Raw genomic sequence first — 115343 nt, forward strand, 5'->3', positions numbered from 1 at the left:
TTCCGAACCCGGAAGCTAAGCCTACCTGCGCTGATGGTACTGCACCTGGGAGGGTGTGGGAGAGTAAGACGCCGCCGACATTAAACTATCATAGTTGTGGTGCGACGTGTTGTTGGTTGTTCCCGTTTAGTACGGGTGATGATCGACAGCCCGTCGCACCACCACTTTTTTATTGCCTAAAAACCCCGTCCACCCGGGGTGATATCGTGTGAGCAGTCCACAGAGTCTGTGAAAGAAGGGTTCAATGTCGGAATACCAAAGCCGCGGCGATCGAGGTCACCGTCCCCCCAACCAGCGAGACGGAAACTTCAAGCCCCGCAGGCACCGTAACTCCGACGACAACCGTCGCGGAAACAACCGTGACCGTGACTTTGACCGCGGGGAACGCCGCGGAGGTAACCGTTACCGGGACCGCGACGATCGGCGAGACAACCGCTACCGTGACCGCGATGACCGTCGCGACGGCCGGTACAACGACCGTGACGGCGACCAGCCACGCGGCCGTCGGGGCGGTGGGCGTCCGTACGGCGGGGGCAAGAAGTTCGACCGGGATCGTCGCAAGGGTGGCGACCGGCGGGGCGGGAACTTCAGGAACCGTGGTGGCCAGGCCAATCGAGCACGTCAGTCCGGGCCCCAGCGCTCTGGCTACCGCGAGGAGCGCATCAACGCCCGCATGAAGGAACCCCGCATTCCGGAGGGTGTGGATCCGAAGGACCTCGATCCACAGGTGCGCCAGGAGCTGCGCAGCCTGTCTCGCGATAACGCGGACATGGTCGCCAAGCACCTCATCATGGCCGCCACCCTTCTGGACGAGAACACCGAAAAGGCCCTCGAACACGCGCGTGCCGCCAAGGACCGTGCCGGCCGCGTGGCAGTCGCCCGCGAAACCAACGGCATTGCTGCCTACCACGCTGGAGAGTGGAAGGAAGCCATCTCTGAGCTTCGCGCTGCTCGTCGCATGCAGGGTGGACCAGGTCTGATTGCCGTCCTTGCCGACGCTGAGCGCGCGCTCGGACGACCGGAGAAGGCGCTGGGAGTGGCCGGCGAGTACCGTCCCGAGGATCTCGACCCGGAGACCCGCGTTGAGCTCGCCATGGTGGTGGCCGGTGCTTACCAGGACCTTGACCGTTACGAGGAGGCCATCGTCGCCCTCGAGGAGGAACTCGACGCTGCCGACGCTCCAGACGTCACCAAGCTGCGCGTGACCTACGCGTACGCCGATGCACTCGCACGGGCCGGTCGCACGGCCGATGCCATCCAGTGGTTTACCAAGGCCAACGAACTCGATACTGAAGAGGTGCTCGACGCCGAGAAGCGCATCGCGGAGCTCAATAAGGGTACCGGCGAGAAGAAGTCTGAAGGTACCGGCGAGAGCAATGGCAACGATGTTGGCGCGGAGAGCAGCGAGGAGAAGTAGCCATGCTTGAGCTGCTCAGCCGCTACGACACCCTCCTGCTCGACCTCGACGGGACCATTTTCGCGGGGGATAAGCTGATCCCCGGCGCGGTCGAGGGCATTGCTGACCGGGGCAGAGTCTTCGTGACTAATAACGCCTCGCGCAGTCCTGAGGAGGTCGTGGAGCACCTGGGCAGCCTCGGCATTGGTGCAATCCCCTCCGAGGTCCTGACCTCCGCGCAGGCCGCAGCAACGCTGGCAGCCGAAACAATGGCGCAGGAACGCCCCGGTGCAGGTCCGCTTAAGGCGCTCGTCGTGGGCAGCCAGAGCCTCCGCGATCTCACCCAGGAGGCAGGGTTCGAACTCACGGACTCCGCCGACGACTCGCCCGACGTGGTGCTGCAGGGCCACAGCCCGGAGAACAACTGGGCTCGGCTTTCCGAGGCCACGCTCGCGATCACCCGCGGCGCTCGCTACATCGCCAGCAACCTGGATACGACGCTGCCCTCGTCCCGTGGTTTCCTGGTCGGTAACGGGTCCATGGTGGCCGCTGTCGTCAGCGCCACCGGGGTGCGGCCCTTGAGCGCAGGCAAGCCGCAGCCCGCGATGTTCCACGTTGCAGCACGCAAGGCGGGGGCTAGTGCGCCACTGGTCGTCGGCGATCGTCTGGACACTGACATCGCTGGTGGACGCGCCGCCGAGATGGACACCCTGATGGTGCTCACCGGGGTCTCCACCCATTGGGACGTGATCCACACCGAGCACCGGCCGACCCACATCCGCGCCAATCTCAGCGAGGAGCTCGGCGGTTGGACGGCAGAGGTCACCGAGCCGCACACGATCACTGTTACAGCCGGCGAAAACCCCGCCGACGGACAGGGCACAGCCACAGGCTTCGCCACCCCCGAGCAGCTCACCACTGCGGCAGCACTCGCAGCAGCCGCCCCGCTCGCCTGGGAGCTGCTGGACGGCGGCACCACCCGAGATCAGCTCCGGATTATCGGAAGTGATCCACTGGCCGCCGACGCCATCGCAGCATGGCGGGACTAAACTACAGCACTATGCAGCACCCCCAGCCCACACCAGGATCGGCACCGACACCAGGAAGCCACATGCCCGCCCAGGCGGGCGGGCCAACACCGAACTCGCCGGAGGCGCAGGCCGATCACCTCGCCGAGAATATCGACGAGCTGCTCAGCCAGCGGCTGGAGGGCACCGAGGAAGCCGAGATGCTGGAACAAGCCCACAGCCTCATCAGCAAGGCTCTCGGGCAGGGCTAAACCCCCGATGTCGGCGTCCTAAAAGGACGCGGAAAACAACCAGCACCGTCGAACCCAGCAGCGGAAGAAGAAGGAAAGCACACAGGTGGCGAAAAAAGGTCAGCGGCTTCAACGCCTCGATGCAGAACTCGTGCGCCGCAAGATCGCGCGCTCCCGCGAACAGGCGCAGAAGATGATCAAGGAAGGCCGCGTGCAGGTCAATGGCATGCTCGCCGCAAAGCCCGCGACCGGCGTGAACGCTGATGTGTCCATCCGGGTCGCGGAATCTGAGGAGGACCACTGGGCCTCCCGCGGGGCGCACAAGCTCCTCGGCGCACTGGCCGCCTTTGAACCGCAGGGGCTGAGCCTGGAGGGCAAACGCGTCCTCGACGCCGGCGCCTCGACCGGTGGTTTTACGGACGTCGCCCTCGACCGCGGTGCCAGCGAAGTGCTCGCGGTGGACGTCGGTTACGGGCAGCTGATCTGGCGGCTGCAGAACGACCCCCGTGTCACCGTGATGGATCGCACCAACGTCCGCACGCTGACCCCGGAAGCGATCGGTGGCCCCGCGGACGTCATGGTCGGGGACCTCTCCTTCATCTCCATCAAGCTGGTCCTTTCCGCCATCGCCGAGTGCATGGCCGAGGGCGCGGATCTGTTGCCGATGGTGAAGCCACAGTTCGAGGTGGGCAAGGACCGGCTGGGCTCCGGCGGGGTCGTGCGCTCCCCGGAGCTGCGCGCGGAGGTGACCCTCGACGTGGCGCGGGAGGCTTTGAAGTATGGTCTATCAACGAAGGCCGTCGTTGCCTCTCCGCTTCCCGGACCTAGCGGGAACGTGGAGTATTTCCTCTGGCTTTCCAAAGATGGGGGAAAGCAGGCGCCAACGATGGATACACTTGAGGCCATGGTGTCCACGGCGGTGAAGGAGGGACCACAGTGACGGCTGCCAACGAGGCCCCCAAGCAGGAGGCCGAGAACCCGTCGCCTGGTGAGGAGAAGCAGCGCGAGGTGCTGCTCGTCGCCCACACCGGGGTACACGAGAACCTGGGCATGGCCGCCGAAGCGGCATCCCAACTCCACGAGGGCGGCATCAACGTCCGCGTGATGGCAACCGCCGATCCAGCCCCCGTGGCTCGCCACGAGATCCTGGGGCGCTTCCCACGCTTCGGGCACACCCGCGAGGCCGCGCAGGGCGTGGAGATGGTGCTCGTTCTGGGCGGCGATGGCACCTTCCTGCGCGCAGCCGATATCGCGCACTCCGCGGACGTGCCCGTACTGGGCATCAACATGGGCCACATCGGCTTCCTCGCGGAGTGGGAGCAGGAGTCCCTCGCCGAGGCCATCGAGCGCGTCATCGCCCACGACTACCGCGTGGAAGACCGCATGACCCTGTCGATTACCGTCCGCGATATGGACGGCCGCGTGCTCGGCACCGGCTGGGCGCTCAACGAGTGCTCGGTGGAGAACCTGAACCGCCAGGGCGTGCTCGACTCGATCCTCGAGGTCGACGAACGGCCGGTGTCTTCTTTCGGCTGCGACGGTGTCCTGGTATCGACGCCGACGGGCTCGACTGCTTACGCATTCTCCGCCGGTGGCCCCGTGCTGTGGCCCGAGCTGGACGCCATCCTGGTGGTCCCGTCTAATGCCCATACGCTGTTCTCCCGCCCGCTGGTCGTGTCCCCGAATTCCTCCGTCGCCGTGGAGACGAACCCGGAGACCTCGCCGGCTACCGCGGTGATGGATGGCTTCCGTCAGATTCACATGCCGCCAGGGGCGCGCGTGGAGATCCGCCGCGGCCCGCAGTCCGTGCGCTGGGTGCGCCTGGATCAGGCGCCGTTCACGGACCGCCTGGTGCACAAGTTCCGCCTGCCGATCACCGGCTGGCGCGGCCCACGCCACTAGTAGTTCACTCACCCCGACGACCGGGAGTCCCCAAAACCTCAAGAAGCGACTTTTCTGGAATGCTCCACGACCTACACATCACCAACCTCGGTGTGATCGAAGAAGCCACCGCCGAGTTCGCCAGCGGACTGACTGTCGTCACCGGTGAAACGGGTGCCGGCAAAACGATGGTGGTCAGCAGCCTGCGTTTGCTCTCCGGGCACCGAGCGGATGCCTCGAAGGTGCGCGCCGGTTCGGAGCGGGCCAGCGTGGAGGGGGTCTTTTCCCACGATGACCCGGCAGTTCAGGAACGCGTCGAGGAGATCGTCTCTGAGTTCGGGGGCTACTCTGACGAGGGGGAGTACATCGCCTCCCGGACGGTGTCCGCGTCCGGGCGTTCCCGGGCGCACCTCGCTGGAAAAACGGTCGCCGCGGGCGTGCTGGGGCAGTTCGCTGCGGAGGTCATCACCATCCACGGGCAGAACGACCAGCTGCGCCTGAAGGATTCCACGAAGCAGCTGGCCGCGATTGATGAGTTCGCGGGGCTGACTGGCCAGGCCGCCGAGTTCGCCGCGCTGCGACGCGAGTGGCTGGCTGCGGCGAAGGAGCTGGAAACCCGCACGAAGGATCGCCGGGAGCTGGCCCTGGAGGCCGAGACCCTGCAGCGGGCCCTGGAGGTCATCGACGAGATCGACCCGGAGCCGGGCGAGGACGAGTTCCTCAAGTCCCGGATCTCTCGCCTGCAGGACGCCAGCGACGTCCGCTCCGCCCTGCAGCGCGCCATCTCCTTCATCGATGGCGGCGAGGAGCTGGGCGAGGGGGAGTTGTCCAGCGGAGCCAATGATCTGCTTGGCCAGGCGCAGTCCGAACTGCAGGGCGGGGACGCGAAGTGGGCGGAACTTGCCGAGCGCATCGGGGAGGTCAGCTCCCTGCTCTCGGATATTGCACTGGACCTGGGCCAAGAGCTGGTGGATATTCCCGATCCCGAAGAGCTGGAGGAGCTGCTGGAGCGCCAGCAGGAACTCCGCCAGCTGCGCCGTTTCGCGGTGGATGTGGACGGTGCGATCGCCTGGCGCGACGAGGCTCGCGAGAAGCTCGCCACGCTCGATGTCTCCGACGATGCACTGGCGGAGCTCGCCAAGCAGGTCGCGGAGAAGGAGGCTGCGATGCTCAAGGTCGGCCGTAAGCTCTCCGCCGCGCGTGAAAAAGCAGCCAAGGATTTCGGCAAGGCGGTCACCGAGGAGATCTCGGGGCTGCACATGCACGCCAGCGTCGAGGTGGACCTCAAGCGGGTGGGCCCGAACCCGCAGGGCCTCGACGAGTGCGAGTTCCAGCTGATCCAGGGCGGGCACCGCACTGCGCTGGGCTCCAGTGCGTCCGGCGGTGAACTTTCCCGCATCATGCTCGCCATCGAGGTGATCCTGGCCAGCAGTGGGCGCACGATGGTCTTCGACGAGGTTGACGCGGGCGTGGGCGGGAAGGCCGCGGTGGAGATCGGGCGCCGCCTGGCTGCGCTTGCCCGCGAGAACCAGGTGATCGTGGTGACGCACCTGCCACAGGTCGCCGCCTTCGCGGATGCTCATATCTACGTGGATAAGACCGCCAGCTCCACGACCGTCTCCTCGAGTGTGCGCACACTGAGCGAGGAGGAGCGGGTGGCGGAGCTCGCCCGCATGCTCGCGGGCCTGGAGTCCGATACGGGCCGGGCTCACGCCGAGGAGCTCATGGCGATGGCCGTGGAGGCGAAGAAGCACTAAAACATCGGCGCGCCTAACCGAGAATCCAGCGGTTAAGCAGCAAAATGGTACGCATGATGTTTTCCCGATCAGAAAAACCTGGCATTACCGGGGCTACCCGGAACCTCACCGGCCCCAAAGCTTGGTCTAAGACGAAGATCTCCGAGGGGGATATCGTCGTCATTTCTGCTCCGGATATTAACCGCGCCACCGCGCAGCGTTTCATCGACGCCGGCGTGGCCGGGGTGGTCAATACCGCCCAGTTCACCACTGGTCAGGTGCCAAACTTTGGTCCGCAGATGCTGCTCGACGCCGGCATCGAGCTCGTGGAGAATGTGGATCCGGAGATCACCGAGAAGGTCAAGAACGGCAAGAAGGGCCGCCTGGAGGGCGGGCACCTCTACTACGGCGATCGTTCCCTCGGCAGCGGCGCGATCCTCGATCTGGACGCCTCGATGCAGCGCTTCGATGACGCCCGCTCGGCCCTCGGCGATCACCTCGACGCCCTGGCTGGCAATACCGCGGAGCTCGCCCGCTCCGAGTCCCCACTGCTGATCGACGGCCTGGGCATCCCGGACGTCGACGTGGACATGGTGGACCGCAAGGTCATGGTGATCAGCCCGCTGCCGGATTTGAAGGACCAGCTGCGCGACCTGCGCTTCTTCCTGCGCGAGTACGACCCGATCATCGTCGCGATCGAGTCCGCCGCTGACGAACTGCTGGAGCTGGGCTACCGCCCGGCCGTCATCGTCGGTAACCCGGAAAACATCGGTTCCGAATCGCTGCGTTCCGGCGCGACCGTCGTCCTTCCCGCGGAGGCGGACGGCTACGCGCAGGGCCTGGAGCGTATCCAGGACCTCGGCGTCGGCGCGATGACCTTCCCGGCGGCGACGAAGAACCCGACCGACCTGGCGCTGCTGCTGGCCGACTACCACGGCGCGTCGATGGTGGTTCACCTCGGCGAGAAGTGGGACCTGGATCGCGTCTTTTCTGAGACGGAATCTGAGGACACCCCGTCTGCTCTGCTGTCCCGCCTGCGCGTTGGTCCGAAGTTCGTGCACGCCAGCTCCATCGCCGAGCTTTACCGCGTCTCGAAGTCGGGCTCCGGGTGGCTGTGGGCGCTGATCGGTGTGCTGGCCGCGATCTTGGTGATCATCCTCATCGCCGGCTTCTCTGGCGATGCTGGGTTCGTGGATAACCTGATCGATTCGTGGAATAACCTGGCACTCAGCGTGCAGGGCCTGTTTAAGAACTAGGGAGTCGCTCGTGAGTAAGTCTGGAACGATTGCCGGCCTCGGCTTCGGCATTGCCCTTGGCGTACTGGGCGGGGTTTACGTGCTGGCCCCGAACGTTCCGGGGGCTGCCGGTGGTGCGGGGACGAGCGCCCAGGAGCTCACCGCTGCCCGCGAGGACGCCGACGCCGCGGATCGTGATGCCCAGGCTTCGGATGACGTCGTCGCTGGGCTGGCTGCGAAGGCTGTGGCCGGTGAGCTGGAGGGGAAGACGGTCGCGCTGATCTCTTTCCCGGACGCCGACCGCGAGACCGTTGATCGACTGCGCTGGCTGGTGGACAAGGCGGGGGCGGAGGTCACCCCACTGCCGGTGACCGAGGAGATGCTGAACCCGGAGAAGGGCGACAAGCTGAAGTCCGTGGCGGCCAACAGCCTGCCCGCGGGCGCCCAGCTCAGCGAGGAGGTGCTAAGCCCGGGCATGCACACCGGCCAACTGCTGGGTGCTGCGCTGAGCTCGACGCTGCCGAAGGCTGAGAAGTCCGCGGAGGGCGAGCAGAACCGCGATCGCGGTGAGGGTCGCGAGGGTGCTAGCGAGGGCAACCGCGGCGGGGGAACCGCCAGCGCCTCGGACCGGGCCGTCGTCTTCGGCGCACTGGAGAAAAACGGGGTGCTGAAGAAGCCCGCAGACCTTGGCGACGAGGGCGTGGACCTGGCCCTGATCGTGACCAACAAGGGCGTGACCGCCGATGAGTCGGGTTACGGCGCGCAGTTCATCGCTGATTTCGCTGCCGGCCTGGATAGCCAGATGCCGGGCGCGGTGCTGGTGGGCGAGTCCGGCAGTGCGGATAAGAAGGCCGCGCTGGGCATCGTGCGCAACGAGCGGGCTTATGCCGAGAAGCTGTCCACGGTGGACAACGTCCAGCGCAGCGCGGGCCGCATCACTGCGGTGCGAGCGCTGAAGGAACAGGCTGGCGGAGACGCTGGCCACTACGGCGCGGCGACCAACGCCAAGGCCGCCACCGTCGGTAAGAACTAGGCGCAGGCGGCGTCGGTGACGGCGGACGCGCAGGAGGCGAACCTGCAGCACCGGGAACGGTGGCTGCGACACCTCCGACTGGAGCGGAACCTCTCCCGCAACACGCTGGATAGCTACCGTCGGGACACGGACCGTTACCTGGCGTGGCTGGGCGCGCGCAGCGTGACCGAGCTGAATACGGGGGATATCGAGTCCTTCATGGCCTCGCTGGCCAAAGGGGAGGGGCTGGCGGCCTCCACGCGTGCACGAATTCTTGCGGCGGTGCGGAACTTCCACCGCTTCCTGACTGGCGAAGGTGTCACCGAAGGGGACGTCGCGGACGACGTCGCGCGCCCCGGTCAGGCGGCGAGCATCCCGAAGGCGCTCAGCATCGCCGAGGTGACCGCGATCCTGGAATCCTGCCCGAACGACGACGCCGCGTCGCTTATCCAGATCCGCGACCGCGCGTTGCTGGAGATGCTGTACTCCACCGGCGCGCGCGTCAGCGAGCTGCTGGGGCTGGACGTGGACGACGTGGACCCGACCGAGAAGCTCATCATCGTCCGGGGCAAGGGTTCGAAGGAACGGGTCGTCCCGGTGGGGGATCCGGCGCTGGATGCGTTGCAGCACTACCTGGTGCGGGTCCGTCCGGCATTCAACAAGAAGGGTTCGGCGGCGCTGTTTCTCAACCGCAATGGCGGTCGGATGGGGCGGCAGTCGGCGTTCAACATGGTCTCCTCGGTCAGCGAGAAGGCCGGGGTGGCCGGGGTCAGCCCGCACAGCTTCCGGCACTCCTTCGCCACGCACCTGTTGGAGGGCGGGGCGGATATCCGCGTGGTGCAGGAGCTGCTCGGCCACAGCAATGTGGTGACCACCCAGATCTATACGAAGGTGAGCCCGGACCACCTGCGGGAGGCGTGGTCGGAGAGCCACCCGCGCTCGAACTAGAGACCTTTCAAGGCTTAAGCCTTGCCTAGTATCAACCTCGGCTTTGAACTCGACTGACCTGCCCGAAAAGCCTGCGAAAAATGGGGGAGAGAGAATTGCACGGGCGTAATCTACGCGTAATCTATGTGTAGTGGGAGCGCCAACCGCGCTCTGAAATGACCGTTAGACAAGGGAGAGGGCTTGACAGTGCAGAGCTCCGACGCGCTTTTCGATAAGCCCGAGCAAGAACTCGGGCTCACGGGGCGCCCCATGCGCCCGCTGCCAGACCCGGAGCCGCTGTCCTCTCATGGGCCTGCGACCATCATCGCCATGTGTAATCAGAAGGGTGGGGTCGGCAAGACCACCTCGACGATCAACATGGGTGCCGCACTCGCGGAGTTCGGCCGCAAGGTCCTCCTCGTCGACCTCGACCCGCAGGGCGCGCTGTCTGCCGGCCTGGGGATCAGCCACGAAGAGCTGGACGTCACCGTCCACAACCTCCTCGTCGACAATTCCTCCTCCATTTTCGACGCCATCCTGCCCAGCGGCGTCGAAAACCTCGACCTGGTGCCCGCGAATATCGACCTCTCCGCCGCGGAGATCCAGCTCGTCAACGAAGTCGGCCGCGAGCAGGCCCTCGCGCGTGCCCTGCGCCCGGTGATGAAGGACTACGACTTCATCATCATCGACTGCCAGCCTTCGCTCGGCCTGCTCACCGTCAACGCACTGTCCTGCGCGGACTCCGTGATGATCCCGGTGGAGTCCGAGTACTTCTCCCTGCGCGGCCTCGCGCTGCTGATGGACACGGTGGAGAAGGTGCGCGACCGCCTCAACTTCAAGCTCGAAGTCCTGGGCATCCTGGTGACCATGTTCGATCGCCGCACCCTGCACGCCCGCGAGGTCATGGAGCGCCTCGTCGAGGCCTTCGGGGACAAGGTCTTCGACTCGGTCATCACCCGCACCGTCCGCTTCCCGGAGACCTCCGTGGCCGGCGAGCCGATCAGCACGTGGGCCCCGAAGTCCTCCGGTGCGATCCAGTACCGCAACCTCGCGGCGGAGGTCATCCAGCGCGTCGCCGAGCAGCACTAGGCCACGCCCCGCGCCGGTCAGCGTGGTGGCAGAAAAGTAGGTTCGCGTGACAGATCCCCAGCAACCGGAACTCACGGGGTTCCGGGTCGCGCTCGCGAACTTCGACGGCCCCTGCGACCTGCTGCTTCAGCTGATTCACTCACACAAGCTGGACATCACGGAGATCGCGCTCGCCGAGGTCACCGACGAGTTCATCGCCTACACCCGGGGCCTGTCCCAGTCCGCTGAGGACCTGGATGAGGTCACGGAGTTCCTGCTCGTCGCTTCCACATTGCTGGATTTGAAGGCCGCCCGCCTGGTTCCTCGCGGCGAGGTCGACGACGAGGCCGACCTCGAGCTGCTGGAGTCCCGCGACCTCCTGTTCGCCCGCCTGCTGCAGTACAAGGCCTATAAGCAAGTCGCAGACCTCTTCGCCGAGTGGCAGCGGGGTGCGGCCCGCAGCTACCCGGTGGCGCTCTCTCTGGAGGACCGCTACGCCAACCTGCTGCCACCGGTGGAGATTAAGCACACGAAGGAGAGCTTCGCGGAGCTGGCCGCCCATGTGTTCCGGCCCCGCCCGGAGGGGGTGCAGACCGGCCACGTCCACGCGCCTGCGGTCTCGGTGCCGAAGCAGGCCGGCAAGATCCTCAACACGCTGAAGATCGCGGGGGAGAATAAGTGGGTGAACTTCGACTCGCTGATTAGTGATGCGGAGGAATCCATCGTTGTGGTGGGCCGTTTCCTCGCTCTGCTGGAGCTGTACAAGGCCCGCGCCATTGGGGTGGAACAGCCCATGCCGCTCGAGGAGATGCTCGTCGCTTGGACCGGCCTGGACGTGGATCCGCAGGTTGTCGCAGCGTCGAACTGGGATTAGCTCCAGCACCACATTCCCCCTGATGAACCTGAGAAGGAGAGCCCTGGACCATGAGTGAAGAACACCTGCACCTGCCCGCGGTGTCCCAGCTGCGTAGCCGGGTGGAATCCCTGCTGCTGGTCTCTGACGAGCCCGTGGCCGCCGAGGAGCTCGCCGAGGCCTGCAGTGTGGATAGCTCCCAGGTGGAGGACGCGCTGCGCCAGATCGCCGAGGAGTTCGACGCCCGTGGCTCCGGCTTCGACCTGCGGGAGCGCGAGGGGCTGTGGCGCCTGTACACCAGGCCCGAGAACTCGGATGTGGTGGAGGCGAAGATCCTCCAAGGTACCCAACAGCGCCTGTCTCGGGCTGCCTTGGAGACCCTGGCCGTGGTGGCTTATCGACAGCCGGTGACCCGTTCCCAGGTCGCGGCGGTGCGCGGGGTGAATTGCGACGGCGTGATGCGGACGTTGGCGCTGCGCGGCCTGATCCGCCAGGTTGAGGTGGCAGCCGAGGGGGAGGAAGAAACCGCAGCCGCAGGACCGGGTGGGGCCCACCTGTACGAGACCACCGATCTGCTGCTGGAGCAGCTGGGCATCGAATCGCTCGACGAGCTGCCGGACTTGGCCCCGCTGCTGCCGGATGTGGAATCGATCGAATCCGATTACTGATCTAGACTGGGCTGCGTACCTCAAAGACTTTGAGCAAATAAGGACATAATTTGAATACACCCGCTCGCCGAGATGGCATACCGGAAAAGAACGCTGCGAAGCCCGGCGGCGCCGAGACCTTCGTCCCGAAGGCCAAGCCGGCCCGCCACCAGCACGTCACAAAGTCAGAGCAGAAGGCCGCCCCAGCTGCGGAGGATAAGGTCCGCCTGCAGAAGGTCCTGGCAGCCGCCGGCGTGGCCAGCCGCCGCATGAGCGAGAAGCTCATCGCCGCGGGCCGCGTCGAGGTCAACGGCAAGGTCGTGGACCGGATGGGCGTGCGCATCGACCCGAACAAGGACGTCGTCCGCGTCGACGGAGTTCGCGTCCAGGTCAACGACGAGATGCACTACTACATCTTCAACAAGCCGCGCGGCGTCCAGTCCACGATGAGCGACGACATGGGCCGTCCGTCGGTGGGTAACTTCATCGACGAGCGCCTCAAGCAGGGCCAGGGCCTGTTCCACGTCGGGCGCCTGGACGCCCAGACTGAGGGCCTGCTGCTGCTCACCAACGACGGTGAGCTCGCCAACCGCCTCATGCACCCCAGCTACGAGGTCTCCAAGACCTACATGGCCACCGTGCTGGGCGAGGCGAAGAAGGGACTGGTCCACGAGCTGAAGAAGGGCATCGAGCTGGACGACGGCATCGCCAAGGTCGATGATGTCCAGATCGTGGACGTCTGGCAGGGCAAGTCCCTGATCAAGCTGGAGCTGCACGAGGGCCGTAAGCACATCGTGCGTCGCCTGCTGAAGGTCGCTGGCTTCCCGGTTCAGGCGCTGGTGCGCACCAAGATCCACACGGTGCAGCTCGGCGACCAGAAGCCGGGTAGCGTGCGTGCGCTGAACCGTTCGGAACTGACCAGCCTGTACAAGGCCGTGGGCCTGTAAGCCGGGAGGAGTTGAAGGATGACTACTGATATGAACGCTGATTTCTCCCAGCTCGCGCTGATCGACAATCTCAACGAGGGCGGATTCCTGCTGGCCATCGACGGCCCGTCCGGCACCGGCAAGTCCACCGTCTCCCGCCGCATCGCCCAGTACGCGGGCGCGCGCTACCTGGACACGGGCGCGATGTACCGCGTGGCGACCCTGCACGTGCTGAAGACCGGCATCGATCCGGCCGATCCGGCTGCGACTGAGGCCATCATCGAGGCGACCTCCCAATTGCCGCTGCAGGTCAACGAGGACCCGCAGTCCACTGAGGTTCTTCTGGACGGGGAGGACGTCTCCGCCGACATCCGTGGTCCGGAGGTGACCGCGCACGTCTCCGCCGTCGCCGCGATCCCGGAGGTTCGCACCAATCTTGTGGAGCTGCAGCGCGGCCTCGCTGCCGCGGCTGGCCGCTGCGTGGTCGAGGGCCGGGACATCGGAACGGTCGTGCTCCCGGACGCCCCGGTGAAGGTGTACATGACCGCCAGCGCCGAGGTGCGCGCGCAGCGCCGCTTCGACCAGGACACCGCCGCTGGCCGCGAGGTTTCCTACGAGGCTGTGCTGGCCGACGTCCAACGCCGTGATGAGGCGGACTCCACCCGCGAGACCTCTCCGCTGCGCCCGGCGGAGGATGCCACCATCCTCGACACCGGCGAGATGAGCATCGAGGAGGTCATCGAGGCGATCGCTGGACTGATCGAGGAATCGGACCTGGACTCCGATATCCCGGCCGACGGCGCGGAGAACACTGGTGGTCTGGTGTTCCGCACGGTTGAGGGGGACGTCGTCCCGGCTGATGGGGACGCGCCGGTGCAGGAAGAATCCGAGGAGGACCTGGAGAACTGGGATCCCGAGAACTGGGACGGCGAGACCTGGGAGGTCGACCCCGAGCAGCTGGGTGAGCACTACCTGCAGGCGGAGGAATTCGACCTGCTGGAATCCGACGAGGAGGACACCGACTGGGAGTCCATCGAGGAAGCCTTCGGCATCGCCGACGAGCTCGAGGCGCAGAAGGAAGCGCTGTGCACGGTGGCGATCGTCGGCCGACCGAACGTGGGTAAGTCCACGCTGGTGAACCGCTTCATCGGGCGCCGCGAGGCCGTGGTGGAGGACTTCCCGGGTGTGACCCGCGACCGCATCTCCTACCTGGGTGACTGGGGCGGGCGCCGCTTCTGGGTGCAGGACACCGGCGGCTGGGACCCGGATGCCAAGGGCATCCACGCCGCAATCGCCCGCCAGGCGGAGACCGCGATGGCCACCGCTGATGCGATCGTCTTCGTGGTGGACACGAAGGTCGGCATCACCGAGACCGACGAGGTCATCGCGCGCAAGCTGCAGCGCTCCGACGTGCCAGTGATCGTGGTTGCCAATAAGTTCGAGTCCGATACGCAGTACGCGGACATGGCGGAGTTCTGGGCGCTCGGCCTGGACAACCCTTATCCGGTGTCCGCGCTGCACGGGCGCGGTGCGGCGGACGTGCTGGACAAGCTGCTGGAGGTCTTCCCGGAGAAGCCGCGCGAGCTCTCTGTGGTGTCCGGCCCGCGCCGTGTGGCGCTGGTGGGGCGGCCGAACGTGGGTAAGTCCTCGCTGCTGAACAAGATCTCCGGCGAGCAGCGTTCGGTGGTGGATAACGTCGCGGGCACCACGGTGGACCCGGTGGACTCCATCGTCGAGCTGGAGGATCGCACCTGGCGCTTCGTGGATACCGCCGGTATCCGCAAGAAGGTGAAGAACGCGGTGGGGCACGAGTACTACGCCTCGCTGCGCACCCGTGCCGCGATTGATGCCAGTGAGGTCGTGGTGTTCCTGGTGGACGCCTCCGAACCCATCGCGGAGCAGGATCAGCGCGTGCTGCGGATGATTCTGGACGCCGGTAAGGCGCTAGTCGTGGCGTTTAACAAGTGGGACCTCGTGGACGAGGACCGCCGGGAGCTGCTGGAACGCGAGATCGACCTGCAGCTTTCGCACGTGCCGTGGGCTCGCCGGGTGAATATCTCCGCCAAGACCGGGCGTGCTCTGCAGAAGCTGGAGCCCGCGATGATGGAGGCTCTGGAGAGCTGGGATCAGCGCATCCCGACCGGCCAGCTAAACACCTGGCTGCGCGCGGTGATCGCGGAGACCCCGCCACCGATGCGTGGTGGCCGCCTGCCACGCGTGCTCTTCGCCACGCAGGCCTCGTCTCGCCCGCCGGTGATCGTGCTGTTCACCACGGGCTTCCTGGAGCACGGCTACCGCCGCTTCCTGGAGCGCAAGCTGCGCGAGACCTTCGGCTTCGAGGGCTCCCCGGTGCGCATCGCGATCCGCATCCGGGAGAAGAAAAAGAAGCGCTAGCGGAAGCAACCTCGCGCGTTAGCGCAGCACGAGCACCCAGATTGCGATGTGGTGCAGAAGCGCTGCCACGATGGTGGCAGCGTGGAAGACCTCGTGGAAGCCGAACCAACGAGGGGAGGGGTTCGGCCACTGCTTGGCGTAGATCACCGCACCGAGCGAGTAGACCAGCCCGCCGAGCAGCATCAACAGGCTCACAGCGACCCCAAGCTGCTGGTAGTAGCCCACGGCGCCGATAGCTGCCAGCCAACCGAGCGTGAGGTAGGTGGCGGCGTCGAGCCACCGCGGGTGGTCGATCCACACCAGGTTCAGCACGACCGCGGCCAGCGCGGCGAGCCAGCACACCGCCAAGATCCACAATCCGCCGGTGTTAAACCAGGCCCAGCCGGTGAACCACCGCGCGCCGAATGCGGCGACCGTTACCGGCCCATAGGTGCCGGCAATGAAGATCGCGATCATGGCGTGGTCGGCCCGCCGCCAGCTGTTGACCGCCGCCGCGGAGCGCCACGGAACCCGGTGATAGAGGGCGCTTACACTCAGCATCCCGGCCAGGCACAGCGCGTAGAGGGCGGTGGTCAGGGGCATCCAGGAGATGCCGAATTTCGCCAGCGCCACGATCGTGAGGGCGGTGCCCATCCCGCCGAAGTACCACGCGGCGGCGGTGTGTAACCGCCCGCGCATGTAGGGCCTGGGGCCTCGGTCGAAGACCGGGCGGGGACGTCGCTTCGTGAGTACCTGATTCTGCACGAAGCTCAGTGTAGTCCCATTTTTGCCGCTAAAACAGTCCGGCGATCGTGCCGTCCTCGGCGACATCGATTTGCTCTGCTGCGGGGCGCTTCGGCAGCCCCGGCATCGTCATCACCTGCCCGGTCAGCGCCACGACGAAGCCCGCGCCCAGGCGTGGAGCCAACTCGCGGACGTGCAGCACGTGGCCTTCCGGCGCACCCAGCTCGGCCGGGTCATCGGAGAAGCTGTACTGCGTCTTGGAGATGCACACCGGCAGCTTGTCCCAGCCGTGCTCGGCGAGGAACTGCAGGTCCTTCTTGGCCTTGGCGGAGAACTCCACACCGCTAGCGCCGTAGATGCGGGTCGCGATGGTCTCGATGGACTCGGCCAGGCCTTCCGCCGGGTCGTAGAGCTGCTGGGAACCAGCCTGCGGGGCATCGCCGGACTCGATGACCTCGAGCACCTGCTCGGCCAGCTCGACGGCGCCGGCGCCACCCTCGGCCCAGACGGTGGACTCGGCCAGGCGCACGCCCAGCTTCTCAGCCCACTCGGCGACGTGCGCGCGCTCGGCGTCGGTGTCGGAGGTGAAGAGGTTCAGCGCGACGACCGGGGTGGTGCCGAACTTCTCCATGTTCTTCACATGGCGCTCGAGGTTCTTCAGTCCCTCGTCCAGGGCGGCCAGGTTTTCGCTGTTCAGGTCCTCCTTTGCGACGCCGCCGTTGTACTTCAGGGAGCGGATGGTCGCGACGACGACGGCTGCGTCCACGTCGATGCCGCCCTCGCGAGCCTTGATGTCGAAGAACTTCTCCGCGCCGAGGTCGGAGCCGAAACCGGCCTCCGTGACGACGATGTCCCCGAGGCGGCGGGCGGTCTGGGTGGCGATGAGGCTGTTGCAACCGTGCGCGATATTGGCGAACGGGCCGCCGTGAATGAGTGCCGGGGTGCCGCCGAGAGTCTGCACGAGGTTGGGGTTCAGGGCATCCCGCAGCAGGGCGGTAAGCGCGCCTTCGACCTGCAGGTCACCAACGGTGACCGGTCCGCCACTATAAGTCCGGCCGATGACGATGCTGGCGAGCTTGGCCTTCAGATCCGCCAGGTCCGTGGCGAGGCAGAGGATCGCCATCATTTCACTGGCGGCGGTGATGTCGAAGCCCGCTTCGCGTGGGGTGCCGTGGGCCGGACCACCGAGGCCGGTGACGATGGAACGCAGGCTGCGGTCGTTGACGTCCATGCAGCGGCGCCAGGTGACGCGGCGCGGGTCGATGCCGAGCTCGTTGCCCTGTTGGATGTGGTTGTCGATGAGGGCAGCGAGGGTGTTGTTTGCGGCGGTGAGGGCGTGCATGTCGCCGGTGAGGTGGAGGTTGATGTCCTCCATCGGGACGATCTGTGCGTAGCCGCCGCCGGCCGCGCCACCCTTGATGCCCATGACTGGGCCCTGCGATGGTTCGCGGATCGCAACGATGGTGTTGTGCCCTGCGGTACGCAGGGCGTCGGCCAGTCCGATGAGGGTGGTGGACTTACCTTCGCCCGCGGGGGTGGGGGACATGGCGGTCACGAGGACGGTGCGGCCCAGGGGCTTGTCCCATACGTCGGTGGTGCGCAGGGCGGGGACGTCCACCTTGGCCTTAGTGGTGCCGTAGGGGATGAGTGCTTCGGCGGGGATTCCGGCGCGCTCGGCGATGTCCGCGATGGGCTCGAGGGTGTGAGCCTGTGCGATGTCGACGTCGCTGGGCTGGGGCTTGGTGCTTGCACTGGAGTTAGTCATATTTCCAGAATAAGCAAGGAGCGCAGCGCGTGCCGAGCGGAGGCCTCATCTCCAGCGGTTTTCGGGTCCCCGGCGCCCAGGATCCGGAGTACGACCCCGAGGCGCTGACCAGCGCGTGGCAGAAGCATCACGGGGCAGCGCTAGGCGAAGCGACCCTAGCCTGACCGTGCACTACTGCAGCTGTGAGCGGCGTTGCTCCTGGTTGAGGAAGGTTCGCTCCGCCAGGGACTCCCCGGCACCGTCTTGCAGGTGGACGACGACGTCGAGGCCGAGCTCCTCGAGGGCTTCGACGTCCTCCCGGTACATCGCCACCGAGCTGATGGTGCAGTCTTCGGTGTCCACGTGGGAGGCGTGGATCTCCTTGACCGTGTCCACGTTCGCGTGCTGTGCGGGCATGGCGAGCATGATCATGTCGATCTGGTGGCTGTCCTTCACACGCTCCCAGAAGTCGATGTCCGTGGCGTCGCCCTCGACGACGTTGTAGCCGCGTTCCTGCAGGTGGCGTACCCGGGCGGGGTCGTGCTCCACGCCCAGGATCTTGGCCCCGTAGACCTCGCTGAGCTCGTTGTAACACGCAAGCCCGACGCGTCCGACGCCAAGCACCAGCGCGTGGGCGTCGCCGAGTTCGATGGGACGATCCTCCGGGTGGATCTTGTGCGGCGGGCGCACCGGCAGGAGCTTAGCCAGGTGGGTGGCGCGGGACACGCTCTGCGGGTTGAAGATCGCAGAGATGACGAAGCTGATGGAGACCGCAAGCACCAGGGAGAGCAGCCAGCGCTGGTTGAGCCAGCCATCCTGAACGCCGACGGCGGCGATGATGAGAGCGAACTCCGAGTAGTTGGCCAGCAGTAGTGCTGTGAGTACAGAGGTGCGGTTGCGCAGCCCCAGGGACCACAGGATCGCCCAGTAGGCGGCGGCCTGGACGGGGAGCAGGAGGAGGAGTAGGGCGGCGTCGGCAACGTTCTGCCAATTCGGCAGCCCCATGAATCCGATGTTGACGAAGAAGCCGACCAGCAGCAGCTCCTTGAGGGTGAACAGGGAGTGGCTGAGCTGCTCGGCACCGGGGGAGCGGGAGAGAACCACGCCCATAATCAGTGCGCCGAGGCTGCCGGAAAGCCCGACCCACTCGAAAAGCGCGTAGCCGGGGATCAGTGCCATGGCGATGCCGAATAGCGCGCCGAGTTCGCCGTGGCCGAGCTTGTACCAGCGACGTGTGGTCAGCGCGAGCAGCGGGACAATCACGACGAGCAGCAGGGAAGCCAGGTGTGGTGGCTCGCCCCGCAGGATGCTCATGAAGGCCACCGCGAGGATGTCCTGCATAATCAATACGCCGATACAGATATTGCCGTAAAGGGCCTGCTCGTCGCCTCGATCCTGCAGGATCTTGATGACCACGATGGTGCTGGAAAAGCTCAAGACCAGCGCGACGTTCACCGCCACCTGGAAACTGGTGGGGCCGAACGCCCCGAGCGCGCCGAGGGCGGTGATGAAGCCCGCGCCGATGAGCGTCATCACCAGCACGTGGGCACTGGCCGTGAGCCAGACTGCCTTATCGGTCAGGGCCTTTAGATCCAGGCGCAGGCCGATGGCAAAGAGCATGAGGGTCACGCCGATATCGGCGAAGAGGTCGAGGGACTCGACGTGCTCCACACCCGCGGCATGGAGAGCGAAACCGGCGGCGAGGAAGCCGATCAAGGGCGGTAGCCGCACGGCCCAGGCGATGAGTCCGCACACGAAGACCACGCCAAGGTAAGTCAGCAATAGTTCCATGAACGGTAGTGTGCCTCACAGCCAGGTCTTTCGCGCTGTATGAAACGCATTATTCATAGGGGTGTGTGAAGAATTGGCGCAGAATGGCGGGTTAGGATTTTTCGCATGACACTGACACAGCGCATCAAAGCCTGCCGCAGCAAAGCTGGGCTGTCCCAGTCGGAGCTCGCCGACCGGCTCGTGGTGGACCGGGAGGACGTGGCGGAGTGGGAGTCCGGACAGAGCTCTCCCGACATCGAGACCCTAAAGAGCCTTGCTGGCCTGTTCGGGGTTAGCACCAGCGACCTCCTCGGCAAAGACGGAGCGGTACTGGGCGCAAGAACCAACCGCGTGGCCGTCGACGTCCAGTCCCTAGAGAGGTCTGGGGGCAGGTTCCTCGCGAAGGGGACGAAGGCCCACACCGCGGTTCGGCAGGTCTTCCCGGACGCCGTGATCACACCACTGCTGCGGGAGAAGAAGAACACCAAGGGCGAATCGGCCGCCCGGTGGTTCACCGAGATCGCCTTCGACGGGGTGCCCAATTTCTTCTCTGAGGTGAAGAACTCCTTTAGCGGTGACTCCTTCTATCTCGTCGAGGACGCCAGCCGCCGGCTGCTCGTCCGCGTCACGAAGGATTCCGTAGAGAGCAGCGAGATCTTCGGGCAGGTGTCTCGGAGAAAGTTTTTCGTCGGCAGGAACTCGTTTATCAAGTTCGGCAGACCGCTGGCGAACTAGGGGCCTGGCCTGGGGTAGCAGCTAAGGCGGCGCGTGCCCACGCCGTGTGTGTTTTCCGGGCAGCAGGCTAGATCCAGCCATTCGCCTTCGCCAGGTGGGCAGCCTCGAAGCGGTTCCCCGCGCCGGTCTTCGACATGATGCTGGAGATATGATTGCGCACCGTGCCCGGCGAAAGGTGCAGGGCCTTGGCGATGGCGGGAGAGCTCTTTCCCTGGAAGAGCTGCTGGCAGACCTGCGTTTCCCGGTCGCTGAGGGGATTATCGGGAGCCAGCAGACTATCCCGGGCCAGCGTCGGGTCGATGACGCGCAGCCCGGCGTGCACCCGGCGGATTGCGTCGGCGAGCTCTTCGGGAGGGGTGTCCTTCACGATGAATCCGTCCACGCCGGCTTCCATCGCGCGCTTGACGTAGCCTGCCTTGCCGAAGGTCGTGACGATCAGGCATCGGCACGGGTGCCCGGCCAGTTCTTTGGCCACGTCCAGGCCGTTGAGCCCCGGCATCTCGATATCCAGGAGGGCCACGTCGACGGGGTGTTCCTGCACCAGGCGCAGGGCCTCGGCTCCCGTGGCGCACTCCGCAATAACCTCGATGTCCGGTTCCGCGCTGAGCAGCGCGACCAGCGCCCCGCGCACCAGCGACTGGTCCTCGGCGAGCAGCACTCGAATCGGGTTCATCGGTTTTCCTCCTCGCACGTGGCTCCGTCGTCAATGATCTCGCGATCCGCACCCATCGCGATCAGCACGGTGCTTAAGTCTCGTTCGCGGTGCACGATGAGCTGACCACCGGCCGCCTCAACGCGCTCGCGAAGCCCAGCCAGGCCGCCGTCGCCGTTGCGCGTCTCCTCGTCGCTGAATCCGCAGCCGTCGTCGGTGACCTGCAGCTTGTCACCGGTCACGGTGACCCAGCAGGTCCTGGCCCCGGAGTGGCGGACCACGTTGGTCGTCAGCTCGCGCAAACCCCAGGAAAAGATGACGTCATGAATTCCCGGTGGGGTGAGACGTTCGGGCAGATGCGCGGTGATTCCCTTCGTCTCTAGCGCTCGGCGCGCTCCCTGGAGTTCGCCGGCAAAGGTGGGTGTGCGCATCCGGGTCACGGTTGAGCGGACCTCGGCCAACGCCAGGCGGGAGAGCTCGCTGATGTCCTTGAGCTCCTGCTTTGCCTGCTCCGGGTTCTTCTCCATTGCCCGGCGCGCGACCTCGGATTTGAGGTTGATGACGGTCAACGAGTGGCCCAGCAGATCGTGGACGTCCGTGGCGATGTCCTCCCGCTGTTGGGCGAGATCGAGTTCGTGTTGGAGCTGGTGGCGGGACTCGTCGTACTGACTAAATACCCCCACCGCGACGAGCATCAGGGGGATGAAGAACAGGATGAAGGTCGACCAGCCGAGATTTTCCGGGGCCCGGAGCCACACCGCGATCGCCCCGACCGCGCCCGTGGCGAGCACGATGGGCAGGGACCGCCTGAGGGTGACCGTGAAACCCAACATTGCCGCCAGATAGGGGGCGAAGCTCATGGCACCCGTGTGGATCACTGGCACGCTGGTCAGCGCGATCGCCAACAGAACACCCCACCGGAGGAGCGCCTGCGGTAGTAGACCCCAGCCGCGCGGGAAGGTGCCCATCGAGCCGAAGGCGTAGAAGTAGACGGCGCTGAAAATCAGCACGCAGGCCGTCATCCAGGTTTTATCTCCGGCGCTAAACTCATCGCCCGCGTAGACCTGGAGCAGAACCGGCCCCAGGAACACCAGCCATATTGAGGCGAAGATCGCGTTGTTGAACTGGAACCCCTCGAAGGTACGCATCAGCTTCGGCTCTTGTCTCGCTTGCCCATCATGAGGCAGAAGCCCACGAAGATCGCCGTCCATACCGCGATGCTAACCCAGGCGTGCCACATCGGTTCGGTGATCAGCCCGGTGCCAACAACTTGGGCGCCTTCGGCCAGTGGCCAGCGCACCAGCATCATCGCCCCATACATCGGGGTGAACCTTCCGATATCCAGCAACGTCCCGCTCAGCGGCATGAATACGTTGCCTGCGAAGGCGAGGATCACGATGGATCCGGTGGCCACGCCGACTGTGTTCTCCTTGGGGACCATCAGCGTCCAGGCTAGGCCGTAGAAGCCGAAGGGGATGGAGCACAGCACGCACACGAGGAAGCTCAAGGCCCATTGCTCGGGCTGCATTTGCGCCCTCGTCAGCCCGCCGACGATGAACACAGCCACGATCGGCAGTACCGCGCGCACAGCGATGCTCACCGTGTTCGCGAACGCCAGCTGCCAGGGGCGCAGCGGTGTGAGTGCCAGCTGTCGGCCCCACCCGCTGCGGCTATCGGTGACGGCGGATCCTGCGGCGCCGACCGCGCCCACCACGCCGGCGTAGAAAGCCATCCCTAGCATGACGAATGCGGCGAGGTTGCCGCCGTTCATCTCCTGCTCGCCGTAGTCCTGCAACGCCCCGAAGATGAGGTAGAAGAAGATCGGCAGCCCGATGCTGAAGAACAGGGTGGTCATATCCCGGCGCAGGCGGAGGAGTTCGTGACCGGTGAATTTCAGGGTGGTGTTCATGGTTCTACGCCTCCTGGTTTTCTTGCGTTAGTGCGAGGAAGGTGTCTTCCAGGCTGTGGCTGCTGATGGCAAGGTTGCGGGCGTCGGTGCCGGTCAGCAGATAGCGGGCGAGCGCGTCGGAATCCTCGGTGGTGACAGTCAGGCGGTTGCCGTTGATGTCGCTGCCTGTCACCCCAGGCAGCCTGGTCAGGTCAGGGATTTCGCCCGGGAATTCGGCGGTGACCACCCGGTCGGCACTCATGTTCCGCAGTTCGGTGGTGGTGCCGTCGGCGATGATCTCGCCGTTGTTCATGAGGACGATGCGCTGGGCGAAGTTTTCTGCTTCCTCCAGGTAGTGGGTGGCGAAGATGATCGTTTTTCCTTGCCGTGCCTGGTGAGTCATGGAGTCCCAGAAGCGGCGACGTGCGCCGGCGTCCATCCCTGCGGTCGGTTCGTCCAGGATGAGGATCTCCGGGTTGCCGAGGATGGCTAGGGCGAAGCGGAGGCGCTGTTGTTCACCGCCGGAGCATTTGCCCACGCGCCGGGAGTAGATGGGCTCCAGGTTGGCCTGTGCGATGACGTCATTGAGGGGCAGGTGCTTCGGGAAGGTTGCGGCGATCATCTCCACGGTGTCTTTGACCGTGAGCTCGTTGAGCAGGCCGCCGGTCTGCATCAGCGCGCCGATGTGCTGTTTGTAAACGGCCTGCGTGGGGGAGAGACCCATGACGGTGACGGTGCCGGCCGTTGGGGTGGTCAGCCCCAGGATGAGGTCCAGTAGCGTGGTTTTACCCGCTCCGTTGGTGCCGAGGAGGGCGATAATCTCGCCCGGCTGGACGGTGAGGTTCGCGTTCTTCAGCGCGTGGACGGGGCGGCTGGAGCGCGGGTTGAAGGTTTTGCCGACTCCGGTGGCTTCTATTGCGTGGGTGGTGTGTGTCGTGCTCATGGTTTTCACGCTAGAAATCCAGCGTGGGGAGCAGACATATGTTCTGTCACCACTTGCCCGTGACTTTTGTCATGGGTCCCGCATTCGCTAGGCGCTAGGCGGGTTTCTTGGTCTTATCTCCTTGTCGCTGTTTCTCCGTCGTCGGCCTTTGGCAGGAAGCGGCGTTGTCAATCGGGTTGTTGGGAACGTCGACGTGAGGCTGGGGCGCCTACCTGCGGTCTTGCTTGTCACAGGAAGTGAGGGTGGGGGGCGAGGGGTGACCTGCTCTTAATTCGCAGGTGGGGGCGTTTCCGTGCCCCCGCTTAGGGGGTCGATAGTTTTGGGCAAATAAGTGCACTCGAAATGAATTGTTAGCGTCAAGGGTGCACCGATCAACCCCCGGGTGCGACACCTTCCACTAGTAAGGAGAACATCATGTTCGAGCTCATCTCTACCCTGTTTGACGTTCTTGTTGGCGCTATCAGCGGTGCTTTCCAGGCAATCGTTGCTGCGATCAAGGGCTAATATTGGACCGCCTTCGGGCGCGTCTGACCTCCTTCGGGCTTCGGCTCGGGGAGGTCTTTTTCTATTGCCGGGACTTTATCTGTCGGCGCTGGGACGCCAGCAGCCGCGCTGTCAGTGCGTCGGCCAGTGTCGATAGTAGCGGCAACGGAAATGCGCGGGCTGGACAAGTAGGGAAGTGGCCCCTGATCTCAATGTCCGTGCCAGATTTGTGCCAAATCCGTGGCTGCATCCGTGACTATGTGAGCTTTGCCATGGGGCTTGGGGGGGCGCTGGTTGACCTGCCCGTTGCTTCGACCTGCGGAAACGACTGAAGCCCTGGCCTTGCGGCCAGGGCTTCCTTCACGTGGTCGGACTGACAGGATTTGAACCTGCGACCCCTACACCCCCAGTGTAGTGCGCTACCAAACTGCGCCACAGCCCGTTACGCCCTGTAACAGTACAGCATGGTTCAGGGCGCGTACTAATCAGCCCCGCCAGTGGGCATTACTGCGGGTCAACCGGGGATTCCGTGACGATGATGCCGTCCGAGTCCGCGTACACGTACTCGCCCGGGTTGAACTCCACGCCACCGAAGCGCAGCACAACATCCTTCTCGCCCGCCCCCGTCTTCGTGGACTTGCGCGGGTTGGTGCCCAGCGCCTTGCAGCCGAAGTCCATCTCGCCGATGGCCTTGCTGTCGCGGATCGCGGCGTTGACGATCACACCCGCCCAGCCGTTCTCCTGCCCCAGGCCGGCGATGATGTCGCCCACCAGTGCGGTGTGCAGGGACTCCTGGCCATCGATGACCAACACGCCGCCCGGGTTCGGCTCGCTGAGGATGGACTTCAGCAGCGCATTGTCCTGGAAGCAGGACACCGTGGTGATGCGGCCGCAGAACTCGACCTTGCCGCCGAGGTCCTGGAACTGCGTGTCGCAGGACCGGGACTCCGTTCCGATGATGTCAACCAAGTCTGCCGTGGGGATAAAAGTGATCTCGCTCATAGCCTCTAAGCATAGGTGCTGGACCACCCCTGAACAGCAAGGTGCCCCACTTTGGGCGGGCATGTCCGGGCTGCCCGGTAAAGTGGACGGCGCATAAGCAAGCGTCGATCCGACACGAGGTTATAGAAGAGCACATGGCTGCATTTGACTGGTTCTGGCGTGCGATGGGCACGTCGCCGAAGAAGAATCAGAAGAAGTCCCGGGCGGTCGTCGCACAGGCCAACCCTGAGCGCTACACCGGCGCTACTGATGACGAGCTCCGCGCCGCCGCAGCAGACGCGGTTGTTAAGACAGGGGAGGGGGAGGACGGCCGCATCAAGGACGTCCCGCAGCTGCTCGCCGTCCTCCGGGAGGTCACCCGCCGCACCCTCGGCATCGCCCCCTTCGACGTCCAGCTCCAGGGCACCCTCGCCCTGCTCAACGGGGACGTCGCCGAAATGGCCACCGGTGAGGGCAAAACCCTGACCGGCGCGATGGCCACCATCGGCTACGCACTGCAGAGCAAGCGCGTGCACGTCATCACCGTCAACGGCTTCCTCGCCGCCCGCGACGACGAATGGATGGGCCCGATGTTCGACTTCTTCGGGCTCACCCACGGCGCCATCCAGGAGGAGCTGACCTCCGAGCAGCGCCGCGAGATCTACCAGCGGGACATCGTTTTCGGCGCGATCAACGAACTCGGCTTCGACGTCCTCCGCGACCACCTGGCCACCGAACGCGCTGAGGTCGTCCGCACCCCCGCGGACGTCGCCGTCATCGACGAGGCGGACTCCGTGCTCGTCGACGAAGCCCTCGTTCCACTCGTCCTCGCGGGTAGCGAGCCGGGCACCGCGCCAGCCGGGCAAATCACCCAGCTGGTCCAGCGGATGGAGGAAAACGAGCACTTCACCATCTCCCCGGACCGCCGCAACGTCTTCCTCACAGATAAGGGGTCGAAGTTCGTCGAGGACGCCCTCGGCATCGACTCCCTGTACTCGGAAGGCAAGGACGGCGAAGACGCCGGCCAGACGCTCGTCCAGGTCAATGTCGCCCTGCACGCCGAGCACCTGCTCATCCGGGACGTCCACTACATCGTCAAGGACGGCTCCGTCGCCCTCATCGACGGCTCGCGGGGCCGCATTGCCGACCTGCAGCGTTGGCCCGATGGCCTGCAGGCCGCGGTGGAGGCCAAGGAGGGGCTGCGCGTCACCGATGGTGGGCGCATCCTCGACCAGATCACCATCCAGGCCCTGATCGGCATGTACCCGACCGTCTGCGGCATGACCGGCACGGCCCTGGCGGCCGGGGACCAGCTGCGCCAGTTTTACGGCCTGCAGGTTTCGGTCATCGACCCGAACGTGCCGACCAAACGCTTCGACGAGGCCGACCGCATCTACGCCACCGACGAGGAACGCGACGCCGCCGTCATCGAGCACATCCTCGCGGTCCAGGAGACCGGCCAGCCGCAGCTCATCGGTACCCAGGACGTCGCCGCCTCCGAGCGCATCGCCGAGGCCCTCGCCGCCCGCGGCGTGGAGAGCTCGATCCTGAACGCGAAGAACCACGAGGCCGAGGCCGCCGTCGTCGCCGAAGCAGGGCGCCCCGGCCACGTCACCGTCTCCACCCAGATGGCAGGCCGCGGTACGGACATCAAGCTCGGCGGTAAGGACGAGTCCGCCCGCGACGCCGCCGTCGAGGCCGGGGGACTGCACGTGGTCGGCGTGGGACGCTTCCGCTCCCAGCGCCTGGACAACCAGCTGCGCGGGCGCGCGGGCCGCCAGGGCGATCCCGGTAGCTCGGTCTTCTTCGTCTCCCTGCAGGATGATGTCGTGGAAACCGGCGGTGCCGGGGAGAGCCTGGAGGCCCAGCCGGACGCGAGCGGTCGCCTGAATCAGAAGAAGGTCGCGAACTTCGTCGATCACTGCCAGCGCGTCACCGAAGGCCAGATGCTGGACATCCACGCCACGACCTGGAAGTACAACAAGCTCATCAAGGACCAGCGGGACATTATCGATGCCCGCCGTCAGAAGCTACTGGACACCGATGCTGCCTGGCAGGAGCTCGCCGACGCGCAGCCACAGAAGGCCGCCAGCCTCCAGGAGCAGGGCATCGAGCAGACCGTGCTGGAGCAATCGGCCCGCGCGATCATGCTCTTCCATCTGGACCTGGAATGGAGCGAGCACCTGGCCTACCTGGACGACATCCGGGAGTCCATCCACCTGCGCGCCATTGCCCGGGAGTCGCCCATCGACGAGTTCCACCGCATGTCCATCGCCGCGTTCGGCGACTTGGCAGCCCGTGCGGTGAACAAGGCGGAGGACACCTTTGCTGAGGCGGAATTCACCAGCGAAGGCGTGGATCTGGATGGCCTCGGCCTCCACAAGCCGTCTGCGACCTGGACTTATATGGTCAACGACAATCCGCTTTCCAGCGGTGGCGGCTCGTTGATCGGCTCTGTGGCGCAGATGTTCAGATAGTTATGAACTTGTGAAAACAACCGCGGTGACTCTCCATCGCTTGCGGGGTAGTATTGTGTTGTCGTTAGCCAAATACGTTCCAGAGAGGATCTCACTATGAGCCAGAACACCGGTAAGCCGGAGGCATCTGTCGAGACCACATCGGTGTTTCGCGCGGACCTCCTGAAGGAGATGGAGTCCGGCGCCCAGGCCGACGCATCTCCTTCCGGTGTCGAGGGGTTGCCGGAGGGCTCCGCCCTTCTCGTGGTGAAGCGCGGCCCGAACGCCGGTTCCCGCTTCCTCCTCGATCAGGAGACCACCGCCGCTGGCCGTCACCCGGACAGCGACATCTTCTTGGACGACGTCACCGTCTCCCGTCGCCACGCCGAGTTCCGCCGTAACGGTGCGGACTACGAGGTCGTGGACGTCGGCTCCCTGAACGGCACCTACGTCAACCGCGAGCCGAAGAACTCTGCGGTCCTGTCCAACGGTGACGAGATCCAGATCGGCAAGTTCCGCCTCGTGTTCCTGAACGGCGCGAAGGAAAGCTAAAACCCGTGGCGGCACAAGAAGGTAACGCAGCGAAGAAGCTGCTCGAGCAGAACCCGGCGCAGACCGGGGAGAAGGTGCTTCCCACCGCCTCCATTGGCGATGTGCTGAAGCAGCTGAAGCCGGACTTCCCGGATGTGACGGTCTCCAAGATCCGCTTCCTGGAGTCCGAGGGGCTCATCACCCCTCGCCGTAGCCAGTCCGGCTACCGCCGCTTCTCCCCGGAGGACATCCAGCGTCTGCGCTACATCCTGACCCACCAGCGTGATAACTACCTGCCGCTGAAGGTCATCAAGGAGCAGCTCGATGCGATGGACGCCGGGAAGGTCACCCCGGTCTACGCCAAGCGCCAGATCGCCGGTGCGATGTCCGCGGAGCAGTTCCGCACCTCGGAGCCACGCCGCCTGACGCGTGCGGACCTGACGGCGCGTGCTGGTGTGGAGGACTCCTTCACCGGTAGCCTGATCCGCCTCGGCCTGGTCATGGCCGACCAGTCCGGTTTCTTCAGCGTGGACGACATTACGATCGTGCAGCTGGCGGACCGGCTCAGCGAGTTCGGCCTCGACGGCCGCCACCTGAAGGCCATGATGACCATCGCGCACCGCCAGCTCGACCTGGTCTCCCGCGTTTCTGATCCGCTGAAGCACGCCCGCGACGAAAACGCGCGCCAGCGCTCCGCGGAAACGGCTCGCGAGGTCTCTGCGCTGTTGCTCTCCCTCAACGCCGCCATCGTGAAGGGCAACCTCGACTAGATTCTCTAGAGCTTTTGGGCCCGCGCCTACCTCCTACAAAGGGGAGGGGCGCGGGCCTTAGTTTTTTTGGTGGAAGGCGACCCCGGGGGCGTCCGCAAAAGTTATCTGACACGCGTGTTGTTACACATGTGTCGTTTGTTGTGGATGTTAATGTTAACCTTGAACTTGAACTTAAGGGTTTGCGGTTGACGTGTCCGCCGACCCGGCTATTCTTTAACTAACAAGAGGGGACCGCGTAAGCGGCCACGGTCAGGAGAAGCGAATGGGTACGAACGAAGGCCAGCAGGATGCACTCTTCGATGTGCACGGGCCAGACTATGAGGTGGGCTACCGCGTGCCCATCGCATGCCAGGTCGCAGGTATTACTTACCGTCAGCTCGACTACTGGGCACGCACCGACCTGGTGAAGCCCTCCATCCGTAACGCCTCCGGCTCCGGTTCCCAGCGCCTGTACTCCTTCCGCGACATCCTCGTGCTGAAGATCGTCAAGGGCCTGCTGGATACCGGCATCTCCCTGCAGAACATCCGCAAGGCAGTCAGCAAGCTGGAGAACCTCGGCGTGGATGACCTCGCCGGCCTGACCCTCGTCTCCGACGGCACGACCGTCTACGAGTGCCGTTCCTCCGAGGAGGTCATCGACCTGCTCAATGGTGGCCAGGGCGTGTTCGGCATCGCCGTTCCAGGCCTGATGAAGGAGCTCAGTGGCGACATCACGAGCTTCCCATCGGAGAAGATTTCCCAGGACCCGGCGATCGACGAGCTCGCCGAGCGTCGCCGCCGCCGTCGCCTGGCCTAGGCCGCAGCCTTCGAGAAACTTTTAAGCCTCGCTGCCCCCTGACCGCAGCGGGGCTTAAAGAATATCCTTCAGTACCCCGTCCACGGCCTTCGCGTCGCGGGCGGGGTAGAACTTTCCGCCCGTCGCCTCCGCGATCTGCGTGAGTTCGTCTACGGAAACATCGCCACCGATACCCACGATGTCCACCCGCACCTGCGGGTTGGCCGCCGCCAGCTGGGCCTTCAGCTGCTCGACGGAGAGCCCGTCCTGGTTCTTACCTGCCAGCACCACGACCATGCGGCCGGCTGGCTTCTCCGCGCCCGCCGCCGCAGCGGAATCCACCGCCGCCTTGTGAGCGGCCGAGATGGAAACGTTGGCGTGGTTGCCGCCGCCCACATTCAGCTGATCCAGCACCGCACCGGCGCCCGCCCCACCATCGCGGGCCGAGAGGTCGACGTTCACGCGGTATGGAGTGCGTGCCCCGGGGGAGAGCTGCGAAGAGTAGTTCCACAGGCTCACCGCACCCTCGTTCTCGCCAACCCTCTGGAAGGCAGAGTGCAGTGCACCGCGCACCACGTCGAGACGGCGCGCATCGCCCTCGACGACACCCATCGCGTCGGAGGTATCCAGCAGGAAGGTGACGTCCGTGCCACGGGCCAGCGCCGGCTTCTTTGCCTTATCCTTGCCCTTCTTGGAGCCCTTAGCCTTCTCGTCCTCGGCTCTTTTCGCGTCCTTAGCGCCGTCGCCCTTGCCGCCGGTCAGCGTGGCCACCTCGGTGGTCGGCAGCTTCTGCTCCTCAACCGCGAAGCTGGTGAAGTCTGAAGCCGCACGCTGGCCAAGCTCCGGCACCCGGTCGCCGGCCTCAAGGCGGAGCACCGGTCGGGCTGGATCGCCGACCGTCGGGGCCTTGCTACCAGCCACCCGCACGCCGTGATCCTTCGCGGCCGGAAGGACTGCCGCGGCGTCCTCCGGAACCCACGCTGCAGGGACCTCAGAGTCCAGCTTGGACAGGCCGTCGCGGTCCGCGACCTCGGAGACAGCGGCGGTGACGCAGTGATCGGCGACGACCCGGTCGGCGTCGTTATACGCGTTTGCGAGGTCCTCTGCCGCCGACTTGGCCTTGGGGGCGGCCCAGACGCTCAGTTCGTAGTCGCCTTCCGCGCACTCCTCGGCGGCCACCGTCTCCTGGTTATTCTTCGACACCGCTGACCAGCCGATGATCAGTGCGGTGACCAGCACGACCGCGATCAGCACGGCCCAGACCCACCCGGCGACCTTGAAGTTATTCTCACCATTCGCGTGACGCGCCATCGACCCTCCAAAAATCGTGTTCAACCCTTCAGTTTAGTGCAGTTCGGTGCACCCCAGCCGTCGATCACATGCCCGGCGCGTCCTGCGTCGGCTGCTGGGGGTGGTCCTCGTGGCTGAGCAGCAGATCCAGAATCTCCAGCAGCTCGCCGCGCAGCTCCTGGGCCCTGGTCGTCAGCTCTCGCTGGCGGCGGACGTACTCCGCCTTTCCTTCGGCCGTCCCGATGCGCACCGGCTCGAAACCCCATTCCCGCAGGTCATAGGGGCTGGCCTCCATGTCCAGCTGCCGGAAGTCCCGAGCCAGCTCGAAGCAATCCACCCACAGCTCGCCCGGCACCACCGGGCCCAGCTTGGTCGCCCACTTGTACAAGTCCATGCCCGCGTGCAGACAGCCCGGCTGCTCAAAGAGTTCCTGGCTTTCCCTGGTGAGCTGATTCGCATTCATCGGCGCGGAAGAAGAGGTGAAGAACCGGAAGGCGTCGAAGTGCGTGCACTTCAGCTCGTGGGATTCCACGACCTCGTTGGTGCCAGCCGCACCCAGCCGAAGCGGCTCCGGGTGCCGCGGGGCATCCCGGTAAACCATGGCCCATTCGTGCAGCCCGAAGCAGCTTAAGACCGCAGGCCGGGCAGCCGTCGCCGCGAGCAGCCGCCGGATGAACCGGGCGGTCTTGCCCCGGCGGAACAGAAACGCCGCTGGATCCAGCACCCAGGTATTCCCAACGCGGTGGTAGAAGTCCTTCACCTGCGGCAAGCCCTCCACCGGTTCGTCCGGGTGGATCTCCAGCGCGGTGCCCAGCCCCGGGTGCCACTTCTTCAGCTTCCCAGGGGTTACCGGGTAGTAGCTGAACAAGAAGTCCCACACCGGGTGGCGTTCACCCTGCTTGCGGCGCGCCTGGTGTGCCGCGGTCAGCGATTCCACTCGCTGCTGGTGGACAGCCTCGCGGGCCTGCCAATCATCCCAGCCCAGCACACGCTCGGCCGGGCGGGTGGGGGATAGCTGCGTATCAATAGCCATGCAGGCCTTTGCCGCCTCCTTTTCTCTTCGGGGGGACCTAGTGCTTCTAGTCGTGGGTCCAGTCGCGGACAGTGCCCACGAGCTCCTCGATGATGTCCTCCAGCATCACCAGACCGATGGTGCGCCCGTTCTCCACGACCGCGGCCACGTGCGAGGAGTTCACGCGCATCGCGCGCATCGCCAGGTCGAAGTTCTGCGTGCTCGTCACGGTGATCAGCGGGCGGATGGGGACGGCGACGTCGCGGTCGGCGAGGAAGTCGTCCAGCGCGTCCTTGACGTGCACGTAACCCAACCAGGTGCCGTTCGAATCGGCGACAGGGAAGCGGGAAAAACCCGTCTCCACCACCGCCCGGTGCACCTCCATGACCGTCGGTCCGGACGCACCGAAGGGCAGGGCGTAGACATCCTCACGGGGGATGAGGACCTCGCCCATCGCGCGGCGGGAACTAGCCAAAGCGTTGGAGATGCGGTCCGCCTCGTCGGCGGCGATCAGCCCCTCGGAACGGGACTCCGCGATCATGTTCGCCAACTCGTGCGGCGAGACCGTGGAGTCCAGCTCATCCTTCTGCTCGACACCGAAGGCGTGCAGCACGGTGCGGGCCATCCAGTTCAGCACGACCATGATCGGGTGCGTGACCTTAACGAATGCCAGGTGCGGCAGAACCAGGTACGTACCCACCGTCTCCGGTCCAGCGAGCGCGATATTCTTCGGCACCATCTCGCCCAGCACGATGTGCAGCATCGTGATCAGCAGCAGCGCAATGGTAAAGCCGATCGGGTGGACGAAACTCTCCGGCAGCCCCAGGGCCGCCAGCGGGGCCTCGATGAGGTGGGCGATCGCCGGCTCGCCGATCATGCCCAACAGGACGGAGGCGATGGTGATACCGAACTGCGCGCCCGCCAGCATGATGGTCAGATGCTCGACGGCGTAGCGGACCTTCTTCGCCCGCTGGTTACCCGAGGCGATCATCGAGTCCAGGCGGTCCTTGCGGGAGGAGATCAGCGCGAACTCCACCGCCACGAAGAAGGCGTTGACCAGGATCAGAAAAGCGGCAAGAAGAATGCCCCACAAATCACCCATTAGTTTTCACCCTCCTCGTCGATGTACTCTGCGGCCTGTTCCTCGGTGATCGGGCTCAGGATCACCCGGTCGACGCGGTGTTTATCCATCGAGATCACGCGGGCCAACCAGCGGTTGTTCAGCCCGCTTTCAAACGAGTCCCGGAGTTCCCGCTCGGAGCGGGGGAGGACCACCTGGTCACCCTCCACCGGCACCCTGCCCAGGGCAGACATCACGAGCCCACCGAGGGTTTCATAGGGGCCGTCCGGGGCGGTGTAGCCGACTTCCTCGAAGATCTCGTCGGTACGGACCAGGCCGGACATCTCCCACATCTGCCCGGTGCGGCGGACCTCGGCGTCCTCGTCCTTATCGTCATACTCATCCCAGACCTCGCCGACGATTTCCTCGACGACGTCCTCGATGGTGATGATGCCGGAGGTTCCGCCGTACTCGTCCGCGACGAGAATCAGCTGCGAACCGGCGGAGCGCACGCTCTGCAGGACGGCCTCGCCACCCAGGCTTTCTGGGACGGTGGGGACGGGGCGGGCGAGGCGTTTGACGGTGGTCGTCGCCAGCCGCTCCGGCTGTAGCGCGACCGCGTCCTTGACGTGGACGACGCCGATCGTGTCGTCCAAATCGCCACGGGTAACGGGGAAGCGGGAGTGGCCGGTCTCCATTGCGAGCAGGATCAGCTTGTCGGCGGTGTCCTCTTCATCCAGCGACTCGACGGTGGAGCGCGGCGTCATGATGTCGTCGGCCGAGATGTCCCGGAATCGCAGGGAACGGTCCAGGATCTGTGCCTTGGCCTGCGTGAACTCGCCGGTGCCGGCGGAGGACTTCACGATGGCGGCAAGCTCCTTCGGGCTACGGGCGCTCGCGAGCTCATCGGCCGGTTCGATGCCGAAGCGGTGCAGTACAAAGTTGGCGAGGTTGTTGAGCCAGGAGATGAAGCCGCGGAAGAACTGGTTGAAGGCCCACACCGGGCGGATGGTGAAGCGCGCGACCTTCAGCGGGTCGGTGATCGCCAGGTTCTTCGGCACCAGCTCGCCGAAGATCATGGAGAGGGCCGTGGCCAGGATGACCGCGAGGGTCAGCGCGATCGCCATCGAGGCGGAGTGCGGGATGCCGAACAGATCCAGCATCGGGGTGAAGAACTTCGCCAGGATCGGTTCGGCGAGGAAGCCAGTGGCCAGGGTCGTGATCGTGATGCCCAGCTGGGCTCCGGAAAGCAGCAGCGAGAGCTCGCCGTGAGCCTTTTGGATAAGGCGTGCCGGGCCGTCATTCTTGTCCTTAACGTGTTGGTCGATGGTCGATCTTTCGAGACCGGTGATGGCGAACTCGATCCCGACGAACAGCCCGGTGCCCGCGGTCAATGCAATGAAGCCCGCGAGGCCGAGAATGCTCAGCAGTATGTCCATATTCTTGAGAAGTTGTCCTTGGCGAGGAGTGAGTGGGTGGTGGGTTGCGCGTGCCCCGGGGACCCGGGGCGGTGGTGGTTATTCACGGAGAATCCGGCGGACGAGCCTGGTGGACTCGACCTTCTCGTAGCCCAGGTTAGCGGCCCGCATCATGGTCGAAACTTCGCGGACCTGGTCGGGGAAGGCAAGCAGGGCGACCGTGCCGGACGCGCCCGCGCGGCCGGTTCGACCCGAGCGGTGCACGAGCGCCTTGGGATCGCGTGGCGGGTCGATGTGCACGACGGCGCGGACGCCCGGCACATCGATGCCCCGGGCGGCGATGTCGGTGGCGACAAGCACGCGCACCTTGCCTTCCCGGAAGTCAGCGAGCGCCCGCTGGCGGGACTGATGGCCGCGGTTGCCATGCAGGGCGGCGACCTTGACGCCGCCCGCCGAGAGGTACTTCGCCCAGCGCGCCACCGAGTGGGTGGTGCGCACGAAAAGAATCACGCGGGGCACCTTGCGTGCGATCGCGCGGACCGCCGCCTGACGCTGGCCGTTATCGGCGACCTCGCTGAGGAGGAACTCCACCGGAGAACCCTCGTCCTTGGCTGCGCGTGGAGTTGGGCGAGCACCCGTGGCTCGTGCTTCTGCCTCAGCCTGGTGTCCTGCACCGGAGGCGGGGACCGGCGCTGCTGTCGAGTTCGAGCGTGCGCCGGAAGCCTCGATTCGGACCGGGTGACGGGTCCAGCCCTCAGCCAGGGCCGCGACCTCGCCGTCTAATGTTGCGGAGAAGAGCAGCCGCTGGCTGTCTTGCGGAGTGCGTTCGAGAATTGCCTGCACCTGGGGAAGAAACCCCAGGTCTGCCATGTGATCGGCCTCGTCCACGACCGTGACGGCGCAGTGCTCCAGGGAGATCGCACGGCGTTTAATGAGGTCGTTCAACCGGCCCGGGGTGGCCACGACGATATCCACCGTGCGGGCGAGGGAGGTGAGGTTAGCCCGCACCTTGACCCCTCCCACCAGGACCAGCGCGCGCAGACCCAGAGCAGCGGCATGAGGGTCCAGGTTCTCGAAGACCTGCTCCGCGAGCTCGCGGGTGGGGCAGAGCACCACACCCCGAGGATTGCCCGGCCGCGTCGTGCGCGGCAGATCCCCGGAACTCAACCGAGCCAGCATGGGAAGCCCGAAGGCGAGCGTTTTACCCGAGCCAGTCGGTGCACTGGCCAGCACGTCCTTCCCCTCAACGGCGGAGGGGATCACGCTGGCCTGGATCGGAAAGGCTTCACGTAGCCCCGCGCGCTGCAGAGACTGGGCGAGCGCTACTGGTAGCCCGAGCGATCGAAACTCGGGCTGGGAAGACGGCGGCTCGGGGTCAGGCGACGGCACTTAAGCCTCGACCTCGCTGCGGTCGCCGGACCAGAGGGTGTGGAAGGCACCAGGCTTATCCACGCGGCCGTAGGTGTGGGCGCCGAAGAAGTCGCGCTGGCCCTGAATCAGCGCGGCCGGCAGGCGCTGGGCACGCAGGGAGTCGTAGTAGGAGAGCGACGAGACGAACACCGGAACTGGGTGCCCCTGGGCGGTCGCGGTCCCGACGACACGGCGCCACGAGTCCACCAGACCAGACATCTGTTCCAGGAAGTACTCATCCAGCAGCAGGGACGGCAGCTGCGGGTCAGCCTCGTAGGCATCGACGATGCGGTTGAGGAAACGGGCGCGGATGATGCAACCACCGCGCCAGATGCGGGCCAGATCCCGGGGGTCGACGTCCCAACTGTATTCTTCCGAACCTGCGAGGATCTGGTCGAAGCCCTGGGCATAGGCGACCATCTTCGAGGCGTACAGCGCGCGGCGGACGTCCTCGATGAAGGCCTCTCGCTGGGCGGCGTCCACTGGGGCAGCCAGCTCACCGGAGGCGAGCTTGCCCTGGGCGGCCTGGCGGGCCGGGCCGTCGGAGGACAGCGCGCGAGCGAAGACCGCCTCGCCGATGCCGGTGACCGGGATACCCAGGTCGCAGGCGGACTTCACGGTCCAGCGACCGGTGCCCTTCTGGCCGGCGGCATCCACGATGATGTCCACCAACGGCTTGCCAGTCTCAGCATCCACCTGAGCCAGAACCTCGGCGGTGATCTCCACCAGGTAGGACTCCAGCTCGCCGGTATTCCACTCGCGGAAGACCTCGGAGATCTCCTTTGGACTCAGCCCCGCCCCGTAGTGCAGCAGGTGATAGGCCTCGCCAATGACCTGCATATCCGCGTACTCGATGCCATTGTGCACCATCTTGACGAAGTGCCCCGCGCCGTCCGGGCCGATGTGCGCACAGCACGGCTGACCATCAACCTTCGCGGAGATGGACTCCAGCAGCGGGCCCAGGGACTCATAAGCCTCGGCGGTGCCACCCGGCATGATCGCCGGCCCGTTGAGCGCGCCTTCCTCGCCGCCGGAGATTCCGGTGCCGACGAAGTGCAGGCCACGCGCGGAGATCTCCTTCTCGCGGCGGATCGTGTCCGTGTACAGGGCGTTGCCGCCATCGATGATGATGTCGCCCGGGTCCATGAGATCGGCGAGCTGCTCGATCATGGCATCCGTAGCGGGGCCGGCCTGCACCATAATCAGCGCGCGGCGCGGCTTTTCGAGGGAAGCCACGAAGGCTTCCAAAGTCTCGGCTGGGATGAAAGAACCCTGCTCGCCGAAGTTCTCCATGAAGCCCTCGGTGCGGGCGAAAGTGCGGTTGAAAACCGCCACGGTGTGGCCGTGATTCGCGAAGTTGCGGGCGATGTTGGACCCCATCACCGCCAGGCCGATCACGCCGATCTGGGCGAGCTCGCCATCTGGTGCGCCTGCGGGTGCCTGATTCGAGGAAAGATTCGGTGCCGAAGGTTTACTCATGATTTCCCAGTTTACCCCGATGCTTAGTGGTTAATCTATTGGCATGAACGAACACGTGACGACCATGTTGCAGCTCAGTAGCACGGCTAGCCAGCGTAAGCTCACCGCCGAAGAGCTCGACACCCTCAACGGAATTTCGACCGCCACCAACGGATTGGAAGAGGCACTGGGTGTTCGCTACACCGAGGTGGCACCTCATTCCCTCACCCTCCGCCTGGAGGTGAAGGCGATGCACCTGCAGCCTTGGGGGATCACCAACGGAGGTATTTACGCCACGCTGGGGGAGACCGCAGCCAGCATGGCCAGCTTCGTTGCTGCGGGCGCGGGCCCGATCGTCGTGGGAACGAACAACAGCACGGACTTTCTGCGACCGTCGAAGCCTGGCGACGTCATCGTCTCCACCGCGACGGCTGAGCACCTGGGCTCGACCTCCCACCTGTGGCGCGTCGAGCACCGCAACGAGGAGACCGGCAAGCTGCTTGCACTGACCATGCTGAAAACCGCCGTGATGAATAAGGGGTAATAGCCCCGCTCCACGGCTCCTCGTCGCCGCGCGGACGCATAGCGAGCCCAGCAAAAATCCCCGGCCACCCACCACGAAGGTGGGGCCGGGGATCGAGCTTTTCTAGCGCGTTCGGCGCCAGCGCGGGGACTAGTCGGCGTCAGCCGGGGTATCGCGCCCCTCGCCGAACTTAAGGTTATCGCGCACCTCGAGGGAGCGGATGCCCTTCTCGTCCTCCAGCTTGCGCAGCTTGTTCAGCGCGTTACGGGCGTGCAGCTGCTGGCGGGTAGCAACCAGCTGCCAGCGGCGGCGGGAAACGGAGTTCAGGCCCCAGCTGAACGCGGCGATCGCGCGGTTGCGGAAGCCGACCAGGTACAGCAGGTGCAGGGCCAGCCACATCAGCCAACCGATGAAGCCCGAGACCTCGGCCTTGTTGATCTTCACCACAGCGTTGAAGCGGGAGACGATCGCCATCGAGCCCTTGTCGAAGTAGTCGAACGGAGCGCGAGCCTCCGGGCTGGTGCCGTTCTCGATCTCGTCGATGATGGTCTTCGCAGCGTACTGACCACCCTGCATAGCGACCTGCGCCACGCCCGGCAGGCCGTTGAGGTTGATCATGTCGCCGATGAGGAAGACGTTCTTGTGCACACCCAGGGTCAGGTCCTCGTTGACCATGACGCGACCCGCGCGGTCGGACTCCACACCAGCCTGGTCGGCGACGTGCTTGCCCAGCGGGGAAGCGGCCACACCGGCGGACCAGATCTTGGCGTAGCTCGGGATCGAGGACTCCTCGCCCGTCTTCATGTTCTTGTAGGTCACGCCCTCACGGTCCACGTTGGTGACCAGGGAGTTCAGGACGACCTCGACGCCAAGATCCTCAAGCTTGCGGCGAGCCTTGCGGCCCAGGCGCTTGCCGAACGGAGGCAGAACCTGCGGGCCACCGTCGATGAGGATGATGCGGGCGTCGTTGGTGTCGACCTCGCGGAACTCCTTGGCGAGGGTGCGGTGGGCCATCTCAGCCAGCTGACCAGCCAGCTCCACGCCGGTCGGGCCCGCGCCGACGACGACGAAGTTCAGTAGGCGGCGGCGCTCCTCCGGGTCAGTGGTGATCTCGGCGCGCTCGAAGGCGCCGGTGACGCGGGCACGGATCTCCAGCGCGTCGTCGACGGACTTCATGCCCGGTGCGAACTCGGCGAAGTGGTCATTACCGAAGTAGGACTGTGCAGCGCCCGCAGCGAGGATCAGGGAGTCGTACTCGATGACGGCTTCCTTGCCACCCAGGTCCGCGGTGACGTTCTGACCGTCGATGTCGATGTTGCGGACCTCGCCCTTGATCACGCGGATGTTCTCGTCGTCCGCCATCAGCTGGCGGATGGAAGGTGCGATCTCACCTTCAGACAGGATACCGGTCGCGACCTGGTACAGCAGCGGCTGGAACAGGTGGTGGTTGGTGCGGTCGATGATGGTGACCGCGATGTCCTTGCCCTTGAACTTCTTTGCCGCGAACAGACCGCCGAAACCGCCGCCGATGATGACGACGTGGTGGCGCTTACCTGCTGGACCAAGGGAGTTGGTGGTCATAAGAAACTAATGCTCCTCAGCACAATATTTTTGGTTTTTGTATTCAAGTTCTCGCTGATATACGGACCCTGTGAGATCCTCACGAAGCGTGCTTCAACAATCCTAATGCTTAAGGCCTTCTAAAGCACTTCCGGGATCCACCTGATATGGGTTGCTTCCTGAGTGTTAATACCCCGTTTGGGCCACAATATCGGCTAACTTTAGGGATAACTCCACCGCGAATGGCCGAGTCGGCCCCGCGAGCACCGGGAGAGGAGTGTCTGATAGTTCCCGTGGAGCGTTTCTCTCTCGACCCCTATATCGACCCCGAGCGGTGGCCGCACCTCGCTGAGCTGCCCCGCGGCCGGTTCCTCGGTAAGCGATCCGAGGCCTTTCGCGAGCGGTTGGAAGAGCTATTGGACGATGAGGGGGTCTCCTTCGACTCCAAGGACGAGACCTACCTCGAGGTGCGAGACGGGCTCATGCTCGACCGGGTGGTTGCCCAAGGCTGGCTGGGGCTTGCGGAAAGCTACCTGATCGGGGAGTGGCGGGCCGCGCCCCTGGTCAAGGTGCTGGAAGTTCTCCTTCGCCAGCCCCTCGAAGCGCCGATGAATACCTTGCTGGCTGGGATTAGCCCACGAAAGCCGCGCCATGATTTTGGTTCGGTGCGCGCCGGCGAGCTGCCCGATGGTCTCGTGGAGCTGTACGCGGGAGCCACCCGTGCCACCGCCACCGCGCTGTTTGCCTCGGCCGCCCGCACCACGGAAACCGTTCAGGTCGACCGCAGGACCGGGGAGACTCTAGTGGATGACGAGGAGAATCCCGAGCCCCGCGGTTTGGCAGGTGTGCGCCGCCGACTCAGCAAGCCGGAGCAGCCCGTCACTCTTGATGAAACCTGGTACCTCAAGCCCGCCGACGCGCAGCGCCAGGACCTCAACTCCGGGCAGCTGCGCCGCATCAATCTGATGCTGGACGAGGCGAATGTTGGCCCGGGCGACCGCGTCCTCGAACTCTCGAGTTCCGGCGGTCAGCTAGCGATTCTCGCGGCCCAGCGGGGCGCCTCGGTGAGTGTGCTGACCTCCGATGAGGAGCACGCCGAGGTGGTGCGCTCCCGTGTGCGCCAGGCCGGCGTAGCCGGCGGCGTGCGCGTCGAGCTGATCAGTGGCCCGGTACCCTCGCCGCGGCAATGGGCAGGCGAATACGACGCGATCTTCTCCACCGAGCGGCTGGAGACCCTCGGAAAGGGCGGGCTCGGTCACTTCTTCCGCGCCGTGGATAGGCTCCTCGCAGACGGGGGCGTGGCCGTTGTGCAGACTCTGGTCGCCACCCCGCAGATGCGCGACACCGCGCGGGAATCCCTCGACGTGGTGCGCGGCTACATCTGGCCCGCGCTGGAATACTCCCCGGCGGCGCTGATCCGCCAACATATCTTCGCCGGCGGGCTGGACGTCGTCGCCGAAAATCACCTTGGACCGCACCTCGCAGCGACCTTGCCGATGTGGCGTGCCCACTTTGCCTCCCGCGAGCGCCAGGCGGCCGCCGCAGGCTTCGACGCGATCTACCGCCGCCTGTGGGATTTCCAGCTCGCGTTGCACGAAGCGCTTGTGAATGCCGGCGACATCGACTGCATGCAGTTCGTCATTCGCCACCGCCGTTAACGCGGGGTGGCCCCGGTTCCGCGAGACACTGATCAAAGTTTCGCAAATCGCGCACACAGCAATGTCCTTTGCCTAAACTAACCAATTATATTCGCGCCCCACGAGCCCGTGGAGCCGAGGCAGATGCCCGTAGACAAGGGGAGGACAGTTTGAGTACGCAGTGGAATCCGGACGTCATCGTCGTCGGTGCAGGCCTGGCGGGTCTCGTCACCGCCTACGAGGCCGCAACGAGTGGGTTGAACGTCCTCATCCTGGACCAGGAAAACCGTAACAACCTGGGCGGACAGGCGTTCTGGTCCCTCGGCGGGTTGTTCTACGTCGACAGCCCGGAGCAGCGGCTCATGGGGGTCAAAGATAGCGAAGACCTGGCCTGGCGCGACTGGGCGAACTCCGCCCAGTTCGAGGACACCCCGAACGACCGCTGGCCGAAGGCCTGGGGTCGGGAGTACGTCCGCTTCGCTGCCAACGAGAAGCGCAGCTACCTCAAGAACCTGGGGCTCAACGTGCTGCCCACCGTCGGTTGGGCTGAGCGCGGCTCCGGCGACGCCTCCGGTCACGGCAACAGCGTGCCGCGCTTCCACCTGACCTGGGGGACGGGGCCGGAGGTCGTCCGCGTCTTCCGCGAGCAGGTCGAGAAGCTGGAGCAGGAGGGGCGCATCCGCTTCGAGTTCCGCCACCGCGTCGACGAGCTGATCACCGGTACCGGGGCTGACGGGAGCACCCGCATCGAGGGAGTGCGCGGCACGGTCCTGGAAGCAACGGATCTTCCGCGCGGCGAGGCATCCTCCCGAACGGCCGTGGGGGAGTTCGAATTCCGTGCGGCGGGCACCGTCGTCGCCTCCGGCGGAATCGGCGGAAACCTCGACCTGGTGCGCAAGCGCTGGCCGACTGACCGCTGGGGGCCCGCCCCGGAGGACATGGTTACCGGCGTGCCAGCCCACGTGGACGGCCGCATGATCGGCATCTCCGAAACTGCGGGTGCAAACCTCGTGAACACCGACCGGACCTGGCACTACCCGGAGGGCATGCACAACTGGAACTCCATCTGGCCGGGCCACGGTATTCGCATCATCCCAGGTCCCAGTGCGATGTGGCTAGACGCGGCGGGCCAGCGGCTGCCCAGCAACCTCATCCCGGGCGGCGATAACCTCGCGGCGCTGAGCCATATTGGGCGCACCGGGATGGGGTACAGCTGGTTCATCCTGAACAAGACCATCGCCGCCAAGGAGTTCATCTTCTCCGGCTCCGAGCAGAACCCAGACCTGACGGACAAGAGTGTGAAGAAGCTGCTTTCCAAGCTTGGCTCCGGCATGCAGGTCGCCGTGCAGGCCTTCATGGACCACGGCGAGGACTGGGTGATCGCCGACGACCTCAGCAGCCTGGTCAAGAAGATGAACGAGCTAGTCGGGCCTGATAAGCCGCAGGTCGACGAGGCCGAGCTGCGCCGTCAGATTGAGGACCGGGATAGCCAGATCGAGAACAAGTTCTCCAAGGACTATCAGATCAATTACATCCGCACCGCACGCCAGTACTTGGGCGACAAGGTGGTGCGTTGTGCGGCACCACACGAGTTGATGGACCCGAAGCACGGGCCATTGATTGCCGTGCGTCTGAGTGTGCTGACCCGAAAGACCCTGGGCGGGATCGAGACCGACCTGGCTGGGCGCTGCCTCACCAACGATGGGGAAGTCCTGCCGGGGCTCTACGCGGTCGGCGAGGTCGCGGGCTTCGGTGGTGGCGGTATGCACGGCCAGAACGCGCTGGAGGGAACCTTCCTCGGTGGCTGCATCCACTCGGGGAAGCGGGTTGGCGAGCAGTTGAGGTACACGCTGCCTAAGGCGGGCGCCGGGGCGTAGCGCGACCCACTTGGGGTATATGGGCTCACACGCGGGTGTGGCGACCGGGCAAGCGCTGTGCCCCGCTGTAGCCCGGGGGCCCGGCGATGGAGATAGATCGGAAGAAAGCGGTTGATGAAGATGTCACCTCAGGGACACAACGCCAGCATCCGGCGCGAAGACACGGGGGATACCCCGTGGCACGAGCTCGACGTGCACCAGTGGCGTGGCCGGGTAGCGGAGCGTTCGGCGGTTGAGGGGGTGCGCGCCGCCCTCGACCGCATCAAGGAGCGGGACGGCTTCATTAACGCCTTCAGCCAGGTCTTCGCGGAAGCTGCCCTGCGGGATGCGGCATCGCTCGACCAGCTTGATCCCTCGGAGCGTGGCGCCCTCCACGGAGTTCCCATTGCTATTAAGGAGGAACTCGATGTCGCGGGTGCGGTGACGAGCTTCGGCACCCGCGCGAACCACACGCCGAAGACCGCAGACTCCGCGGTCGTCGCCCGGCTCCGCGCCGCGGGGGCGATCATCATCGGCAAGACTCACATGCCGGAGTTCGGCGCCTACCCGCTGACCTCCTCGCAGGGTTACGGGGTGACCCGCAATCCCATCGACCTGTCCCGAACACCGGGTGGGTCCTCCGGCGGCTCTGCAGCAGCGGTGGCTGCGGGAATGGTGCCGATGGCGATGGGCGGCGACGGCGGTGGCTCGGTCCGGATCCCGGCGGCGATGTGCGGGCTCGTGGGGCTCAAACCGGGTCGGGGAGTGCTGCCCACCGCCCCTTATGCCGACCTCTGGAAATCCCTGGGGACCTCCGGCCCGATGGCGCGCACGGTGGAGGACATCGAGCTGATGATGTCCGTCTTGCAGGACGACGATCCTGCTCCACTCGGACCGGGTGGATACGAAGGGGAGAGGTCCTGGCGGGTTGCGTGGCTGGACCTCTCGAGCACGCCGTTCATCCCGGTGGCCACGGCCAATCGCGAGGCGCGAAAGCGTGCCGCCGCGCAGCTCGAGGCGCAGGGGGTGGAGGTTCGGCCGCTGTCTGCTCGGCTGCCGGATCCCACGCTGCCGTTCCTGATCCTCATGTTCGCCGGAATCCGGAGCGAAATCGGACTGCTGGAAAAGCCCGAGCGCATCGAAAAGCGCCACCGACTGACGAAGCTGGTGGGCGCGCTCATGAGGCCGAAGATGGTCTCCTGGGCGGAGAGGAGGGCAGCCACCATTGGGCGCAAGGTCTCGGACATCATGGCCCGCGAGGGTATTGATGCGATCCTCACGCCGACCGTGGCCGACCGGCCACGCCGCGCTGACCTGCTGGTGGGGAAGGGGGCCATTCGTGCCTCCCTGCTGAGCATGCCTTCGATCGCCTACACCGCCATGTGGAATGTCGCGGGTCAGCCGGCGCTAGCCGTGCCAATGGGGCAGGGTAGCGACGGGCTTCCGACCAGCGTGCAAATGGTGGGAGATGTCGGCGCCGAGAAAAAGCTCCTGGACCTTGCCCGCGAACTGGCATGACCCAGGGGCTGCGGGGGAGATTTGTGTCTGCGAACACAGTTTCGCAGTATGAGAATAAGGGAATATTAAGTAATACTGGAGAGCGTTCGTATTTGTGATATTTACGAAAGAGGCTCTCGTTAGTGTCTTTAAAAAACACTTTTAAAATTGCATTATCCTTTGTGGGCCTCCTGGTTGGCGCGGGTTTCGCGACTGGTCAAGAGGTCATTCAATATTTCGGCTCTTTTGGGCTTTCCGCGCTGTGGGGCGCGCTGCTCGCCGGAGTCCTGATGACCATCGCCGGGGCAGTGATCCTGCAGCTCGGCAGCTATTTCCTGGCGCAGGAGCACCGCATGGTGTTCCGGAACATGTCCCACCCGATCGTCTCCAGGTTCCTGGACTTCGGCGTGACCTTCACGCTGTTTGCCGTGGGGTTCGTGATGCTCGCGGGAGCCGGGTCCAACCTGGAGCAGCAGTTCGGCTGGCCCGCCTGGGTCGGCTCCCTGATCATGCTGATCCTGGTGATGATCACCGGGCTGATGGACGTCGACCGGGTCTCCAGCATCATTTCGACGGTGACGCCGCTGATCATCGTCGCGGTGATTTTCGCGTTCGGCTACACGCTGTTCAACCTGCCGGATGACATGGCAGCGATGGGGCAGTTGGCTCAGGGGGCCGAATCGCCAATCAGCCCGTGGTGGCTTTCTGCCCTGAACTACACCGGGCTTGCGCTGCTGCTGGGGCTGTCCATGGCCCTGGTGATCGGTGGCGCCAATACGAAGCCACGCGAAGCGGGTGTGGGTGGCCTCATGGGTGGCCTCATCTACCTGACGATGCTGATGATGGCGACCTTCGTCCTGCTCGCAAACTTCGACGTTGTCGGGGATTCGAGCGTGCCGATGCTGAGCATGATCGATCACATCAACCATCCGCTGTCCTATGTGATGGTCGTGATCATCTTCATCATGATCTACAACACCTGCATCGGCATGTTCTACGCGCTGGGGCGCCGCCTGACGGCCAATCACCGCGATAAGTACCGTCCGGTGTTCCTGGGTGTCTGCCTGGTGGGCTTCGGCGTGAGCTTCTTCGGCTTCGAAGCGCTGATGGCCAATGTCTATCCGATCATCGGCTGGGTGGGGCTACTGACGATCGCAGTGCTCGTCGCCTGGTGGATCAAGTCTCGCGTGCGCATCCAGCGCGAGGCTAAGTACCGCGAGCGCGCCACCGAGCTGGTGAATAAGTTCCACGAGGGGGAGGAAGAGCTGAGCGACTCGGAGAGCCGCGAGCTCAAGAAGATCGTGGAGAAGTCCAACGTGGGCAACTACGAGCTCGCCGAGGCGTTGACCCGCGAGTCCCAGCCAGACGTTGAGGAGGATGATTCCGAGGACTCGGCTGACGACGATGCCGCCGAGGCGTCAGAGGCTTCCGAGAGTTCCGCCGACGATAAGAAGGGCTCGACGACGGAGGTCGAAAACTCGACCCAGGAGCTCATGGATGAGCTTGAGGTTGATTGGGAGCCCGGCGAGGATTCCGACTTGAAGGAGTCCAAGGACTCTTAGAGTTCCTAGGGGAGGACTGACGGCGCCCGCTGCATTAGCCGCGGGGCCGGAGGGGCTTGGCGCAGGCCAGTGCCCCATAAATGCAAAGTGTCATAATGTATATTATCGGACAATAACGGCCAGGCTGTTTGCTAGTGGAGCTGGCGATGATCCCCGTAGCCCTGCGCCTCTGGATCGATCAGAAAACTCTAGTGTGCGCGTCACTACAGGTCTAGGATTATTCTGGTGAATCGCTTATTCGCGTCCCTGACGCAGAATCCGGCGCGCCTCGTGTCCGTCGGGTTCTTGGGGCTCATTGCGCTTGGCACGTTATTGCTTCTCATGCCGTTCTCCGCGCCCGACGGCGACTCAGTCTCGCCGCTCGAGGCCTTCTTCACAGCGACGTCCGCGGTGACGCTGACCGGGCTGGGTGTTCGTGACACCGGCACGGGTTTTACTGCCGCCGGGCAGGTCGTCATTCTGGTCCTCATTCAAATCGGTGGCTTCGGGATCATGTCCTTGACGTCTCTAGCTGGGCTCATCCTCAGTGGCAGGCTAGGACTGAAAACTAAGCTTTATACCGTCGCGGAGCGGCGCACGCTCACCGTTGGCAGCGTGAAATCCACCATTATCGGCGCCATCCTTCTCACAGTGATCTGCGAACTGCTTGTTGCGGGCGTCCTCACGATACGAATGTTTATGGGCGGCTATGTCGATAGCCTCGGCTCCGCTGCATGGATCGGTTTTTTCCACTCCATCTCTGCCTTCAATAACGCCGGTTTCGGGTTGAACGCCGGTAGCCTCATTCCCTACGTCGGCGATGCATGGATCGTCCTGCCGATCGGCCTGGCGATTGTCTTCGGCGGGCTCGGCTTTCCTGTGCTCGACGAGCTCATCGCGCGGGTGCGCCTGCGCAGGCAGCGGAGGAAACCACCGCGGCTGTCTATGACCGCTCGGATCACTCTCAACGGCACCGCGGTGCTCCTCATCGGTGGCTTCGCGATGTTCTGGGCGCTCGAGCGTAATCATGCATTCGCCGGGCTGAGCAGCGGGGATGTTGCCCTGGCGGCAGTGTTTCAGTCCATTACGACCCGTACCGCTGGTTTCCAGTCCGTGGACTTTGGCGAGATGTCGCCCAATGCCCTGATGGGTACCGACATTCTGATGTTCATTGGAGGCGGATCCGGCGGTACCGCAGGTGGCTTGAAGATCACCACGCTCTTCGTGGTGCTCGCGGCGATCGTGGCAGAAATTAGGGGTGAAAAAGACACTGTCATCGGCGGTCGTCGCGTTGATCACACCGTGATCCGCCAGGCTCTCACTGTCGGTGCTGTGGCAGTAGGTGTCATAACATTCGTTATCGCATGCCTCCGTACCTTCAACCCTCAGTTCAGCGCCGACCAAATCCATTTCGAGGTCATCTCCGCCTTCGCCACCGTCGGCCTCTCCACCGGCGTCACCGCTGACCTCAGCGGTGCCTCGCAGATCCTCCTCTGCGTCCTCATGTTCATGGGCCGCGTCGGACCCATCACCCTCGTCGCAGCGCTCGCCACCACTACCCCGAGCAAGCACTACTCCTATCCTGCAGAAAGGCCCTACATTGGTTAACCCACTCGACAAGCTCCTCCCCAGCGCCCGCCCCATCGATTTGCCACCGGTCGCGATCATCGGGCTCGGTCGGTTCGGTTCCGCCATGGCCGAGGAGCTCCACAGCCACGGCGTCGACGTCCTCGGCATCGACGTCGAGGAGAAGCTACTGCACGACAGTGACCCCCACCTCACCGACTCATTCATCGCTGACGCCACCGACCCCGAGGCGCTCAAGCAGCTCGGAGTGAAGGATTTCCAGCAGGTCGTCATCGGCATCGGCAGTAGCCTCGAAGCCTCGATCCTGACCGCATCCAACCTCGTGGAACTTGGGGTCAAGGACATTTGGGCCAAGGCGGACTCCGATGCCCACGCCCGCATCCTCACCCGCGTTGGTGTGAACCACGTCGTCCGTCCCGAACGGGACACCGGACGCCGCGTTGCACACCTGCTCAGCGGCCGTTTCCAGGACTACACCGTCTTCGATCAGGGCTACGCGATGATCACCCTAAGAGCTCCCAAGGAGCTGGTGAACCACTCCCTCAACCGGCACAGCCTGTGGGCGAAGCACCGCGTCCAGCTGGTGGCCGTGCACAGCGGCAACCAGTGGGCACCACCCTTTGCTGACCACCAGCTCTCCCCCGACGACGACGTCATCCTCGCCGGCGCGCCCGCCGACCTGGAGAAGTTCGGCCGGCGTTAGTTCCTAGTCCCGGTGCTAGCCCCAACTTCGGTGCTAGCCACCCGTCGCCTGGCGGATCTGATCAGCCATGATCACACCGGCGATGCTGAAGTAAATGATCAGGCCGGTGGCGTCCACCAACGTGGACACCACGGGCGTCGAGAAGACCGCCGGGTCCACGCCCAACTTCTTCGCGACCAGCGGCAGCACGCCACCCACGATGCAGGCCCAGGTACAGATCGCCACGATCGTCAACGAAATAGTGAACGCGACCTGCGGGTAGTACAGGAAGGCCAGAATCGGGAAGATCACCGTACCGAGGAAGACACCCAGCAGGAAGCCCACCCGAACCTCACGGCCGATGACCCGCAACACGTCCCGGGGTCTCACCTCGTTGACCGCGAGCGCACGCACCACGGAGGACGCTGCCTGCGAGCCCGCGTTACCGCCCGTACCGATCAACATCGGCACGAAGATGCTGAGCACCACCACGGCCTCGAGCACATCCTCGAAGTACTGCATCACGTTGATCGTGAGGAAGGCCGCCAGGATCAGGACGATCAGCCAGACGCCGCGCTTCTTAGCCAGCGTCATCACCGTCGCCGTCAGATAAGGCTCGTTCAGCGGTTCGGCACCACCGGCGCGGTAGGCATCCTCCGTCACCTCGGCCTCGAGGACCTCCATGGCGTCATCGACCGTGATGACGCCCAGAATGCGGTCCTCGTCGTCGACGACGGGCAGCGCCAGAAGGTCAGCCTCCTGGATCAGGCGAGCGGCGTGCTCCTGGTCGTCGTAGGCGGAGACACTGTGCTGCTCCTCCTCCAGCAACTCCCCGACCAGCGTGCCCTCGGGCGCGGTGACCAGGTCCGCGAGTTCCAGCATGCCGAGCAGCTTGCGCGACTCATCGGTCACCGCCACCGTGGCCAATGCGATCGAGTGATGCGGGCCGGCGGCGTAGCGCTTAGCGCGCGACTGCAGCTTCTCGAGGGATTCCTCCCGGGTCGCGTCCGGGGTCAACACCGTGGGCGTGGGCACCATCAGACGACCCGCGGACTCCGCCGGGTAGCCCAGCAGTCCGCTGGTCACACGTCGTTGGGAATACGGCAGGCCCTGCAGCAGGCGCGAGGCGACCTTCGCCGGCATCTCATCCAGCAGGGACGCCTGGTCGTCCGGGGCTAGACTCGCGAAGATCTCCGTGACGTGGTCGTCTCGCAGCGCCTCCAGAAGCTCGGCCTGGTGCACCGGATCCAGGTACTCGAAGACATCCAGGGCGCGGTCCTTGGGCAGCAACCGGAAGGCCACTGCCTGCTCCGCCCCGGAGAGTCGGCCAAGCTCCTCGGCCACCACAACGGACGAGCGGTCGGCGAGCCACCGGCTTACCGCGTCGAGGTCCTTATCGTCCAGCAGGTCTTCGAGAAAACGTGCGTTTGATGCCATATCAGTGGCTTCCCTTCTGGATGCTCGACCACAGTTGATAACAGGTCAGTGCGATCAGCGCGGCGCAGATCGCGGCAAAGAAGTAGTCAAGGCCAGTGCCATTACTCACGAGCCACCCGCCGAGCGCGAGCAGCACCACAAGCCGGATAACCCGGGACCACAGGAGAAATTGGGTATTCAATGGTGCTCCTAAAATTGACCGCGATCATTCTCGCGTACGTCGGGCGCGTGGGCTTTAAGGCTTCTCGAACACGAGTAGCAGGTCGATCGTTCCTTCGTCAGCGATCTTGGCCGCGACGAACTCTGGGGTCTTGATGTTGAAATCCGAACGTTTGAACGGCACCTTGCCCTGGACGACAACCTTGTCCCCCGTGCGCAGCACCTTCAGCGGCGCACTGACCTTATTCGACTCGCCGCGGAGGGTGAGCTCTCCCGTGACGTCGACCTCACCGACGGAGCCGTCCTCCGGAATACCACTCAGATCCACCGGCTCGGTGATGCTGAACTTCGCCTTCGGGTAGTCCTCCGTGTGCAGGATCGAGCGGCGGACGTTGATGTCGCGCTTCTCCACATCCGAGGAGATCCCCGCGACGCGGACCTCGACCAGGCCCTCCGTGAGGGTGCCGTCCGAGACCTGCAGGTCGCCCTTGATGTTCTCCTCCGTGCTGTTATCCGCACGTCCGGAGGTGGTCTTCTCCTGCCCTGGCAGGATCTCACGGAAGGTATAACCAGCCTGGGTGTGGTTGGCACCGGCACCAGGGACGATCACCCAGTGGCCGTCCGCTGACGTTGTTGGCTCGGGTCCGCCCTCGACGAGATCGGCGGTCTGCAAACCCCGATCAGTGAGCAGCTGATACGCGATCGGCCCAACGCCGAACAGGAATGCCGCGATAATACCGATAACACCCAGAGTGATAATTCCCTTGCGCATGGCACCCAGCCTAGTGCTAAGCAGGGAAGATTAGGAAAAGGTGCGGCTTAAGCGCGTCCCGGGGGTTGGGGGTGGTTCAGCTGCTCCGCGCGGTGCGCCAGCCGCACCAGGTCCGTAGCCATGCCGCGCAGTTCGGCGGGTTCTGCGCGCTCGTCCATCGCGGTGACGAGATCCTCCGCTGCGCAGCGGAGTTCGAAGAGCTGATCCCCCAACTCATCCCCGGTGTCCCCTGGAGTCCCCGGCCGGGTGCCCGTGGGCGTGGGTGCGTCCGCTGCCGGCTGGCTCGCACGTTGCTCGTAGGCCCGTTGGCGGCAGGACCGGCTGCAGAATTTGCGTGGCCTCCCCCGCTGCTGGCCGGGCATTTCCTCCCCGCACCATGCGCAGAACCCCGGCGTGTGGGGGAAGTCTTCGCGCGAGGTGGGGGTGCTCATGGCTAAAGATCCTAACCCTTTCGGGGAATCTGGGAACAAAACTCGCACCCGGTGCGTTATCTACATTGATGGCGCCCCGGAGGCGCCGCTAGCGAACTTCGGAAGTGAGGAACTAATGGCAGACCGCGTACTGCGAGGCAGTCGCATGGGTGCCGTGTCGTATGAAACCGACCGGGACCACGATCTCGCGCCACGTCAGATGGTGAAGTACCAGACTGAGGACGGCGAAATTTTTGAGGTCCCGTTCGCTGACGACGCCGAGATCCCGCAGGACTGGCTGTGCAAGAACGGCCAGATGGGCACCCTCGTGGAGGGCGAGGGCATCGAATCCAAGCCTGCGAAGCCACCACGTACGCACTGGGACATGCTTCTCGAGCGCCGCTCCCTGGAGGAGCTCGACGAGCTGCTGGAGGAGCGTATCGAGATGCTGCGTAAGCGCCGCCGCGAGGCGATGAAGCTGCTCAAGGAGCAGGAGAAGGCTTAAGCCCTCCCCTCGCCTCCGCACGAACAAAGGCCTGGCCACGTTATGAACGTGACCAGGCCTTTAGCGTTGCGCTATCCGATTAGCTCTGCAGCGCGCGCTCCACGGTGCCGGCGCCGATGCGTGCACCCTCGCGCATGAGCTGGCGGACCTGGTACATGCGGTGGCGGAAGCCCCAGCGGGTCACCTGAGCCATCGCCTCGCCAATGATGCGGCTGCTCATCTTGGACTCGCCGATTTCGCGCTCGGTGAAGGTGATCGGAACCTCACGAACGTCGGCGCCTTCGTTGACAGCGCGCCACGCCATGTCCACCTGGAAGACATAACCCGCGGAGTCCACGGCGTCGAGATCCATGCGCTCCAGCAGGTCGCGCTGGAAGGCGCGGTAACCGCCGGTGATATCGGACAGGCCAGCGCCCAGCGCCATGGAGGCGTAGATGTTGCCGCCACGGGAGAGGAACTTGCGGTCGGCCGGCCAGTTCACGGTCTTGCCACCCTTGACGTAGCGCGAACCCAGGACGAGCTCGGCTCCGTCGTCGATCTTGTCCAGCAGCAGGTGGAGCTGCTCCGGGGCGTGGGACCCGTCGGCGTCCATCTCGCAGAGAACCTCATAGCCGTTCTCGATGCCCCACTTGAAACCGGCCAGGTAAGCCCCGCCGAGGCCGCCCTTGCCCTCGCGGTGCAGTACGTGGATGCGGGAATCGTCCTTGGACATCTGATCCGCCAGATCTCCGGTGCCGTCCGGCGAGTTGTCGTCGACGACGAGAACGTTCACGCGCTCCGGCTCGGCCTCCAACAGGCGGCGCGTGATGATCGGGAGGTTATCGCGCTCGTTGAAAGTCGGGATGATGACGAGAGTCTTATCGCTGAGCTTCTTCATAATGTGATTAGTTTATCTGCTTTTCTTGCGCCGTGTGGGCCGAGACGCGAGGAAGGCCCCGATTATCCCCAAAACACCCGCCGCAGCCAGCCCGAGCTCCACCCAGGGCCCCACCTTTACGGACGGCGTGATGCCATCGCGCAGCGGAATATCGGCCTGCAGGATATCCGGGCGGAACAGCCGACTCTGGGCCACCACTTCCCCATCCGGCATGACGATCGCCGAGACCCCGGAGGTCGCAGCAACCACGACCGCCCGGTCCGTCTCGATCGCCCGCATCCGGCTCATCGCGAGCTGCTGGTAGCTCATGTCCGTGAAGCCGAAGGTGGCGTTATTCGTTGGGCTAGCCAGGAACTGCGCACCATGACGCACCGCGTCGCGGGCACTGGCGTCGAAAGAGATCTCGTAGCAGGTGGACACACCCACGAGGACGTCCCCGCGTGCAGCGGGCATCCGCACCACGCCGGGCCCGTCGCCAGGGACGAAGTTGCCCGCTCGCTCGACGTTTTCGTTGACGTGCTTGAGAACCTCTCGAAAGGGCATGTACTCGCCGAAGGGCTGGAGGAACTTCTTTACGTGCTTCTCCCCCGGCCCCGGCTCGCTGCTGGTGGCCGGGCCCCAGGTGAGCATCGTGTTTTCATTTCCGATGACGGTGCCCACCATCACCGGAGCGTTGACTGCCGTGACCGCCGAATCGATGGCGGCGTGGGCATCCGGGTCCTTAAACGGGTTCACATCGGAGGAGTTCTCCGGCCAGATCACCACGTCAGGCTGCGGTGCCTCGCCGGTCGCGACCGAGTCTGCGAGCTCGTGGGTGCGCTGCACGTGGTTGTTCAGCACGGCGCGGCGCTGGGCCGCGAAGTCCAAGCCAGCTCGGGGGACGTTGCCCTGGATTGAGGCGACGTTGACCTGACCCGCGGTGGGATCCTGGCTAAAACTCGAGCCGTAGATGACGGAGGCCAGCAGCACGACAGCCACTACTCCCGCGTACTGCAGGCGGACCTTCGGGGCGACCGCAGCCCGGCTCTTATACGGCGGACGGGCTGCCAAGTAGATCAATCCGCCGAGCAAGACGACCAGGAAACTCACGAACGCGGAGCCACCAAGGCGGATATCGGCGGCCAGCGGCCCGGAAACCTGGCCCCACGCCAGCCGACCCCAACCGAAGCCCCCGAACGGCCAGTGGGAACGGAACCCCTCGACGGCGACGAAGAACGCCGCCGCGCCCACGATGCTGCGCCAGTTCCAGGTTCCGTTGCCCCAGCGCAGCAACCAGCGAGCTCCGAGGCCAAAAAGCAAGGCATAGAGCGCCTGAACGATGGCGAGCGCGATCCACGCCGAGGCGCCGACGAACTCCCCGATCCAGGGCAGCAGAAAACCATACGTAGCCAGCGAGTTGAGGAAGGCGAGCGAGACTGCGTGCCGTTGCGTGATAACGGCGAAGAAGAGCGCGTAGCCCAAGGGGGCTGCCCACCACAGCCCGGTAGGCTCGTAGGAGGCGAAGACCATAAAGCCCGCAAAAAGGGCTCCCACCACCCGCCACGGCGAGGGAAGGTTAGCGAGCCACTGCTTCATCGGGCGTTATTGGTCCCGGCAGGACCCTCGTCCCCGAACTCCTCGCTGCGGTGGTCGATGACCTCGCCCCAGCCTGGAATGTTGCGCACCTGCGGGTCGCTGGCGCGAGAGGACATGATGAAGGACGCTCCTCCCAGGCGGGTGACCTTCGCTCGCAGAGCGGTTCCCATGGAACGTCGGGCGATCGAGCGGGTCGGCGGCAGCATGAACAGAATGCCCACGACCCCCGTCACCACGCCCGGCAGGGCGACCAGCAGAGCACCGAACGCAGAGAGCGCTGCGTCACCGGTCAGCTTTCCTGGCGACCTGCGGCTACGCAGCACGCGCACCGTCAGCGCGCGCATCTGCCAGGCGGCGATCGCGACACCGAGGATGAACAGCCCCAGGTACAGCAGGATCGTCCAGCCGAAGCCGAGCCACTTGCCCAGCAGAATAAAGGCCAACAGCTCCACGACCACGTAGAGGAAGAAGCTCCTGCGCATAAGTTTTCCGTGTCCTCCTAAAGACAATCAGCGCACCAGCGGCATGCGGTACCTGATAGCACTAACGCTGCAGCGGTGTTAGAGATTCCATCGTAGTCCCGACGGTGGCAAAAGTGCTCTAACGCGGCGCGAGCCGCCACAGCCAACGCGGCACCAGCTGCATCACCGTAGCCAGCACGCGGAGCTTGCCCGGAATCCACACGTCGTCGCGGTTGCCTTCCAGGGCCTCCACGGTGGCCTTCGCAACCACGTCAGGGGTGGAGGACATCGGTGCAGGATCCATCCCCTCGGTCATCCGTCCGATGACGAAGCCGGGGCGCACGACCATCAGCCGCACCCCGCTGCCCCGCAGGGCGTCCTGCATCCCCTGGGCGAACCCATCCAGGCCGGCCTTCGCGGAACCGTAGACGTAGTTCGGGCGGCGCACCCGGGCACCGGCGATCGAGGAATACGCCACCAGCGTGCCCGTGCCGCGGCGCTTCATCCGCTGGGATAGTTCCGTGAGCAGCACGGCCTGCGCGGTGAAGTCGGTGTGCAGCACCCGGTAGACCTCAGCACCGTCCTCCTCCGCGAGCTGCTGGTCTCCCAGCACCCCGAACATGGCGAAGGCGGTGTCGATTGGCCCGCAGTCCGCCTCCATCTCATCGATGACGCCGCTGTGGCTCGCGGTATCTGCCGCGTCGAAGAAGTAGGTCTCCACCCGCCGTGCGTCCAAGCCGCGTAGCTCCTCGGCCAGGGTGTCCAGCGCTTCAGGCCGGCGTCCTGCCAAAAGGAAGGACTGCCCCGGTGCCAGCAGGCGCGCGATGTGCTCGCCGATCTCGCTGGTGGCGCCGAAAATGGCGATATTAGACATCGATAGCCACAACCCCTCGTTGCATCGCGTCCACGGCCTTACGCGCGGACTTCCTCACGTCGTTGGAATAACCGGTCATCTTGATCTGATCCAGCAGGTCCTTCACCCGACCACAGGCGCGGACGAAATCGCCCGGGGTCAGCACTGCCCCCGAGGCCTCCGCGGCCTGCAGGCAGTACTCCAGCGGTGCCCCGGCCACCCACTGGTGCACCGCCGTGGCGAAGCCCAGCTGGGGCTCCCGGGTGGCGGTCAGGCGGTGGCGTTCCTCGTCGCTGACCAGCTCCTTGTACACGCGCAGCGTGTGAGCCACCGCCTCCTCCAGCGCATCGGTCGGAAGCTGGGTGCGCTCGGTGGATTCCCGACGGTTCTCAAACACGCAGGCACTCACCGCAGCGGCCAGCTCGGCCGGGTCGAGGTCATCCCACAGCCCGCGGCGGAGGCACTGGGCCACCAGCAGATCGGATTCGTGGTGAATCCGGGCCAATTTCTCACCTTCTTCGGTGACCTTCGCCGCCGGGGTACCACCCTCAGCCGTCCAGGTTTCCACGTAGCCCAGCTCCTCGAGCAGCGCGATGATCCGGTCGAAGGTGGCGGTCAGCGAGTCCCCTGGCTGCTCGGACTCCTGCTTCTGGTACTCCCAGCGTCGGCCGGCCTTCAGCACCGACTGCGCCTTCTTCGCCAGCTCCTCGCGCTCCGCCCAGGCATGCACCGGGTGGACATGCAGCTGATTGCGCAGCTCCGCGGCCTTCTTCGAACCCCCGCGGGCGTGCGGGCGGATCTTCTTCGGCTTATCCAGGTGCATGCGCCGGAGCTGGGAGGCCACAGCCCGAGCGTGGCGCTTCGGCGCGCGCTCCACGCCTCGGTGAATCCTCATGTGACCGATGATCACCGGGGTGTTACGGAACATGTCGGCAGCGACGCGCTCCACCCAGCCGTCGTCGAGAACCAAGGTGGGGCGCGGATTGCGACCCGAATCAGAACGGACGACCACCGCGGTCACCGGGTTCTTACCCGTCGGCAGGGCGAGCACATCACCCACATTGATCGTGCGCAGCAAGTGTTCGACCTCTTGCTGGCGCTCGAGGGCGGCATCCCGCTTGGCTCGCCGCTCCTCGTGGGAGAGCGTGCGCCGCAGCTCCGCGTAATCCAAGACCTGCTCGGTGAGCTCGGCGGCGTCGGCCCGCTGTGCGGCCTCGGTGCGCCCCACCAGGGCCTCCAGTTCTGCGCGCTCCCGGTCGAAGTCCTGCCGCCGCAGCTCGACGGCGTGCGCGCGCTCCACGATCGTGTCATTGGCCTGGTACTGGGCGAAGGAACGCTCCAGGATCCGGTGGGCCTCGGCCCAACCCTTGGTGGCGATGAGGTTGACCGCCATGTTGTAGCCCGGCCGGAACGTCGAATCCAGCGGGTACGTCCGGGCCGAGGCCAGCGCTGCCACCGCATAGGGGTCGACCTGGGGGCTCCACAGCACCACGGCGTTGCCCACCGTGTCGATGCCGCGGCGCCCCGCGCGCCCCGTTAACTGCGTGTACTGGCCCGGGGTCAGCTCCGCGTGAGCCTCCCCGTTGAACTTCGTCATCTTCTCCAGCACCACCGTGCGCGCGGGCATGTTGATGCCCAGCGCCAGGGTTTCGGTGGCGAAGCAGACCTTCAGCAGCCCACGGCTAAACAGCTTCTCCACGATGTGCCGGAAGGCCGGCAGCATCCCGGCGTGGTGCGCCCCGAAGCCCCGCATCAAGGCCCGGCGCCACTGGCGGAAGCCCAGCATGTGCAGATCCGCGGCCTCCAGCCCCGCAACGCCCTCGTCGATAATGTCGCCGATCTCCCGGGCCTCATCGGGGGTGGTGAGCTCCACCTTCCGGATCAGCAGCTGCTGCACCGCCTTATCGCAGCCGATGCGGGAGAAGATGAAGTAGATCGCCGGCAGCATCTTCGCCTGCTCCAGGTGGCGCACCACGTCCTCGCGCCGGGGGCCACGTTGATTGCCATAGGCCTCGGCCTTCCCCACGGCAGAAAGCAGGGAGCGGTTGATCGCGCCGGGGTGGTCCTCCCCCGCCAGGTGCTCGGCGTTCTTGCTGAACAGCCGCATGATCTTGGAGCCGACCATCATGTACTGGGTCAGCGGGACGGGGCGCTTATCGGTGACGATGATGTCCGTCTCGCCCCGCAGGGTGCGCAGCCAGCCGCCGAACTCCTCCACGTTGGAGACTGTCGCCGAGAGCGACACCAGGGTTACGCTGTGGTCCAGGTTGAGGATCGTCTCCTCCCACACCGGCCCGCGCCACCGGTCGGCTAGGAAGTGGACCTCGTCCATCACCACGTGGGTGAGGCTGGCCAGCCGATCCGAGTCCGCGTAGATCATGTTGCGCAGGACCTCGGTGGTCATGACGACGATCGGCGCATCCGGGTTGAGGGTGACGTCGCCGGTGAGCAGCCCGACATTCTCCTCGCCGTAGCTGGCGCACAGGTCGTGGTATTTCTGGTTGCTCAGTGCCTTGATCGGCGTGGTGTAAAAGCAGGCCCCGCCACCGTGGAAGGCCATGTAGACCGCGAATTCGCCGACGATCGTCTTTCCGGCACCGGTCGGTGCTCCCACGAGGACTCCCCTGCCCTCGGCGATCGCAGCGGCTGCGTCGAGCTGGAATTCATCGAGTTCGAAGTCGTATTCCTTCCGGAACTCTTCGACCAGCGTGGGGTAGTTTTTTGCATTGCACGTAGCGCTGTTAGCCATATGTGTACCGAGTCTATCCGCTCGCTGTTGCTCACGCGTGTCAGGACGTCGGTTCGGGCGGTCGCTCAAGCCTCGGCTCGCCACCCATTGAGGTGGGGTGGTGTTTAAACGTCCTCGTCGAAGATCTCGGCGTAGTTGAAGGAGTTCCGCCGTCCCATGCCAGGGTCCGCCGGTGCCTGACCCGCGATTCCTTGGGAGGCCCTGACCGGCTCGGCCCGTTCGACTGCCTCTGCGGGAGCGACCGCGCCGGAGGGGCGAATCTCGGAACCAGGGGCGTCTGCCGCCTGGGCCTGCCGCTTATCCCGGCGCTTATCGTTGAAACGGATGATCAGGTAGGCGATCTCCATCATCAGGGTCAGCGCGCAGCCGAGTGCCAGCATGGAGAACGGGTCAGCCGGGGTCACGAAGGCCGCGAAGACGAACAGACCGACGATGATGTAGCGGCGCTTCGTCTTGATGCTGTCGTAGCGCAGCAGCCCCGCGAAGCTCAGCAGCACCGTGAACAACGGCAGCTCGAAGCTCACACCAAAGACGAGCAAGAGGATGAGGACGAAGCTGAAATACTCGCTGCCCTTGAGCGCGGTGATCTGGGCCTCTTCGCCAACCGTGAGGAGGAAGTGCAGGCCGTGGTGCAGGACCAGGTAGGCCAGCGCGGCGCCGAAGAAGAAAAAGAGTGTCGCGATCAGCGAGACCGAGACCGCCCAGCGGCGCTCATTCTTCTTCAGCCCCGGGGTGATGAAGCCCCAGATCTGGCCGATCCACACCGGTGCGGAGAGCACGATGCCGGCGATGAAACCGACTTTCAAGCGCAGCAGGAACATCTCGAAGGGGCCGGTGGCCAGCAGGCGGCACTCCCCGGTCGCGGCACCGAAGCGCACCTCGGAAGGGAGTTTGCAATAGGGCTCGCGGAGGATTTCGCCCAGGCTACGCAGCGGACCCACGTTGGTGCCGTACCAGAGGTAGCCCAGGATCGTGCCGATCAGGATGGCGATGACCGCGATAATGAGGCGGCGGCGCAGCTCCTGAATATGCTCGACGATGCTCATCGCGCCGTCGCTTGGGCGCTGGTTGGCACGGCGAAAAGCCCGGCGACGGGGCCGCTGGGCTGTGCGTGCTGCCTGAGGGGTGTTACTCATGCGGAAAAGCGAAAACGCGCCGAAGGTGGGCGCGATTTTCTACCTAGTTGCTGTTCTGATTCTGCTGCTGCGCTGGATTGACCTCCTGCGCCGGATTGGGCTGCGGCGCACGCTGCTGCTCGATGGCCTCCTGCCCGTTCTGCTCTGGATTATCGGTGCGCATCTCGTCCATCTCGGACTTGAAGATGCGCATTGAACGGCCGAGGGAACGGGCGGCGTTCGGCAGGCGGGATGCGCCGAACACGAGAAGGACAACCAGCAACAGGATGAGGATGTGGCTACCAGAGAGCATGAAGGTTTTTGCCTTTCAGGACCTGCGTTAAAAATCTCAGCCTTCAGCTTACATCGGGGAAACGGTCCCGATAAACCCCCAGCCCCGCTTCCGCGCGTCGCGCGACGCGTCCGGCGAGGCCCGGGGTCGAGAGTTCCGCGACCTGTCCGGCATGGGCGATCAGGAAGCGCTCCAGCCAGGCCCCGGTGTCCGGCATCGTCACCGCGGTGCTCCGGCTCTCGGGGCTGGTCGTAACGGAGGTGGCTTCGGTTCGGGCGTCTTCGCTCACGCCACCGTCTCCTGCGTCGGCGTCCTGCCACAGTGGGAAGTACTCCAGCATCCACAGGGCGGAGTCGTGTAGGCGGAAGTGGGCCCAATCGGCGGCCGCACCGAAGTCGAAGGGATCGGTGGCATCGACGGAGCTGGCCAATCGCGCCGGTGCGGAGTCCGCCTCCCCGAGCGTGACCTCACTCATGCGGGAAACCCGGAAGTTCTTTGGGCTCTCGTCCACCACGCCTGCGTCATCGAGGCTGCGCGCCAATAGATAGGCGTTGCCCGCGATCATGCGGATCGCGTCCGGCACCAGGCGGCGGCTACTGCGCTGATCGCGGCTGAGAGTGAGGTACTCGCAGTCCACGACACACCTCTCCGCGAGTGCGGTGCGCAGCAGGTCCAAGGTGGACTCCACAGTGTTCTCCGGGGATTTGGTCCGGGGTTGCGCAGCCGTTTCCTGGTGCTCCGGGGTGATGGTGCCGACGTGAGAGGGCCCGGCATCGGTGCCCGTCGAAGGCTGGTTGGCCGCGCCTTGCTTTCCCTCCAGGAGGCCACGCAGCTTCTCGGTCACCGAGTCCACGGCTTCCCGTTGCTCGGCGGGGACGGCGTCCCGGACCGCTTCCAGGTTGAGCAGCAAGGCGCCGGCCTCCACGGTGCTCAGCCGCACCGGGCCGTCCAACCCGGCGGTGAACTGCGCCTCTGCGGTGGTGCGGTCCATCGCGATCTCAACCAGCGAGCCCGGGTAATAGCCCGGCAGCCCGCACATGCTCAGTTGCTTGAGCTCGTGCTGGATCTGGGCCACGCTGAGCCCCAGGTCGCGGGAGGCCCGCATGAAGGAGCCACGCGGGTGGGCCTGGAACCAGGCCAGCACCGAAAGCGTCTGGGCGAACTGCTGGGCCACAAGGTTGACCGGCGGCGCCTGGACGTCGGCCGGTTCGTCCTCGTCCAGGGCCTGACCGGGGGCATCGGCTTCCGCGAAATCTGGGTCTTGCTCGTCCACCGCTGAACCGCCATCCAAGGTCGCGGTGTGAGCGTCCGGAGCCTGCGTGGCTGAGATCTGTTCCTGGGTGCCCAACTGCTGGGCGCGCTGCAGAAGGTCGAGGACCTCAACGACGAGCTGCTGGGGCTCCAGCAGCACCGCATCCGGGGCGTAGCTCGCCGCCGTCTGCACTAGCCAATCCCGATCCACCGGCCCGACCGTCCCCACTCGTCCGTCGGGCGTATCGCGGAGCTCGTGGGCCATGTCCTGAATCTCGATGGCCCCCTCCCCCGTGAACAGCACGCTAGCTGTGACCTTCGTCTGGTGCCCTTCCAACCCGCGGCGAATCAACTCGCCGGCCGGCACCGGCTGACCGGTCGCGGGGTCGGTGGGCGCCGGGTGCTCGACGAACTGCGCCTCCGCCCGAACATCGGAGAGCCTGGCCAGGCGGAAGGTGCGCTGGGCACCCCGGTCAACGTCGAAGCCCGTGACATACAGACGGCCCTCGACACCGGCGACCGCCCACGGATCCAGTGTGCGCTGCTCCGGTTCAACCAAGTAGGCCGGGTAGTACCAGAAGGTCATCCGCAGCCCGCGCTGTGTGGCGCGGAAAATAGCGTCGACGCTGCGCGGATCCAGCTCCACCATGTCGGGAACGGGCTGCACCACGGCGGCATCGTCGACCCTGCTGAGCCCCGCGCCGGCGAGCTTCAGCTGCGCCTGCGCCGTTGGGCCAGCCATCGCGGAGTCCACCGGTTGGCGTGCCCACTGCGTGGCGGTCGCCAACACCTGCAGCTCGGCTTCCGAGAGGTCCAGGTCCGGGAGGAAGACCTGCTCGGGGCGCAGCAGCCAGTAGTCCTGACCTTCCCGGCTTTCGTGGCTCAGCTGGATCCCCAGCTGGCGCAGCGACTCCCGGTCCCTGTGGAACACGCGTTCCCGGGACTTGAGCTGCCCCGAATAGCCCTCGATATTCTCAACGACCCAGGCGGTCGGCCGGGGGCTTGGGGCGTTGAGCAGGCCGATGACCAGGTTGAATAGCCTGCTCGCGCCCTGCTGCCAGGTCACCTTCACTGGCCGGTTGCGGGACCCGGCACTGCCGGGCTTTCGTGGACCCACCATCAGTGCTTAACCCCGTGCGGGCGCGTCGGCACCGCCGAGATCGGCCATGCTGGCGATCATCTCGTCTACTTGCGGATCCGTGGCCGCGAACGGGTCCGGGAGCGCGACCTCGCTGCCGAATTCGCCGTTGATCTTCAGCCGCATCCAGTCCACGGTCGTGGCGCAGCCGTGCTCCCGCGCGGCGGCGAGGAAGCGTCCGCGCAGCGCCGCGCGAGTCGTCGTCGGAGCCTGGTCCATCGCCTCGCGGATCTGCTCCTCGCTCAGGATCGAGGCGGCCTGGCCGCGGCGCTTCAGCACGTTGAACAGCCCACGGGTGGGGTGAATATCGTGATAGCGCAGGTCAATCTGAGCCAGCCGCGGATCGGTCAACTCCAGCCCGTGGCGGGAGGCCATGCCATCCAGCAGCTTCTTCTTGATCACCCAGTCGATCTCGGTGTCCACCGGGGAGAAATCCCCGGTCTCGAAGCAGTCCAGGACACGACCCCACAACTCCACCACGGGCTCGAGCTGCTCGCGCGGGGTGCCCAGCCAACGCCCGTCGACGCACTCTGGTTCTGGGCGGCGCTCCAGCCACTGCACCGCAGCGGCGTGGAAGGTGCGCTGCATCTCCAGGGGGGTGGCAGTCTCGCCGCTGCGCAGCTTGACCTCGGTGAGCCCCGTGAAGTCCCGGGCAATATCCCGAATGGCGCGGATCTCGTTGGCCAGCTCGTAGTTCGGCAGCTCCACGCCCGCCTCGATCATCTCGAGGACCAGCAGCGCGGAACCGATCTTCAGCGCGGTGGTGGTCTCGGACATGTTCGAGTCCCCCACGATCACGTGCAGGCGGCGGTACTTTGAGGAGTCCGCGTGCGGCTCATCACGGGTGTTGATGATCGGCCGGGAACGGGTGGTGGCACTCGAAATGCCCTCCCACATGTAGTCCGCCCGCTGGCTCATCATGAACCCGGCTTCGAAGTTCTCGTTCGGGGCGCCCGGGCTCGGGATCGTGAGCTTGCCCGCCCCGCAGATCAGCTGGCGGGTCACCAGGAAGGGCAGCAGCTGGGAGGACAGGTGCTTGAGCAGCACATTCCGGCTGATCAGGTAGTTCTCGTGGCAGCCGTAGGAGTTGCCCATCGAGTCGGTGTTGTTCTTCAGGAGGAAGACGTGCCCGCCGACACCGTTGCCGGCCAGCTCTTCTTCAGCGCGGCTCGCCAGTTGCTGGACGAGCTCGTCGCCCGCGCGATCGTAGGCGAGCAACTGGTGCAGGCTATCGCACTCCGCGGTCGCGATCTCCGGGTGCGCGCCCACATCCAGGTACAGCCGCGAGGCGTTCTCGGTGAAGATATTGGAGCTGCGGTGCTTCTCCACGATGGGAGAAAACAGCAGACGGGAGACTTCATCGGGCCCCAGGCGGCGGGTGCCGTCGAGGACGTTCGTGATGCCGTACTCGGTCTCCAGCCCCATGATGCGGCGGACGTAGACGGGGTTCTCCGCAGCTGCCTGCTCCGTTGGTGTCGCTTCTCCGGTCACCGGGCTCACTGTCCGCCCTTCTGGACGTAGGAGCGGACGAATTCCTCGGCGTTGGTCTCCAGCAGTCCGTCGATTTCGTCCAGGAGGTCGTCCGTCCCGGTGACGTTGACCTGCTGGGTGCCCGAACCCTGCTGTGGGGCGTCGTTGTTTTCGGCGTCGTCGCCGCCCCCGCCGCCGAAGACCTGCTGCTGAGCGTTTGCCATGCCTATCTCCTCAAACGTTGATTAGTTGAACTTCACATTACCTGGGCTCCCAGGCGCGTTCGGCGCTAGCCCACGCCCATCACGCGCTCGGGCAGAGCGGCGATCAGCGCGGCAGCCACCTCCGAGAACTCCGGGGCCTGGCCCGGCTTGGCCTCCGCGAGATCCTCGAGCACGGTGCCCGCGAAGCTGTCGGCCGTGGCCTGCAGCGGCTCGGGCAGCCCCACGCGCAGCGCCGGGTGCCCATCGTGCGGATGATCCAGGACGACGCTATCCCAGTTCGCGGCCAGGATCTTGGGCGCGTAGTGCTTCACCAGTGCCCCGCGCAGCCAGGCCCGCGTGCCCCGCGGCGGGGTGTCGACGGCCGCGGTGATCTCGGCGTCGTCGACCAGCGTGCGCATCTTCCCGCGGGCGACGAGCGCGTGGTGCAGCCCGCGGGCCGGGTCGATGTCGTGGTACTGGATATCGATCAGCGCCATCCGCGGATCCGACCACTCCAGCCCCCGGGCGCGGTAGCCGCGCAGCAGCGCGTACTTCGCCGTCCAGTCGAGCCGGTCGGCGGTGCGCAGCGGATCAGCTTCCAGGTCGTCCAGGATCTCCTCCCACAGCGCCAGCACTCGCTGCTCGTCGGTGGTGAGCTTTCCTGCCGGTTCGAGGGCGGCGATGACCTTCTCGCGGATCCTGCGCTGCAGCTCGATCGCGGTGGCGGTGGTGTTTCCGTAGAGCCGCAGCGGGGTTGTCAACTCCAGATCGCGGGAGACCCGGCGGACATCCTCGACCGGTTCGATGAGAACGATGTCGCTGAAATCGGCGCCCGCCTCGACGGCCTTGAGAACCAGCGCGGTGGTGCCGAAGCGCAGGTAGGTCGCGAACTGGCTCAAGTTCGCATCGCCGATGATCACGTGGAGGCGGCGCCAATCATCCGCGGTGGCGTGGGGCTCGTCGCGGGTATTGACGATGCCGCGGTTCAGGGTGGTCTCCAGGGAGACTTCGGTCTCGATGTAATCGGCGCGCTGGGAGATCTGGAAGCCGGGCTGCTCCCCTGCCTGCCCGAGCCCCACGCGGCCCGCGCCGGCGTAGATCTGGCGGGTCACGAAGTGCGGGATCAGCGCCTGGTGCACGTCCTCGACGTTGAGGCTGCGCGGGTAGAGATAATTTTCGTGGGCGCCATAGGACGCGCCCTTGCCGTCCACGTTGTTCTTGTAGATCTTCAGCTCCGGCTGGCCCTCGACCTGCCCCGCTGCCTGCGCAGCCGCGTGCATGACCCGGTCGCCGGCCTGATCCCAAACCACCAGGTCATAGGCGCAGGTGACCTCAGGCGAGGAGTACTCCGGGTGGGCGTGGTCCACGTAGAAACGCGCACCCGCCGGGGTGATGACGTTCGCGATGCCCACCGCGTTGGGGTCATAGCTAGGGGCCGCGCCGGAACGGTAGCGGCGCAGGTCGAAGCCACGAGCGTCGCGCAGCGGGGACTCGGAGTCATAGTCCCAGCGGGTCCGGCGGTTCACGCCCTGCCCGGAGACCTCCGCGTAGGCGACGACCGCCTGCGTGCTCGTGTACACGGGACTGGCTTCCGGGGCGTCGACGGCGACGATGCCGAACTCCGTCTCGGAGCCGAGCACGTAGCCGGTGGCCTCGTTATCCTTCTGCGCGTTCACCAGGGTTTTCCTTCCAGGAGTCGAAAGTGTTGTCTCGTCGGGCTTGGTTCTCTAGTCCGCCAGGGTGATGTCCACGACCCGGCCGGTGGCGTGCCCGGAGATTCTCGCCCATTCCGTGGGGTTGGTTGTGTCCGGCAGGTTTTCGCTGTCGTTGATCTCCGCCGTGATGGCATCGAGGACGTCCGCGGTACTCAGCCCGCCCTCGGCGGCAGCCTCGCTCGTGCTTGCGGTCTGCGACAGGGCGCGCTTGATCGCGAAGGTCTTCGCGCGGTCGACGATATTGGCCAGCATCGCGCCGGAGACGAAGTCTGCCCAGTACAGGTCCTTGGTCTGGCCATCCGCCAGGTGGAGGGTCACGTAGCGGTGCGCGGCATCCCGGCGGAAGAGCTCCTCAGCGATGGTGCGACACAGCGCGGCCGCGGCCTCCTCCTTGCCGCCGTGCTCCGCCACCAGGTCCGCGGACAGCGGTAGGGAGGCGTCGATGTGCTTGGACAGGATGTCCAGGGCGGCCTCCTGGTCGGGGCGGTCCACCCGGATCTTCACGTCCAGGCGGCCCGGGCGCAGGATGGCGGGGTCGATGAGCTCCTCGCGGTTCGAGGCGCCGATGACGATGACGTTATCCAGTCCCTCCACGCCGTCCAGCTCGGAGAGCAGCTGCGGGACGACCGTGGACTCCATGTCCGAGGACACTCCGGTGCCACGGGTGCGGAAGATGGCCTCCATCTCGTCAAAGAAGACGATCACCGGCTTACCGGCGTGCGCGATCTTGCGGGCGCGCTCGAAGATCTGCCGGATCTGGCGTTCCGTCTCACCGACGAACTTATTCAGCAGCTCCGGGCCCTTGACGTTGAGGAAGTAGGAATCCGCAAAGCGGGACGCCTTGTCGCTGGAGCCCATGGACTTCGACAGCGAGTTGGCCACTGCCTTGGCGATGAGCGTCTTGCCGTTGCCGGGCGGGCCGTAGAGCAGCACGCCCTTCGGTGGGCGCAGCCCGTAGTGCCGGTAAATCTCCGGGTGCAGGAAGGGCAGCTCCACCGCGTCCCGGATCTGCTCGATCTGATTGCTCAACCCGCCGATGTTTTCGTAGCTGACGTCCGGGACCTCCTCCAGCACCAGGGAGGTGACCTCGGCCCGGGGGATCATGTCGAAGGCCCAGCCGCTGCGGCGGTCGACGACCACGCTATCGCCGGTGGTGAGCTCCCGGTTCGTGATCAGGGACTGCAGCGGGCGGGCAGCCTTGACGATCGACTCCTCCCCCAGCTTGTCCGCGATGATCAGACGATCACCGACGACCTCGACGACCGCGGCGACGTCGCCAGAATCAGCGAAGCCGGTGACCTCCACGACCTGGAGGTTCTCCCCCAGCCGCACTGTCGCCCCGGGCTGCAGATCCATCCGGTCCAGCAGCGGGGAGACAGCCAGGCGCATGTGGCGGTTCGAGGTGAAGACCTCCGCGGTCTTCCCAGTGCCGTTGAGCTGCAGCAGCGTGCCGTAGGTACTCGGCGGCTCCGCCATATCCGCCAGGCGGGAATTAATCTCAGCCAGCTTCTCGCGGGAAGCCTTCAGCGCCTCGGTGAGCTTCTCGTTCTGGGCTCCCAACCGATGATTGGCCAGCCGCAATTCGCGGGCGGTGGGCGAAGGCTGATCGGAAGGATTCTGCGCAGTCATGCCATCAATCCTACTGAAGGTCCCGCAGCCCAAAACCTGCCGGTAGGCCTAGCGGCGAGGCTACCGGGACGGGCGCCCCGGCAGCCGTACTCGGATCGCTCTAGCGCCGTGCCCGCCGTTGTGGCCGCGGGGCGGTCACGCCATCCGCCAGGCGGCGGGCCCAAATGAGGAACGCGGTGTGCGCGTTCATGCGGTGCTCTGGGCGGGTGGCCAAGCCCTCCACCTTCCACTCGCGCACCAGCGACTCCCAAGCGCGTGGCTCAGTGAAGCACCCGAGCTCCCGGATGCCCTCCATCACCTTCATCAGCTGCGGGACGGTGGCCACGTAGGTCATGAACACCCCGCCCGGGACCAGGACGTCTCGCACCGTCTCCAGAACCTCCCACGGCTCCAGCATGTCCAGTAGGACGCGGTCGACCTCGCCCACGGACTCGCGGGTGGCCTCCTTGACGTCGCCCAGGCGCACGTCCCAATTCTTCGGCGCCCCACCCATGATGTTGTGGACGTTGCTCACCGCGTAATCCAGGTGATCCTGGCGGACTTCATAGCTGATGACCTTCCCGTGCTCACCGACCGCGCGCAGCAGCCAGCTGGACATCGCGCCGGAGCCAGCACCAGCCTCCAGCACCGTCGCGCCGGGGAAGATATCCCCCTCCACCAGGATCTGCGCGGCATCCTTCGGGTAGATCACCGCGGCACCTCGCGGCATGGAGAGCACCTGATCGACCAGGAGGTGACGGAAGCAGAGGTACTCCCCGCCCACGCTGGACTCCACGACGGTGCCTTCGTCCGCGCCGATGATGTCGTCGTGGCGAATCTCGCCTTTATGGGTGAAGAAGCTCTCCCCCGGGGTCAGGGTGATGCTGAAGTGTCGCCGCTTCGCGTCGGTCAGCTGGACGCGGTCTCCGGCGGTAAAAGGTCCGGTATAAGCCATAGGAAAACCCTAACCTACTAGACTCTCAAATCACTATGATGGAATCGCGTCCCGGGGAACGGGTGCTGGCAGGCGTATTCGCCTTCATCGCCGGCTTTATCGACTCGGTGGGTTTTCTCTACCTGGGTGGGGTGTTCCTCTCCTTCATGTCAGGCAACACCACCCGCTCCGCCACCGCCATCGTCGACGGCAACTGGGACATGGTGAAAGTGGCCGGCGGCTGCATCCTCTTCTTCCTGCTCGGCGTGATCAACGGGGCGTTCACGAAACGCATCGTGGTCCGCGCCTTGGACGAAACCCGGGGCCGGGAGTTCGTCCTCGTCAACGTCAGCTTCTGGTTCATCCTCTCCAGCGTCCTGATCGAGTTGGATCACCACAGCGCGGCCATCATCGCCCTGTCCATCGGCGTGGGTACCATGAACAGCATCTTCGAACGCAACGGCGAGGTCGCTATCCCGCTGACGTATATGACGGGCACGTTGGTGCGCACCGGGCAGCGCTTCGTCGACGCGTTTTTCGACGGCCGTCACCTCGTCTGGATCCTCAACCTCTCGCTGTGGCTGAGCCTGTCCGTCGGGGCGATCGCCGGTGCCCTGGCCTACCAGATGCTGGGAATCCACGCCGTCGAGCTGATGACGCTGATCACCCTGGTGACCGTGGCGATCAACCAGCTGGTCCGCGACCATCGACGCCGCGCCGGCCTGCCGCTGTAGCCCACCGCAGCCACGCTTCGCAGAGCCCCTGCGGCGGCCCACACCTAAGAACAAAGCCGAAGGAGAATTAGTGTCCACCCCGACCGAGAAACCGCAGCCGAAGGTCTCCCTCGACCGCTTGGCGCTCTCCCCCTCCCGCGCCGGGGATTATCAGCAGTGCCCGCTGCTCTACCGCTTCCGCAGCATCGACAAGCTGCCGGAACCCAAGACGATCGCGCAGGTGAAGGGAACCCTCGTCCACGCGGTGCTGGAGGAACTCCACGCCCTGCCGAGGGAGCAGCGCACCTACCCGGCTGCCGTGAAAATGCTGAAGCCCGCGTGGGCAAAGATGGTGGAAAAAGACACCGATCTGAACGAGCTCGTTCCGGAAGACCAGCTCTACGACTTCCTCGTCGATGCCCGCGCCCTGGTCAAGGGGTATTTCCAGATGGAGAACCCCCAGGGCTTCGACGCCCACGAGGTCGAGGAGTTCGTCGAGGCCACCCTGCCCAACGGGGTCCCCGTCCGCGGCTTCATCGACCGGGTGGACGTCGCCGCGAATGGCCAGGTACGCGTCGTCGACTACAAGACCGGGAAAAAGCCGCCACCGCGCTTCGCGGCCCAGGCGCTGTTCCAGATGAAGTTCTACGCCCTGGTCTACTGGCGGCTGCACGACCTGATCCCGGCCCAGCTCCGGCTGATGTACTTGAAGGTGGCCGATGACCTGGTGCTGCAGCCCACCCCCGCTGAGCTGCAGTACTTCGAGCGCGACCTGCGCGAGCTCTGGGACAGCATCCTCGCTGATATCCATAGCGGGGACTTTCAGCCGAAGACCTCCAAGCTCTGCGACTGGTGCTCCTTCCAGGAGCTCTGCCCCGCATTCGGCGGCACTCCCCCGGAGTACCCGGGGGTCCGCTAGCGCCTACTCGTAGCGGCGACCCCGGTACATCGGGTTGAGCAGGTTCTCCGTACTCAGCACCTCGTTGAGGGTGTCCTCGTCGAGCAGCTCCTTTTCCAGGACGAGCTCGCGCACCGACTTCCCGGTCGCCGCGGCCTCCTTGCCGATCAGGTCGCCATTGTGGTGGCCGATCAGGGGGTTGAGGTAGGTGATGATGCCGATCGAGTTCTCGACGTAGCTGCGGCAGACGTCCTCGTTGGCGGTGATGTCCACGACGCACAGCGTGCGCAGCGTGGTGCAGGCCCGCGCCATGAAGCGGATGGATTCGAAGGTGCACTGCGCGATGACCGGCTCCATGACGTTGAGCTGGAGCTGGCCGGCCTCGGCGGCCATGGAGACGGTGACGTCGTTGCCGAAGACCTTGAAGCAGATCTGGTTGACGACCTCCGGGATCACAGGGTTGACCTTCGCCGGCATGATCGAGGAACCCGCCTGGCGGGGTGGGATGTTGATCTCCCCCAGGCCAGCGCGCGGGCCGGAGGACAGCAGTCGCAGGTCATTACAGATCTTCGAGAGCTTCATCGCGGTGCGCTTCACCGCCGCGTGGGTGTTGACGAACGCACCGGTGTCGCTGGTTGCCTCCACCAGGTCGTACGCGGAGGTGATGTCCAGGCCCGTGATCTCCCGCAGGGATTCGATTGCCGCCTGGCGGTAGCCCGGGGGCGTATTCACCCCGGTGCCGATCGCGGTGCCACCCAGGTTGACCTGGCGCAGCAGGGACTGCGCGTGCCTGAGCTGCGCGGACTCCTCGGCAATGTTGTTCGCGAAGGCGCGGAACTCCTGGCCCAGGGACATGGGGACGGCGTCCTGCAGCTGGGTTCGGCCCATCTTGATGATGTGGTCGAACTCCTGAGCCTTCGCGAACAGCGCGCGCTCCAGCGCAGCCAGGTGCTTGAGCAGTTCGTCGATGTCGAAGTGCAGGCCCAGACGCAGCCCGGTTGGGAAGGCGTCGTTGGTGGACTGGGACATGTTGACGTCATCGTTCGGGCTGATGATGTCGTAACGGCCCTTCGGGTACCCAAGATGTTCCAGTGCGAGGTTCGCGATGACCTCGTTGGTGTTCATGTTTTGGGACGTCCCGGCGCCGCCCTGGAAGACGTCGATGGGGAACTGATCCATTGCACGGTGTTCCTCGAGCACCGCATCGCAGGCCGCGACGATCGCCTCTCCCTTGTCGATGGGCAGCGCCTTGACACGCATGTTGGCCATCGCGGCGGCCTTCTTCACCATCACCATGCCGCGGATGAGCTCCGGGATGTGGTTGATATTCGTTCGGGAGATCTGGAAGTTATCCACGGCGCGGAGGGTGTGGATTCCGTAGTAGGCGTCTGCCGGAACCTTCATCGTGCCCAGCAGGTCTTCCTCCAGGCGGTAGTGTGCGCCGCTGCGGGCTTCCAGGGAGGAGGATTCGGCTGAGGTGATGATGTCCGTCGAACTCAGGACGTGCCCGTCGCTGGAGCTCTGGGAGTTCGGGGAGGGCTTGGGACGGTGTGCCATGTGAAACTGCCACCTAAACTTTCGCGTCAATCGCCACAGGCGTTAAGGGGGGTGTTGGGAGCCGTACTTGTGTCCCGGTGCGGCGGAGCATGGGATGCTCTCGCTGACCGGTGCAGGTACGGGTGTACTTAAAGAGTGTAGAAGAAACGGCGCGCGGCGGGCGCGGGGCTATCTCCCCTGGGGTAGCCGTGGAAGAAAAACGGGGCCGCCATGCCGGCGACCCCGTTGGAGGATAAGAAGAATCCGCTAGATACGAGCGATGCGGATATCCGTTGCGAGGATCGCCTCAGCCCCCAGGGCGGACAGCGAATCCATCAGCGCGTTGGCCTGCTTGCGTGGCACCATTGCGCGGACCGCGACCCAGCCCTCATTGGCCAGCGGGGAGACGGTTGGGGCGGAGAGCCCCGGGGTGATGGCGGCAGCTTCGTCCAGCACGTCGCGGGAGACGTTGTAGTCCAGCATGACGTAATTCTGGGCGTGCAGGATGCCCTCCATGCGCTTCAGCAGCACCTGCTTTGCTTCGTCCACCTCGGCCCCCTTGCGGCCGACCATGACGGCCTCGGAGACGCACAGCGGCTCGCCGAAAGGCTCCAGGCCCTGCGTTCGGAGGGTGCGGCCGGTGGAGACCACGTCGGCGATCGCGTCGGCCACGCCCAGGCGGATGGAGATCTCCACCGCACCGTCCAGGCGGATCACCGTGGCGTCGATGCCCCGGTTCTTCAGATCCTTGCGAACGAGGTTCGGGTAGGCGGTGGCGATGCGCTTGCCCGCCAGCTTCTCGACCGTCCAGCCCTCGCCCATCGGGGCGGCGTAACGGAAGGTGGAAGCCCCGAAGCCCAGCGGCAGCAGCTCGGCGGTTTCCTCGCGGGTATCAGCGGCAAGGTCGCGGCCCGTGATTCCGATGTCGAGGTGGCCGGAGGCGACGTAGATGGCGATGTCCTTCGGGCGCAGGAAGTAGAACTCGACCTGGTTCTCGTGATCGACCGCGGTCAGCGCCTTGGAATCAGCGCGGGTGGTGTAACCCGCCTCCTTGAGGATGTTCGTCGCGGCTTCCGAGAGAGAACCCTTGTTCGGGACGGCGACGCGCAGGTAGCGCTCGCCGGAATCAGCGGCGTTGTCTTCAGGAAGTGGGGCGTTCAGGTTGGGCGCGACCGGGGACATGTGGCTCCTTGCGTGGTGGATACTGTGCAGCGCCGCCGCGGTGATGGGTGCGGCGCAGTTGGGTTCCGTGCGTTTAGTTCGGGCTTCTAGCTGGGCCTAAAGATGCTTGTAGATGTCCTCGAGGCTGAGGCCCCGGCCGACTGCCACGACCTGTAGCCAGTACAACAGCTGGGAGATCTCCTCGGCCAGCTCCTCATCCGACTCGTACTCGGCGGCCAGCCACACTTCCCCAGCCTCTTCGACGATCTTCTTGCCCTGGAAATGGACACCGGCGTCGAGGGCTTTGACGGTGCCGGAGCCTTCTGGGCGGGTGCGCGCCTTCTCGGAAAGCTCCGCGAATAGGGAATCAAAATTCTTGGGATTGCTCACGCCCCTATTGTGGCACGCGTCTCCCCCGAAGGTTGCAAGGAGCCCCGATAGTGGGGTGAATACTCGCACCACTATCGGGGCATGCACCCAGTCCCAGGGGCTTAAGGGGCTACTCCTCGACGAGCTCCCGCACGGTGTCGCAGACCACCGTGGCCTCCCCACCCACCGTGGCGGTGAGTCGACTGAGGAACACCAGCAGCTCGTCCAGCTCCTCACTATCCAGGAGCAGCCCGCCGTTGGCATCGGAGATTGCGATGATTCTGCGGACCCCGGCCAGGGAGGTCTCCTGAGGATCTGCCCCGCCCAGGATCGCCTCTCCGATGGTCACCAGCTCCGCCTGGGCCTCGTCCACCGCAGATTCCGGGTACGGCGGGTCCCAATGCTCCCGTTCTTCGGCGCGCAGGTAGCTGCCCGTAGCCATCATCCGGAGGTTTCCGATGAACTCCGTAGCGGCCTCAAAAACATCTGGTGGCCATTCGGAAAGCGAAGAATCGCCCGCCGAGTATGGGTGCTGTGTCACGACGCTCGTCCCCCGCCCTAGACCGCGATGCCGAGCAGCGCGTCGAGACCCGTGGCGAGAGCCTGGGAAGCCGAAGTGCGCTCGGCGGCGGGGGTGACCCGGTAGCCACTGGCTCCAATGCCCTTGTTGACCGCAGCTGCCCACTCGTCGAGCGTGCGCAGGACGGCTGGGGTGTCGAGATCGTTGGCCAGGTGCCCGGTGACGGCCGCCAGCACCTCCGCGACACGCTGCGGATTGTTCTCCTCGGCGGCAGCGGCACGCCACTTGGCGAGGCGATCCTCAGCCTCACTGAGGACCTCTGCGGACCAGTCGCGGTCCTCCCGGTAGTGCCCGGCGTAGAGCCCCACCCGGATAGCCGCGGGGTCGAAGCCCTGCGCAGTCAGTGCAGAGACGAACTCCAGGTTGCCCAGGGACTTGGACATCTTGGTTCCCTCGAGACCGATCATCCCGGTGTGCACATAGTGCCCCGCCATACGCTGGTTGCCGCAGGCAGCCTCCACATGAGCTGCCGAGTACTCATGGTGCGGGTAACGCAGATCAACGCCGCCACCCTGGATGGCGAACTGCTCCCCCAACCGATTCATTGCGATGGCCGCGCACTCCACGTGCCAGCCAGGGCGTCCCGAGCCAAAGGGAGCGTCCCACTCCGGCTCACCCGTGCGGTGGGCCCGCCACAGCAGCGCGTCCAGCGGGTGGCGCTTCCCCTCCCGCTCCGGGTCACCACCGCGCTCGGCGAAGAGTTCCCGCATGGTGGCCTCGTTGTAGCGGGACTCGTAACCGAACTGTTCAGTGTAGGTGTGGTCAGCGTAGATATCCGGGTACTCCCCCTCCACGACGTAGGCTGCGCCCTTGTCGAGCAGCGTGCTGACCATCGCGACGACCTCATCGATCGTCTCCATCGCCCCGACGAAGAACTCCGGCGGCAGAATCCGCAGCTGAGTCATGTCGGAACGGAACAGGTCGGTCTGCTCCTTGCCTAGCTCGCGCCAGTCCACGCCATCGCGCTCGGCGCGCTCGAACAGCGGATCGTCGACATCCGTGACATTCTGCACATAAGTAACGGCGTGCCCGGCGGCGCGCAAGTAGCGGTTCACCAGGTCGAAGGTGTTATAGGTCGCCGCGTGCCCCAGGTGGGTGGAGTCATACGGGGTGATCCCGCAGACGTACATGCCCACCGGGGCGCCGTCCTCTGGCAATGCGACGGGCTTGACCTGGTCATCTGCCGTGTCGTAGAGCTGCAACGCTGGCGGGGCCACCACCTCCGCTGCAGCGGAATCGGCCACCGCCGGAATGGCCGTCGGGAACTGTGGGACACGGGGAGCAGACCAGGAATGCATGGTTCCCCACTATAACGGCTGCAAAACTCCCGCGCCCAGCAGCACCATCACCAGCACACCGACCGGGATGCGCCATGCGGCGAACCAGGCGAAACTGTGGTTAGACACGAACTTCAGCAGCCAGGCGATGGAGGCGTATCCGACGAGGAAGGCGATCAGCGTGCCGACCGCCAACTGGCCCCCGCTTGCCGCCTGGCCTGTGGCTGGATCGAACACATCCCCCAGGGAAAAGATGCCGGACGCCAAGACGGCGGGAATCGCTAGCAGGAAGCTGAACCGGGTGGCCACCTCGCGGTCCAGGTTGAGGAACAGACCGGCGGAAATCGTACCGCCCGACCGGGACACGCCAGGGATCAAAGCGAGGCACTGGGCCAGCCCCATGAGCACCGCATCCCGCATGGTCAGCTCGTCGAAGGAGCGGCGTCGACGTCCTAGCTTCTCCGCGAGAATGAAAACGAAGGAGAAGAGGATCAACATGGCAGCGGTGATCCACAGGTTGCGCAGCTGGTCGCGGATCAGATCCTTACCAAAGAACCCCAGCACAGCGATGGGAATGGTGCCGACGATGACCATCCACCCCATCTGATAATCGTGGTTCCGCCGGGACTTATCCACCACGCCGGCGAACCACGCGGTAAGGATCCGCCAGATGTCCTTAGCGAAGTACACGAGCACCGCCAGCTCCGTGCCGAGCTGGATCACAGCTGTGAAGGATGCGCCCGCGTCGGCTCCCCAGAACAGCTCGGAAACAATCCGCAGGTGCCCGGAGGAGGAAACGGGTAGAAACTCGGTGAGACCTTGCACGATCGAGAGCACGATCGTCTGCAGCCAAGACATTTCGGTAGGCATGCTTAAGGACGATACACCGACCCACCCAACTCGGCTGGTAGCGTACTACCTGATGAATGCAGGTAAGCGTGTTTGGCGTAAACGAGGCGATGACGCGATGGCTTGGAAGAAACCTCTGACGTGGGCGGCTGCGGTGACGGCCACCGTTGGGCTCGGGTTGGCAGGCTGTGCCACCGAGGACACGGCGGATAACGGCGCGCCGGAAGGAACCGCGGCCCCAGAGTCGGCACCGAAGGGCGGCACGCCCGCCACTCCGGCGGACTCCCCGGCAGCGAAGGACCCGCTCGGTGAGGTGCAGAAGGATAGCGAAGCCGGCGAGGTTATCGACGTCTCCCAGATCGGTCTGGACCCGAAGACTGAGCAGGTGGCGGCACTGAGCGCGTCCACGCTGCGCATCGGAACGCTGGCTGAGCTGTCTGGGGAGGGCGAGGCGAAGAAGATCGACGTGCCGGAGAAGTGCACGAAGGTCACGCCTTCGGCCGACGGCGTCATGCTCGCCTGCGACGGCGCGCTGTACGAATACGACGCCGACGGTAAGCAGCTTAAGAAGTACAGCCTCGACGGCACTCCCACGGTGGCCACCGTCACGACGGATGGCCGGGTCTTCGTGGGCTTCAAGGATTCCAACCAGTTGCACTACTACTCCCCCTCCGGTGATCAGCTCGGTGAGGCGGAGACCATTGTCGTCAGCCGTAGCCTCGACGACCTCGTCCACGTCAACAACGAACACGGTGAGGAAAGGCTCGCGGTGATCGACCGCGACCAGACCAGCATCACCGACATCGACCTCGCCACCAACGGCCCGCGCGGTGCCCTGCGCATCGGCCAGGGCGTGGGTCTGAACAGCGTTGGTCGTGGGGATCAGGGGATCTTCATCGCGGCGGATACCGTGCAGGATCAGTTCCAGGTGTTCACCTTGAACGACGTGGTGCGCCAGGTTCAGGCCGCTCCCACGGGTAAGAGCCCGTGGGCGGTCCTGTGGGACGGCAAGCGCCAGATCGCCTGGGTCTCCACCACTGGCGATAATGAGGTCACCGGTTACCGCATCGACAGCGGTACCCCGATCCAGGTAGCCGCGTTCGACTCCATCGCGAACGTGCGCCACATCCTGGACTCCCCGGACGGCGACATGCTGCTCTTCGGCGCGGACGGCGCCACCCAGCGGGTGTCGGCCGCGGACATCGACGCCGCCGTTGAGCGCGGGGTGCCGGAGGCTGAGGACTTCCCCGTGACCCACGAGGATCAGTAGCCCACTGGTCGCCATAGAGAACCACGTCCACCACAACACCATTCAGGAGACTGCCATGGCCAACACCCCAACTTCCCGCCGCTTCGATCACCTCTCGGACTCGGCCTACGAGAAGCTGTTGAAGCTGATGTTCCGTATCCCGCCGGAGCGGATCCACGGCATGCTCTCGGGCGTTTTCCGTCGGATCGCTGACTCGCAGGTCGCCTGCGCTGCGGTGCGTCGCGCGCTAGTCGTCGACGACCCGGTGCTCTCCCAGACGGTGGTCGGTATTCGCTTTGACCGGCCGCTCGGTCTGGCTGCGGGCTTCGATAAGAACGCCGAGGAGTTCCACATTTGGGGCCCGCTCGGCTTCGGCTACTCGGAGCTCGGCACGCTGACCAGCGTGGCCCAGCCGGGTAATCCGACCCCGCGCCTGTTCCGGCTGCCTGAGGACCGCGCGATCCTCAACCGCATGGGATTCAACAACGACGGCGCGATTGCTGCCGCTCAGCGTCTGTCCCGCCGCCGCTGCCTCGAGCCCGTGGGTGTGAACCTGGGCAAGGCGAAGATCACCCCACCGGAGCTGGCCCCCAACGACTACCGCGAGTCCGCGCGTGCGGTGAAGGACGTCGCCGACTACCTGGTGATCAACGTGTCCTCCCCGAACACGCCGGGGCTGCGCGACCTGCAGGCCGTGGACTCGCTGCGCCCCATCGTCGCAGCAGTCCAGGAGGAAGCCGATCTCCCGCTGTTCGTTAAGATCGCGCCAGATCTTTCCGATGAGGACATCGACGCCGTGACCGATCTGGCCATCGAGCTTGGGGTTACCGGCCTGATCGCGACGAATACAACGATTAGCCGGGAAGGGCTGAAGTCCGACGCGCAGTGGGTTCAGTCCCTCGGCGCGGGTGGGGTCTCCGGGGCTCCCCTGGCAGAGCGCTCCCTCGAGGTGCTGCGTCGCATCGCGGCACGTGCGGAGGGCAAGTTGGTGCTCATCGGTGTGGGTGGCATCGAGACCCCGCAGCAGGCCTGGGAGCGCATCGCTGCAGGTGCCAGCCTTCTGCAGGGCTACACCGGCTTCATCTACGGTGGCCCGAACTGGATCTCGAAGATCCACCGGGGCCTGGCCGCACAGATTCGAGCCCACGGCCTGCGGAACATCTCCGAAGCGGTGGGCTCGGGTCTGGAATGGAAGGAGCTTTAAAGCAGCTCCCTTGCGTTGAGCGCTTAAGGGGCTTAGTTCTCTGCCCAGCCCCACAGGATGCCGCGCGCCAAAGCCTTGAACTGGAGGTTGAACCCCAGGACGGTTGGCGTTGCGGAGTCGCTGATGTCCAGCTTCTCCCCGACGGCGTGCACCGCGAAGAGATAGCGGTGCGGGCCGTGGCCCTCTGGGGGCATGGCGCCGTAGTAGCCGCGGCTTCCGGAGTCCCCGCGCAGAGCTGTCGCTCCCTTTGGGAGGCCGGCGAGTTCCTCGTCCCCCGCATCGAGCTGGAGGCTAGTCACGGACGCCGGGATATTGAACACGGCCCAGTGCCAGAAGCCGCTGGCGGTAGGCGCATCCGGGTCAAAGCACGTGACCGCGTAGCTTTCGGTCCCCTCCGGGCCGGGCTCCCAGCTCAGCTGCGGGGAGACATCGTTGCCACCGAGTTGCGCCTCCGGGAGGCGGTCTCCGTCGGCGAAGGTCTCGCTGCTGATCTTAAGCTTGGGCAGGTCGGCTAGTGGCGCATACGGGTCTGGTCCCGGGAAGCGCTCGTCGACATAGGAGGCTTGAGTTAAAGCATCTTCTGGGTTGAGAGTCATGCTGTTTAGTCTACCGAACAATCTTGCGCTCTAGCCACGGATTTCCGGAACTTTTATTGCCCTGACCTGCCAATTTGTTTTAATTTCATAAGCTGGATAGAGTGTTTCAAGCACGCACGGGCTAGGTGCTAAGGCATCTAATCGCAGTGCATGCTTACCCTGTCCGGGTGGCGGAATGGCAGACGCGCTAGCTTGAGGTGCTAGTGCCCTATTAACGGGCGTGGGGGTTCAAGTCCCCCTCCGGACACCATGATTCGCCCCGCTTGAGCCAAGCGGGGCGATTTTTTATTGGATCTCACGTGGCTGGAAGGGGCGCCCTCAAGTGCTGACCCATCTTCGCGAACGTTGGGCGCAACTTGGAACGTGGGCTCAAATCGGTCTCATCCTTGCCTCGCTCGCCACGGTCGCGTGCCTTTTCTTTATCCCGCTGCCCTCCCCGCACACCATCCGCGACTGGGTGGGGTCAACTGGCCCCTGGGCGCCACTGGCATACCTGGTGTTGATGGTTCTGTGTACCCAGTTCCCGTTCCCTCGCACAGTCTGGACGCTGACCGCGGGGCTGATGTTTAACCCGTTGCTGGGCATCGCACTGATGTTCCTGGGGCTCGCGCTGTCAGCCACCATCTCCGTGCTGATTTTCCGCCGCGTCGGCGGTCGGTGGCGGCCGGCCGAGGATGGTGACGACCCGCGCGTTGGGACCTTGCGCGAGCTGATTGAACAGCGTGGTTGGCTGGCCGTGCTGGGGCTCCGGCTCGTGCCAGCGGTGCCGTTCAGCTTGTTAAACTACGCCTGTGGCCTGGTGCGCATCCCCCTCCCGGGTTTCCTTTTTGCCACGGTGGTGGGCAGTGCTCCCAATACTGTTGGCCTCATCATCGCGACCAACAGCCTCACCTCCCAGCACATGGACTCCGGGACGCGAATGCTGTGGCTCGTGGCCTCGGCCCTGTTGATGCTGGCGGGCCTGGCTATCGCCTCCCGTGAGGCCTGGCTCTGGCGCAAACTCGTGAGCAGCAGGCCTTAGAATAAAAATCACCGGTGCACACGCGCCGCTTTGTTTGGTGTGCCCCGCCACCGCAGGCCACCAGCTAACGTCCCGCAGTTCCCAATAAGAAAGCCCTGACAGCACGTGTTCGCAATTTTCGCTTCCTACCGTGGCCGGTCCCGCCGCCGGGCGGAATACGTCGAAGAGGTCACCGAAGCCTTCGCTAATGCGGACTCCGTTTTGAACGTGGAACAGGTCGGGGTCGAGGACCTGCTCTGCCACACCGAGGGGGCTGAGGAGACGCTCGCGGTGGTTCTGAGCCTGATCCAGGCCGGGGACTTCGCCATCGGTATCGGGCGGACGGTGACCATGGCCGAGACCTACCCAGAAGGCGCTGAGGAATGGGAGGAATTGGCACCGCACGAGCAGATGTCTGCCACGGGCGAGGTCGCTCGGCGGGCGGTCCGCATCCGGCAGCGGGCTGGCGAGGTGAGCGTCCGCCTGGAGCTTCCTGGCTCGGACCACACCCAGGCGCCGGGCAAGGGGACGGAGATCGCCGAAGATATTGCCGCCGCGTTTACCCTCATCGCCCATGTGTTGGCCCGGCGGACAAAGGAGGGGCGCGAGGCTACTGCCCTCCTGCGTTCCGGTTACTCGCAGTCGGAGGCAGCGGAGGTCGTCGGCATCTCCAAGCAGGCGATGAGCCAGCGGCTCGCTTCTGCGGGTTGGCAGGCCGAGCAGGCCGGGTGGAACCTTGCGGTGCACATGCTCGCCCGCGTGGACGAGCTGGGCTGACTTACACCGAGCTTGAGGCAACTGCCGAAGTTGGCACTGACCCTGCCTGGGGCCAACCGTGTGGCGCAAATCGCCCCGTGGAAATAAGGGTTGGCTACTCCCCGACCGTCACGAAGTCGATCAGCCGCTCCACTGCCCCCAGCAGCGAGGAATCGAGGTCCCGGAAGGTCTTCACGGAGGAATAGACCTTCCGCCAGCCATCCTGCGGGGTTCCCCAACCGAGTTGCTGGCACACCCCGGTCTTCCAATCGATCCCACGCGGAACGTGAGGCCAGGCTTTGATCCCAACTGAGGACGGCTTCACGGCTTCCCAGATATCGATATACGGGTGGCCGGTGACCATCACATGGGGGCCAAGGCTCTGCACGAGCCGCATTTCCTTGGTGCCTTCGATCAGGTGATCGGCGAGTACGCCGACCCGCCGATCCGCGGTGGGCTGGAACTCGGCGAGCCTCTCGTGGAGGTTGTCCAGGCCCTCGATGTACTCCACCACGATGCCCTCGACGCGGAGGTCGTGCCCCCAGACCCGCTCGACGATCGCGGCGTCGTGAATCCCCTCCACCCAGATACGGGAAGGGGCGGCGACCTTTGCTTCGACGTTGGCGACCCGTCGGGAACCAGAATTAGAGATCGTTGGCTGAGCGGGCACCTCGCGGGGCGCGACGTACCGGCTGAGGCTGACTCGCTGCCCCTCGAGGAGAAAACCGCCAGGGCGTAGCGGGAACAGGCGCTGGGAGCCATGGCGGTCCTCGAGCTTGACGCACCAGCCGTCGATCGTCTTCTCGCCGCCGACGACCTCTCCCACGAAGTCATCGGCGAGAACCTCGATGATCAGCCCAGGTTCGGCGGGCACCTCCGGGTACTGTGGCCGCTTCGTGCGGGCGTGACCTTGAAAAATGTCGCCTGCGTAGGGGTCGCGATTGTTGAAGCTCATGGCTGTCAAGCTTAGGCTAAGGCGGATGAAAGAGGTCGGTGGCGCAATGCCTAATGCTGAAACGAAGCGGCTGATCCGCAGCCAGCTGTGGTCCCCGGTGCAGAACACGTCCCTATGGTTGGCGTGGTGGCTGCATGGCGTCATTAGCACCGACGAGGTGATCGACTCCTTCCATGCGGTGCAGGGGCGGCATCACCGAGTGCTGGCCCGAGCCGGTGGGACGGTATCCGGAACTGCCGCAGAGGCGGATGAGGCCACCGGTTTGATCGACCTCCTCAAGACCGTGCGCGCAGTCACTGAGGGAGCACCCGTCGGCCTGGAACACCGGCCGTTGGTGAATTTGGTGCTGGCTGGAATGGGGGATCCGCCCCCACTGCCGGCCGGCGAGGCCGCTTCGGCGGTCGCCGCGGCGGGTGCGGGGATTGCCTTTGCGGACGCGACTCCAGATGTCCACCACGTCGCCGTGCCCGAGATCGTTGATTCCTCGGTGATCTACTGGCACTGGCACACCGCCGAGGGCCGGGCTCCGCAACTGCCAACCAACGGGCCGGGCGACGCGGATGCGATGTTGCGGCAGGCGACGGATCGGGCGGTTGCAGGAATCGAATCCAGTGGAGTGATAGTTCGCTGGCCCACCGGCTCGGTCGGGCCACGGATGTTGGTGGGGGCGCTGAGCGATGCTTTCGGTGTGCCGGGGTTGCCGGTGAACGTTCCCTCGCGCGCGGAGAAGCTCATGGCTCGTGCGGACTATGTCGCGGCCATTATTGATGTCGCGCGCGATTCGGCGCCGCAGTCAAGCCTCGATCCTTTTCTCCTGCCGCTGGGGCGGGCGGTGCGTATCGCTCGGATGACCGCGGTGGATTACGCACAACGAGAACTGCTCCGCTAGTCAAGTCATTCACCTTGACTAACGGAGCAGTTCCCCAGGAGCTCTTTTAGTGTCTCATCACTCGATCATGCGCACCGCGTAGGGGCTCATGCCGTTGTAGCGGACGTCGGAAATCTTGACCACATCGCCCGACTGCGGGGCCTCGATCATCTTCCCGTCGCCCAGGTAGATCGCGACGTGGAACTCGGCGTTCGGGCCCCAGAAGAGCATGTCGCCACGCTTGATCTCCGAGACCGGGATCTTGCGACCCTGGTTGTACTGGTAGCCGGTGTAGTGACCGATATCCAGGCCCACTGCGGCGAATGCGTAGAGGGTCAGACCGGAGCAGTCGAAACCGATCTTCTGGTAGTCGCCGTACGTGTCAGCCACGCCCCAGTCGCGGATTCCGAGCGTCGGGCCATTGGCGTTTCCGCCGCCCCAGGCGTACTGCACGCCGAGCTGGCTCATCGCACGGTCGATCACACGCTCGATCTTCTCTTCAGCGGTACCGCTGGTGTCGACGGTGGTGTCCGCGGCCGGCAGGTTGTCGTTATCCGGTGCCGTGACCGGTGGCATCTCGCCGGGGCGCTCCTCCTGAAGGCCCGTCTCCGGGTTGATCAGGATGCCCTGGGACTCAGCCTGCTGCGCCGGGTTGTCGCTCTGATCCTGGGTCTCTGCCTCTGCGGTCTGCTCGGCCTGCTGTTCAGCGGGCTCCTGCGCAGACTCAGGGGTGGTCGCAGGAGTGGTCGCCGTCTGGTTCTGTGATGGCGCCTCAGTGGCGCTCGGGGCGGTCTGCGCGGTCTGTGCGCTGCCTGCGTTAGCGACGAGCTGATCGTAGTGCTGACCGGCGGTATTCCGGCCTGCTTCCCCGGCGGCGCGCAGCGCGGCGGCACGATCCTGCCCATTGGCGGTGGCGGTGGCGCCTGCCCGGAAGGCGTCTTGGCCGGCTGCAATCAGGCCGTCGATAGCCTTCTGACGGTGGTCGTCGCCAGCGTTGGACTGCTCGAAGGTAGCAGGTGTCTCCGGTGCAGCAATTACCGCGGTATCCGGCGTAGGTGCCTCGGAAGGCGCCGGGGTCTCGGTAGATGCTGCAGTGCTTTCAGCAGTGTTGTTGCCGGACGTCGCTTCCTCAGTCTGCGGGGTGTTCTGCTGTGGTGCGCTCGGCTGCTCGGACTTCTTATCGGAGTCCTTCTCCGCCTTTTTCTCGACCAGGTTCGCGGCCTTCTCCGCTGCAGCACGCTTTTCAAAGGAGGAAGCCTTGGGCTTCTGGTTTGCTAGCGTCTCGATCGCGCTCTTGGCTGCGCGAAGCTTTGCCTGAGCCTGCTCGGCCTGGCGCTTGAGCTTCTGGTACTCCGCCGAGATCTGCTGCAGCCGCTGCTGGGAGTTGCGCAGCGTGTCCACGGCAGTCTGGTGCGCCTTGACCGCGTTCTGCACCGCGTTATCCGCGGCCTCGCGGGACGCGCGCAGGCGAGACTCCTCGTTCGCGCTCTGGGTGCGAGACAAGTCTAGACGGTTGACTACGCCCTGCTGCTTCTCCGTCGCGAGACGAACATAGCTGGCGCGATCCATCTGGGACGCGGCGGAATCGGCGCCCGCGGCGAGAGTGACCGGAGCCGTGTGGCCGCCCTGCTTATATGCGGAGCGAGCAATTTCGTTCAGCTTTTCCTGGGCGGTGTTGACGTCCTTTTCGGCGCTGTCGAGCCGCTTGCGCGCGGACAGCGTCTTATCTTGCGCTTCCTGGGCGGCCTTCTGGCTACGCTCCAGATCCACGCGGGACTTATTTGCTGCTTCGCGGATGCCGCCCATCTGGTTGAGGATGTTGTCAACCTCGGACTGCTTGCTGGACGTCTGATCCACCAGGTCCGCGAGATATGCCTCAACGGACTCCTGGTCGTCTGCTAGTGCGGGTGCGGTGGCCGTGTGCGCATAGATGCCGGCGGTCACAGCGACCGCGAGAAGAGTGCGACTAGACCGCGCGATGTTTGCCGTGTCGTTACGGCCGATGCTCGGGCGAGATAGCACGTTAAAGGTCTCCTGGTTGACGGTGGACATCCACAAGAAGGTCACCCGCGGTCCGGTTTATCTCACTTCCCCATGAGATGAAGCACGGTCCAGGGGGTGTCCGAAGGTTTCGGTGCAGCTCGAGTAACTCGAGTGTCTTCCTGTTTCAGTCGATGACGTTCAAAACCCTAGGGCACAAATGCATAACTGAGCGACTCAATTCACATAAGTATCAAATTAAACACACGCCACTTTGGTCATGTCACATGGCTTGACCAGCGGAAAGGTAAAGAATTGGCAACATTGTGAGGTAGGTCACAATTTGGAAGATGCTGGCGTGTCTGCTTGAAGGGTGCAAGAAAGCGTGTAAATCGCTCAACTCTCGATTAAGGCCTGTCAAGCCTGTGGGATTGACCCCAATTTTTGCCAGTCCGGTTGTATGGTTTTCTTCGCCTTGTCGTGACCTTTGGGTCCTTAAAGTGCGCGGAACTGAAGACTTGCCTGTTATTGCCCTGATGATCCGGTGGAGGCGAGCTGGGGTGATGCGGCTAAAAGTTAAGGGGTGGAGCTTCGGACACGTGCGTATCGCTGAACTGTGTGCGGACCCCTGCGGCTACTTTTGTTTTGCTAGCGGCGCCGCTGCGCGAACAGTGCGGTGATCGCAATCGAGAGAATGGTGATTCCCAGCAGGCCGTTGCTGACGGCAGTTGTCGGTGTTGCTGTGTTTTCTACCGCGCTGAGGAAGTTCTCGACGGCATCCGCGCTGAGGTCGCTGTGGAGCTTTCCGTGGTTTCGTTCCAGGGTGAAGCGTGGGTAGAGGTCGGACACTGACGTTCCCCACTTTGGCGTCATCACGAGAGTCGTGTCCGAACATGTCGCGTCGTGGAGGATTTGCGCGAGGTCGCGTTCGGTCGCTGGCTCTAGCTGGGTGCTGTTAACTACCGCGAGCTGAATCCGCGACCCCCCTTCCGCATCGTCCAGTGCGGCACGCATTTCCGAGACTTCAGGTTCCACGCGAGCTTCAAGTTTGGGATCCACCCACAGGGGACCCTCCTCGAGCCCGCTAATGATCTGCGGGGCATCGATTCCCAACTTGGCGAACTTTTTTACGGTGTCTGGATGGGGTGAGGTGGCTACGGAACACGAAGTGTTGGCCATGAGATCTCCATCCGGAACTTTAAAGGGGAACTTGAGGGTTTGGTTCCATGAAGTGTAGATCATGGCTGTCTCGTCATGCATCTCGGAACGGAAATTCAGTTTTCTCTTGGGGCGCTGCGCAGCTCGTGGGTGTTCGGGGGTAATGCTCCCGCGGGGAGCGATAGCGAGAGATTTCTAAACGTAACGGCCGTACTGTTAATGTCGGTGGCAGACGTCACCGGGAAAACCTGCATAATAGAGGTGTACTCCCCGTGCTACGTCCACGACGAACTCCGGGACGTAATTTTAAGGAGCGCTCCCCCGCGCTCCAGCCCGCGGAGCGACTTATCGACTACGAGAAGAGACTCAGGAGCTAATAGTGACTGAAAGCATCAACTCCTTCGACGCGAAGGGCACGCTGGAGGTTGGCGAGAAGAGCTACGACATCTTCCGCCTGTCCGCAGTGCCTGGCATGGAGAAGCTCCCTTATTCCCTGAAGGTGCTTGGCGAGAACCTGCTGCGGAACGAGGATGGTAAGAACATCACCCGTGAGCACATCGAGGCCATCGCGAACTGGGATCCTAAGGCTGACCCATCCATCGAGATCCAGTTCACCCCGGCTCGTGTGATCATGCAGGACTTCACCGGCGTGGCCTGCATCGTTGACCTCGCAACCATCCGTGACGCAGTGGTCTCCCTGGGCGGCGACGCCGACCAGGTCAACCCACTGAACCCGGCTGAGATGGTCATCGACCACTCCGTCATCATCGAGGCCTTCGGTTCTGACCAGGCCTTCGAGCAGAACGTTGAGATCGAATACCAGCGCAACGAGGAGCGCTACAAGTTCCTCCGTTGGGGCACCGGCGCCTTCGAGAACTTCCGCGTCGTTCCTCCGGGAACCGGTATCGTCCACCAGGTCAACATCGAGTACCTCGCTCGCTCCGTCTTCGAGAAGGACGGCGTGGCCTACCCGGACACCTGTGTTGGTACCGACTCCCACACCACCATGCAGAACGGCCTGGGCATCCTGGGCTGGGGTGTCGGTGGCATCGAGGCCGAGGCTGCAATGCTCGGCCAGCCGATCTCCATGCTCATCCCGCGCGTCGTCGGCTTCAAGCTCAGCGGCGAGATTCAGCCGGGCGTGACCGCAACCGACGTCGTCCTGACCATCACCGACATGCTGCGTCAGCACGGCGTCGTCGGTAAGTTCGTCGAGTTCTACGGCGCAGGCGTTGCCGAGCTGCCGCTCGCAAACCGCGCAACCATCGGCAACATGTCCCCAGAGTTCGGCTCCACCGCCGCGATGTTCCCGATCGACCAGGAGACCGTCGACTACCTGGCTCTGACCGGCCGCGACCAGGAGACCCTGGACCGCGTCGAGGCTTACGCCAAGGAGCAGGGCATGTGGCTCGACCCGGAGGCCGACGTCGAGTACTCCGAGTACCTCGAGCTGGACCTGTCCACCGTCGTTCCGTCCATCGCTGGCCCGAAGCGTCCGCAGGACCGCATCGAGCTCACCGACTCCAAGTCCCAGTTCCGTAAGGACCTGCACAACTACATCGACACCGCAGTCGGTGAAGAGGGCGGCGCCTTCGACGCAGAAGGCCCAAGCACGAACGACACCTCGAAGGCTGAGGGCACCCCGGCCTCCGCTGCTGATGCCAAGGGCAACCTGCCGTCCGCAGCCGCTGGTGCTGAAGGCCGTCCGTCCGCTCCGACCACCGTGAACTACAACGGTCAGGACATGGAGCTGGACCACGGTATGGTCGCCATCGCTTCCATCACCTCTTGCACCAACACCTCCAACCCCTCCGTCATGCTCGGCGCAGGCCTGCTGGCACGCAACGCCCGCAAGAAGGGCCTGAAGGCTGCACCATGGGTCAAGACCTCCATGGCACCGGGCTCCCAGGTCGTCACCGGCTACTACGAGAAGGCCGGCCTGTGGGAGGACCTCGAGGCAATGGGCTTCTACCTCGTCGGCTACGGCTGCACCACCTGTATCGGTAACTCCGGCCCGCTGCCAGAGGAGATCTCCGAGGGCATCAACCGTTCCGACCTGGCTGCCACCGCAGTCCTGTCCGGTAACCGTAACTTCGAGGGTCGCATCAACCCGGACGTCAAGATGAACTACCTGGCGTCCCCGATCCTCGTCATCGCTTACGCCATCGCCGGCACCATGGACTTCGACTTCGAGACCCAGCCGCTGGGTCAGGACCAGGACGGCAACGACGTCTTCCTGAAGGACATCTGGCCATCCACCGAGGAGATCCAGGACGTCATCAAGTCCTCGATCACCAAGGAGATGTACGTCTCTGACTACGCCGACGTCTTCAAGGGCGACGAGCGCTGGCAGGGCCTGGACGTCCCGACCGGCAAGACCTTCGACTGGGATCCAAAGTCCACCTACATCCGCAAGGCTCCGTACTTCGACGGCATGAGCCGCGAGCCGGAGGCAGTTGAGAACGTCGAGGGTGCACGCGTCCTGGCTCTGCTGGGCGACTCCGTCACCACCGACCACATCTCCCCTGCTTCCACCATTAAGCCGGGCACCCCGGCTGCTCAGTACCTCGACGAGAACGGCGTTGCCCGCAAGGACTACAACTCCCTCGGCGCACGTCGTGGTAACCACGAGGTCATGGTCCGCGGTACCTTCGCGAACATCCGTCTGCAGAACCAGCTGCTGGACGGCGTTGCAGGTGGCTACACCCGCGACTTCACCCAGGAGGGTGGCCCACAGTCCTACATCTACGACGCTGCAATGAACTACAAGGAGCAGAACACTCCTCTCGTGGTTCTCGGCGGCAAGGAGTACGGCACCGGCTCCTCCCGTGACTGGGCTGCAAAGGGCACCCTGCTGCTCGGCGTGAAGGCCGTCATCGCAGAGTCCTTCGAGCGAATCCACCGCTCCAACCTCATCGGTATGGGCGTTGTTCCGCTGCAGTTCCCGGAGGGCGAGTCCTGGAAGTCCCTGGGCATCGAGGGCACCGAGACCTTCGACATCACCGGTCTGGAGAAGCTCAACGAGGGCGAGACCCCGAAGACCGTGAAGGTCGTCGCTACCAAGGAGAACGGCGAGAAGATTGAGTTCGACGCCGTGACCCGTATCGACACCCCGGGCGAGGCTGACTACTACCGCAACGGCGGTATCCTGCAGTTCGTCCTGCGCAACATGATGGACGAGAACAAGTAGTTCTCCCCATCCGCTGAGGGGCCTTCCGGCCTAGCCGGTGGGCCCCTCTCCCCTTTTCTTAAACTTTTTCTTCGACCCCGCGCGACCCCACCCCCAATCCCGAAGGTGCGCAATCAAGGAATCCGCCATGCCCATCGTCAGCGACCGTGAACTATCCCGCCGCCGTCGGGAGATTATCGAGCAAGCCCGTGGTTGCTTCGCGCAATATGGCTACGAGGGAGCGACCGTCGCCCGGCTAGAGAAGGCCACCGGAAAGACCCGGGGTGCGATTTTCCACCACTTCGCGGACAAGGAAGCCCTGTTCCTCGCGGTGGTGCGGGAGGACGCCGCCCGCCAGGCGGAGGTCGTGTCGAACCACGGCCTCATTGAGGTCATGCGGCACATGATCACGCACCCGGAGACCAACAGCTGGTACATCACCCGTGCGGAAACGGTCCGTAAGCTGCGCACCGACCCGGAGTTCGAGGCGCGGTGGCGCAAGCACCAGCAGGTCCTCGATGCCGCCGTCCGGGCCCGCCTGTCCCACAATGTCTCGATGCGCACCGACGTGCCCCTGGAGGTCATCCAGACCTACCTCGAGACCGTCATGGATGGGCTGATGGCGAAGATGGCGGAGGGGGCCGACACCGCGCAGCTCGAGAAGATGCTCGACCTCGTCGAGCAGTCGGTGCGCGGCGTGTAGCCGCCCGCGGTTAGACGTCGGCGACCGAGCCCGTTCCGTTTTCGAAGTCGAGCGGGTTGCGGTCAAAGGCTTCCCCACGCTCGACGGACTCGACGATGACGTCGGCGACCAGCTCGCGCGGCGTCTCGGAGGCGGGGTCCATGGCGCCGTCCAGCACCGGCGGACCAGACGACCACATCGAAGGGGCTCAGCAGACGCGCCCAATCCTCTGTGCTGATCGTAGTGAGATCGCGCACAATCGCGGTAGCACCCTCGTCGACGAGATTTTGGACGTGCCCGGGGTTGCGGACCAGGGCTGTGACGCTGTGGCCTGCTGCGACGAGCTTCGGGATGCTGTGGCGCGAGACGTTCCCGCCGACGCCAAGGACAAGAACATGCTGCTTTTTCATGGCGCCCACCCTACATCCGTTTCTAGGCGCATTTTTCCAGGTCTATACTGGCCGCATGTATGCAATCATTACCACTACCGGCAAGGATCGCCCCGGTGTTATCGCCGCCGTCGCGAAGGCGGCAGCCGACGAGGGCCTGAATATCGTCGACGTCTCCCAGACCATCATGGATGACTTCTTCACCATGATCATGCGCGTGGAGCTGCCGGAAACAGACGTGGATATGGGCGCCCTCCAGGAGGCCTTTGACGCCGCGGGCCAGCCGCTGGGCATGGTCGTGCGCATCCAGTCTGAGGCTCTGTTCAGCGCCATCAACGATATTTAAGGCGGCCCGGCGTGAACTTCGAATTCTCTTCTGCCCGCTTCCTCGAGGTCATCCGGATGATCGAGGACTACCGCCTGGACATCCGCACGGTGACGATGGGTATTTCGCTCATCGGCTGCACCCGCTCCACCATGGAGGCCACGGCTCAGGCGGTCTACGATCGCGTGACCGAGCGCGCCCGCGACCTGGTGCCGGTGTGTGAGGGCATCGAGCGTGAGCTGGGCATCCCGATCGTCAACAAGCGGGTTTCCGTCTCCCCCGTCTCCCTCGTCGCCGCCGGCGTGGAGGGTAACCCGGTGGAGATCGCCAAGGCGCTGGACCGCGCCGCCGGTGAGCTGGGCGTGAACTTCGTCGGTGGTTACTCCGCGCTCGTCGAGAAGGGCGCGACGACCTCCGACGAGCGGCTCATCCGCTCCATCCCCGAGGCGCTGTCCACCACCGGCGCGGTCTGCGGCTCGGTGAACGTCGCGACCTCCCGTGCTGGCGTGAACATGGACGCCGTCGGACTGATGGGCCAGGTCGTCAAGGAGGCAGCTGAGCTGACCAAGGACGAGTCCTCCATCGCCTGCGCGAAGCTCGTGGTCTTTGCCAATGCAGTCGGCGACAACCCGTTCATGGCGGGTGCCTTCCACGGCATCGAGGAGCCGGACACGGTGATCTCCGTCGGCGTCTCCGGACCGGGCGTGGTGAACAACGCCATCGCCCCGATGGCTGGCGCCTCCCTCAACGAGATTGCCGAGGAGATCAAGAAGGCTGCCTTCAAGATCACCCGCGCGGGCCAGCTGGTCGGCACGATGGCCGCCGAGCGCCTCGGCGTGCCCTTCGGCATCGTCGACCTCTCCCTCGCCCCGACCGCCGAGGTGGGTGACTCGGTGGCGCACGTGCTCGAGAGCATGGGCCTGGACCAGGTCGGCACCCACGGCACGACCGCAGCACTGGCCCTGCTCAATGACGCGGTGAAGAAGGGTGGCATGATGGCCTGCTCTCGCGTGGGCGGGCTGTCCGGCTCCTTCATCCCGGTTTCCGAGGACAAGGGCATGATCGACGCTGTGCGTGAGGGCTCCATCACCATGGACAAGCTTGAGGCCATGACCAGCATCTGCTCGGTCGGTTTCGACATGATCGCCATCCCGGGTGATACCTCGGCGGAGCTCATCGCCGGCATGATTGCCGACGAGGCCGCCATCGGCGTGATGAACCATAAGACCACCGCCGCTCGCCTCATCCCAGTGCCGGGCACGAAGCCGGGCGATGAGGTCAATTTTGGTGGCCTGCTGGGCTACGCCCCGGTCATCCCGGTGAACGCGAAAGGCAACGACGCCTTCGTCCACCGCGGCGGTTTCATCCCCGCCCCGGTCCACGGCTTCCGCAACTAGCTTGTTAACCCTTGACCCTCACATTGTGTGAGGGTTTAGGTTTAAAGGGTGAGAATTTCTGATGTCGCTGCCGCAGCAGGATGCTCGGTTCGCTCCGTACGGCACCTGCATGAAATTGGCGCGGTTGCCGAGCCATCCCGCACTAGCGGAAATTATCGAGACTATTCGGTTAAAGACCTTGCGGCGGTCGTTAGAGCCCGGGCTCTTATTGACGCAGGCGTTCCTGTTGCAGACGTTGGCGCAACAGATACGGAAGATTTAAAAAACGCCGTGTCCCGGTCCCTGTACCTGCTGGATAGGCGAATTGCGCATCTCCAACAACAGCGGGAACGGTTATCCATGTTGGCTGCAAATCCTACGGGCACGCCGAAAGAGCTCAGAGGCAAGCTTCGGGGCGTGATAGAGGACGAACAGGCACTACAGCGTGAGTTGGATGCGTGGGATCTAATGGCGTTTACAGGAGTAGCCACTGCTGCCACGTGGGAACAGCTTCGACGCAACTTGGATGATCCGCATTGCGTCAGATCCGAGCGTGAAGTCCGTCGACTCTGGAGCTTACTTGGAGAGTTGCGGCCGCGAGACAACGCAGTTAGATCAATCACTGGAAAGCTCCGCGCACTGCTTCCGAAAGGGGTGTTGAGAGATATTCTTCCAACCCTGCGCCATAGCTCGGTGCCACTCACTGCGGGTGATGTTCCCACCCGTGGCGCGCAGCGGGTGGTACTGAAGGAACTGGCGGAGCAGTTTGATGCATAAAGTTATCACGGTTTTACTGAAGCATCCTGGCTTCCGACTCGCTCGATACGAACTGGGCCTCTACCACGATTTGTTTCGGTGGATGCGGGGAGACAGCCTGGTGCCTGAAGGGGCGGAGCCACTTCCCCACCCACCTGGACGATTGCAGATGCTCTTATGCGTGATTGCGATCCTTTTTATCGAGATGGTGGTTGTCCATCTACTCTTGCCGGAAGGCACTATGCGCCTCGTTGTGCTCTTACTATCAGTATGGGGTGTCGTGTACATCTGCGCACTGATTGCTAGTGAGCGGATCCGTCCCAGCTACGTTGCGGATCCAGGAATAGTTCTGCGTCGGGGAAAGATTGTGTTTGTCGAGATTCCTGCAGAACTCGTGGCAGAAAAACACAGTGAGCGCACGTTCGCGTCTGGCATTTTTATAGACGATGACACGCTCACAGTTGGCGGAACTGCCGGGACCGACACTCTCCTGGTGCTCAATAAACCGGTGAATGCTACGGGTGATCGCTTCCCATGGCAAAAGGTACACCCACAAGCAATCTCGCGTATTCGCTACTACGCAGGAAAATCTTGGCGTGGTGCTTATTATTAATTTCTCGTCTACCGTATGTCCCTTGCTTCGTTAAGCCCGTTCATAGAACGATCAGTCACCAGGATCGCCCACAGCGCCTAATGATCGGTGCTGTGCTTGGCTGCAGCTCGGTTTAGCGCGTCTGCCGCTGCCTTCCGGCGTATTCTGGTGGCACTTTGTTGTCGAGAACACAGCGACGAGGGGCCAGAGCTTTGACGCAGCCGACACGCATGCCGCGCACACAACTGAAGTTCAAATCCGGGCTGGAGAACCCGCTGGTGCCCGAGCGAGACGAGGACTTTTATTCCAGCCCCAACCCGATGCGGGACCACAGCGGGGTCTTCGAGGCAGTGAAAGCGGCCGGGCCTGCGCCCTACCGGGGAGCGCTGCCCGGGCGCATCGCTTTCTTCCTGATCTTCGTGCTCTTCGGCGGTTTGTTCGCGCTGATCGGCTTTCGCTTCCTGCTCAGCGGTCTGAGTGATACCGGGTCATGGCGCGATAAATTCGACGTCATCGACATCGGCTTTGCCGCTATCGGCAGCATCTTTGTCCTCGTCGGGGCGTACGCGATCTCACGCGACGTTTCCCGGCGCAGGCGGATCGTCACAGCCTGGAAGAATGGCTGGATCGACTACTACCCTGCGCTGGTCGGGCAGTTCTATCACTGCCGCACTGATGTCAGTAGTTCCAGCGACTCCGGCCGAACGTTTTATTACTACTACCGGGCGCCGCTGAAAGTGCTCCACCCCGATGGCTCGCTGAAGGAGATGCATTCCTTCGAATTCGAGATGAAGCGCAGGCCCGACTGGTACCGCACACGTTTCAACATGGCGAGCTCGGCGGAGGATGCCAAGTTAGATGACTGGAACAATAACGGCTGGGCGATTGTCGGAATCAGCCGCCGTCCCGGACAGACCTACGCTGAGCTGGACTCGGGGCTGACGAAGAAGCAGCGCGAAGCCGTCTTCAACCTCGCTGAGCGCAACTGGTTCGGGCGGACCGGCTGGTCCTGGTAAGCGCCAACTGCGAACCGGCACACCGTGCCGGACAGCCAACCAACCGACCAGACAGACGGGCCTAGGCCAGCTCGACGATCTCCATGTACTCGTCGTTCCACAGGTCCTCCACACCATCGGGCAGGACGATGACCCGCTCTGGCTCCAAAGCCCGCACGGCACCCGGGTCGTGTGTCACCAGCACCACCGCGCCCTCGTAGGTGCGCAGCGCGTCCAGGACCTGCTCGCGGGACTGCGGGTCCAGGTTATTCGTCGGCTCGTCGAGCAGCAGCACGTTCGCACGTGAGGAGACCAGCGTGGCGAGCGCCAGGCGTGTCTTCTCGCCGCCCGAGAGCGTGCCCGCCGGCTGGTCCAGCTTCTCCCCGGAAAACATGAACGCGCCCAGTAGGCTGCGCAGCTCCTGCTCATCGGCGTCGGGGCAAGCGTCGATGGCGTTCTGCCACACGGACTTGTCCCCGTCGATGGTGTCGTGCTCCTGGGCGAAGTAGCCGATCTTGAGCCCGTGGCCCGTGACGATGCCGCCCTCTCCGTCCGTGCGCTCCACCCCGGCCAGCAGCTTCAGCAGCGTGGTCTTACCGGCGCCGTTGAAGCCCAGGACGACGACGCGACTGCCCTTGTCGATCGCCAGGTCCACGCCCGCGAAGACCTCCAGGGAGCCGTACATCTTGGTCAGCCCCTTGGCGAACAGCGGGGTTTTGCCGCACGGGGCGGGTTTCGGGAAACGGATCGAGGCGACCTTGTCCTCGACGCGCACCTCATCCAGCTGGTCGAGCATCCGGTCGGCGCGGGCAACCATCTGCTTGGCGGCGCGGGCCTTGTTCGCCTTCGCCCCGAACTTATCCGCCTGCTTCTTCAACGCGGAGGCCTTCTTCTCCGCGTTGGCCCGTTCCCGACGTCGACGTGCCTCGTCCAGGGCCCGGGCGTCCAGGTACTTCTTCCAGCCCATGTTGTAGACATCCGCCTCGGCGCGGACCGCGTCCAGGAACCAGACCCGGTTGCAGACCGCCTCGATGAGCTCGACGTCGTGGGAGATCATGATCAGCCCACCCTCGTGCTTGGAGAGGAAGTCCTTCAGCCAGGCGATGGAGTCCGAGTCCAGGTGGTTGGTCGGCTCGTCGAGCAGCAGGGTGGTCTTGGAGCGCCCAGAACCTGCCGTGGCGGCGAAGAGAATCTGGGCGAGCTCCACGCGGCGGCGCTGTCCACCCGAGAGGGTCTTCAGCTGCTGGTCGAGTACCCGTTCCGGCAGGCCCAGCGCGTCGCAGATGCGGGCAGCTTCGGCATTGGCCTCGTAGCCGCCCAGCGAGTGGTACTGCTCCTCCAACCGGGAGTACTTGCGGATCGCGGCATCGCGCTTGGAGTCCGTCGTCGCGGTCTCCATGATCTCCTGCTGGCGCTCCATGGACTGCCGGATCCGGTCGAGCCCGCGCGCCGAGAGGACGCGGTCCCGGGCACTCTGTTCGATGTCCCCTTCCTTCGAGTCCTGCGGCAGGTAGCCCAGCTCCCCGGAGCTGACGACGCTGCCGCCGTAGGGCTCGGTCTCCCCCGCCAAGATCCGCATCGTGGTGGTCTTTCCGGCGCCGTTACGCCCCACCAGCGCGATGCGGTCGCCCGGCTGCACCCGTAGGTGCTCGCCGGGGGCGGTGAGGAGCGTGCGCGCGCCCACCCGAACTTCCAGATCCTTCGTCACAATCACAGGCAATACCCTAACACTGCCCGGCCCTTGGCTAGATTGGGGGCATGAGCTGGAGTATTAGCGCAGCCCCTGGGGCGCCCGCCCGGGGTGCCGGTCCGCGCCGGATCAACGTCATTGGTTTGGGGCCAGCGGGTGCGATCCTCGCGCTGCGGGCGGCCGAGCGGGGTTGGCAGGTGCACGGCTACGACCCCGGTTCTCGTCCGGGCGCAGCGGGGGCGGACGCGTGGCCAGCCTGGCCCGCCACCTATGGAGCCTTCTCCCCGGAAGTTCCGGCCTGGGCCGATGAGCTCTTCTCGTCTGCCGAAGCCATCCGCGTGACCCCCACCCCGGGGAGCACCAAGCAGTTAGGCTTTAGCTACCGGATGATGGCCAAAGACGCCCTGCGGGCCGGGGCGGCCGAGGCAGTGAGGTACGCCGGGGGACGCCTGCACGCCGAAGCCATGACCGAGGAACAATTCGCCGACTTGCCGGGGCTCACGGTGGACTGCCGCGGGGCGGCCACAGGCGGTGCGCTGTGGCAGATCGCGGTGGGCTACGTGCTTCGCCCGGTGCGTGGGTCCAGCGCCCCGCTGTCCGAGGCGCTGACCACCCCGACCCTCATGGACTGGACAGCCTCTCCCGCGGCGGAACCCGGTGGCTCCAAGCCCAGCTTCCTCTACGTCCAGCGCCTCCCCGAAGGCTGGCTGGCGGAAGAGACGATCCTGGCGAGCACCTCCCGCCCCACCGACGCTGACTTCGCCCTGCTGCGCGCCCGACTCGAAGCGCGGCTAGCCAGCCTCCAGGGCGAGGGTTGGCGCGAGGAGCTGGAGGTCGTGGATGAGGAGCTCGTCGCCATCCCGATGGGCACCATCGCTGCTGGCTCAGGGGTGCTCGCCTTCGGGGCCCGAGACGGGTTCATCCACCCTGCGACCGGCTATTCGGTCGGCACTGCACTGCAGGAGGTGGATGGCTTCCTCGACCGCGTGGAGGCGAAATACGCTCGAGCAACACACAGTGGGGCGAAGCTCACGGGGACTGCCCGCCGGGTTAATGTGACCCTCGCCCGGGCACTGCGGCGGATCGGTTCCCTGCTTGTCGCCGAGGCCGAGACCGCGGACGTCCAAAGCTTCTTCGCTGCCTTCTTCTCCCTGCCCACCGCCGACCAGCTGGCCTACCTCTCGGGCCGCAGCGGGCTGCGCACCGCCCGGACAATGTGGCGGCTAAGGAAAAACACCGGGTGGACTCACCCGGTGTTGCTCCCCCTCTATCGCCGCCCCTGGCGCTACCTACGTTTCGGCCTGCAGCGAAACTAGACCGAGAAGCCGAGGTAGCGCAGCTGCTCGCGGCCTTCCTCGTTGATCATCTGCGGGCCCCAGGCCGGGGTCCAGACCCAGTTGATCTGCAGGTCCTCGTACTCCTGGAGAGTGCTCAGGACCGCGGTCTGCGCCTGGTCCTCAATCATGTCGTGCAGCGGGCACGCCGGGGAGGTCAGCGTCATGTTGATCATGACGGTCTTGCCCTCATCCCAGACGTCGTAGACCAGGCCGAGGTCAACGACGTTGATGCCCAGCTCCGGGTCGATGACGTCCAGCAGGCACTCCTCGATCTTGCCGTAACGCTCAAGATCCTCCGGGCTCGGGTTCGCCGGTGGCTCCGGGACCTCGTTGAGCGGCGATGGGTCCATCTCCGGGCTGGAAGGGTTCTGTTCAGACATTGCTTTCCTCGCTTTGGGGGTTGGGCTTAAGTGCCGTGAAAGAAACGGTGGGTTGTCGGTTAACGGTTGATCTTTAAGCGTTCTCGGTCTGCTCGGGTGGCGTGACGCCCGCGTCGATCGCGGCGGCCTCGAAGGCCTTCCAGCCCAGCAATGCGCACTTCACGCGGGCCGGGTACTTGGAGACACCGCTAAAGGCGATGCCGTCGCCGATGAGGTCCTCGTCGCCCTCCAGCTTGCCGCGGGAGGTGATCATCTTCTCGAACTCGGCGAGCTTCGCGAAGGCCTCCGTGACCGGCAGGCCCACGATCTCATCGGCCATCACTGACGTGGAGGCCTGGCTAATCGAGCAGCCCACTGCGTCGTAGGAGATGTCCTGAACCGTCTTGTGGTCCTCGCTCAGGTGCACCCGCAGCGTTAGCTCGTCACCACAGGAGGTGTTCACGTGGAAGACCTCCGCGTCATAAGGCTCGCGAAGGCCGGCGTGCTCCGGGTGCTTGTAATGGTCCAGGATGACCTCCTGGTACATCTGTTCCATTCTCATGTATTTTCACCACCGTTTTGAAGGTTGAGGTTGTGTAGTTGGGTTCAGGTTATCCGCTACGCGAGGGCGTTGACGTCCCAAAAAGGAAGCGTAACCACCCCGGCGGCGGGGCTAGACGCCGAAGAACTCCTGCGCCTTGCGGATGCCCTCGACGAGCCGGTCGATCTCCCACTTCTCGTTATAGACGTAGAAGCTGGCGCGAGCCGTGGCCTGCACGCCCAGGCAGGTGTGGGCCGGCCACGCGCAGTGGTGGCCCACCCGGATGGAGACTCCCTGGTCGTCCAAGATCTGACCCAGGTCGTGCGGGTGGATTCCATCGACCACCATGCTCACCGCGCTACCCCGGTTGTGCATATCCGTTGGACCGATGATCCGCAGGCCCGGGATCTCGCTGAGCTGCGCCAGCGCATAGGCGGTGAGCTCGTGCTCGTGGGCGGCGACCTTATCCATGCCCAGCTCGTTGAGGTAAGCCACCGCGGCACCAAGCCCCACGACCTGGGAGGTCATCTGGGTGCCCGCCTCGAACTTCTGCGGGGCGTCGGCGAAGGTGGAGCCCTCCATCGTCACCTTCTGGATCATCGATCCGCCGGTGAGGAACGGTGGCAGCACCCGCAGGTGCTCCTTCTTGCCGTACAACACGCCCACGCCGTTGGGCCCCAGCATCTTGTGCCCGGAGAACGCCGCGAAGTCCACATCCAGGTCGTGGAAGTCCACGGCCATGTGCGGCACGGACTGGCAGGCATCCAACACGAAGAGTGCGCCGACCTCGCGAGCCCGCCGCCCAGCCTCCTTGACGTCCAGCACCGCACCGGTGACATTGGACTGGTGAGTCAGAGCCACGACCTTCGTCTTCTCGCTGAGCTGCAGGCTGTCCAGGTCGATGCGGCCATCCTCAGTGGCGCGGAACCACTTCAGGGTTGCGCCCGTGCGACGTGCCAGCTCCTGCCAGGGCACGAGGTTGGCGTGGTGCTCCAGCTCGGAGACGACGATCTCGTCGCCTTCGGTGACCTGCAGCTCCCCTGCCCGCGAGTCCCCCAGGACGAAGGCCACCTCGTTGAGTGCCTCGGTGGCGTTCTTCGTGAAGGCGATCTCCTCATCCGCCGCGCCAACGAAGGCCGCGATGGGCTCGCGGGCGCCCTCATAAGCGTCGGTGGCCTCCTCCGCGATCTGGTAGGCACCGCGGTGGACCGGGGCGTTGTGCTTGGTGAGAAAATCGCGCTCCGCGTCCAGCACCTGCAGGGGGCGCTGCGCGGTCGCCCCGGAATCGAGGTAGATCAGCGGCTGGCCGTCCCGAACGGTGCGGGAAAGGATGGGGAAATCCTGTCGGATCGCGTGGGTGTCGAGATGAGTATCAACCATGAAAACCTTCGATTCTTCGCTTCTCTAACCGCAGTGACGCGGTTGAAGCATGCCTGCGGGGATTGAAAACCCACCCCAGGGGTCGCGGGGTGGGACTTTCGGTGCGTCTTTAGGCGTTGACGAACTTGTCGTAGCCCTCGTTCTCCAGCTGCTCTGCCAGCTCCGGGCCACCGGAGGTCACGATGCGGCCGCCGGCGAAGACGTGCACGTGATCCGGCTTCACGTAGTTCAGGATGCGCTGGTAGTGCGTGATCATCAGCACGCCGCCGTTCTCGCGCTCCTGGTAGCGGTTGATGCCCTCGGAGACGATGCGCAGGGCGTCGACGTCCAGACCGGAGTCGGTCTCGTCCAGGATGGCGAACTTCGGCTTCAGCAGGCCGAGCTGCAGCACCTCGTGGCGCTTCTTCTCGCCACCGGAGAAGCCCTCGTTGACGGAACGCTCGGAGAAGGACGGGTCGATGTCCAGCTCCTTCATCGCCTCGCGGGCCTCCTTGACCCACTCGCGCAGCTTCGGAGCCTCGCCACGGGTGGCGGTGGCCGCGGAGCGCAGGAAGTTAGCCATGGAGACACCCGGCACCTCGGTCGGGTACTGCATCGCCAGGAAGAGGCCGGCGCGGGCGCGCTCATCGACGTCCAGGTCGAGGAGGTTCACGCCGTCGAGCAGCACCTCGCCCTCGGTGACCTCGTAGCGCGGGTGGCCACTGATGGCGTAGGCCAGGGTGGACTTACCGGAGCCGTTCGGCCCCATGATGGCGTGGGTCTCGCCGGAGTTGATGGTGAGGTTCACGCCGTTGAGGATCTTCTTCGGCTCGTCGTTCTCGTCCGAGGGCAGGACCTGGGCGTGGAGGTTCTTGATCTCAAGAGTGCTCATACTAGTGATGTTTCCTTTGAAAGATTCTTGGGAGGATTAGCGGGTTAGAGGACGGTGCGCTCAAGCTCGTTGCCGACGAGCTCTTCCAGGTGCTCGCGGACGGACTCCACCGGGATGCGGCGGATGACGTCCGTGAAGAAACCGCGGACGATGAGCATCTTGGCCTGTGCCTCCGGAATGCCCCTGGCCTGCAGGTAGTACATCTGCTCGTCGTCGAAGCGACCCACCGTGGCGGCGTGGCCGGCACCTGCGATCTCGCCGGTCTGGATCTCCAGGTTCGGCACGGAGTCCGCACGGGCACCGGTGGTCAGCAGCAGGTTGTTATTGGTCTCGTAGGTGTCCGTCCCGGTGGCCTCCGGGCGAATCAGGACGTCGCCGATCCACACGGTGCGGGCGTCGCGCTTACGCTCGGACGCCGGGCGATCCGCGTCGGCCGGGTCGCCCTGCAGTGCGCCCTTGTAGAGCACGTTGGAGCGGCAGTTCTGGACGGAGTGGTCGATGAGCAGACGCTGCTCGAAGTACTGATCCGCATCAGCGAAGTTGACGCCCAGCATCTCCACGTCGCCACCCGGTGCGGTGTAGCGCACGTGCGGCACGGAGCGCAGGATCTCGCCGCCGAATGCCGCGTAGGCGTGGCGGACGGTGGCATCTCGGCCAGTCTGGACGTGCGAGTTGGAAAGGTGGACGCCATCGTCCTCCCAGTCCTCCAGCACCACGGTGACCAGCTTCGCGCCGTCGCCGACGACGAACTCGACGTTGTCGGAGTGCGCGCCGGAACCCTGGTAACGCAGGATGACGACGGCCTCGGCGTGACGCTCGAGCTCGACGACCAGGGTGCTGTAAGAAACCTGGTCCTCGCCCGGGCCAGTGATCGTGATCTCGATCGGCTCGGTTAGCGCGGTGTCCTTGGCAACCTGGACGTAGTCCGCGACCGGGGCATTCTCCCAGGCCTGGGCTGCAGCACGGTCGACCGGTGCGCCGGCCAGACCCACGCGCGGGTCGGAAGAGTCAACCTTCGTCACGGAGACGTTGTCCCCGGCATTCTCCGGGACCTCGATGACGACGTTGGCGTCCGTGGGCGCCGCGGCGGTGCCGTCATGCAGACCGCGGAGACGACGCAGCGGGGTAAAGCGCCAGTCCTCGTCGCGGCCCTTCGGGATCGCGAAATCCTCAGCCTTGAAGGAGGTGAAGCGGTCGCCCTTAGTCTGGTGATCGGTTCCCGCCTTGACGGTTTGGTTCTGAACGTTTTCCAAGGTGGTCATCTGGCTTAGCCCACCGATCCTTCCATTTGCAGTTCGATCAGACGGTTGAGCTCAAGCGCGTACTCCATCGGGAGCTCCTTGGCGATTGGCTCCACGAAGCCACGAACGATCATCGCCATCGCCTCGTCCTCCTCGAGGCCTCGGCTCATCAGGTAGAAGAGCTGATCCTCGGAGACCTGGGAGACGGTTGCCTCGTGGCCCAAGGTGACGTGGTCGTTGCGGATGTCGTTGTACGGGTATGTATCCGACCGCGAGATGGAGTCCACCAGCAGGGCGTCACACTCAACCTGGGAGGCGGAGTGGTGCGCGTTCGGGTGAACCTCGACCAGGCCGCGGTAGGCCGCGCGACCACCGGAGCGGGCCACGGACTTCGAGACGATATTGGAGCTGGTGTACGGCGCCATGTGGGTCATCTTCGCACCGGTGTCCTGGAACTGGCCCTCACCTGCGAAGGCGACGGACAGGACCTCGCCCTTGGCGTGCGGACCGGTCATCCAGACGGCCGGGTACTTCATGGTGACCTTGGAGCCGATGTTGCCATCGACCCACTCCATGGTCGCGCCCTCCTCACACTTGGTGCGCTTGGTGACGAGGTTGTAGACGTTGTTCGACCAGTTCTGGATCGTCGTGTAGCGGCAGCGGCCGCCCTTCTTCACGATGATCTCGACGACTGCGGAGTGCAGGGAGTCGGTCTTGTAGATCGGGGCGGTGCAGCCCTCGACGTAGTGCACGTAGGCGTCCTCGTCGACGATGATGAGAGTGCGCTCGAACTGGCCCATGTTTTCCGTGTTGATGCGGAAGTAGGCCTGCAGCGGGATGTCCACGTGGACTCCCGGTGGGACGTAAATGAAGGAACCACCGGACCACACGGCGGTGTTGAGAGCGGAGAACTTGTTATCGCCCGCGGGGATCACGGTGCCGAAGTACTCCTTGAACAGCTCCGGGTACTCCTCGAGGGCGGTGTCGGTGTCGACGAAGATCACGCCCTGCTCCTCCAGGTCCTCGCGGATCTGGTGGTACACAACCTCGGACTCGTACTGCGCGGCGACACCGGCGACGAGGCGCTGGCGCTCCGCCTCCGGGATGCCCAGCTTGTCGTAGGTGTTCTTAATGTCCTCCGGCAGGTCCTCCCAGGTCGTCGCCTGCTGCTCGGTGGAGCGGACGAAGTACTTGATCTGGTCGAAATCGATGCCGGACAGGTCCGCGCCCCAGGTGGGCATGGGCTTCTTGTCGAAGATCTCGAGGGCCTTGAGGCGACGCTCGAGCATCCACTCCGGCTCGTTCTTCTTGGCAGAAATATCCCGGACGACGTCCTCGTTCAGGCCACGGCGCGCGCTGGCGCCGGCATCGTCGGAATCGTGCCAACCGTAGCCGTAGGCACCGATCGAGTCGATGATTTCCTGATCGGATTGCAGTTTGTCAGCAGCTTGAGTCATAGATTCTTTAGCTTTCCTTCGTTGCGGAAGGGGTAATGGTGGTCAGCGGAATATGGGTCGTACAGATACCGTTGCCGTCCGCGATAGTAGCGAGCGGCTGAGTGTGCTGGCCGAGTAGCTCCGCAACTACCCGGTGCTCTGCAGCGCACAGCTCGGGGAACTCCTCCGCCACGTCCTGGATTGGGCAGTGGTGCCTGCAGATTTGGACGCCGCCGGCCGCGTGGCTCACGGTGGCCGCGTAGCCACGGTTGGTCAGCGCCTCCGCGATGTTCTTGGCCTGGGCCTTCACATCACGGTCGTCTGCGTAGTCACCGTCGAGTTCGGGGATGTCCCCCAACAGATCATTGATGCGTTGCGCAGCAAAGGCCTCGACTGCTTCCTCTCCGCCCGAGTTTTTCAGGGCGCGCAGTGCGAGGAGTGCAAGGGTGTCGTAATCATGACCGAACTGTGCTCGACCCGCATCAGTGAGGCGGAATAGCTTCGCCGGTCGCCCACGCTGTCCTGACCGTGGCGCGTCAACGGCCTCAGCGAGCCCATCTGCGACGATGTTGTCCAGATGGCGCCTCACGCCAGCGGCGCTCAAACCAAAAGCCTCGCTGATGGTTGTCGCGCTCACCGGCCCGTGTCTCAACACGTACAGCAGGATGCGACGGCGCGTGTCGGTTTCCACTGGTGCCATATCAACCCGCCTTTCATCGTTGAGTGCCGTCATGATTAGACAACACGAGTGTGTCTTAAATAATTCCCCCTGTCCACTAAGGCGAACCTATGTTCCCTAAAAACGCTGGCTTCATTATCGTGGTTGCATGTCTTCGAACCGACCCGGCCACGCGTTGATCCGCGGCCCCTTCAGCCTGTGGCGCCGCTATTTGGACGTGCTGCCCCGGCTCGGCCTGGCCGGTTCCCGCTCGGCACAGCTCCACCAAGAGGGCCGGGTGCTCCCCCTCCATGCGCCGTTGGAGCCCCTTAACCCCGCCTACCGGCTGCGGCTGCAGATCGCAGTCTGGTTGGGGTCCATCGGCACCATTCTTATCGCTCTCGGGGGTATTGGCGCGGGCGCGATGCCCGTGGTGGGCAACCCATTCTGGTCCGTTCCCGGGATTAATATCCTGGCCCGGATGCTGCACAGCACCACTGTGACCGTCTTCGTCGGAATCGGATTCCTAGTGCTCGCCTGGCTCCTACTCGGGGCCTTCGTGCTGGGGCCAGGGGGAAGGCAGATCCCCCGCCTGCCCATCCGTACCTATTGGCGGATCTTCGCCCTCTGGGTGCTTCCCCTGGCGATCACCGCGCCGATGTTCACCCAGGACATCTACTCTTATCTAGCCCAAGGGGCGATCGCCGCGCAGGGGCTGGACCCGTATAGCGCAGGTCCGGTGGACATCCTCGGGGTGCAAGACCCGCTCGCCCGTTCCGTGCCCTTGATGTGGGCGCACTCCCCTGCGCCCTATGGCCCGGTCGCACTGGGCTACGGGGCCGTGATCTCCATGATCACCGGCAACAACATCGTGCTGGGGGTCTTCGGCCATCGGCTGATGAGCATCACCGGCCTGGTGCTCACCGGCTGGGCATTGACGAGGCTCGCCCAGCGCTGCGGCATCGCGCCCCAGACAGCCTGGTGGCTCGGGGTGCTAAACCCGCTGACACTGCTCCACCTCGTCGCGGGTATCCACAACGAGGCGCTCATGCTCGGCTTTCTGCTCGTGGGCATGGAGTTCGTGCTGCGCGGCACCGACCATTACGAACGACCTTTGAGCAGCCGCCTGCTGCTCATGCTCTCCGGCACGGTGATCGTCACCTGCGCGGGCCTGATCAAGGTGACCGCCCTGATGGCTCTCGGCTTCACCGCAGTGGCGATCGCGCGCTGGTGGGGCGAGGGGCTGCGACACCTTATCGGTGCAGGAGTGGTCAGCGGGGGGGTCGCCGCGGCCACCGCGAGTCTGTTCTCTGTGATCACAGGCGTGGGCTTCGGCTGGATCACCTCCCAGGGCGGGGCGGCAGAAATCATCAGCTGGATGAGCCTGTCCACGTTGGCGGGTTTGGCGTCGTCGTTCCTGGGAGCCCTGCTGGGCCTCGGAGATCAGCAATCCGCCGCGCTGTTCGTCTTCCGTTTCCTCGGCGTCATGATCGGCGCGTTCTGGGTGGTGCGCATGCTGTGGGCCTCCTACCGGGGCCGCATCCACCCCGTGGGAGGGCTCGGGGTGGCCACGCTGTTCCTCGTGATCTTCTTCCCCGTCGTCCACCCCTGGTATCTGCTCTGGGCCATTCTGCCGCTCGCGGCGTGGGCCAACCGGCCGGTCTTCCACTTCGCGACAATCGTGTACTCGGTGGCTTTCAGCTTCTTCATCCTGCCCCGTGGTCTCGGGCTACCGCCGGCGACGGTGGCCTTCATCTACGCCATGTCCGCGCTACTTTTCCTCGCGTTTCTGGTCGCCAGCTGGCGCTACCTCAAGAAACACCCGGCATATGCCAACGCCCTCGCGTTGCCTCGCCCCAAAGAAATGCCCACGAAGGCAGACACACCCAACAACCGGTGATCCCCCAGCCCGCGCCATCTGGCTAGACTGAATAGCTGTGAAAATGCAGGACTCTTCGGCCCCCCAACTCCAACCACTGCTGCAGGTCACTGGCGCGGTGAAGAAGTTTGGCGCCCACACCGCCGTCGATGGGCTGGACTTCCAGGTCTACCCCGGCGAGATCGTGGCACTACTGGGCCCCAACGGCGCGGGCAAAACCACGACCATCGAGATGTGCGAGGGCTTCGCCCGCCCGGATGCCGGCGAGATCCGGCTGTTCGGCCTAGACCCCGCCAAGGAATCCGACGCCGTGCGTTCCCGCATTGGGGTGATGCTGCAGGGCGGCGGCGCCTACCCCGGCATCCGGGTCGGCGAGATGCTGAAGCTGGTTGCCAGCTACAGCGAGGACCCACTGGATACCGAGTGGCTGCTGGACATGGTGGGGCTCACCAAGCACCGCTCCACCACCTATCGGCGCCTGTCGGGTGGCCAACAGCAGCGTCTGGCGCTCGCCTGTGCGCTGGTGAACCGCCCGGAACTGGTCTTCCTCGATGAGCCCACCGCAGGGCTGGATGCACAGTCCCGTCACGCGGTATGGGATATCGTGCGCTCCATGCGTCGCGATGGCGTGGGCGTGGTCCTCACCACCCACCTGCTCGACGAGGCTGAGGCGCTCTCCGACCGGGTCGTCATCATCGACAAGGGCAAGGTCGTCGCCGCAGGCACCCCGAAGGAACTCACCTCCGAGCGTTCAGGTGGCGGTAGCGGGCATACCTTCCAGGTCAGCGTCGACGCCGATCTCGACCGGGACCACTTCCACCGTGCCCTCCTCGAGGTCAAGGCCGGTGCGGCCAAGGCAGGACAAGGAGTACCGCTGGATGAGGTCGGCGGTGCCGCGTCGGCGCCTTCGGTACTAGTCCGGGAGATCAAACCACGCCAGTTCGCCGTAGAGGGCATTCCGGCCACACCCGATGGCGTCCTGATGCTCGCGCTCGCTGCCCGCGACTGCGCAACGATGATCACGAAGCTCGACAGCACTGAACAGACCCTTGAGGAAGTTTTCCTCTCGCTGACCGGATGGGAGATGCGTTCATGACTTCCGCGAATAACCGAGGCATGCAGAACAGCCATCCCGCAGGGACGCCATCGGGTCAGGGGGCCGGAACTCCGGTGGGGCCTGTGGTCGAGACGGGTGCAGTGATGGAGGACGCGCCAGCTACCGGCGGCCGCTTCCCCGTCGGGACCTTCGAGCCTGCCCCGAAACAAGCCAGCTTCGTGCGGATGCTGTTGGCACAGACCAAAATTGAGTCGTTGCTCTTCCTGCGTCACGGCGAGCAGCAGCTGCTGTCCCTGATCATCCCGGTCGGCTTGCTGCTGGGGCTGGCACTCGTGCCGGTCGTCCCGTTGGACGACCCAGTGGCCAGAGCGTTCCCGATGGTGCTGGCGGTGGCGATCATGGGTGCCGGTTTCACGGGCCAGGCCATCGCCGTGGCCTTCGACCGGCGTTACGGGGCACTCAAACGGATTGGGGCGGCCGGGGTTCCCACCTCGGCTCTCATCGCCGGCAAGATCGCTGCAGTGTTGATTGTGGTCGCCATCCAAGTGCTGATCCTCACGGTGGTCGCGCTGCTGCTGGGGTGGTCCCCGCCAGGGCTCGGCCTTGTGATCGCCGTGATCTTCCTCATCCTGGGGGTGGGGTGCTTCACCTCGCTGGGCCTGCTGCTCGGGGGCACCTTGAGCTCCGAGATGGTGCTGGCACTCGCGAACACCATTTGGTTTGTACTGCTGGGTGCGGTTGGTTACTCCACCGTCGCCTCCGACCTGGGGCCCCAGGCACAAACCCTGTTGCAGCTGATTCCATCCGTGGCGCTGGCTGCCGGGCTGGAAGAATCCTTCGCCGGCGGGGTCGACTGGTTCGCCATCGTCGTCCTCGCGGTCTGGGCGATCGTGGGTGCGGTCGCCGCCCGGAAGCTGTTCTCTTTCACCATCAAGGGCGACTAGCCCTCACCGGGAATCCTCCCCTGTATTCGCTAGCCGACCCCCCTGCCCCGCTGCCTGAGGTGGAAAGCTGCCTGAGCTGGCACGCTGCCAACGAACCGCGGGGTGAAACGAGCCCCGCGCGCCCTTTCGCTTTGCTCCCGCACCGCGACTAATCTTGAGTGCTGTGATGGATCCGATTAGCCAACAAGCAGCCCAAACGAACAACCCGTTGAGCCGGGCAATGCTGAAACTCTACGCAGCTATTTACCGCGCGGACCGCAAGGTCGGCCTGCCGCGCCAGGTGGACTCCGATGGCAACAAGGCCGTGAAGGTTCCACGGCTCAAAACCCAGTGGGTACTGACCCTCATCCTGCTGATCTGTCAGACGGGGATCACCTTCACCGGATCCCTCGTCCGCGTGACCGGCTCTGGGCTTGGTTGCGAAACCTGGCCACAGTGCCACCCGGGTTCCTTCGTGCCGGTCCCAGGGTCGGCCCCCTGGATTCACCAGATCATTGAGTTCGGCAACCGGATGCTGACCTTCGTGCTGGCCGCCGCCGCACTCGCCGCCTTCATCGCGCTGCTGCGCGCCGGCCGACGCTCCTCGATCCTCCACCTGTCCTTCATCCAGGGTCTGGGCATTATCGCCCAGGCAGTCATCGGTGGCATCAGCGTGCGCCTGGATCTGGCATGGTGGATCGTCGCCGCCCACTTCCTGCCCTCCATGCTGCTTGTCTTCCTGGCTGCGGTCCTGCTCGTCAAGGTCACCGAGGACGACGACGCCCCCATCAAGGAGCAGATGCCTGCTGCCCTGCGCGTCCTCACCACCATGAACGCCGTGGCGCTGGCCGTTACCCTTTTCACGGGCGTGCTCGTCACGAGTGCCGGCCCGCACGCCGGTGACGAGGCCATCAAGCCGGAGCACCGCCTGCAGGTGAGCCTTGAATCCATCGCCCACATCCACGCCCACGCCATGTACCTCTACCTGGGCTTGACGATCGGCCTGATCGCCGCCCTCATCGCTGTGGTGGCCGCGCCGCGTGTGCGGAAGGCTGCCGCCTGGATGTGCGCCGGAATCCTCTTCCAAGCAGTGGTAGGCATCATCCAGTTCTGGCTGGGCGTGCCACGCTGGACCGTCCCGGTCCACGTCATCGGCTCCGGCCTGGTCACCCTCGCAACGGGTTACCTATGGGCGCTGCGCTACCAGAAGACCCATGAGGAGCAGAGCGAAACGGTGAGCCACGCCGTTCAGGGAGACTAAAATTCCCTCCCCGGCCGGGCCCATGAGACCGGCCTCCCCCGGGGCCATAGCTCGCCCACCGGGCGAGTGCATAAGAATTCAGCCCGCGTGGACAGCGTCGATCGACGACGACCACGCGGGTTTTTTGCTACGGCTGGGCTGGCCCCTCATCGCCGATGGCGGCTTTGGCCTTGCGGGCCGCAAGGATCACGAACACGAGCATGACTCCGACCGCCACCAGGCTGGACCACGCGATCTGCTCCTCGGTGGCGAAGGCGAAGAAGATTCCGCCGAGGATCATCGGCAGGCTACTGGCCTTCAGAAAGCCCGCAGCTGCCTTGTGCCCCTTCTGCCATGCCTCATCGCTGGAAAGCGTCTTGGAAGTCCTGATACCGATCCATGCGTTGCGGGGCAGACTTTCTGTGCCGGCTTTAATTCCGGTCCAGAGCAGTAGACCCCCCGAGACCACGTAAACGGAAGCCATGAGGATGTTAAAGATGCTCATCGAATGCCTTTCGATACGAATAAATAAAGGCCGCATCCTCCCGGATGCGGCCTGCAGATCGGGGCGAATCCCCGGGTTAGGGCTACAGCTTAGTTGCCGAGCATCTGCCAGACGGTGTTCCAGCCAATAACGGCGTCGACGGAGAGGGCAACGAAAAGCAGGGACAGGTAGTTATTCGACAGGAAGAACAGCTGCATCGGCTTCACCGGGGTGCCCTCCTTGACCCCGCGGTGCAGGCCGTGGGCACGGAAGATAAACCAGGCGCCCGACACCAGCGCTGCGACGGCGTAGATCCAGCCCGCGGCGGGAACGAGCAGCAGCGAGGTGATGACCGTCGCCCAGGTGTACCAGAGGATCTGGCGGGTGACCTCCAACGGCGGCTTGACCACCGGCATCATGGGAACGCCCGCGGCCTTATAGTCCTCGCGGTAGCGCATACCCAGCGCCCAGGTGTGGGGCGGGGTCCAGAAGAAGATGACCATGAACAGGATGATCGCCTGAATCCAGGAGCTCCAGCCCGCGTTGAAGGCGCCGCCGTTGTTGTCCGTGACAGCAGCCCAGCCGACCATGACGGGCATGCAGCCGGCGGCCCCACCCCAGATGACGTTCTGCCAGGTGCGGCGCTTCAACCACTTGGAGTAGACATAAACGTAGAACCAGATCGTCAGCAGGATGAACGCGGCAGACAGCGGAGAATGCACGAGGAAGGTCAGCCACAGCACACTGGCGATCATCAGCACCCAGGCGAAAATCTTCGCGTGCTCGACCGGAACCGTGTCCTTGGCTAGCGGGCGGCGACGGGTGCGGCGCATCAACTGGTCGATGTCATAGTCGACGACCATGTTGAAAGTATTTGCGGAGGCCGCGCCCATCCAGCCACCGATGAGGGTGAGGATGATCAGGCCGAGCTCAATCTCACCGCGATTGGCCTGGAGCATCGCCGGGATCGTCGCGACGAGGAGCAACTCGATGACCCGGGGCTTAGTCAACGCTAGATAAGCCTTGACCGCATCCAAGATTCCATTCACGAAGCCTTCTGCCTCCACTTCTCCACGTCTTATCCGCCTATACGCTACCCGAGCGCATTCTGTGGGCGAAACTGCGCCGATACCGCGAGTCGCCAGAATTGGGGGCTGGATTGGCGACGTTTCATCAAGCCCTCTTGAGTAGTCGAAAAAGGAGGCTGAAAAGTTCCGGCTGCCCCAAGAACGCAGAGTTTTGCCGTGGCCGGTAGATTGAATATGCATAGTCAAGCCTCGCCCGCGCGTCCGCGGCGGCGAGAGCTACAACCCGAGTACGTCACACCCCGAGGAAGGCCCAAGTTCGTGTCTTATAATCCGAATCTCCCTGCCGAGCTCCAAGCATTGATGGTCCGCAACTTCCCGGCGGACTGGTCTGAGAAGGACACCCGGGCGGTTGACCTCGCCCGCGTGCTTGCCGCCGACGCCGTGGAGAAGTGCGGTTCGGGCCACCCGGGCACCGCGATGAGCCTCGCGCCCCTGGCCTACACGCTCTACCAGCGCGTGCTGCGCCACAACCCGAAGAACCCGACTTGGGTTGGTCGCGACCGTTTCGTCCTCTCCTGTGGCCACTCTTCGCTCACCCAGTACATCCAGCTGTACTTGGGGGGTTTCGGCCTGGAACTCGAGGACATCAAGCAGCTGCGCCAGTGGGGCTCCCTGACCCCGGGCCACCCGGAGGTCGGCCACACCGACGGCGTGGAGATCACCACCGGCCCGCTCGGCCAGGGCCTGGCATCTGCCGTGGGCATGGCGATGGCCGCCCGCCGCGAGAAGGCGCTCTTCGACCCGAACGCCGGCGACGGCGAGTCCCCGTTCGACCACTTCGTCTACGTCATCGCCTCCGACGGCGACGTCCAGGAGGGTATCACTGCCGAGGCGGGCTCCCTGGCCGGTACCCAGGAGCTGGGCAACCTCATCGTCTTCTGGGACGATAACGGAATCTCCATCGAGGACGACACCACCATCGCCTTCACCGAGGACGTCGCCGCCCGCTACGAGGCCTACGGCTGGCAGGTCCTGGAGGTCACCGGTGAGGACGTCGAAGGCATCCTGGACGCCGTGGAGCGCGCGAAGCAGGAGAAGAACAAGCCGACCTTCATCCGCATGCGCAGCGTCATCGCCTACGGTGCACCGACCGCAGTGAACACCGGCGCCTCCCACGGTGCGGCTCTGGGTGCCGAGGAGATCTCCGGGGTCAAGAAGAACCTCGGCTTCCCGGACGAGGCCTTCCCGGTCGAAGAGGAGATCATCGATCACACCCGCCAGCTCATCGACCGCGGCGAGGCAGCGGAGGCCGAGTGGCGTAAGAGCTTCGACGCCTGGGCTGAAGCTAACCCAGAGAACAAGGCGCTCTTCGACCGCCTCTTCGCCGGCGAGCTGCCGGAGGGCTTTGATGCCGAACTGCCGAGCTACGAGGCCGGAGAGTCCGTCGCGACCCGCAAGGCCTCTGGTGCTGCGCTGCAGGCTCTGGCGAAGAAGATGCCGGAGCTGTGGGGCGGCTCCGCCGACCTGGCTGGCTCCAACAACACCCTCATCAATGGTGAGGACTCCTTCGGCCCGACCAGCATCTCCACCTCCACCTTCACTACCTCCCCGACCGGCCGGAACCTGCACTTCGGCATCCGGGAGCACGCGATGGGCGCGATCATCAACGGCATCGCCCTGCACGGCCCGACCCGCCCGTACGGTGCGACCTTCCTGCAGTTCTCCGATTACATGCGCGCCTCCGTCCGCCTGGCTGCGCTGATGAGCACGGATAGCTACTTCGTGTGGACGCACGACTCCATCGGCCTGGGTGAGGACGGCCCGACCCACCAGCCGATCGAGCACCTGGCTGCGCTGCGCGCGATCCCGAACCTCGCGGTGATCCGTCCGGCTGATGCCAACGAGACCTCCGCCGCATGGGCGGAAGCCCTCGAGGCTCCGGCCGCGCCGAAGGCCATGATCCTCACCCGCCAGAACGTCCCGGTCCTGGAGGGCACCAAGGAGAAGGCCCGCGAGGGTGTGCGCCGCGGTGGCTACATCCTCCGCGAGTCCTCCACCGAGACCCCGCAGGTCATCCTCATCGGTACCGGCTCCGAGGTGCAGCTGGCTATGGCTGCGGCCGAGGCGCTGGAGGCCGAGGGCATCGGCACCCGCGTGGTGTCCATGCCGGTCGTCGAGTGGTTCAAGGCCCAGGACCAGGCTTACCGCGACGAGGTGCTGCCACCGTCCGTGACCGCCCGCGTCTCCGTCGAGGCGGGCATCGCGATGCCGTGGCACGAGTTCACCGGCTTCGGTGGGCGCAACATCTCCATCGAGCACTTCGGTGCCTCGGCGGACTACCAGCGCCTCTACCAGGAGTACGGCATCACGGCAGAGGCTGTCGCCGACGCCGCCCGCGAGCTCGTCTAGCCAGCTCGTTACGGCGCGCTCCCCCGGCGTTTTTCGGCGGGTTTTCTGCCCGGGGGAGCAAAGTCGAAACCATCGCCTGCCAGCAGTAGGCTGGTGAGCGATGAACACTCCAAGCAATATCCAGAAACTCGCTTCCGCTGGCACTTCCGTGTGGCTCGACGACCTGTCCCGGCCACGCCTGACTAGCGGTGAGCTCGCCTCCCTCATCGATGCTAAGGGCATCGTGGGAGTGACGACCAACCCAGCCATCTTCGCGGCTGCCATGTCCCAGGGGGATGCCTACGACGAGCAGCTGCGCGAGCTCGCTGCCGCCGGCGTCGCCGCCGACGAGGCGGTCTTTGCCATGGCGGTCAAGGACGTGCAGGATGCCTGCGACGTCCTGGCTGGCGTCCACGAGCAGACCGGCGGGGTCGACGGCTGGGTCTCCCTCGAGGTCGACCCTCGCCTCGCCCACGACGCTGCCGGGACGGTCGCGCAGGCCAAGGAGCTGGCCGCTCAGGTCAATCGCGCAAACCTGATGATTAAGATCCCCGCGACCACCGAGTGCCTGCCCGCGATCAGCGAGGTGCTGGCCGCAGGCATCAGCGTCAACGTGACCCTCATCTTCAGCGTGGAGCGCTACGAGCAGGTCATGGAAGCCTTCGTCGAGGGCATCGCCGCCGCCGAGAAGGCGGGCAAGGACATCAGCAACATCCACTCGGTTGCCTCCTTCTTCGTCTCCCGCGTGGACAGCGACATCGACCCGCAGCTGGCTGACAAGGGTGCGGAGGCCGCAGCGCTGCAGGGCAAGGCGGCACTCGCCAACGCCCGCCTGGCCTACGCTTCCTACCTCGACAAGCTGGCCAATAACCCCCGCTGGCAGGAGTTTGTTGGCCGCGGGGCGAACACCCAGCGCCCGCTGTGGGCATCCACCTCCGTGAAGAACCCGGAGTACCCAGACACCCTCTACGTCACCGAGCTCGCGGGCCCCAACACCGTCAACACGATGCCTGAGACCACCCTCGACGCGACGATTGACCACGGCGAGACCACCGGCGACCAGCTGAGCGGGCGGGCCAGCGAGTCCCTCGAGGTCTTCTCCGCGCTCACCAGCGCCGGCATCGACCTGCCAGAGGTCTGGCAGCGCCTGGAGACCGAGGGCGTGCAGAAGTTCGAGCAAGCCTGGAACGAGCTCCTCGCGACCCTGCGCGAGCAGCTCGCGAAGGCCAAGTAGTTTCCCGGCACACGTACCGCCAATCGGAAAGGGGATCGCTTCGACGTGGGCGCATCACAGGAGAACCTGAACAACCCGCTGCGCAATCCGCAGGATAAGCGCCTCCCGCGCATCGCCGGCCCCGGCGGCTTGGTGATCTTCGGGGTTACCGGTGACCTGGCACGCAAGAAGCTGCTGCCCGCGATCTACGACCTCGCCAACCGCGGTTTGCTGCCCCCGGGCTTCTCCCTGGTGGGCTACGGGCGACGCGCGTGGAGCAAGGCGGAGTTCGAAGCCCAGGTTCTGGAGAGCGTGAAGGCGGGAGCCCGCACCCCGTGGCGTAACGCGGTCTGGGACCGGCTCGCCGAAGGCATCGAGTTCGTCCAGGGCGACTTCTCCGACGACGCCGCTTTCGACAAGCTCGCTGCTGTCACCGCCCAGCTCGACGAGCAGCGCGGCACGTCCGGGAACTGGGCCTTCTACCTCTCCGTTCCGCCACAGCACTTTTCCAGCGTGATCCATCAGCTGCAGCGCTCCGGAATGGCCCGCAGCGAAAACGGCTGGCGCCGAGTAGTCATCGAGAAGCCATTCGGCCACGACGAGGCCTCCGCGAAGGAGCTCAATGATGTGGTCAACGAGGTCTTCCCCGAGTCCGATGTCTTCCGCATCGACCACTACCTGGGTAAGGAGACGGTGCAGAACATCCTGGCGCTGCGCTTCGCCAACCAGCTATTCGACCCGCTGTTTAACTCCCACTACATCGACCACGTGCAGATCACGATGGCCGAGGACATCGGGCTCGGCGGGCGCGCAGGCTACTACGACGGCATCGGTGCCGCCCGGGATGTGCTGCAAAACCACCTGCTGCAGCTGCTCGCCCTCATCGCGATGGAGGAACCCGTAGCCTTCAACCCCGCAGAGCTGCAGAGCGAAAAGATCAAGGTGCTGCGCGCCACCCGCCCCGTCGGCCCCTTCGCGAAAACCACCGCGCGGGGCCAGTACACCGCGGGCTGGCAGGGCAGCGTTCCGGTGTGTGGCCTGCGGGAGGAGGAGGGCTTCGACCCGGAGTCCACCACCGAGACCTTTGCGGCGGCCACCTTCGAGATCTCCTCCCGCCGCTGGGCGGGCGTGCCCTTCTACCTGCGCACCGGCAAGCGCCTGGGCCGCCGGGTGACCGAGATCGCGCTGGTGTTCAAGAAGGCCCCGCACCTGCCCTTCGTGGACGGCCAGACCACCGCCCAGGGCAGCAATATGCTGGTCATCCGCGTTCAGCCCGAGGAGGGCGTGCTCATGCGCTTCGGCTCCAAGGTGCCTGGCTCCGGGATGGAGGTCCGCGATGTGAACATGGACTTCTCCTACTCCGAGTCCTTCACCGAGGAATCCCCCGAGGCCTACGAGCGCCTGATCCTGGATGCCTTCCTCGACGAGGCGAGCCTCTTCCCCACCAACGAAGAAGTCGAGCTCTCCTGGCGCATCCTGGACCCCATCCTGAAGTCCTGGGAAAGCCACGGTACTCCAGAAGACTACCCAGCCGGCACGTGGGGTCCACCGGGAGCAGACGAACTCATGTCCCGCAGCGGCCGCCAGTGGCGCCGCCCATAAGCCCGCTTCCCCACCATTCAAGCGAGAGAAGGAAGAGTTCAGGCATGCTCATCACGCTTCCGAACACCAGCACCCGTGAGGTGACCCAGCGGCTCAACAAGGCCCGCGAGGAACGCGGTGAGGTCGCGTCTGGCCGCGTGCTCACCGTGGTCGTCAGCTCGACCGCAGCAACCCCGCTGGAGTCAATCCTGGTGCCGGTCACCGACGCCGCCCGCGAGCACCCCGCCCGTGTGATCATCCTGCAGGAGGCCGACGGACCCAGCGATGAACCGCGTTTGGACGCGCAGATTCACCTAGGCGGCAAGGCCGGTGCCTCCGAGATCATCGTGCTGAGCCTGCACGGTGGCCTGACCGAGCACGAGGACTCCATCGTCCGCCCGCTGCTGCTGCCGGACACCCCGATCGTCGTCTGGTGGCCGGGAGATGCGCCCCGCAATCCCGCCGCCGACCCACTTGGGGTGCTAGCGGATCGCCGCATCACGGACGTCAACGCGGAGACCACCACCCGCAGCATTTACCGCCGCCGTACCACCTACTCCCGCGGGGATTCCGACCTTGGATGGAGCCGCATCACCCTGTGGCGGGCGCTGCTGGCATCCACGCTGGACCAGCCGCCCTTCGAACCGGTGGAATCCGCTGAGGTCACCGGCCCGACCGACGATGCCGCCGTGGATCTGGCAGCGGGCTGGCTTGCCGACCAGCTGGGGGTTCCGGTGAAGCGGATTAATTCCGACGCCCCCGTCC

At 64.9% G+C, this 115343-nt stretch carries 104 protein-coding genes, 2 tRNA genes, 1 rRNA gene and 1 pseudogene (1 of these 108 running past the window's edge); 53 read left to right on the forward strand and 55 right to left on the reverse strand.

The window, feature by feature from the left end; genetic code table 11:
- The 15 genes from rrf to der form a co-directional block, all read left to right on the forward strand.
- A 5S ribosomal RNA gene (rrf, locus tag QP140_RS10390) occupies positions 1-80 on the forward strand; the annotation flags it as partial.
- A gap of 164 nt (positions 81-244) precedes the next feature.
- Positions 245-1417, forward strand: a complete 1173-nt coding sequence (locus QP140_RS00005) for a tetratricopeptide repeat protein (RefSeq protein ID WP_284757345.1) — start codon at positions 245-247, stop codon at positions 1415-1417.
- Between the two features lie 2 nt (positions 1418-1419).
- Positions 1420-2445, forward strand: coding sequence for an HAD-IIA family hydrolase (locus QP140_RS00010; protein ID WP_284757347.1), 1026 nt, complete (start codon positions 1420-1422; stop codon positions 2443-2445).
- An 11-nt stretch (positions 2446-2456) separates the two neighbouring features.
- Positions 2457-2675: a hypothetical protein gene (locus QP140_RS00015; RefSeq protein WP_246818112.1), complete on the forward strand. Its 219-nt coding sequence runs from the start codon at positions 2457-2459 to the stop codon at positions 2673-2675.
- An 85-nt stretch (positions 2676-2760) separates the two neighbouring features.
- On the forward strand, positions 2761-3594 hold the full coding sequence (locus QP140_RS00020; RefSeq protein WP_284757349.1) for a TlyA family RNA methyltransferase: 834 nt from the start codon (positions 2761-2763) through the stop codon (positions 3592-3594).
- On the forward strand, positions 3591-4556 hold the full coding sequence (locus tag QP140_RS00025; protein ID WP_070760165.1) for an NAD kinase: 966 nt from the start codon (positions 3591-3593) through the stop codon (positions 4554-4556). Before QP140_RS00020 ends, QP140_RS00025 begins: the two co-directional genes overlap by 4 nt.
- Positions 4557-4615: 59 nt before the next feature.
- The gene (gene recN, locus QP140_RS00030) at positions 4616-6292 is read left to right on the forward strand and encodes a DNA repair protein RecN (protein ID WP_284757353.1); all 1677 of its coding nucleotides are present in this window, start codon (positions 4616-4618) and stop codon (positions 6290-6292) included.
- 44 nt (positions 6293-6336) lie between these two features.
- On the forward strand, positions 6337-7527 hold the full coding sequence (gene steA, locus QP140_RS00035) for a putative cytokinetic ring protein SteA (RefSeq protein WP_070760169.1): 1191 nt from the start codon (positions 6337-6339) through the stop codon (positions 7525-7527).
- 10 nt (positions 7528-7537) lie between these two features.
- Positions 7538-8539: a copper transporter gene (locus QP140_RS00040; RefSeq protein WP_012360341.1), complete on the forward strand. Its 1002-nt coding sequence runs from the start codon at positions 7538-7540 to the stop codon at positions 8537-8539.
- A gap of 15 nt (positions 8540-8554) precedes the next feature.
- Complete coding sequence (xerD, locus tag QP140_RS00045) at positions 8555-9466, forward strand: site-specific tyrosine recombinase XerD (RefSeq protein WP_012360340.1); 912 nt, start codon at positions 8555-8557, stop codon at positions 9464-9466.
- 249 nt (positions 9467-9715) lie between these two features.
- Complete coding sequence (locus tag QP140_RS00050) at positions 9716-10534, forward strand: ParA family protein (RefSeq protein WP_173362353.1); 819 nt, start codon at positions 9716-9718, stop codon at positions 10532-10534.
- A 46-nt stretch (positions 10535-10580) separates the two neighbouring features.
- A complete protein-coding gene (locus QP140_RS00055) occupies positions 10581-11387 on the forward strand; it encodes a segregation and condensation protein A (RefSeq protein ID WP_284757365.1) in 807 nt (268 codons plus the stop codon).
- A 50-nt stretch (positions 11388-11437) separates the two neighbouring features.
- Entirely contained in the window at positions 11438-12034 is a 597-nt protein-coding gene (scpB, locus tag QP140_RS00060; protein ID WP_284757367.1) for an SMC-Scp complex subunit ScpB, read from the forward strand.
- Between the two features lie 77 nt (positions 12035-12111).
- Entirely contained in the window at positions 12112-12960 is an 849-nt protein-coding gene (locus QP140_RS00065; RefSeq protein WP_284757716.1) for a pseudouridine synthase, read from the forward strand.
- 18 nt (positions 12961-12978) lie between these two features.
- Positions 12979-15333: a bifunctional cytidylate kinase/GTPase Der gene (der, locus tag QP140_RS00070; protein WP_284757369.1), complete on the forward strand. Its 2355-nt coding sequence runs from the start codon at positions 12979-12981 to the stop codon at positions 15331-15333.
- An 18-nt stretch (positions 15334-15351) separates the two neighbouring features.
- Here der and trhA read toward each other — a convergent pair whose 3' ends face one another.
- Entirely contained in the window at positions 15352-16011 is a 660-nt protein-coding gene (gene trhA, locus QP140_RS00075; RefSeq protein ID WP_284757718.1) for a PAQR family membrane homeostasis protein TrhA, read from the reverse strand.
- Between the two features lie 94 nt (positions 16012-16105).
- Entirely contained in the window at positions 16106-17821 is a 1716-nt protein-coding gene (locus QP140_RS00080) for a formate--tetrahydrofolate ligase (protein WP_284757371.1), read from the reverse strand.
- A gap of 29 nt (positions 17822-17850) precedes the next feature.
- Here QP140_RS00080 and QP140_RS00085 point away from each other — a divergent pair, with 29 nt between their 5' ends.
- A complete protein-coding gene (locus QP140_RS00085) occupies positions 17851-17985 on the forward strand; it encodes a DUF4300 family protein (protein ID WP_246821155.1) in 135 nt (44 codons plus the stop codon).
- 7 nt (positions 17986-17992) lie between these two features.
- Here QP140_RS00085 and QP140_RS00090 read toward each other — a convergent pair whose 3' ends face one another.
- A complete protein-coding gene (locus QP140_RS00090; protein ID WP_284757374.1) occupies positions 17993-19591 on the reverse strand; it encodes a cation:proton antiporter family protein in 1599 nt (532 codons plus the stop codon).
- Positions 19592-19696: 105 nt separating this feature from the next.
- Between QP140_RS00090 and QP140_RS00095 the strand changes: the two genes are divergently transcribed.
- Positions 19697-20305: a helix-turn-helix domain-containing protein gene (locus QP140_RS00095; RefSeq protein ID WP_284757375.1), complete on the forward strand. Its 609-nt coding sequence runs from the start codon at positions 19697-19699 to the stop codon at positions 20303-20305.
- 67 nt (positions 20306-20372) lie between these two features.
- Here QP140_RS00095 and QP140_RS00100 read toward each other — a convergent pair whose 3' ends face one another.
- The 6 genes from QP140_RS00100 to rraA form a co-directional block, all read right to left on the reverse strand.
- Entirely contained in the window at positions 20373-20978 is a 606-nt protein-coding gene (locus QP140_RS00100) for a response regulator transcription factor (RefSeq protein ID WP_284757377.1), read from the reverse strand.
- A complete protein-coding gene (locus QP140_RS00105; RefSeq protein ID WP_284757379.1) occupies positions 20975-22168 on the reverse strand; it encodes a sensor histidine kinase in 1194 nt (397 codons plus the stop codon). The genes QP140_RS00100 and QP140_RS00105 overlap by 4 nt, the downstream gene beginning before the upstream one ends.
- Positions 22105-22866 carry an ABC transporter permease gene (locus QP140_RS00110; RefSeq protein ID WP_284757381.1) on the reverse strand — a complete coding sequence of 254 codons (762 nt, stop codon included), beginning with the start codon at positions 22864-22866 and terminating at the stop codon, positions 22105-22107. The genes QP140_RS00105 and QP140_RS00110 overlap by 64 nt, the downstream gene beginning before the upstream one ends.
- 4 nt (positions 22867-22870) lie before the next feature.
- Complete coding sequence (locus QP140_RS00115) at positions 22871-23788, reverse strand: ABC transporter ATP-binding protein (RefSeq protein ID WP_284757383.1); 918 nt, start codon at positions 23786-23788, stop codon at positions 22871-22873.
- 848 nt (positions 23789-24636) lie between these two features.
- Positions 24637-24713: transfer RNA gene (locus QP140_RS00120), tRNA-Pro, on the reverse strand.
- 62 nt (positions 24714-24775) lie between these two features.
- Entirely contained in the window at positions 24776-25273 is a 498-nt protein-coding gene (gene rraA / locus QP140_RS00125) for a ribonuclease E activity regulator RraA (protein ID WP_284757385.1), read from the reverse strand.
- A 134-nt stretch (positions 25274-25407) separates the two neighbouring features.
- On the opposite strand from rraA, the gene secA2 reads away from it, so the two are divergent.
- The 4 genes from secA2 (at position 25408) to QP140_RS00145 (ending at position 29805) form a co-directional block, all read left to right on the forward strand.
- Positions 25408-27729, forward strand: coding sequence for an accessory Sec system translocase SecA2 (gene secA2 / locus QP140_RS00130; protein ID WP_284757386.1), 2322 nt, complete (start codon positions 25408-25410; stop codon positions 27727-27729).
- Positions 27730-27825: 96 nt separating this feature from the next.
- Positions 27826-28260 carry an oxoglutarate dehydrogenase inhibitor Odhl gene (gene odhI / locus QP140_RS00135; RefSeq protein ID WP_070759131.1) on the forward strand — a complete coding sequence of 145 codons (435 nt, stop codon included), beginning with the start codon at positions 27826-27828 and terminating at the stop codon, positions 28258-28260.
- 5 nt (positions 28261-28265) lie between these two features.
- On the forward strand, positions 28266-29009 hold the full coding sequence (ftsR, locus tag QP140_RS00140; protein WP_012360320.1) for a transcriptional regulator FtsR: 744 nt from the start codon (positions 28266-28268) through the stop codon (positions 29007-29009).
- 262 nt (positions 29010-29271) lie between these two features.
- Positions 29272-29805, forward strand: coding sequence for a MerR family transcriptional regulator (locus QP140_RS00145; RefSeq protein ID WP_070759129.1), 534 nt, complete (start codon positions 29272-29274; stop codon positions 29803-29805).
- Positions 29806-29859: 54 nt separating this feature from the next.
- Here QP140_RS00145 and QP140_RS00150 read toward each other — a convergent pair whose 3' ends face one another.
- The 6 genes from QP140_RS00150 to gndA form a co-directional block, all read right to left on the reverse strand.
- Positions 29860-31095 (reverse strand): vWA domain-containing protein, encoded by a 1236-nt coding sequence (locus tag QP140_RS00150; protein ID WP_284757390.1) that lies wholly within the window; start codon positions 31093-31095, stop codon positions 29860-29862.
- Positions 31096-31159: 64 nt separating this feature from the next.
- Positions 31160-32107, reverse strand: a complete 948-nt coding sequence (locus QP140_RS00155; RefSeq protein ID WP_284757391.1) for a 3-methyladenine DNA glycosylase — start codon at positions 32105-32107, stop codon at positions 31160-31162.
- Positions 32108-32153: 46 nt separating this feature from the next.
- Positions 32154-33188 (reverse strand): hemolysin family protein, encoded by a 1035-nt coding sequence (locus QP140_RS00160; protein ID WP_012360316.1) that lies wholly within the window; start codon positions 33186-33188, stop codon positions 32154-32156.
- On the reverse strand, positions 33188-34585 hold the full coding sequence (locus QP140_RS00165; protein ID WP_284757393.1) for a hemolysin family protein: 1398 nt from the start codon (positions 34583-34585) through the stop codon (positions 33188-33190). The genes QP140_RS00160 and QP140_RS00165 overlap by 1 nt, the downstream gene beginning before the upstream one ends.
- Before the next feature lie 78 nt (positions 34586-34663).
- Positions 34664-35953, reverse strand: coding sequence for a DEAD/DEAH box helicase (locus tag QP140_RS00170; protein ID WP_284757395.1), 1290 nt, complete (start codon positions 35951-35953; stop codon positions 34664-34666).
- Positions 35954-37453: an NADP-dependent phosphogluconate dehydrogenase gene (gene gndA / locus QP140_RS00175; RefSeq protein ID WP_284757396.1), complete on the reverse strand. Its 1500-nt coding sequence runs from the start codon at positions 37451-37453 to the stop codon at positions 35954-35956.
- Positions 37454-37496: 43 nt separating this feature from the next.
- On the opposite strand from gndA, the gene QP140_RS00180 reads away from it, so the two are divergent.
- Entirely contained in the window at positions 37497-37976 is a 480-nt protein-coding gene (locus QP140_RS00180; protein WP_284757398.1) for a PaaI family thioesterase, read from the forward strand.
- A gap of 129 nt (positions 37977-38105) precedes the next feature.
- Here QP140_RS00180 and QP140_RS00185 read toward each other — a convergent pair whose 3' ends face one another.
- Positions 38106-39536 carry an NAD(P)/FAD-dependent oxidoreductase gene (locus QP140_RS00185; RefSeq protein ID WP_284757399.1) on the reverse strand — a complete coding sequence of 477 codons (1431 nt, stop codon included), beginning with the start codon at positions 39534-39536 and terminating at the stop codon, positions 38106-38108.
- 146 nt (positions 39537-39682) lie between these two features.
- Between QP140_RS00185 and QP140_RS00190 the strand changes: the two genes are divergently transcribed.
- The 6 genes from QP140_RS00190 (at position 39683) to QP140_RS00215 (ending at position 48336) form a co-directional block, all read left to right on the forward strand.
- Positions 39683-41173, forward strand: a complete 1491-nt coding sequence (locus QP140_RS00190) for a class I SAM-dependent methyltransferase (RefSeq protein ID WP_284757400.1) — start codon at positions 39683-39685, stop codon at positions 41171-41173.
- A 149-nt stretch (positions 41174-41322) separates the two neighbouring features.
- Positions 41323-43029, forward strand: a complete 1707-nt coding sequence (locus QP140_RS00195) for an FAD-binding dehydrogenase (RefSeq protein WP_284757401.1) — start codon at positions 41323-41325, stop codon at positions 43027-43029.
- A gap of 114 nt (positions 43030-43143) precedes the next feature.
- Positions 43144-44526, forward strand: coding sequence for an amidase family protein (locus tag QP140_RS00200; RefSeq protein ID WP_284757403.1), 1383 nt, complete (start codon positions 43144-43146; stop codon positions 44524-44526).
- 122 nt (positions 44527-44648) lie between these two features.
- On the forward strand, positions 44649-46067 hold the full coding sequence (locus QP140_RS00205; protein ID WP_284757404.1) for a YkvI family membrane protein: 1419 nt from the start codon (positions 44649-44651) through the stop codon (positions 46065-46067).
- A 225-nt stretch (positions 46068-46292) separates the two neighbouring features.
- Positions 46293-47654, forward strand: a complete 1362-nt coding sequence (locus QP140_RS00210) for a TrkH family potassium uptake protein (RefSeq protein WP_284757406.1) — start codon at positions 46293-46295, stop codon at positions 47652-47654.
- Positions 47647-48336 carry a potassium channel family protein gene (locus QP140_RS00215; protein ID WP_284757407.1) on the forward strand — a complete coding sequence of 230 codons (690 nt, stop codon included), beginning with the start codon at positions 47647-47649 and terminating at the stop codon, positions 48334-48336. Before QP140_RS00210 ends, QP140_RS00215 begins: the two co-directional genes overlap by 8 nt.
- A gap of 33 nt (positions 48337-48369) precedes the next feature.
- On the opposite strand, the gene mgtE is transcribed toward QP140_RS00215, so the two are convergent.
- Genes mgtE through QP140_RS00235 form a run of 4 tightly spaced genes read right to left on the reverse strand, consistent with a single transcriptional unit; the run spans position 48370 to position 51114 of the window.
- Positions 48370-49752, reverse strand: a complete 1383-nt coding sequence (gene mgtE, locus QP140_RS00220) for a magnesium transporter (RefSeq protein ID WP_070759117.1) — start codon at positions 49750-49752, stop codon at positions 48370-48372.
- A gap of 1 nt (position 49753) precedes the next feature.
- Positions 49754-49933 (reverse strand): hypothetical protein, encoded by a 180-nt coding sequence (locus QP140_RS00225; RefSeq protein WP_070759116.1) that lies wholly within the window; start codon positions 49931-49933, stop codon positions 49754-49756.
- A gap of 54 nt (positions 49934-49987) precedes the next feature.
- Complete coding sequence (locus QP140_RS00230) at positions 49988-50683, reverse strand: YceI family protein (RefSeq protein WP_070759115.1); 696 nt, start codon at positions 50681-50683, stop codon at positions 49988-49990.
- 47 nt (positions 50684-50730) lie between these two features.
- Entirely contained in the window at positions 50731-51114 is a 384-nt protein-coding gene (locus QP140_RS00235) for a hypothetical protein (RefSeq protein ID WP_284757411.1), read from the reverse strand.
- 115 nt (positions 51115-51229) lie between these two features.
- Here QP140_RS00235 and QP140_RS00240 point away from each other — a divergent pair, with 115 nt between their 5' ends.
- Entirely contained in the window at positions 51230-51598 is a 369-nt protein-coding gene (locus QP140_RS00240; RefSeq protein WP_168167047.1) for an RNA polymerase-binding protein RbpA, read from the forward strand.
- A 79-nt stretch (positions 51599-51677) separates the two neighbouring features.
- On the opposite strand, the gene QP140_RS00245 is transcribed toward QP140_RS00240, so the two are convergent.
- The 13 genes from QP140_RS00245 to QP140_RS00305 all read right to left on the reverse strand — a co-directional run bounded on the left by QP140_RS00245 (position 51678) and on the right by QP140_RS00305 (position 67860).
- Positions 51678-52475, reverse strand: coding sequence for a polyprenol monophosphomannose synthase (locus tag QP140_RS00245; RefSeq protein ID WP_070759112.1), 798 nt, complete (start codon positions 52473-52475; stop codon positions 51678-51680).
- A 12-nt stretch (positions 52476-52487) separates the two neighbouring features.
- Positions 52488-54050 carry an apolipoprotein N-acyltransferase gene (lnt, locus tag QP140_RS00250; protein WP_284757413.1) on the reverse strand — a complete coding sequence of 521 codons (1563 nt, stop codon included), beginning with the start codon at positions 54048-54050 and terminating at the stop codon, positions 52488-52490.
- Positions 54047-54532 (reverse strand): FxsA family protein, encoded by a 486-nt coding sequence (locus QP140_RS00255; RefSeq protein ID WP_284757414.1) that lies wholly within the window; start codon positions 54530-54532, stop codon positions 54047-54049. The genes lnt and QP140_RS00255 overlap by 4 nt, the downstream gene beginning before the upstream one ends.
- A 118-nt stretch (positions 54533-54650) precedes the next feature.
- On the reverse strand, positions 54651-55385 hold the full coding sequence (locus QP140_RS00260; RefSeq protein WP_284757415.1) for an SDR family NAD(P)-dependent oxidoreductase: 735 nt from the start codon (positions 55383-55385) through the stop codon (positions 54651-54653).
- Positions 55378-58113, reverse strand: a complete 2736-nt coding sequence (locus QP140_RS00265) for a DEAD/DEAH box helicase (protein WP_284757416.1) — start codon at positions 58111-58113, stop codon at positions 55378-55380. Before QP140_RS00265 ends, QP140_RS00260 begins: the two co-directional genes overlap by 8 nt.
- Before the next feature lie 104 nt (positions 58114-58217).
- The gene (tatC, locus tag QP140_RS00270) at positions 58218-59249 is read right to left on the reverse strand and encodes a twin-arginine translocase subunit TatC (RefSeq protein WP_148811856.1); all 1032 of its coding nucleotides are present in this window, start codon (positions 59247-59249) and stop codon (positions 58218-58220) included.
- A 43-nt stretch (positions 59250-59292) separates the two neighbouring features.
- Entirely contained in the window at positions 59293-59541 is a 249-nt protein-coding gene (tatA, locus tag QP140_RS00275; RefSeq protein WP_070759107.1) for a Sec-independent protein translocase subunit TatA, read from the reverse strand.
- A gap of 43 nt (positions 59542-59584) precedes the next feature.
- Entirely contained in the window at positions 59585-61891 is a 2307-nt protein-coding gene (locus QP140_RS00280; RefSeq protein ID WP_284757419.1) for a WYL domain-containing protein, read from the reverse strand.
- A 6-nt stretch (positions 61892-61897) separates the two neighbouring features.
- Positions 61898-63409: a Pup--protein ligase gene (gene pafA, locus QP140_RS00285; RefSeq protein ID WP_284757420.1), complete on the reverse strand. Its 1512-nt coding sequence runs from the start codon at positions 63407-63409 to the stop codon at positions 61898-61900.
- Positions 63406-63603, reverse strand: coding sequence for a ubiquitin-like protein Pup (locus QP140_RS00290; protein ID WP_012360290.1), 198 nt, complete (start codon positions 63601-63603; stop codon positions 63406-63408). The genes pafA and QP140_RS00290 overlap by 4 nt, the downstream gene beginning before the upstream one ends.
- A 65-nt stretch (positions 63604-63668) precedes the next feature.
- Entirely contained in the window at positions 63669-65258 is a 1590-nt protein-coding gene (dop, locus tag QP140_RS00295) for a depupylase/deamidase Dop (RefSeq protein ID WP_284757423.1), read from the reverse strand.
- Positions 65259-65309: 51 nt separating this feature from the next.
- Entirely contained in the window at positions 65310-66926 is a 1617-nt protein-coding gene (gene arc, locus QP140_RS00300) for a proteasome ATPase (protein ID WP_284757424.1), read from the reverse strand.
- 100 nt (positions 66927-67026) lie between these two features.
- Positions 67027-67860 carry a tRNA (adenine-N1)-methyltransferase gene (locus QP140_RS00305; RefSeq protein ID WP_070759102.1) on the reverse strand — a complete coding sequence of 278 codons (834 nt, stop codon included), beginning with the start codon at positions 67858-67860 and terminating at the stop codon, positions 67027-67029.
- A gap of 35 nt (positions 67861-67895) precedes the next feature.
- On the opposite strand from QP140_RS00305, the gene QP140_RS00310 reads away from it, so the two are divergent.
- Both QP140_RS00310 and QP140_RS00315 read left to right on the forward strand, forming a co-directional pair.
- Positions 67896-68573, forward strand: a complete 678-nt coding sequence (locus QP140_RS00310) for a YoaK family protein (protein WP_284757427.1) — start codon at positions 67896-67898, stop codon at positions 68571-68573.
- A 70-nt stretch (positions 68574-68643) separates the two neighbouring features.
- Complete coding sequence (locus QP140_RS00315) at positions 68644-69471, forward strand: RecB family exonuclease (RefSeq protein ID WP_284757429.1); 828 nt, start codon at positions 68644-68646, stop codon at positions 69469-69471.
- Positions 69472-69474: 3 nt separating this feature from the next.
- Here the strand turns inward: QP140_RS00315 and aspA are convergent, their stop codons facing one another.
- The 6 genes from aspA to QP140_RS00345 form a co-directional block, all read right to left on the reverse strand.
- Positions 69475-71007, reverse strand: a complete 1533-nt coding sequence (aspA, locus tag QP140_RS00320; protein WP_148811844.1) for an aspartate ammonia-lyase — start codon at positions 71005-71007, stop codon at positions 69475-69477.
- Positions 71008-71253: 246 nt separating this feature from the next.
- Positions 71254-72168, reverse strand: coding sequence for an ATP phosphoribosyltransferase (gene hisG, locus QP140_RS00325; protein WP_246818107.1), 915 nt, complete (start codon positions 72166-72168; stop codon positions 71254-71256).
- Positions 72169-72264: 96 nt separating this feature from the next.
- Positions 72265-72537: a phosphoribosyl-ATP diphosphatase gene (locus QP140_RS00330; protein WP_012360282.1), complete on the reverse strand. Its 273-nt coding sequence runs from the start codon at positions 72535-72537 to the stop codon at positions 72265-72267.
- 109 nt (positions 72538-72646) lie between these two features.
- The gene (locus QP140_RS00335) at positions 72647-73057 is read right to left on the reverse strand and encodes a hypothetical protein (RefSeq protein ID WP_070759099.1); all 411 of its coding nucleotides are present in this window, start codon (positions 73055-73057) and stop codon (positions 72647-72649) included.
- Positions 73058-73074: 17 nt separating this feature from the next.
- Positions 73075-74394: a cysteine--1-D-myo-inosityl 2-amino-2-deoxy-alpha-D-glucopyranoside ligase gene (mshC, locus tag QP140_RS00340; RefSeq protein ID WP_070759098.1), complete on the reverse strand. Its 1320-nt coding sequence runs from the start codon at positions 74392-74394 to the stop codon at positions 73075-73077.
- A 9-nt stretch (positions 74395-74403) separates the two neighbouring features.
- On the reverse strand, positions 74404-75243 hold the full coding sequence (locus QP140_RS00345; RefSeq protein ID WP_284757436.1) for an undecaprenyl-diphosphate phosphatase: 840 nt from the start codon (positions 75241-75243) through the stop codon (positions 74404-74406).
- 97 nt (positions 75244-75340) lie between these two features.
- Here QP140_RS00345 and QP140_RS00350 point away from each other — a divergent pair, with 97 nt between their 5' ends.
- Positions 75341-76492 carry a YncE family protein gene (locus QP140_RS00350; RefSeq protein ID WP_284757438.1) on the forward strand — a complete coding sequence of 384 codons (1152 nt, stop codon included), beginning with the start codon at positions 75341-75343 and terminating at the stop codon, positions 76490-76492.
- A gap of 55 nt (positions 76493-76547) precedes the next feature.
- The gene (locus QP140_RS00355; RefSeq protein WP_284757440.1) at positions 76548-77675 is read left to right on the forward strand and encodes a quinone-dependent dihydroorotate dehydrogenase; all 1128 of its coding nucleotides are present in this window, start codon (positions 76548-76550) and stop codon (positions 77673-77675) included.
- A 32-nt stretch (positions 77676-77707) separates the two neighbouring features.
- On the opposite strand, the gene QP140_RS00360 is transcribed toward QP140_RS00355, so the two are convergent.
- Positions 77708-78271, reverse strand: coding sequence for a YbhB/YbcL family Raf kinase inhibitor-like protein (locus QP140_RS00360; RefSeq protein ID WP_284757441.1), 564 nt, complete (start codon positions 78269-78271; stop codon positions 77708-77710).
- 161 nt (positions 78272-78432) lie between these two features.
- On the opposite strand from QP140_RS00360, the gene QP140_RS00365 reads away from it, so the two are divergent.
- The 3 genes from QP140_RS00365 (at position 78433) to QP140_RS00375 (ending at position 80048) form a co-directional block, all read left to right on the forward strand.
- Positions 78433-78521, forward strand: a tRNA-Leu gene (locus QP140_RS00365).
- A 72-nt stretch (positions 78522-78593) separates the two neighbouring features.
- Positions 78594-79292, forward strand: a complete 699-nt coding sequence (locus QP140_RS00370; RefSeq protein ID WP_284757443.1) for a TVP38/TMEM64 family protein — start codon at positions 78594-78596, stop codon at positions 79290-79292.
- Positions 79293-79397: 105 nt separating this feature from the next.
- The gene (locus QP140_RS00375) at positions 79398-80048 is read left to right on the forward strand and encodes a DNA-binding protein (RefSeq protein ID WP_070761420.1); all 651 of its coding nucleotides are present in this window, start codon (positions 79398-79400) and stop codon (positions 80046-80048) included.
- A gap of 94 nt (positions 80049-80142) precedes the next feature.
- On the opposite strand, the gene QP140_RS00380 is transcribed toward QP140_RS00375, so the two are convergent.
- On the reverse strand, positions 80143-80982 hold the full coding sequence (locus QP140_RS00380; protein ID WP_070758898.1) for a DUF3097 domain-containing protein: 840 nt from the start codon (positions 80980-80982) through the stop codon (positions 80143-80145).
- Here QP140_RS00380 and QP140_RS00385 point away from each other — a divergent pair.
- Positions 80969-81871 carry a hypothetical protein gene (locus QP140_RS00385; protein WP_070761418.1) on the forward strand — a complete coding sequence of 301 codons (903 nt, stop codon included), beginning with the start codon at positions 80969-80971 and terminating at the stop codon, positions 81869-81871. The genes QP140_RS00380 and QP140_RS00385 overlap by 14 nt on opposite strands.
- 57 nt (positions 81872-81928) lie before the next feature.
- Here QP140_RS00385 and QP140_RS00390 read toward each other — a convergent pair whose 3' ends face one another.
- Both QP140_RS00390 and QP140_RS00395 read right to left on the reverse strand, forming a co-directional pair.
- Positions 81929-83902: a DIP1281 family NlpC/P60 protein gene (locus QP140_RS00390; RefSeq protein WP_284757448.1), complete on the reverse strand. Its 1974-nt coding sequence runs from the start codon at positions 83900-83902 to the stop codon at positions 81929-81931.
- 576 nt (positions 83903-84478) lie between these two features.
- Positions 84479-85072 (reverse strand): Rv1476 family membrane protein, encoded by a 594-nt coding sequence (locus tag QP140_RS00395; protein ID WP_284757450.1) that lies wholly within the window; start codon positions 85070-85072, stop codon positions 84479-84481.
- 295 nt (positions 85073-85367) lie between these two features.
- On the opposite strand from QP140_RS00395, the gene QP140_RS00400 reads away from it, so the two are divergent.
- Both QP140_RS00400 and QP140_RS00405 read left to right on the forward strand, forming a co-directional pair.
- On the forward strand, positions 85368-88178 hold the full coding sequence (locus QP140_RS00400; protein ID WP_284757452.1) for an aconitate hydratase: 2811 nt from the start codon (positions 85368-85370) through the stop codon (positions 88176-88178).
- A gap of 127 nt (positions 88179-88305) precedes the next feature.
- Positions 88306-88860, forward strand: coding sequence for a TetR/AcrR family transcriptional regulator (locus QP140_RS00405; protein ID WP_148811825.1), 555 nt, complete (start codon positions 88306-88308; stop codon positions 88858-88860).
- A 10-nt stretch (positions 88861-88870) separates the two neighbouring features.
- Here the strand turns inward: QP140_RS00405 and QP140_RS00410 are convergent, their stop codons facing one another.
- Complete coding sequence (locus tag QP140_RS00410) at positions 88871-89038, reverse strand: hypothetical protein (RefSeq protein WP_284757751.1); 168 nt, start codon at positions 89036-89038, stop codon at positions 88871-88873.
- A gap of 10 nt (positions 89039-89048) precedes the next feature.
- Positions 89049-89249 (reverse strand): annotated as a pseudogene (locus QP140_RS00415) (NAD(P)H-binding protein); the annotation flags it as partial.
- 55 nt (positions 89250-89304) lie between these two features.
- Between QP140_RS00415 and QP140_RS00420 the strand changes: the two are divergent.
- The 5 genes from QP140_RS00420 (at position 89305) to QP140_RS00440 (ending at position 93293) form a co-directional block, all read left to right on the forward strand.
- Complete coding sequence (locus tag QP140_RS00420) at positions 89305-89574, forward strand: ACT domain-containing protein (RefSeq protein WP_070758901.1); 270 nt, start codon at positions 89305-89307, stop codon at positions 89572-89574.
- Between the two features lie 11 nt (positions 89575-89585).
- A complete protein-coding gene (locus tag QP140_RS00425) occupies positions 89586-90950 on the forward strand; it encodes a PFL family protein (protein WP_284757455.1) in 1365 nt (454 codons plus the stop codon).
- 48 nt (positions 90951-90998) lie between these two features.
- Positions 90999-91706, forward strand: a complete 708-nt coding sequence (locus QP140_RS00430) for a MerR family transcriptional regulator (RefSeq protein WP_148811821.1) — start codon at positions 90999-91001, stop codon at positions 91704-91706.
- The gene (locus tag QP140_RS00435) at positions 91699-92298 is read left to right on the forward strand and encodes a hypothetical protein (protein WP_284757720.1); all 600 of its coding nucleotides are present in this window, start codon (positions 91699-91701) and stop codon (positions 92296-92298) included. The genes QP140_RS00430 and QP140_RS00435 overlap by 8 nt, the downstream gene beginning before the upstream one ends.
- Positions 92299-92489: 191 nt before the next feature.
- A complete protein-coding gene (locus QP140_RS00440) occupies positions 92490-93293 on the forward strand; it encodes a hypothetical protein (RefSeq protein ID WP_284757457.1) in 804 nt (267 codons plus the stop codon).
- Positions 93294-93354: 61 nt separating this feature from the next.
- Here QP140_RS00440 and QP140_RS00445 read toward each other — a convergent pair whose 3' ends face one another.
- A complete protein-coding gene (locus tag QP140_RS00445; RefSeq protein WP_284757458.1) occupies positions 93355-94986 on the reverse strand; it encodes an ABC-F family ATP-binding cassette domain-containing protein in 1632 nt (543 codons plus the stop codon).
- A gap of 44 nt (positions 94987-95030) precedes the next feature.
- Here QP140_RS00445 and QP140_RS00450 point away from each other — a divergent pair, with 44 nt between their 5' ends.
- Positions 95031-96278 (forward strand): lycopene cyclase family protein, encoded by a 1248-nt coding sequence (locus tag QP140_RS00450; protein WP_284757459.1) that lies wholly within the window; start codon positions 95031-95033, stop codon positions 96276-96278.
- On the opposite strand, the gene QP140_RS00455 is transcribed toward QP140_RS00450, so the two are convergent.
- The 7 genes from QP140_RS00455 to QP140_RS00485 form a co-directional block, all read right to left on the reverse strand.
- Positions 96275-96679, reverse strand: a complete 405-nt coding sequence (locus QP140_RS00455; protein WP_070758906.1) for a metal-sulfur cluster assembly factor — start codon at positions 96677-96679, stop codon at positions 96275-96277. The two genes, QP140_RS00450 and QP140_RS00455, sit on opposite strands and share 4 nt — an antisense overlap.
- A gap of 73 nt (positions 96680-96752) precedes the next feature.
- Positions 96753-97220, reverse strand: a complete 468-nt coding sequence (sufU, locus tag QP140_RS00460; RefSeq protein WP_070758907.1) for a Fe-S cluster assembly sulfur transfer protein SufU — start codon at positions 97218-97220, stop codon at positions 96753-96755.
- Positions 97221-97331: 111 nt separating this feature from the next.
- A complete protein-coding gene (locus tag QP140_RS00465) occupies positions 97332-98579 on the reverse strand; it encodes a cysteine desulfurase (RefSeq protein WP_284757462.1) in 1248 nt (415 codons plus the stop codon).
- Between the two features lie 109 nt (positions 98580-98688).
- Positions 98689-99450, reverse strand: a complete 762-nt coding sequence (sufC, locus tag QP140_RS00470) for a Fe-S cluster assembly ATPase SufC (RefSeq protein ID WP_070758909.1) — start codon at positions 99448-99450, stop codon at positions 98689-98691.
- 44 nt (positions 99451-99494) lie between these two features.
- Complete coding sequence (sufD, locus tag QP140_RS00475) at positions 99495-100712, reverse strand: Fe-S cluster assembly protein SufD (RefSeq protein WP_148820499.1); 1218 nt, start codon at positions 100710-100712, stop codon at positions 99495-99497.
- Positions 100713-100717: 5 nt separating this feature from the next.
- Positions 100718-102148, reverse strand: a complete 1431-nt coding sequence (gene sufB, locus QP140_RS00480; RefSeq protein WP_070761412.1) for a Fe-S cluster assembly protein SufB — start codon at positions 102146-102148, stop codon at positions 100718-100720.
- Positions 102149-102155: 7 nt separating this feature from the next.
- Positions 102156-102827, reverse strand: a complete 672-nt coding sequence (locus QP140_RS00485; RefSeq protein ID WP_012360254.1) for a helix-turn-helix transcriptional regulator — start codon at positions 102825-102827, stop codon at positions 102156-102158.
- A gap of 127 nt (positions 102828-102954) precedes the next feature.
- Here QP140_RS00485 and mptB point away from each other — a divergent pair, with 127 nt between their 5' ends.
- The 4 genes from mptB to QP140_RS00505 all read left to right on the forward strand — a co-directional run bounded on the left by mptB (position 102955) and on the right by QP140_RS00505 (position 107905).
- Complete coding sequence (mptB, locus tag QP140_RS00490; RefSeq protein WP_284757469.1) at positions 102955-104685, forward strand: polyprenol phosphomannose-dependent alpha 1,6 mannosyltransferase MptB; 1731 nt, start codon at positions 102955-102957, stop codon at positions 104683-104685.
- 43 nt (positions 104686-104728) lie between these two features.
- Positions 104729-105760, forward strand: coding sequence for an ABC transporter ATP-binding protein (locus QP140_RS00495; protein ID WP_070761410.1), 1032 nt, complete (start codon positions 104729-104731; stop codon positions 105758-105760).
- Positions 105757-106665 (forward strand): ABC transporter permease, encoded by a 909-nt coding sequence (locus QP140_RS00500; protein WP_284757472.1) that lies wholly within the window; start codon positions 105757-105759, stop codon positions 106663-106665. Before QP140_RS00495 ends, QP140_RS00500 begins: the two co-directional genes overlap by 4 nt.
- A 166-nt stretch (positions 106666-106831) precedes the next feature.
- On the forward strand, positions 106832-107905 hold the full coding sequence (locus QP140_RS00505; RefSeq protein ID WP_284757722.1) for a COX15/CtaA family protein: 1074 nt from the start codon (positions 106832-106834) through the stop codon (positions 107903-107905).
- A gap of 127 nt (positions 107906-108032) precedes the next feature.
- On the opposite strand, the gene QP140_RS00510 is transcribed toward QP140_RS00505, so the two are convergent.
- On the reverse strand, positions 108033-108389 hold the full coding sequence (locus QP140_RS00510) for an SdpI family protein (protein WP_284757474.1): 357 nt from the start codon (positions 108387-108389) through the stop codon (positions 108033-108035).
- Between the two features lie 89 nt (positions 108390-108478).
- A complete protein-coding gene (locus QP140_RS00515; protein WP_187440843.1) occupies positions 108479-109405 on the reverse strand; it encodes a heme o synthase in 927 nt (308 codons plus the stop codon).
- A 351-nt stretch (positions 109406-109756) separates the two neighbouring features.
- Here QP140_RS00515 and tkt point away from each other — a divergent pair, with 351 nt between their 5' ends.
- The 4 genes from tkt to QP140_RS00535 form a co-directional block, all read left to right on the forward strand.
- Positions 109757-111805: a transketolase gene (gene tkt, locus QP140_RS00520; RefSeq protein ID WP_284757726.1), complete on the forward strand. Its 2049-nt coding sequence runs from the start codon at positions 109757-109759 to the stop codon at positions 111803-111805.
- Positions 111806-111905: 100 nt separating this feature from the next.
- The gene (tal, locus tag QP140_RS00525) at positions 111906-113018 is read left to right on the forward strand and encodes a transaldolase (protein ID WP_284757475.1); all 1113 of its coding nucleotides are present in this window, start codon (positions 111906-111908) and stop codon (positions 113016-113018) included.
- 45 nt (positions 113019-113063) lie between these two features.
- On the forward strand, positions 113064-114599 hold the full coding sequence (gene zwf / locus QP140_RS00530; RefSeq protein WP_070758917.1) for a glucose-6-phosphate dehydrogenase: 1536 nt from the start codon (positions 113064-113066) through the stop codon (positions 114597-114599).
- Positions 114600-114643: 44 nt separating this feature from the next.
- On the forward strand, positions 114644-115343 hold the 5' portion of the coding sequence (locus tag QP140_RS00535) for a glucose-6-phosphate dehydrogenase assembly protein OpcA (protein ID WP_284757476.1). 314 nt of this gene lie beyond the right edge of the window; 700 of the gene's 1014 nt are visible here — the first part of the coding sequence; it begins with the start codon at positions 114644-114646; its stop codon lies beyond the right edge, outside the window.

Origin of the sequence: Corynebacterium sp. UMB9976 (genome assembly GCF_030212265.1) — a bacterium.
GTDB lineage: Bacteria > Actinomycetota > Actinomycetes > Mycobacteriales > Mycobacteriaceae > Corynebacterium.

Coding starts and splice junctions, on each gene's coding strand:
- QP140_RS00005 (WP_284757345.1), top strand. CDS start 245: ATGTCGGAATACCAAAGCCGCGGCGATCGAGGTCACCGTCCCCCCAAC.
- QP140_RS00010 (WP_284757347.1), top strand. CDS start 1,420: ATGCTTGAGCTGCTCAGCCGCTACGACACCCTCCTGCTCGACCTCGAC.
- QP140_RS00015 (WP_246818112.1), top strand. CDS start 2,457: ATGCAGCACCCCCAGCCCACACCAGGATCGGCACCGACACCAGGAAGC.
- recN (WP_284757353.1), top strand. CDS start 4,616: ATGCTCCACGACCTACACATCACCAACCTCGGTGTGATCGAAGAAGCC.
- steA (WP_070760169.1), top strand. CDS start 6,337: ATGGTACGCATGATGTTTTCCCGATCAGAAAAACCTGGCATTACCGGG.
- QP140_RS00050 (WP_173362353.1), top strand. CDS start 9,716: ATGCGCCCGCTGCCAGACCCGGAGCCGCTGTCCTCTCATGGGCCTGCG.
- scpB (WP_284757367.1), top strand. CDS start 11,438: ATGAGTGAAGAACACCTGCACCTGCCCGCGGTGTCCCAGCTGCGTAGC.
- der (WP_284757369.1), top strand. CDS start 12,979: ATGACTACTGATATGAACGCTGATTTCTCCCAGCTCGCGCTGATCGAC.
- trhA (WP_284757718.1), bottom strand. CDS start 16,011: ATGCGCGGGCGGTTACACACCGCCGCCGCGTGGTACTTCGGCGGGATG.
- QP140_RS00080 (WP_284757371.1), bottom strand. CDS start 17,821: ATGACTAACTCCAGTGCAAGCACCAAGCCCCAGCCCAGCGACGTCGAC.
- QP140_RS00090 (WP_284757374.1), bottom strand. CDS start 19,591: ATGGAACTATTGCTGACTTACCTTGGCGTGGTCTTCGTGTGCGGACTC.
- QP140_RS00095 (WP_284757375.1), top strand. CDS start 19,697: ATGACACTGACACAGCGCATCAAAGCCTGCCGCAGCAAAGCTGGGCTG.
- QP140_RS00100 (WP_284757377.1), bottom strand. CDS start 20,978: ATGAACCCGATTCGAGTGCTGCTCGCCGAGGACCAGTCGCTGGTGCGC.
- QP140_RS00105 (WP_284757379.1), bottom strand. CDS start 22,168: ATGGACGGCGATCTTCGTGGGCTTCTGCCTCATGATGGGCAAGCGAGA.
- QP140_RS00110 (WP_284757381.1), bottom strand. CDS start 22,866: ATGAACACCACCCTGAAATTCACCGGTCACGAACTCCTCCGCCTGCGC.
- QP140_RS00115 (WP_284757383.1), bottom strand. CDS start 23,788: ATGAGCACGACACACACCACCCACGCAATAGAAGCCACCGGAGTCGGC.
- rraA (WP_284757385.1), bottom strand. CDS start 25,273: ATGAGCGAGATCACTTTTATCCCCACGGCAGACTTGGTTGACATCATC.
- secA2 (WP_284757386.1), top strand. CDS start 25,408: ATGGCTGCATTTGACTGGTTCTGGCGTGCGATGGGCACGTCGCCGAAG.
- odhI (WP_070759131.1), top strand. CDS start 27,826: ATGAGCCAGAACACCGGTAAGCCGGAGGCATCTGTCGAGACCACATCG.
- QP140_RS00145 (WP_070759129.1), top strand. CDS start 29,272: ATGGGTACGAACGAAGGCCAGCAGGATGCACTCTTCGATGTGCACGGG.
- QP140_RS00150 (WP_284757390.1), bottom strand. CDS start 31,095: ATGGCGCGTCACGCGAATGGTGAGAATAACTTCAAGGTCGCCGGGTGG.
- QP140_RS00155 (WP_284757391.1), bottom strand. CDS start 32,107: ATGGCTATTGATACGCAGCTATCCCCCACCCGCCCGGCCGAGCGTGTG.
- QP140_RS00160 (WP_012360316.1), bottom strand. CDS start 33,188: ATGGGTGATTTGTGGGGCATTCTTCTTGCCGCTTTTCTGATCCTGGTC.
- QP140_RS00165 (WP_284757393.1), bottom strand. CDS start 34,585: ATGGACATACTGCTGAGCATTCTCGGCCTCGCGGGCTTCATTGCATTG.
- gndA (WP_284757396.1), bottom strand. CDS start 37,453: ATGAGTAAACCTTCGGCACCGAATCTTTCCTCGAATCAGGCACCCGCA.
- QP140_RS00180 (WP_284757398.1), top strand. CDS start 37,497: ATGAACGAACACGTGACGACCATGTTGCAGCTCAGTAGCACGGCTAGC.
- QP140_RS00185 (WP_284757399.1), bottom strand. CDS start 39,536: ATGACCACCAACTCCCTTGGTCCAGCAGGTAAGCGCCACCACGTCGTC.
- QP140_RS00190 (WP_284757400.1), top strand. CDS start 39,683: ATGGGTTGCTTCCTGAGTGTTAATACCCCGTTTGGGCCACAATATCGG.
- QP140_RS00200 (WP_284757403.1), top strand. CDS start 43,144: ATGAAGATGTCACCTCAGGGACACAACGCCAGCATCCGGCGCGAAGAC.
- mgtE (WP_070759117.1), bottom strand. CDS start 49,752: ATGGCATCAAACGCACGTTTTCTCGAAGACCTGCTGGACGATAAGGAC.
- QP140_RS00230 (WP_070759115.1), bottom strand. CDS start 50,683: ATGCGCAAGGGAATTATCACTCTGGGTGTTATCGGTATTATCGCGGCA.
- QP140_RS00235 (WP_284757411.1), bottom strand. CDS start 51,114: ATGAGCACCCCCACCTCGCGCGAAGACTTCCCCCACACGCCGGGGTTC.
- QP140_RS00240 (WP_168167047.1), top strand. CDS start 51,230: ATGGCAGACCGCGTACTGCGAGGCAGTCGCATGGGTGCCGTGTCGTAT.
- QP140_RS00245 (WP_070759112.1), bottom strand. CDS start 52,475: ATGAAGAAGCTCAGCGATAAGACTCTCGTCATCATCCCGACTTTCAAC.
- lnt (WP_284757413.1), bottom strand. CDS start 54,050: ATGAAGCAGTGGCTCGCTAACCTTCCCTCGCCGTGGCGGGTGGTGGGA.
- QP140_RS00255 (WP_284757414.1), bottom strand. CDS start 54,532: ATGCGCAGGAGCTTCTTCCTCTACGTGGTCGTGGAGCTGTTGGCCTTT.
- QP140_RS00260 (WP_284757415.1), bottom strand. CDS start 55,385: ATGTCTAATATCGCCATTTTCGGCGCCACCAGCGAGATCGGCGAGCAC.
- QP140_RS00265 (WP_284757416.1), bottom strand. CDS start 58,113: ATGGCTAACAGCGCTACGTGCAATGCAAAAAACTACCCCACGCTGGTC.
- tatC (WP_148811856.1), bottom strand. CDS start 59,249: ATGAGTAACACCCCTCAGGCAGCACGCACAGCCCAGCGGCCCCGTCGC.
- tatA (WP_070759107.1), bottom strand. CDS start 59,541: ATGCTCTCTGGTAGCCACATCCTCATCCTGTTGCTGGTTGTCCTTCTC.
- QP140_RS00280 (WP_284757419.1), bottom strand. CDS start 61,891: ATGGTGGGTCCACGAAAGCCCGGCAGTGCCGGGTCCCGCAACCGGCCA.
- QP140_RS00290 (WP_012360290.1), bottom strand. CDS start 63,603: ATGGCAAACGCTCAGCAGCAGGTCTTCGGCGGCGGGGGCGGCGACGAC.
- arc (WP_284757424.1), bottom strand. CDS start 66,926: ATGACTGCGCAGAATCCTTCCGATCAGCCTTCGCCCACCGCCCGCGAA.
- QP140_RS00305 (WP_070759102.1), bottom strand. CDS start 67,860: ATGGCTTATACCGGACCTTTTACCGCCGGAGACCGCGTCCAGCTGACC.
- QP140_RS00310 (WP_284757427.1), top strand. CDS start 67,896: ATGATGGAATCGCGTCCCGGGGAACGGGTGCTGGCAGGCGTATTCGCC.
- aspA (WP_148811844.1), bottom strand. CDS start 71,007: ATGGCACACCGTCCCAAGCCCTCCCCGAACTCCCAGAGCTCCAGCGAC.
- hisG (WP_246818107.1), bottom strand. CDS start 72,168: ATGTCCCCGGTCGCGCCCAACCTGAACGCCCCACTTCCTGAAGACAAC.
- mshC (WP_070759098.1), bottom strand. CDS start 74,394: ATGCATTCCTGGTCTGCTCCCCGTGTCCCACAGTTCCCGACGGCCATT.
- QP140_RS00345 (WP_284757436.1), bottom strand. CDS start 75,243: ATGCCTACCGAAATGTCTTGGCTGCAGACGATCGTGCTCTCGATCGTG.
- QP140_RS00350 (WP_284757438.1), top strand. CDS start 75,341: ATGGCTTGGAAGAAACCTCTGACGTGGGCGGCTGCGGTGACGGCCACC.
- QP140_RS00355 (WP_284757440.1), top strand. CDS start 76,548: ATGGCCAACACCCCAACTTCCCGCCGCTTCGATCACCTCTCGGACTCG.
- QP140_RS00360 (WP_284757441.1), bottom strand. CDS start 78,271: ATGACTCTCAACCCAGAAGATGCTTTAACTCAAGCCTCCTATGTCGAC.
- QP140_RS00380 (WP_070758898.1), bottom strand. CDS start 80,982: ATGAGCTTCAACAATCGCGACCCCTACGCAGGCGACATTTTTCAAGGT.
- QP140_RS00390 (WP_284757448.1), bottom strand. CDS start 83,902: ATGTCCACCGTCAACCAGGAGACCTTTAACGTGCTATCTCGCCCGAGC.
- QP140_RS00395 (WP_284757450.1), bottom strand. CDS start 85,072: ATGATCTACACTTCATGGAACCAAACCCTCAAGTTCCCCTTTAAAGTT.
- QP140_RS00405 (WP_148811825.1), top strand. CDS start 88,306: ATGCCCATCGTCAGCGACCGTGAACTATCCCGCCGCCGTCGGGAGATT.
- QP140_RS00410 (WP_284757751.1), bottom strand. CDS start 89,038: ATGTGGTCGTCTGGTCCGCCGGTGCTGGACGGCGCCATGGACCCCGCC.
- QP140_RS00420 (WP_070758901.1), top strand. CDS start 89,305: ATGTATGCAATCATTACCACTACCGGCAAGGATCGCCCCGGTGTTATC.
- QP140_RS00435 (WP_284757720.1), top strand. CDS start 91,699: ATGCATAAAGTTATCACGGTTTTACTGAAGCATCCTGGCTTCCGACTC.
- QP140_RS00450 (WP_284757459.1), top strand. CDS start 95,031: ATGAGCTGGAGTATTAGCGCAGCCCCTGGGGCGCCCGCCCGGGGTGCC.
- QP140_RS00455 (WP_070758906.1), bottom strand. CDS start 96,679: ATGTCTGAACAGAACCCTTCCAGCCCGGAGATGGACCCATCGCCGCTC.
- sufU (WP_070758907.1), bottom strand. CDS start 97,220: ATGAGAATGGAACAGATGTACCAGGAGGTCATCCTGGACCATTACAAG.
- QP140_RS00465 (WP_284757462.1), bottom strand. CDS start 98,579: ATGGTTGATACTCATCTCGACACCCACGCGATCCGACAGGATTTCCCC.
- sufC (WP_070758909.1), bottom strand. CDS start 99,450: ATGAGCACTCTTGAGATCAAGAACCTCCACGCCCAGGTCCTGCCCTCG.
- sufD (WP_148820499.1), bottom strand. CDS start 100,712: ATGACCACCTTGGAAAACGTTCAGAACCAAACCGTCAAGGCGGGAACC.
- sufB (WP_070761412.1), bottom strand. CDS start 102,148: ATGACTCAAGCTGCTGACAAACTGCAATCCGATCAGGAAATCATCGAC.
- QP140_RS00485 (WP_012360254.1), bottom strand. CDS start 102,827: ATGGCACCAGTGGAAACCGACACGCGCCGTCGCATCCTGCTGTACGTG.
- mptB (WP_284757469.1), top strand. CDS start 102,955: ATGTCTTCGAACCGACCCGGCCACGCGTTGATCCGCGGCCCCTTCAGC.
- QP140_RS00495 (WP_070761410.1), top strand. CDS start 104,729: ATGCAGGACTCTTCGGCCCCCCAACTCCAACCACTGCTGCAGGTCACT.
- QP140_RS00500 (WP_284757472.1), top strand. CDS start 105,757: ATGACTTCCGCGAATAACCGAGGCATGCAGAACAGCCATCCCGCAGGG.
- QP140_RS00505 (WP_284757722.1), top strand. CDS start 106,832: ATGGATCCGATTAGCCAACAAGCAGCCCAAACGAACAACCCGTTGAGC.
- QP140_RS00510 (WP_284757474.1), bottom strand. CDS start 108,389: ATGAGCATCTTTAACATCCTCATGGCTTCCGTTTACGTGGTCTCGGGG.
- tkt (WP_284757726.1), top strand. CDS start 109,757: ATGGTCCGCAACTTCCCGGCGGACTGGTCTGAGAAGGACACCCGGGCG.
- tal (WP_284757475.1), top strand. CDS start 111,906: ATGAACACTCCAAGCAATATCCAGAAACTCGCTTCCGCTGGCACTTCC.